This is a genomic window from Moraxella sp. HMSC061H09 (genome assembly GCF_001809255.1).
Taxonomy (GTDB): Bacteria; Pseudomonadota; Gammaproteobacteria; order Pseudomonadales; family Moraxellaceae; genus Moraxella; species Moraxella catarrhalis.
This window is the reverse complement of sequence record NZ_KV796834.1, coordinates 115509-229647: the sequence shown is the minus strand read 5'-3', so window position 1 is coordinate 229647 and position 114139 is coordinate 115509. Positions and strand designations below refer to the sequence as shown.

Sequence of the window (114139 nt, the reverse complement as noted above, 5' to 3'; positions counted from 1 at the left end):
TTCGTTGGTTCGAGTCCAGCTACCTCTGCCATATCCAAATTGGGTCAGTCATTCGTGATTGACCCAATTTTTTTTATTCAGTTTAACCAAGATTTTTCTATTTAACCAAGATGTTTTTTATCAAAAAAACCGATAAAGTCTTATAAAAACTTTTCAAAAATCCCCATATCCCCTGCAAATTATGGTTCAAAAATGCTAAAATATAATCTCAATTGGTTATGTTAGCTTTCGATTCGCTTTTATAGGATTTTTACCATGTCATATATGGCTGTCTTTTCAGGTAGTGCCAACCCTAAACTTGCCCAAACCGTTGCCGATAATCTGCACATTCCTTTGGGTAAGGCAGACATCAATCGTTTTTCTGATGGCGAAATCGCTGTTGAAATCAAAGAAAATGTTCGAGGTAAAGATGTATTCATTCTGCAGCCAACCTGTGCACCCACCAACGATCATTTGATGGAAGTTATTTTATTGGCAGATGCACTGCGTCGCTCAAGTGCTGGTCGTATCACAGCCGTGATTCCTTATTTTGGCTATGCTCGCCAAGATCGTCGCCCTCGTTCAGCTCGTGTGCCCATCTCTGCCAAGGTGGTCGCTGATATGTTGTCGATTGCTGGTATTGACCGTATTATGATGGTTGATTTGCACGCCGATCAAATTCAAGGCTTTTTTGATGTGCCTGTTGATAACTTATACGGCACGCCTGTGCTATTGCGTGATCTTAAGCAACAAAACTATGAAAACTTAATGGTTGTTTCACCAGATGTTGGTGGTGTGGTGCGTGCGCGTGCCATGGCAAAATTACTTGGTGATGCTGATCTTGCCATTATTGACAAGCGTCGTGCTCGTGCCAATGAATCTCAAGTGATGCATATTATTGGTGATGTATCTGGTCGTGACTGTGTCATTGTTGATGATATCGTTGATACCGCAGGCACACTGTGTAAAGCCGCTCAAGCACTCAAAGACCATGGTGCACGCCGTGTGGTTGGTTATATTACCCATCCTGTTTTATCGGGTAAAGCCATCGAAACCATTCAAAAATCTGCCCTAGATGAGCTGGTTGTTACCGATACCATTCCACTTTCTGAAGCTGCCTCTGCTTGTGCGAATATTCGCCAAATCAGTATTGCCTCGATGATTGCAGAATCATTACGCCGAATCAATAATGAAGAGTCAATCAGCGCCATGTTTGAGTATGATATTTAACCCATTTGCCAATCATAAAAATTCCGCCAAACAGTGGCGGAATTTTTTAACGCATGCGTGATAAAATATGATCTTTTAGGATAAATTGGTGATATAACGCCCCAATGATATGTGCCGCCACAAAGATTAATAGCATTGGCCACACAATATCGGTATGCCAATCTATCAACCTATCTGCCAGCTCGGTATTGGGTATCTTAAAACCAGAAATACTGATGATACCAAATACATTCACCCCATAGCCGCCATACATGGATGCCAAAAACGCCGTCAAAGGCATCACAATCATCGCCACATATAAAGCAAGGTGAACCACATTTGCTATCACGGTATAGATTTTTGAAACTGGCAGTGGTGTAGGGTCTTTGGTAAATACTCGATTGGCAATACGAAGCATTGTCCAAATCAAAAAGCTCACCCCAATTGACTTATGCAGGCTAAGATAATCCTCGCCTTGCTGAGCCAAAAACCAAGCCAGCACAATCAATAATGCACCGATCCAATGAAAAATACGCGCTGCCAAATTATATTTTATCACACAAGCAGAGGTTATCTGAGTCATGACTGGCATACCTCAATTAAATAAAACTTAAAAACAAATCTATTTTATCAAAATATCTTCAAGCTAATATTCTGTAACTGTTGATATTTTGTATCCATACCTACTGACAGTTTTGGTTGGTTAAGTTTTGGTTGATTAAAAGCGATACTATCACTTTCATCAAAAATCATGCTAAGATGAGTTTATACAATACTCAATCGGATAAGGATAGGCATGACGGCCCATAAAGATCGGTCAACCAACCTCTCAAAAATATGCTTAAAACATTGTTTGTTCACATCAAGTCTCATCACCACATTGGCAATGGGGTTGGCGATGAGTGCTTGTAGTGATGACCGCCCAAAATCCCCTATAATCAAACCTGCTGATGATGGCATCATACTTAATAAAGACAGCATCATGACCGTCAAGATGTCCAAATATCAGCCAAGTTTTGCCTTTGATGGTAAAATTATCCCAGCCAATCAGACCCTATTAAATCTTGATACTGCTGTGATCGTTGAGCATATTTTTGTTGATGCAGGTGATGAGGTTTCCAAAGGCGATGCACTACTTGGTTATTTCACCCATTTAGAATCTTTGCCCAGCGAAGTTACTACCCTGCCTGCGCCATTTGATGGGGTGGTTCATCGTGTCTTTGCCCACACAGATCAGCACTATGATGCCAATACGCCATTAATTGAGATTCATGATATTTCTCAATTAAAATTCATCAGCTATTTGTCTTCTGCACTGATGAATGATACCAAATTGGGCGATGCGGTAACTTTTGGGGTTGATGGTATTGCTCATGTTGGACAGATTAGCCAAGTGAATGTCAGTGAACAAAACCCCAAACTCATTGAAGTACATGTCATCATCGAACCCAATCCTGATGAAAAGCCCAAAGATCTGCTTGGGCGGCGTGTGGTTGGGCATATTGATTATGGACAAATCCAAGTTGGGGTCATGATGCCCAGCAGCGCTGTTTATGACAGCGATTTGAATATCTTAGCGTTAGATGGATTTGATAAGCCACCACATAAGCCAGATGCTCCGATTGATGGCTATGTTTGGGTCGTAAAACAAGACCACCGACTGTCCCTGTCCCCTGTAAAAGTTTTGGAATACCGTCCCAAAACTCAGCAATTTTTAGTGCAAGGTATCACCGAAGACAGTCTTGTTGCCACAGTGCCCTTACCAAAAGACGCACATGATAAGCCAGTCAAAGTATACTAAGACCACAAATACAAAATATTGACCGTAATATCACCAAATACGGGAAGATAAATGTTACACATTCTTGAAATTGTTTGCTAAACTTCAGAGAATTGACCAATTTTTATGCAATTTAACTACAAATATACACTTGCGAACACAGACAAAACTTGGCAAGATAGCTCTATGAGTCACTATCATTTAAAGGTACTAAAATGAATAAACAAATCCTACTGATTGAAGATGATCCAGATTTGGCGGAGCTGATCAGTGATTATCTATCCATGAATTATTATGAAGTTCATCACGCTGCAACTGGTCAAGGTGGCTTGGATATTTTGGATACCAAAGAGCGTGACATCAGTTTAATTGTTCTAGATTTGATGTTGCCAGATATGGATGGCATGGAAGTGTGCCAAAAAGTACGCGGTTCAAAAAATACCATGATTAACAAAGTACCGATTGTTATGCTCACCGCTAAGGGGGACACTACCGATCGTGTCTTAGGGCTTGAGATGGGTGCTGATGATTATATTGCCAAGCCATTTGAGCCACGAGAGCTATTGGCGCGTATCCGTGCTGTCTTGCGTCGTCACGAAACGCCAAATCAAGCAGATACCAACTCAGGCAGCCTAACTTTTGGTCGTTTGACGGTTTATCCAGACAGCCATGAGGTCACGATTGATGAAAAGACCGTTCGTCTGACCACACACCAGTTTCAGCTTTTACATTATTTTGCTACGCATGCTGGCAAAGTACTCAATCGTGAGCAGCTTTGGCAAGCCATGCCAAACGATGACAGCTCAGAAAATATTGATCGTGCCATCGATGTTCATATCTCAAGATTACGCGCTTTGATTGAAGATAATCCACGCCAGCCCAAGCGTATCATCACAGTGCGAGGCGTTGGCTATCAGTTTGCCACCGATCAAGTTTAAATCTATTGTTATCCAAAACCATCAGGCGATAGGCTTGATGGTTTTTCTGCATTTTTTGGGATAATCAGCTTAGCCACCCAGTGACTTGGTGTGATGTTGTCATGATTCACCATTTAATCAACAGTTGGTCGTCTTATGAACTTGGTACATTATGGAAAATTTGGTTTTCGCTCCATTTCAGCACGATTATTTATCAGCGTTTTTTTGGCACTTTTGACCTTTACCATTGCTTTTGTGCTATTGTCACAATTTGCACATAATAATTCTGATTATACCAGAAATCGAGCTATTGCCAGTCAAATTATGAATCAAATTGAGCCATTTTTGGCAGAGGCACACACTTTATCAGCTAAAAATAATTTGCTTCAGGCGAGATTTTCTTTGGTTGTTATCAAAAAAAGTTTTGATATTTTTGATGAAAGCTTGAATGCCAAAATTGGGCTGTATGATTCTCAAGGGCGGCTGATGCTACAAACCGAAAATACCGACTTGCCTGAAACGCTTGTGCCTAATCCACCATGGATTAGCCAAATCTTTGCACCATCACCCACCCACATTGTGGTCAATAGCACACTTGGCTATTCTTTATGGTACGAAAATCGCATTCTTAGCCCTGAACGCCCTTTGATGGCATGGTTTAATCTATTTTCAGGCACAGTCTTATTATTTACCATCATGTCGGCAGTACTTTGGTGGATTTCGCACAGTATTACTTGGCGAATCAATCAACTAAGCCGACAGATGAGCCGCTTGGGTGAAGGTGATTTTAGTGTGCGAGTCAGCGAAGAGGGTAATGATGAGATTGCGGTGCTTGCACATGGATTTAACCAATCCGCCCAAAAAATCGAACAGCTGATTGATGCACACAGCCTACTACTTGCGCACGCTTCACACGAATTTCGTACGCCCATTACTCGGATTCGCTTACAAATTGAGATGATGGATATGCTAACAAGCCAGCTTGATGAAACTACAAAAGCCAAATTTGATAAACGAGCTGCTGCGGTGAATCGTGATTTAACAGGGCTAAATGACTTGGTTGAAAGCATTTTGTTGGTGTCTCGGCTGGATGCAGGACACGCTCTGCAAGCCACCGAGCAAGTCGATTTGTATGAGCTGATTCGCTCAGAAGTGCAGCACTATCCTGAGGCGACACTTATCGGTGAGTCAGTGAGTATGATGGCTCAGCCAAAATTGCTTACGCATTTGGTGCGTAACCTACTCAATAATGCCATGATTCATGGCATACCGCCTGTTCAAGTTTATCTGTATCACGCCACCAATATTCAAGAAGCCACCTCAATCCCTCAGTACCTGCTAGACAGTTTTTGTAACATTGGTGATGGCGATATTTTACACTCAAAATCAGATGAAGCAAACGCTTTAGACAACAAAACCCCGACTGATTTTTTAAAGCGTCTAACTCGTCCCAAAGATAAAGAGCAAAAGGCAGATCAGCCAAATTTTGCAGTGCTTGCTTTTATCGATCAAGGCTTAGGCATTCCCAAGGATAAGCGTAAGGACATTTTTAGCCCTTTTGTACGCCTAAAACAAGAAAAAAAGGGGTCAGGGCTTGGGCTATCATTGGTATCACAGATTGTTGAAGCTCATCACGGGACAATCATCACAGATACTTGGCTTGGGCATACACGCTTTTTGGTGATTTTACCACTGACTGCCAAATCAAAACCACTGTCTTAGACATTAAGAATAAACCCACCAATCATTAATTAAATATTGATAAGCATTATTGTCACCATTTTAATGTTTGGTTCGTGTATGATATAATATAGGGTTTACTTCATTGATCAAGGCAATTTAACGATGTCCACACACTCCCTCTCGCCCATGATCACCCTCTTAGGCGTTAGCAAACATTTTGTTATTGAAAAAGAGGGTAAAACGACGAGTTTTACTGCGGTACAGCCAACCGATTTGACCATCCAAAGTGGTGAAATCTATGGCATCATTGGTGCTTCAGGTGCTGGTAAATCCACCTTAATCCGCTGCATCAATCTGCTTGAGCGACCAAGTGAAGGCTCTGTTGTGATCGATGATGTGGATTTGACAGCCTTATCCGAGCATGAACTCATCACGCAACGCCGAAAAATTGGCATGATTTTTCAGCACTTTAATCTTTTGCACTCTCGTACGACTTTTGAAAACATTGCCCTACCGCTTGAATTATCAGGCACCCCCAAAGCAGTGATTGCCAGTAAAGTGGGCGATCTGCTTGAGCTGGTTGGCTTAAGCGATAAAAAAGATGTTTACCCTGCCAATCTGTCAGGCGGACAAAAACAGCGTGTTGCCATTGCACGAGCTTTGGCATCTGATCCAAAGGTTCTTTTGTGCGATGAAGCGACTTCTGCACTTGATCCTGCAACCACCCAATCTATCTTAACTTTGCTTAAGAAGATTAATGAAGAGCTTGGCATTACCATGTTATTAATCACACATGAGATGGATGTGGTGAAGCGTATTTGCGATAAGGTGGCAGTGATGGATAAAGGCGTGCTGATCGAACAAGGCACAGTCGGTGAAATTTTTGCCAATCCTCAAACCCCACTTGCCAAATCCTTCATTCATTCAACATTTCATATCGGTCTGCCAAACAGCTATCTTAGCCAACTCAAATCCGAACCTGCCTTGGGATTGTCGCCTGTGATTTGTTTTGAATTTACGGGCAATTCAGTGGATATGCCATTATTTTCGCTTGCTTCAAAACAATTTGATGTAGATTTTAATATTTTAACCTCACAGATGGACTATGCAGGCGACATAAAATTTGGCTTTACCATTGCCGAGCTGATCGGTGAAGGCACTTCGGTCATGCAAGCAATAGAATTTTTAACCACCCATCGGGTCAATATTGAGATTATCGGCTATGTGGAATGAGATTGTCACAAAATTTGTCAGTGAAATGCACCCAAGAATGTGGGAAATGGTTGCCCAATCTACTTGGGAAACCATCTATATGGGGCTTGCTGCCACTGCCATCGCTGTTTTAGTTGGGCTACCGATGGGATTTTTGGCATTTTTAACCGATAAAGGGCGTATCCTTGAAAATCGCAGTGCATTTGTAATTTTGGATGTTATTATTAATATTGGTCGCTCCGTTCCTTTTATTATTTTGCTCATTATTCTCATGCCAGTCACACGATTTTTGGTGGGAACAACCCTTGGCACAACAGCCGCCATCGTCCCTTTGAGTGTGGCAGCAATTCCATTTTTTGCACGCTTGAGTGCCAATGCCTTATTAGAAGTACCCACAGGACTGACCGAAGCTGCTAAATCTATGGGTGCAACGCATTGGCAGGTTGTCAGCAAATACTATTTTGCCGAAAGCCTGCCCATTTTGATTAATGCGGTCACATTGACCTTGGTGTCTTTGATTGGTTATTCTGCAATGGCAGGCGTGGTTGGCGGTGGTGGCTTGGGAAGCCTTGCGATTAACTATGGTGAGCATCGCAATATGGTATATGTCAAGTGGATTTCAACCATCATCATTGTTGCCATTGTGATGATTTTTCAAAAAGCTGGCGATGTCTTGGCAGCCAAAGTTGATCACCGATAGCCATGCTGAATCAGTCTATAAAAAATTGAAAAAATTTCATAAATTTTTATATGAAATATCATCATTGACGCTTGCTCTTTTCTCATCTTTTATGCTTTAATAGATAAGTTTTTATAGCTTTTTTCAATACTTAAGCGATTTTTGAACATATAATTTTATTTTGTAAGGTCATTTTATGAATTTTGGTAAAATTTTTGGTATTTGTGCGTTGGCATCTGGCATCGCATTGGCAGGCTGCAGCAATCAATCAAACGAACCAGCTGCCATATCTGATACAGCTGCACAGACTATCAAGGTTGGCGTCATGGCAGGTCCTGAGCAAGCTGTGGCAGAGGTAGCAGGTCAAGTCGCCAAAGAAAAATACAACCTGACCGTTGAATTGGTTGAGTTTAATGACTATGCCATGCCAAACTCAGCCGTCTCAAAAGGTGAACTTGACGCCAATGCCATGCAGCACAAACCCTATCTTGAAAAAGACAGCCAAGAAAAAGGCCTAAATAACTTGGTCATCGTCGGCAACACCTTTGTATACCCATTGGCAGGTTATTCAACCAAAATCAAGACATTAAATGAGCTAAAAGATGGTGCAACCATCGCCGTTCCAAATGATCCCTCAAACTTAGCTCGTGCATTAATTTTACTTGAAAAACAAGGCTTAATTAAATTAAAAGACAATACCAACTTATTCTCAACCACGCTTGATATCGTAGAAAATCCAAAAAAATTGGTCATCAAAGAAGTGGATACCTCAGTTGCTGCTCGTGCAATTGACGATGTGGACTTGGCAGTGGTAAATAACAACTATGCAGGTCAAGTAGGTTTAACAGCCAGTGAAAATGGCGTTTTTGTTGAAGATAAAGACTCGCCTTATGTCAATATCATCGTCGCTCGTGCTGACAATAAAGACTCTAAGGCCATCCAAGACTTTGTGAAAGCCTATCAAACCGATGAAGTGGAAGCTGAAGCCAAAAAGCAATTTAAAGATGGTGTTATCAAAGGCTGGTAATCTGACCGATCTGACCATAAAAACCCTCCAACCGTTGGAGGATTTTTATTGAACCATCAAAGCCATACTTTAACGCTTAGTATCTTGAACTGCATTACGCTCATCAATTTCGCTCATTGGTGTTGCAGGTACAAACTGCCCATTATTAACATCGGTACCACGAGTGGCGTGCTGCGTTTTAAGCGACTTGGCAACTTCAGGTGGCATATAATTTTCGTCATGCTTTGCAAGCACTTCACCAGCAACAAACATGCCATCTTGTAGCTCACCTGTCGCTACGATGCCCGAATTTTCGGCAAACAAGTCTGGCAAAACGCCTCGATAACTGACCGGTACAACAGATTTATAGTCGGTGATTTTAAATTGTATATTCAGCTGATCGCTGGGGTCTCGCTGAACACTGCCTGCAACCACCATGCCCCCTACTCGGATACGCTTGGCTTCAGGAGCTTGACCTGCAGCGACCGCAGTTGGATCAAAATAATAATCTGTCTGATTGCGAATGGCATATAAAATTAAACTGACCGCCACGACAGCACCCAGCAGCACTGCCAGCACCCACATCAGTTTTTTTTGTCGTACAGAGTTCATTATTCCCCCACATCGTTTAAGTCGCCATATGCTCAAATGCTCATTACAGCGATAAATTCAGCCAAGCACCTACTGACGGCGCTGTTTGTTGGTTAATCGTCCGCGTGCATGCTGGCGACTGAGTTTTTGGATGGTAACTTTACGCTCATTTTTGGTATAAATAATTAATCCCAAAATAGCAATCACAGTCAATGCATAACATAGCCACACATAATAACCATGATCACCCATCGCAATAAATTCGCTCATTGACTTAAAATATGGTGTCATCACACACCTTCCTGACTTTGATTAATCAATCGCATCACCCAAGCCTTATTGGCTTCACGAGCCAAAATCAATGAATTGGTACGATAAATAGCAATTGCCGCCACCATAAAGTACATGCCCAAAATCATAATTAAAAGTGGTACCCACATGGATGCACTCATTTTTGGTGCATTGGTAACGGTAAATGTTGCACCTTGATGTAGCGTATTCCACCATTCAACAGAGTACTTGATGATGGGCAAATTCACCGCACCCACGATAGATAAAATGGCAGCTGCTTTTCCACGGTTGCTACTGCTTTCAAAAGCAGAAAACAACGCAATCACACCAGCATACAAAAACGCCAAAATCAGCATGGAGGTTAGGCGTGCATCCCAAACCCAATAAGTACCCCAAGTAGGTTTTGCCCAAATTGAACCCGTCAATAAACTGATCACACAAAAGATGAATCCAATGGGTGCAATTGCTTGGGCGACGATGTTAGCGGTCTTAATTTTCCACACCAAAAAAATCACACCAAGCACACTTAAAGCAAAATAGATGCTCATCGCAAGGCTTGCTGTGGGTACATGAATAAAGATAATGCGATAGCTGTTGCCCTGTAGATAATCAGGTGGCGCAAAACCAAGCGCCCAAACCAAACCTGTGCCAAGCAACAAGGCGGCGACTGTAGCCAAATACTTCACCCAAGGTGAAAAAATATAGAAAAATCGCTCAGTACCAACGGTTGTTAAAAACCCTTGCCACAGGCGGTCAACAAATCCGCCATTTTTGGGAACTGTATTTGGGGCCGGGTTGTTTTTTGGCATAAATCACCTAGCTATTGAATACTTATTAATCATTAAAGAGAATATAAACACATCTTATTATATCACATCACCCCCCATCGCTCATATACAATTTGCTGATAAACCAGATATTTACAGGGCTGTTTTACCGACACCGACTTGTAAAATCAAGCATTTGTCGGCATAATGAAAGAAAGCATCTTTATTTTAGGCATAGTTATGACAAATTCTGTAAAAACTCGCAAATCTTCTCGTCACATCTCTTTGGTTTTGCTTGGTGGTGCTGGGCTTGGCATTGCTGCTTGTTCACCCCAATCTCCAACAGTCGCAGAACATCAGCCGCAACAACAAGAACCTCTACAATACACCAACGCTGAAGCACAAGCACTTCAAGAGCAAGCCGCCGCCTTACAAGCCCAAGCTGCCGAGCTTGAAATGCAAGCTCAAGAAGCACAAGCAGATGCCAGCCATGAAACCAAGGCAACTTCTGCCGATGGTAGCGGTGTCGGTAGCCTACTGGCAGGTGCTGCAGCAGGCGCTGCGGCAGGTTATGTTGCAAGCAAAGTTGCTGGTAATCGTGCTGCTACCGCTCAAGCTTCACAAACCGCCCAAACACCAACAACCACACAGCAACCAGCACAAAATAACCAACAAGCCACCAACAGCAATCGCCAAAGCCTCGCTCAAGCCACCCAAGACAACCGAGCTGGCACCACTCGCCAAGGTTTTGGTGCGACAGGCGGTGCGACAGGTTCGGCCTCATGAAGCGTATCACTGTTGCACCACGACCAGATTGGCAAAGCGAAATGGCACGCATTGGCTTTAATTATCACAGCATTGATGGTAATTATTGGCAAGAAGATGCCTGCTATGTATTTACCGAATCCCAAATTGATTTGCTAGAAGATGCCACCAACACATTGCATCATATGTATGTACAAGCAGTTGCCCATGTGGTAAAAACTGGCGATTATGCAAGACTTGGCATTGATGATATCGCCGCTAAGCAGATTGAGGACAGTTTTGGCAGACAAGCACCCAGTTTATACGGGCGTTTTGATTTATGCTTTGATGGTATCAACCCGCCCAAACTTTATGAATATAACGCCGATACGCCCACCGCTTTATTTGAAGCAAGCGTTGCCCAGTGGTATTGGCTTCAGGCTCAAGGTGGTATATTAAGAGGAGCTGACCAGTTTAATAGCATTCATGAACGACTGCTTGTAGAGTTTGAATCATTAAAGCCGATGCTTGGTCATGACACGCTGTATTTAACCGCTGTTTCAGACAGTATTGAGGATTTAACCACAACACAATACCTACAAGATGTCGCCATTCAAGCTGGGCTACAGACTGATTATATTGATATCGGCAATATTGGTTATCGCATGAGTGATGGTCAATTTACTGATTTAAATAACAATATCATTCACCATCTGTTTAAACTGTATCCTTGGGAGTGGTTACTTGCTGAAGAATTTGGACAGCATATTGCCAGTAGCAATATTCATCTGATTGAGCCTGCTTATAAACTCTTGATGAGCAATAAAGCATTATTGACTGTCTTATGGGAGATGTTTCCAAATCATCCCAATCTGCTTGCAGCAAGCCTAAATCCAAACGATATTTCAACAAATGTGGTTAAAAAGCCGTTTTTTTCTCGTGAAGGTGCAAATATCAGCTTAACTCATGCCAATCAAACACTCTCAACGCATGGACAATATGGTCAAGAAGGGTATGTCTACCAAGAGTCCAAACCCTTACCCAAATTTAGCAACAATCAAGGTCAAGATGTGTTTGCAGTCATTGGTAGTTGGATTATCGGTCACAGTGCTGCAGGTATTGGCATTCGTGAGGACAGCACGCTCATCACCAAAGATACCAGCTTATTTGTCCCACACGCCTTTATCTGATTAACTTAATATCAATCAAAAAATCAATAAAAAAAATCTCAAGCAAATTATGGCTTGAGATTTTTTTATTGAACAATCATGACTTTGACGATTAAAACGGCATATCATCATCCGATAAGCCCTGTGATGGCGTGATGACAGGCTGATTTGTCGATGGCGTATTTGGCTTTTGGATAGGCGACATACCTGTATTTTGCTCAATGTGTGTTGGTTGCCCAAAAGCATGGTTTTGTGCCATCGAGCTACTCTGAGGCTGAGATGCTCGCTCTTGGGGATAGCCTGAATTTGGGTAGGCTTGGTTTGGCTGAGGCTGCGTATAGCCTGATGAATTTTGACCACCAAATTGATTGGCTTGTTGATAGGCAGTATTTGGATACTGTCCGCCTTGATTGCCCTGATTTTGATATTGCTGATTTGGATTGGCATTTGAATTGGCGTAACCACCTTGAGGATTGGCATAACCGCCATTATCACCACTTGCACGACTGCCAAGCATCTGCATATTATCCGCACGAATCTCTGTGGTATAACGCTCTTGACCCGTCTGAGTATCCTGCCACTTGCGTGTGCGTAAACTGCCCTCAACATAAATCTGTGAACCTTTACGCAGATACTGTGAGGCAATCTCTGCCAATCGGTTATTAAATACCACACGATGCCATTCGGTATGCTCTTTACGCTCGCCTGTGTTTCTGTCCGTCCAGCGTTCAGAGGTAGCGATTGATACCGTTGCAATCATGCCACCATTATCAAAATTACGAACTTCTGGGTCGTTACCTAAATTACCTACAAGAATGACTTTATTAACACTCATAAAATTTCCTTTGCTGGTTTTTTAATAAATTGTAATCATTAAATGGTTAAAATTAAGTATACTTTACGAAATTTTTGGATAAATTGCCATCAATTTTTGGTAAATTTATCCAATTTTGGTAAATTTATACAATGACTGAACAATTGATTTGCCAGTAAGCTTCACTTAAGCATGGGCTTTAAAAATCTGCCTGTATGTGAACGGCTATTTTTGGCAACTGTCTCAGGCGTACCTGTGGCGACAATCTCACCACCACCGCTACCACCTTCAGGGCCCAAATCCACAATCCAATCCGCCGTTTTAATCACATCCAAATTATGCTCAATCACCACAACAGTATTACCACGGTCACGCAATGTGTGTAAAATATGCAAAAGCTTAGCGATATCATGAAAATGCAGCCCTGTTGTCGGCTCATCTAAGATATACAAAGTCTTGCCCGTATCACGCTTGGCAAGCTCTTTGGCAAGTTTAACACGCTGTGCCTCACCACCTGATAAAGTCGTTGCCGACTGGCCCAAACGGATATAGTCAAGACCTACCTCATGCAGTGCTTCTAGGCGGCGATGAATAGCAGGAATGGGTTCAAAAAATCCCATCGCCTCCTCAACAGTCATATCAAGCACATCGCTGATGGATTTACCTTTATATTTAACCTCCAAAGTTTCACGATTATATCGCTTACCATGACACACATCACACGGCACATACATATCTGGCAAAAAATGCATCTCAACTTTAATCAATCCATCGCCCTGACATACCTCACAACGACCGCCTTTCACATTAAAACTAAACCGCCCTGCTTTGTAGCCACGCGCTCTGGCTTCTGGCGTTTGGGTAAATAAATCTCGTATCAGTGTAAACACGCCTGTATAAGTGGCAGGATTTGAACGCGGTGTACGACCAATCGGACTTTGATCGATATCCACCATTTTATCCAAATGCTCAAGTCCTGAAATTTTTTCATATTTTTCAGGAGCAAGTGTGGTGGCGTTATTTAAGGTAGTCGCAGCCAATGGCATAAGTGTACGGTTAATCAAGGTGGATTTACCTGAACCTGACACACCCGTAATGCAGGTCATGACACCAATCGGAATACTAAGATGAACATTTTTTAGATTATTACCAGTTGCACCCTCCAAATGAATCCATAATGGCTCTTGGATGGTTTTTTTACCTTTGATTATCTCGATGGTCTTAGGCAATTGGCGAGTAGTCGGCACCTCAATGCGTCGCTTGCCAGATAGGTACTCGCCCGTTAGCGACCCTGTGGTGTTGGCAACCTGTTCTGCACTACCTGATGCCACAACACGGCCGCCATGCACGCCTGCTCCAACGCCAATATCAATAATATAATCCGCCTGCCGAATGGCATCTTCATCATGCTCGACCACCACCACCGTATTGCCCAAATCACGCAACTGTATTAAAGTGGACAAAAGTCGATCATTATCCCTTTGATGCAGTCCAATAGACGGCTCATCAAGTACATACATCACGCCCATTAAGCCTGCACCAATCTGACTTGCCAAGCGGATACGCTGTGCCTCACCACCTGACAGCGTTTCAGCGGAGCGTGCCAAGGTCAAATACTCCAAGCCGACCTTGGTCAAAAAACCCAATCGCTCTTTGATTTCTTTGAAAATCTTATCAGCCACCTCGCCTTTAGCACCAGTAATTTTTAAGTTTTGATAATATTGCCACGCCTCCCCAATCGGCAGATGGATGATATCACCGATGGCTTTATCCTCCACACGCACATGGCGGGCAATATCATTTAGGCGTACACCATGGCACACATTGCACTGGGTATCTGATAGATACTGTGCCAACTCATCTCGCACCAAATTACTGGTTGTGGTTGTATAACGGCGTTCTAGATAAGGCAAAATCCCCTCAAAGGGCGTGTTTTTGGTCGTTTTACGCCCTCGTTCATCGGTAAAATTAAATTCAATTTTTTGTCTACCCGAACCATTTAAAATAATCGCTTGGTGTTTATTTGATAAGTCTTGCCACGGCATATCCATATCAATGCCAAAATGACGGCAAACCGTTGATAATAAGCCAAAATAATACGCATGACGTTTATCCCAACCATGAATAGCACCTTGATTCAGTGATTTTTCAGGATGGGTAACGATACGCTCGGCCGCAAAATACTGACGCTTACCCAAGCCATCACATGCAGGGCAAGCACCTGCAGGATTATTAAAGCTAAACAGCCTTGGCTCAAGCTCACTCACCGCACGGTCACACACAGGGCAAGAATGCTTAGCAGATAATATCTGCTCATCATCACCAACAGGATTACCATCCATGTGATACAAAATGGCGATATCATTACCAAGTTTTAATGCAACCTCCAAACTTTCGGCAACACGATTTCCCAAATCATCACGCACTTTAAATCGGTCAACCACCACCTCGATGCTGTGTTTTTTATTTTTTTCAAGGCTAGGTAACTCATCGGTCTCATAAATCACCCCATCAATACGCACGCGTGTAAACCCTTGAGATGGCAACTGCTCAAGCAAAGCAATATGCTCACCTTTACGCTCACGCACGACAGGTGCTAAAATCATCAATTTGGTCTCAGTCGGCAAACTCATAATCCCATCTACCATCTCACTGACTGTTTGTGCGACCATCGGCTCATCATGTTCAGGGCAATAAGGCACACCCACCCGTGCAAACAAAAGACGCAAGTAATCATATACCTCGGTAATTGTACCTACTGTTGAGCGAGGATTGTGGTTGGTGGACTTTTGTTCAATGGCGATTGCAGGTGATAAACCATCAATACTATCTACTTCTGGCTTTTGCATTTGGCTTAAAAATTGTCGAGCATATGCTGATAAACTTTCAACATAACGGCGTTGACCTTCGGCATACAAAGTATCAAACGCAAGTGATGACTTGCCTGAGCCTGACAAGCCAGTAATCACCACAAATTTATCTCGTGGAATATCTACATCAATATTTTTTAGATTGTGCGTGCGTGCACCACGGATGGCAATTTTATCTTGAGCCATGAAAACGCCTTTTTTATAGAAGAATTTAATAAGAAAATGGGGATTTTCTAGATATTTTAAAGCATTTGGCAGATGGGTTTTGTAATAAATACATGGATTTCATGTACGGTTTTATTGTTTAAATTGGCTTTTTTGTCTCATAATGATTACAATATTAAAAACCTAAAAAATTCGATTATGATACGACTTTATCTTGGCGGCTCGTTTGACCCCATTCATCGGGCACATCTGCAGATGGTGCTAAGTGCATATGACACCATACACCAAAAAACCACTGACACTGTAACCGTTCACCTATTGCCAACGGCTGGCAATCCCTTTAAAAACGCACCGACATCGCATGCACACCGCATCGTCATGCTCAAGCTTGCCATTACACCCTTGATAAAAAAAGGCATGAATATATCAATTGATGAGCGTGAGCTGTCTTTGATACCTCCGATATACACCATCGACACCATACGACAGCTTAAGTCCACTTATCCTGATGACCGATTAATTTTTATTATTGGGGGCGATAGTTTGGCAAATCTACATCAATGGAAGGCGTATGATGAGCTGATTTACCAAGTCAAATTGTGGGCATTTGACCGTGTCGATACCACGCCAGCTGATGAGACAGTAGCAACAAAGTGCACTACTAATTTGGATGAATTTTTGGCAAATGACCATACGATTTATTTAGATCACACACCCATCATGAACATCTCGTCCAGTCAAATCCGCACCCTAATCGCTGATGGTCGCACTAAGCTTGCTGCACCGCTGATGGATGAGTGCGTCTTGGCATATATCTGCACAGAAGGCTTATACCAAAACCTCAAAAATATGCTATAATTAAAAGTTATCCATCCAATTATCAATCAATTATGACGACTTTGAATTTAGACCAAACACTTGCACTTGTTACCACAACGCTTGATGACTTAAAAGCAAAAAACATAACGACCCTTGAAATCGAACATTTAACCGAAATTGCTGAACGCATCGTTATTTGTGAGGCCACCAGTAAACGCCATGTCAAAGCTTTGGCGGATAAATTGGGTGCTGCAACCAAAGAAGCTGGGCTAATGCCGCTTGGCCGTGAAGGTGATAAAGACAGCGATTGGACACTGGTGGACTTGGGTGCGGTGGTGGTACATATCATGACGCCACAAGCACGGGCATTTTATGACCTAGAAGGCTTATGGTCATCTCCAGATGCACTCAAAGCCTTAGTGGCTCAAAGAGACTAAACCTTTGAGACATTAGTCCTTTGAGACATGAATTAGTGGTGTGCCTGAAGGTGATAGTACCACTGATAGCACACCCCATAGCCGATGTGTAGAAAATTGGCGATGATACGCCCTGTCAATCCCCACACCACTTCAGGCTCACCAATTTGCCGATCATCAATCAGCCATGCTGGTGTGTGCAAATATGCTCGCCCAAAATTAGGACGCTCAAAATAATAATCTATGGGTGGCGTTGTTTTTAGATATGTCAGATCAGCCCAAAATAACCGCTGAATTTCATCTTCACTGGCGATTAAACTGTCTGCTATCGCAGGTGTCATACTGACAACCACAGGGCGTACCAAAAGACCTTTTTTGGAGATTTGCATCGGTAAAAATCCAATTAAAGTGCTGTCTTGTCTTAATAGACCCACCTCCTCAAATGCCTCTCGTGTCGCCACCTCATAAGAAGACCGATCCGTCTTATCACGCTTACCGCCCACCAGCGACACCTCACCTGCATGGCTTGATAAATTACTTGCTCGGCAAGTCAATAATAGCCTTGGGCTAATCTCATCAGTAATGGCAACAAGCACGCAAGCATGGGGCTGTGGCTTGTTAATGAGCAACTGTTCATAGGCTTGATTCAGTTGTTGCCTATCAACCCCTGCAATCAGATCATTATTTTGTGTCAAAGACAAAATATCTACACCGTGATACTCAGATAAGGCATGGCTAAGCGTAGAGAATCGATGCTCTGGTGGCAAATAAACCGCCGTTTTATCGACGAAATTTGGATCAGCATGCGTCTTAATTTGGCTAAAAAAATCGTTCATAACATTTGTATTTTTGGTGAAATTGACTTAAACTAAATCAGTCATGACAATCAAAGCTATCCTTACCATTTACCATATAATTTTGGGTAGTGTTCATTAATCAGCCAGTTTATTATAGACCGATGCCCTACTGTATGCAATGCGGACATGCCGCCACCTACACCATTCCTAAAGGCGATAGTCGTCAGCGTCTCGTCTGCTCAGCGTGCGGATTTATTCATTATGACAATCCAAAGATGATTTGCGGGGCTTTGGTACGCCATGAGAACAAAATTCTGCTTTGTCGCCGTGCCATTGAGCCAAGATACGGCTATTGGACTTTACCAGCAGGATTTATGGAAATTGGTGAGACCATGATGGAGGGTGCATTGCGTGAGACCATCGAAGAAGCTGCCGCTATTGCCACCGATGCTAAGCTGTACTGCTTATTTGATATGCCTTATTTGGGGCAAATCCATGCCATGTATTTGACCAACTTATCTTGTGATGGGCGATTTGGGGTTGGTGTTGAAAGCTTAGAATGTGCCTTGATTGATGAGCAGGATATCCCTTGGCAAGATTTGGCGTTTCGCACGATTCACTTGACACTTGAACAGTATTTGGCGGATAAAGCTGCGATTATCGCCCAAGGCAAGAACATTGATGATTTTACCAATTATCCCATTCATCAAATCACTTTAGACGAAATTGTCGTGGACGAATTACAATAAAAGATGATGTTATTTTGTCCCAAAAAACGCTGATGATACTTCTAAGATACTATACTTCTAAGATAAAGTTAATCGGACCGTCATTATGGGCAATCACTTGCATATGAGCACCAAATTGACCCGTCGCCACTGGCGTATGATACTGTTTGGCATAACAAACCAACTCATCAAACAGTTGTGCTGCCTGATTGGGTGGCATCGCTGGCCCAAAGTCAGGACGGCGACCTTTATCGGTCAGTGCCATCAGTGTAAACTGCGACACCAACAGCAAACCACCGCCCACATCAGCCACACTTTTATCCATCTTGCCAAGCTTGTCTGCGTCAGTGGTATTTTCAAAAATACGATAACTTAATATCTTATCCACCAAACGCTTTGCTTGCTTAACATCATCTGACTTGCCAATACCGATATAAGCCAGTATCCCACCATCAATCTCACCAACCACCTCACCGCAAACCTCAACGCGTGCTTGGTGTACCCGCTGTATCAATGCTTTCATTATTTGCCTTTTTTAAAATGAATTTAGGCCAAAGTCGGCTGAATTTAACTTAGGAATCTCCCACCAAAGGGCATCACTGTGATGGGCTTTGAGATACTCTTGCAAATACTGTTTGGTATCGGTTGCAATCATCTCATCATCGCCATCATCGGCTTGATTGTACGCCAGTGCGTACAAATATATGCCATAAGTTTTTAGGGCGTTTAAGCTTAGCAGAGTATGGTTAATGCTGCCAAGCCTGCCAGAGCTTACCAAAATCACAGGATAATTTTGACTGGCGATATAATCAATCATCAGCCCACCTTTGACATCATCCATCATCGGCACCATCAAACCGCCCGCTCCTTCAATCAGCACTATCTCATAAGCCTCTGCCAGCTGTTTGGTGCATGCCAAAAGATGGCTAACATCTACCGATACGCCATCCATCTTGCTTGCCAAATGTGGCGATGCAGGGTAGCTTAGTATCAAAGGCATTGTTAGGTGCGTCTCATCATCAGGCAACATACCCACGCCCATCATCTGTCGGTGCTGGGCAATGTCTTCGCTTAGCTTGATATTGCCAGTTTGGATAAGTTTTTGGGTGATAACCGTTCGCCCATTCTTTAAAAGCTGGCAGGCGATATGGCCTGTTGCGATGGTTTTACCAATGTTAGTATCAATACCGCTAATGAAATAGCTGCCTTGCATTTGGTGAAGATTGGGTAATGTGGTCATAAAGGCGAACTCATTGGTTTCATTGGTTTATGAGCAACAAAAAGCAGCGGCCGATAAGTTAAGGTATAACCTGCATCGGTATGAAATTGTTGATAGTTTTGACAAAACTTTGCCAAACTTTGCTTGCTCCAACATGCCTGCTCTGTGCCAACTGCTGTCACGCCTGTTGCTTTTAGGTGTCTTAGCACCGCCATCGGAGAGTCAAAATAAAGCACTTGCTCATCTGCCTTAAACTCATCAATCATAAAACCTGCTTGATTTAAACGCACCATCAGCTGTTTTGGCGTATCATAGCGTAGCCCTCGCCCTGTCAATGCTTGTATTTCAGATAAATTACCCTCAACAAAAGTACTGGCAGCAAAAAATCCGCCAGCTGTTAAAGTCTGAAAAACTCTTTTAAATAGCACATCTGGCGGATAAATCCATTGCAGTGCAGAAGATGAAATCACACCATCTAAGGTTTTTGGCAAATCAATCATCCCAATATCCCCGATCAGATAATTGGCATCAATATCCTTTGGCAGTGCGTTGGTTTGGATATTATCATACAAATCATTTAAATACAGTGTATCAACGCTAAAATTCTCAAATAAAGCATCGGTTAAAAGACCACTGCCAACGCCAATTTCAAGCAATCTTGATATGTGTTCATCTTGTATGACCCGATAAGGTTGCATGCCAGTATTTTTAGTATTACAAGCTTTAACCATCTTTGCTTTAACCATCTTTAAAGAGATGATAAGCCGTCTTGCCATCTTCGCCTGAACGGTTGCATGAGCGCGATAGCTTTGATGGGCCCTACAAAATCTTTGGGCGATTTTATTGGGATTTGATGATAAAGCGGATTTTGTCATTTACTCTCACCTCTGACGATTTGAGTAAGCACTTGGGTAAACTTTGTCATTGTATCATCATTAATGGCACTATTTAAACAAATTCGCAACCGTGATTGTCCTTTTGGTACGGTTGGTGGGCGTACAGCCAGCACATGATAACCTTGTCTGCCCAAATCAGCGGCGGCATTTAGTGTACGAGTATTGTCACCCAATATGATGGGAATGATTTGACTGGCAGAGGGGCATGGCAGCTTTGCCAAGTGAACCACTTTTGATAAATCATCACTAAGTTTCATCAGATGCTTACGCCTTTGGTTCATCAAAGGTATTTGCTCTAAAATAAAACAGCTCCAAGCAATGTTAATGGGTGGTAAGGCGGTACTAAAAATCAAAGGACGCATTTTATTAATCAGATAATCACGCAAAATGGGATGGCAAATACAGTATCCGCCAACTGATGCCAATGCTTTTCCAAATGCACCGACAATAAAATCAACTTGATTGATGACGCCATATTCTTCCACACAGCCCAAACCACGCCCACCTCGAACACCGATGGCGTGGGCTTCATCAACATAAAGCATCACCTTTGGGTATTGTGCCTTTAAATGGCTAAGATGGGATAAATTTGTGATATCGCCATCCATGCTAAAAATACTTTCGGTAACGACAATGATACGACAAATGCCATTATCTGATTGATATTTTTGGATTAATCCTTCAAGCTGGGGGAGATTTTGATGTTGATAGCGGATGGTTTTGGTGCCATGTTTGGCAGCCAATTGCATTCCATCAATGATACTGGCATGAACCAATTTATCCGCCAAAATCACCGTTTTATCATCACAAATGGCAGGTAAGATACCGATATTGGCATGATAACCACTATTAAATAATAAGCAAGGGCGACCAAATAATGATGCCATTTTGGTCTCTAATCGCTCAAAATTTTCAAAATTCCCTGTCAATAATCTAGAAGAAGACGCACTAAACGGCCAACGCTGTTCATGCAGCAGCTCTAAGAATTCTTCATAAAGTGATGTTTGACTGGCAATGCCCAAATAATCATTGCTGGCTAAATTGAGCAAAGGCTTGCTGTCATTGACACCAATGCGTTGCCCTTGATGTTTTAAGCGTTGTAATTGGCGGTGATTGTGCGATGCTTTTAAAGCAGACAGCTGTTCGGCATAAAAATTTAATAACTGGTCATTCATCATTCATCTTCATTGATTATTGGGTTCATTGACTGTTTTTTAAAATTGGGTGATAAGGTTGTGCAGATTAAATCGGTAAACTCATGCAATAAAGTTGCCAGCTCATCATCGCTGATGATAAATGGTGGCATCAGATAAACCAGCCGTCCAAAGGGGCGAATCCATATCCCTCGTGCGACGCATTCTTGTTGAATGATTGCCATATCTACCGGGTCTGTCATCTCAACCACTGCAATCGCCCCCAAAATACGCACATCAGCGACATGTGGCAACTGTTTAAGATGGGTTAATGTCATGCGACATGTCCGAGCAATACGCCGAACATGATATTGCCAAGGGCTTTGTAATAAAAGCTGAACACTTGCCAGTGCCACAGCACATGCCAATGGATTTGCCATAAATGTTGGCCCGTGCATGAACGCACCCACCTTACCATGGCTGATGGTGTGTGCCACTTTGGTTGTGGTGAGTACAGCTGACAATGTCATATAACCGCCCGTTAATGCCTTGCCCAAACACATGATGTCAGGCACTACCTTGGCATGTTCGCAAGCAAACAGACGACCTGTCCGCCCAAAGCCTGTGGCAATTTCATCAAAAATCAATAACACCCCATATTCATCACATAATTTACGCAGCTGCCTTAGATAATTTGTGTGATAAAACCGCATGCCACCTGCCCCCTGAACAATAGGCTCAATGATAAAAGCCGCTAAGTTTTTATGGTGTCTCTTAAATGCCAAGCGAATATCGTCCATGGCCGCATCATCCCAAGGGTCATCAATCTTAATCGTTGGTGCATCCACAAAAATGCGACTGGGCAGAGCATCCCCAAAAATTTGGTGCATGCCTGTGATGGGGTCGCAAACACTCATGGCATTCCAAGTATCGCCATGATAGCCTGAGCGGGTTGTCATGATGTTGTTTTTGGTGGTCTTGCCCAAAGCATGCTGATATTGAACCGCCATTTTCAAAGCCACCTCAACGGCAACCGACCCTGAATCGGCATAAAAAATGTGTTGAAGCGGTTTTGGGACAATGCTAAGCAATAATTGCCCAAGTTTGATGGCAGGTTCGTGTGTCAGCCCACCAAACATGATATGAGACATTTTGGTGAGCTGTTCGGTGATGGCGGCATTTAAAACAGGATGGTTGTATCCATGAATGGCACACCACCATGATGACATGCCATCGATGAGTACCGTGCCATCTTGTAGATGAATTTGACAACCTTTGGCACAAGCAACAGGCAAGGCTGGCAAAGGGCTCGTCATAGAAGTGTAAGGGTGCCACAAATGGGCGGTATCAAATTCGTTAATCATCGCCTAAATCTTAGTCAAATTGGCTTATCATAGCGAATTTAGATAAAAAATGATAGCTTTAATGGTTTGAATATTTTTGTATTATCCTAATCAAATAAACACACTTTATCATCAAACCAGCGAATGAAGAAAATCTATCTTAAAAACCAAACAAGCTGTTAAGCGTTGGGCAGTCTTGCCATCCATATGCCTACCCCAAGGCTAATCGCTGCCAAAAGCCAAGCCACCCACTGCCACGAGCTTGGTAATTTAAAAAATAATATGATTGTTGACAGACTCATCATCGACCAAGCCAAATATTTGGCAAATCTTGGAATAGCACGATGCGTTTGCCAATTGATAATCATCTGCCCAAATAGTCGATGTGCCAGTAGCCACGCATAAAATCGCCGTGAGCTTCTTGCCCAAAAATAGCCCGCCAATAAAATAAAAACCGTCGTCGGCATGCCTGGCACAACGATACCAATTAGCCCCAAAATCAAACACACCAAGCCCAAAACAAAATACACCGCTCGCATCAAAGCACTTTGGTGAATGAGATTTTTGGGTGTCGGTTGTGTCGGTTTGAGCGGTGTTATCATGGCTTGGGCAGGTGTCATCGGTTATGTATCATCTTATAGAGCTATTTTGATACATCATACTGCATTGTCAGTGGCTTTTCTATTTGAAAATATAAATCATTCTCATTATATCAATCAATGGTCAGCTTAGCCATAAAAAGATAATCTTAAGATGGTATTTTCTTAAGAGAGCATTTTGGGTAAATTTTCATCAAACCCTATCATAAAATTTATGATAAAATAAAAAATATCTTAAAAAATATCTGAATAGGTCAACCATGAATCCTTTCACACTTATCCAAAATCTCATCCCACAGCAGGCGCTCAGCGAATTTGCAGGCAACCTAGCCGCCAGCCAAAATCCGTATGTTAAAAAATCCTTGATTCACAGCTTTGCTAAGGCGTATCACATAAATTTGGATGAATATGCACGCAGTCAATTTTCTGATTATAGTAGTTTTAATGACTTTTTTACACGCGAACTAAAATCAGATGCACGCCCAATTGATGAGACGCCCAATCAGCTGATTTGCCCTGCTGATGGTACGATTTCACAAATTGGAGACATCAAACAAGGTATGATTCTGCAAGCGAAAGGTCGCACCTATGAGATTGGGCAACTGCTTGCTGATTATGACGATGGTCAGTATTTTATGAATGGCAGTTTTGCAACAATTTATTTGGCACCCAGCAATTATCATCGTGTGCATATGCCCTTTGATGGTCAATTGACTGCCACACGCTATGTACCAGGTACGCTGTTTTCGGTTAATCACACAACCGCCAAGCATGTGCCTGATTTGTTTGCACGAAATGAGCGGCTAATTTGTTTATTTGATACCAGTTTTGGGCGAGCTGCTGTGGTGATGGTTGGGGCGATGATTGTTGCAGGCATTGAATCGGTCGCAACTGGTAAGATTAATCGCACGCCCCACATTCAATATCGTACCCATGAGTTAACTTTATCAAAAGGCGATGAGCTTGGGCGTTTTTATTTAGGCTCAACTGCCATCATCATATTACCAAAATCCGCCCACAATGACTGGCTTGCACACATCACTCACGGTAAAAAAGTCATGATGGGTCAGGCAATTGGCAATATACCTGTCTGATAACACAGGTTATCGTGTAAAATTTATCAAACCAAAACAATGATTTTTGCATGAAAATAGCTAAATTTGGTGACTTAAGAGAAAATTTTCTTATTTTTTAAACACAAAATAGCCATTTTTATGACGAATATAAAAGGCAATGATACCCTAAAAACTTGCTTGTTATTTTGATATTTTTGGCGTAGAATTTGAAGAAATTCAATAAAACACCATTTGATTATTTTTCAAATCACCTTAACTATCACAGCCTATTTGAGGTGTTTTTTAAACTTTTTTACTGTAAATGATTATCAATCAACTAACCTAGGGGTATCGTAATGCAAGCAAATTTACATCAAGTCGATCGTATCATTCGTATTGTTATTGGTATCGCTTTAATTGTATTACCTTTGTTTGCGGTCATCGGCTGATGGGGCTATGTTGTTGGGGCGATACTACCGGCAACAGGCCTGATTAATTTTTGCCCAATATACCGCTTGCTTGGTATCAATACCTGTAAATACAAAAGATAATCAGACACAATAAATCACATGACCATATTAAGATAGCCTATTAATATGGTCATCCTAGCTGGTATTTAGTTAATCTTAACGCCTAATCTGCCAAATCTGCATCCATCGCCACTTTATCTAGCTCCACTGCTTGCAATGTATCGAGCGCATCAATCAAAGCCCGATATGCTGGACGCAAGGCAATAAAATGGCTTGGAGTGACTGCCGTGATATCATTTCGGCATGCCGACTCAAAAATCTCTGAAACCGCACGCAGCCTTGGCACGCCTGCGTACCGTGCTGCCCCAACCATCCGATGGCTGATATCAGCCAAACTGACACGGTCACGGTCTGCCCATGCACGCTCAAGTGACTGACGCTCAGAGTCAGCACCATCAATGAGCATCTCAAGCAGTCTATAGGCAAGCTTAGGTTTATTTGCTGAACGCTCAAGCGCATCGCCCCAATCTACAACGGGTAATTTTTCAGGGGCATCGACGGCATTTTTTGGTACATCAAGTATGGGCAAACTTTCAACCATATCCAATACATTGAGTTTATCAGCTGCCACATCATGACCAAGCCATTTTTGTAGCGTTTGTACCAGCTGTACCTCACCGATTGGCTTACTAACATAATCATTAAGCCCCGATGAGACCAACTGATCTTTTTCATCTGACAGACCATGGGCAGTCAATGCAATAATAGGTACAGGCTTGCTCAAATGTGCTTGCTCAATTTTTCGAATTTCGATAGAGGTCTCAAGTCCTGACATTCTTGGCATCTGGACATCCATAAATATCATGTCAATGGGTGGCGTTGACCCTGTGATGCTCTGCGTCATCCTTTCGATGGCCTCAAAGCCGCTATTTGCCGTAACAACCTCAACACCAAGCTCAGCAAGTAATGCATCTAGCACCAAAAGATTTGGTAAATGGTCATCTACAGCCAAAATCCTACGCCCCACAAATTTGGCCTGACGAGGTGATTGTATCGCCGACAGGTTTTGCTGATTTAAAAGCATGGCATATAGCTGCCTTTTATCCATCGGCTCATATAATGCTTGGGTCTGATAACGCAATAACAACTGTTCGTTGATACCCACTTGATAACCAAAACTGGCAAGCTTACCATCATATCGTAAGCGAATTTGTCGTAACACGGCACCCACATCATCTTTGGCAGCGTCTTGGCCAAAATTATCCACAATCACCCAATCATAATCCATCTCATTTTTATCAAGCTTTTCTAATAAATCTGCAAGACCAATGGCTATCGTTAATTGAACTTTTGTGCCAACCAAACTGCTCTTTAGTACCCGCAATGCTGGTGCATGGTTAATCCAAACCAAAAGTTGCATGGGTGTGTGCAACAACTCTGCAAGCTTAGGTAAGGCATCATCAATCGAACCTTCATCCACACCCATGGGCATCTCAAACCAAAAAGTTGCACCTGCATTAGCAATATTTTCACTGCGATTGTCAATAAAACCAATCGAGCCACCCATCAATTGTGTCAACTGCTTTGAGATAACTAAACCCAAACCCGTTCCACCATAGCGGCGAGTGACGCTCAAATCACCTTGACCAAAACTTTGAAACAGCTGTTCTTTATCACTTTCACTAATGCCTTTGCCTGTATCTTCCACCTCAATGCATAAATATCCTGTTTTTTCAGCCAAACTCACTCGAACCACGACACTGCCCATATCAGTAAATTTGATGGCATTACCCACAAGATTGGTTAAGATTTGCTTTACTCTTAAACTATCGCCAATAATGCGAGTTGGTACATCATCATAAAATAAGACTGCCAGACGCAGCCGCTTTTCAAGTGCTGCTGGTGACAGCATATCAACCACATCATACACTGCATCATATAAATCAAAATCATGGCTATCTAAAATCAGCTTACCTGCCTCAATCTTAGAAAAATCAAGCACATCATTAACCAGTGCCAGCAAATGTGCTGATGATTTTTTGATGGTTTGTACATATAAATTTTGCTCACCAGTCAACTCACCTTTACGGGCTAACAAATTAATAAAACCATCAATGCTATTTAATGGTGTACGCAGCTCATGACTGATATTTGCTAAAAATGCTGACTTGGCTTGGCTGGTTGAGATTGCTGCATCACGAGCATTTCGAATAGAGATATTTTGCATTTCCATTTCATCAAATGCTTGCTGTAAATCATGTTCTGTTTCATCGGCATGGTTTTTTAGTTCTGTAAAGCTGGCATGCAGGCGGCGAACCGCTCGTGTAAAATCATCTCGCAATAAGGCAAATTCACCACTGGTTTTTAGTTGTGGTACACGGGATAAATTATCGGTATTTAGTCGCTGTAAGTACAGCCGCATCTCATAAAGTGGCGTAATCCAGCGTTTAGAATAAATATTTAAAATCAGCAAAAGCAGTAAAATGGTCGTCAATCCAATGGCAGTCAACGCCAATGCTACCCGATATGAGGTAATCGTCAATGGTGTATTATCCATATCCACCAAAAGCCAATAACGCTCATTATCAAAAATGAATGATTTGCCATAGGCGGTGCCTACAGCGGTTGGTATGCGATAGATTTCTTTGGCTTGTAAATCAACATCTCCCCAAGATAAATCTGTCTGCATTCCCGTACTAAAAAGCACCTGACCGATGCCATCCATAATTGCCACTCGAAGTACATGCTGATTACGAGACTGTTGAAGTTGTACGAACCAATTGGTATTAAAAAATGGTATATCTTGAGCATGGCGAGCCATCGCACGATTTGGTAAATTGGTATCATGTGGCGTAATGGCAATTAATATCTCATCTTCATTCATCTGAGCGACACGCTCATCCAAACGATTTTGGCGATGTTGAAGGTCTGTTAATAAAGGACGCACGATGGCATCATAACGTACCAATGCTGCATTTGCCATGGTGTCTTGTTCTGAGAGTATGGCACGGCGTACCTCACTCATGACCAAGTACGAACCTAAAAATGCCAATACCACAATCGGTAAGAATACCAACAAAATCAGCTGCCCATAAGCGCTTTTTATGCCAAATGCTTTATTGATTTGCATGGATAATCACCCCAAGATTTTGTAGCACTATACCAAAAACAGTATCATAAGTACACCAAACCCAGTTGAACAAAGCTGATGGCTTGGTTTTAATTATGCTATAATTTGGCATAATCTATGATTTATGAGACAACCACAATGACCAAAGATTTTATCCATCAAACCACCACGCTGTCTGACTGTGTAGGCAATACGCCACTTGTCAAGCTCAATACACTTGCCAAAGATAGCCAAGCTACTTTACTTGCCAAACTTGAGGGTAATAACCCTGCAGGTTCTGTCAAAGACCGTCCAGCGTTTAATATGATTTATCAAGCCGAACAGCGTGGGCAAATCAAACCAGGTGATACACTCATTGAGGCAACCAGTGGCAATACAGGTATTGCACTGGCGATGGTTGCGGCAATGCGTGGTTATCAGATGACCTTATTAATGCCCGCCAATTCCACCCAAGAGCGTAAAGATGCGATGACTGCCTATGGTGCAACACTCATCGAGGTAGCAGATGGCATGGAGGCAGCACGAGATATGGCATTACAGATGCAAGCTGATGGACAAGGCATTGTACTTGACCAATTTAATAATACCGATAATAAACACGCACACTATCTGACCACAGGCCCTGAGCTTTGGCAACAAACTGAGGGCAAAATTACCCATTTTGTCAGCAGTATGGGTACAACAGGCACCATCATGGGTGTCAGTCAATATCTTAAAGAACAAAATCCAGCCATTCAAATCATTGGGCTTCAGCCAGATGAACAGTCATCCATCGCAGGCATTCGCCGCTGGCCTGCTGAATATTTACCAGGAATTTTTGATGCATCATTGGTTGATACGATCATGGATGTCAATCAAACTAATGCCGAACGCTATATGCGAAAACTGGCACGAGAAGAAGGCATCTTTTGTGGTGTATCCTCTGGTGGTGCAGCGTGGGCAGCTCATCAAATTGCCAAAAATACCCCTAATGCGGTCATTGTATTTATTGCGTGTGACCGTGGCGACCGTTATTTATCCACAGGATTATTTGGTGTGACTGACTGAGGCCTGGCATGATTTCCACCCCAATTTTAGTATTTGACATTGAAACCATACCTGACATACAAACAGGCAAGCGACTTTATCCAGAGCTGGCCGATTTGGGTGATGATGATGCTTTAACTGCACTCATTGCCCTGCGTCATGCTGAATCAGGCACAGAATTCATGCGTCTACCACTTCATAAAATCGCTTGCTTGTCATTTTTATGGTTTGATGGCACGACCTTTCATCTTAAATCTCTCACACTACAAACCATGAGCGAAAAAGAGATTTTGGTCAATTTTTTAAGAGCCTTTGATAAAAAACCTGTGCTTGTCAGCTGGAATGGATTGGCTTTTGACTTACCTGTCTTGATGCATCGGTCTATGCACCACCAATTATCTGCACCAGCACTATTTGGCAGCGCCCAAAAATTTGGCTATTCATATCGCTATGGTGAGATGCATATTGATTTGATGGACAAAACTGCACTGCATAATAACAAACTACACCAAAAACTTGATACGGTTGCCAGTTTGTGTGGATTTGCTGGTAAAGGCAATCTTGATGGCTCGCAGGTTTTGCCGATGGTACAAAACTCTCAATGGGACGCCCTTAGTTGTTATTGCGAGTCCGATGTCCTAAATACTTGGCTGATTTATTTAAGGTGGCTGACTTTAACGGGCAAATCTTCTACCGATGAATGCCAAGCACTCATTGACAAAACCAACCAATTTGTACAAAGCTTGACCAATTCAGCTGGCAAGCTACGCCATCAAAGCTTTTTAGATGCTTGGGTACGGTAGGATTTGACGCTTTATTTGATTGTAAGATAAGAGTTATTAAATACTTCGCCCATATCCATCAAAAATCGAATGATGATTTGTACAGCAATCAATATCAAAATCCAAGAAATGGCTGTTTTTAGCCACAGCATGGGTGGGCGTTTTGAATTTGACGCCCAGCCAACACCTGCTGTCGCCGATACCATCCAAACAGCCTCATCTGCCAGTATTTCATAAACACAAAACCAAGCTTGCATAGGCAATGATTTTTAACGCATAAAAATCAGCCAAAAACTCATCAGTGGATTCATGTCATGACAACCAAGCAGACTCAATCAAACCCACAGCTGATTGACTTATGTTATAATGTGCAGTTTAACATGACCGCACCCATTTTTAGTGATGAAATGATTAGGGTGCACCTAACATTGATAATCTATTGATTATATATTGATAAAATACAATAAAACCTTGATCAGTTCATTCATTGTTTCAAAATCCATAATGCTTAAAAACCCATCTAACGACAGGCAAGCTTTTCACATGACCCAAACGCATTCACTTATTCAAAACCCCAGTAAAAAAGGCAAACCAACTGCTCGAGCACGCAAGCGTTTGGCAGATACACCACCCCTTGAATTTCATATCACAAACTTAGCACACGATGGGCGTGGCGTGGCAGTTTATGAGACCGATAACACCACCCACAATCCTGATAAAGCAGGCAAAAAAGTCTTTATCAGCTTTGCATTACCGGGCGAGGCTGTCTTGGTTAAGATGACCAATTCTAAGAAAAATTTTGAAGAAGGTGATGCCTTACAAGTCGTCAATCATCCCCATCCCCAGCGTCAAACGCCACCCTGCCCACATTTTGGGGTGTGTGGCGGATGTAGTCTACAGCACTGGCAGGCAGATGCTCAAATTGATTTCAAACAGTCCGTACTAAAAGAGCTGCTCATACATCAAGCAGGCATCGAGCCTGATATTTGGCTTAAGCCTTTGGTTGGCGATCGTCTTGGCTATCGCACCAAAGCACGCATGGGTGTACGCTATGTTGCCAAAAAAGACTCGGCACTGGTCGGTTTTCGTGAACGCGCCAGCAACTTTTTGGCAGAACTCAATGAATGCCATATCTTAGATAAACGCATCGGCTTTGAGCTTGAAAATTTAAAAGCACTCATCACCGACCTAAATGCACGAGATAGCATTCCACAGCTTGAGATTGCCATGGGGCAGACACTGCCACATGTGCCTGACAGCATCAAATCGGTTGCGGTTATTGTGCGTCATATGCAGGAGCTTGATGATGAAGACTTGGCGAAATTGCGTCAATTTTTTGCAGCTCGCAACTGGCAACTGTTCTTACAACCAAAAGGAGTAGACAGCGTACATCGCATCGATACCGAAGATGCTCGCCCAACTTCGCTGACTGTACCACCCACAGGTGGTCTGTTTTATCATCTACCAAATTTTGATTTGACTTATGAATTTTCGCCATTGGATTTTACGCAAGTTAATTTATCCGTCAATCAAAAAATGATGGATTTGGCAAGCAGTCTGTTAAACCTACAAAAAGGTGAGCGTGTACTGGATTTATTTTGCGGATTGGGTAATTTTAGCTTAGTATTGGCAAGACAAGTTGGCGAAAGTGGCTTTGTGGTCGGTGTTGAAGGCAGTGAGCAGATGACCGAACGCGCCAAAATGAATGCTTGTGCCAACGGCATTGCCCATACTGAATTTTATGCCAAAGACTTGACCCAAGATTTAAGCGATCAGCCATGGGCAACGGGCAATAATCGCTTTGATGCACTCTTGATTGACCCACCCCGCTCAGGTGCTTGGGAGGTGATGGCATACTTGCCCAAATTTAATGCCAAACGCATCGTTTATGTCTCATGCAACCCTGTCACACTGGCTAGAGACACCAAAGCACTCATAGAAGCTGGCTATCGGCTGACACATGCTGGTGTGATGGATATGTTTAGCCATACAGGTCATGTTGAGAGCATTGCACGATTTGAGCGTATTGATGCTTAAATCACAAAAAACACCCTCAAAAAATGTCTTTGAGGGTGTTTTGGGTTAAAAAGACTTAAAATTCACCAAATCTACGCTTGGCTTTTTTATCTTGTCGCTTGGCAAAAAAGATCTCTTCAACTGCCTTTGGACGAGACTTACCACCAAATTTATCAAAACCTGTATTTGGCTTGACCTTATCACCAAATGCTTTGTTGCGTCTTGGACGATCAAAGTCAGTTTGTGTGCCAAATTTTTTGGTAGGCTTATCAAATCGAGTATCGTTACGATCGTTGTCACGGCGATCAAAATTGCGTGTATACGCTTTTTTATCTTGGCGAGCTGTGCCATCAGCTTGATAATAACCTTGTCTATTTTTATCAAAACGGCGATCAGAGCGAGCCTCAAAGCGACTATTGCGACGCTCATGATTTTCATCATTTTCACGACGATTGACGCTGCGTTCACGATCCTCAAATCGTTCACGCTTACCCTCAAATGAACGCTCATGACGATGTTCATGGCGATTACGGCTACCAAATTTATGATCAGTACGCTCAAAATTTTGTCGACCATCTTGGCGAGTACGGTTTTGAGACTTGCTGCGACCACGGCGACGCTCTTGTGATTGGATACCAAAATTACGGCGTGGCTCTAATCCTTCGATGGTTGAGACGCTCATTTGTCGCTTCAGATAACGATTAATATGCTCAAGCTGACGATTGTCATCGATACTGCATAAATTCACCGCCACGCCAGTACGACCTGCCCGACCACAGCGACCAATACGATGCACATAATCCTCAACTTGGCGAGGTAAATCATAATTTATCACATGGCTAATGGCTGAAATATCAATGCCCCGTGCAGCAACATCAGTAGCGACCAACACATCACATTTGCCCGATTTCATGTCGCTAACGATACGATTTCGCTTGCCTTGAGGCAAATCACCGTGCAAATAGCGTGCCTTAAAACCCGCTTCGACAAGCTGCGCTGCCAATTTTTCTGTGGACATTTTTGTGGCTGCAAAAATCACTGCTTGCTTAATTTTAGGGTTATTTAATACTTGAAGCAAGATATTATTTTTGTGGTTAAAATCATCACAATAATACACACTTTCATCGATATGTGCTGACTCAACTTTAATAGAAACTTTTTCAGGATTAACCGTAAAGCTTTCAGCAATTTTACCAACTGCACCATCCCAAGTCGCCGAGGACATCACGGTTTGGCGTGTCTGGGGCGTATTTTGTAGAATTTCTTTGATATCATCTGCAAATCCCATATCAAGCATACGATCTGCTTCATCTAAAATCAGCATATCTAGTTTTGATAAGTCAACACGGCCTTCACGCATATGGTCAATCAAGCGGCCTGGCGTTGCGATGATGACTTGTACGCCTTTTTTTAAGGCACGCAACTGACCGCCATAAGGTGCACCGCCCACCAAAGGCACGCTAAACATATTACGCATGCCATCGCCATAGCGTCGTACACTGTCTTGAACTTGTAGTGCAAGCTCACGCGTTGGTGTTAGGATAAGTGCTTGTACATGCTTTTCAATGGTCGGCTTACGGCTCATTTTATCCAAGACAGGTAAAACAAATGCTGCCGTCTTGCCAGAGCCAGTTTGGGCTGACAAAAGCAAATCACGACCATTTAGAGCGTGCGGAATGGCTTTTGCTTGGATTGGCGTGGGTGTGGTATAACCACTTTTTGTCAGTGCTTTTAAGATGGGCTTATTAAGTCCCAAGTCACTAAACTGTGGTACAAAATTTTCGGTGGTGCTGTCAGTGGTTTGGGTGGTTGATTCGGTCATAATTATCTCAACTGATATGCCCCACTGATGAGCCAATGCAAATGTATTTATTTAATAAAAAAACACAGACCACCAAAGTCGCCAAGCCGATGGGCTTAAGCCTTGGGATCTTATCAATGGCATTTTGAATGTGGTGGCAGGTTTGTCGCTGTTGCTTGACTAATACTTATCAAAAAGGGATTATCCCTCAAGTCTTACAAGCCAAAATCATCGCGACAGTAAATTAAGATAATCAATCAAAAGCTGATTGTATTGAACTGATAAAAATCTAGAACGCTCGGAAAATTCCGTATCAATATCGGTGCGATGTCATCAAATAGCGAGTGTGAACAATTCACAAAGAATAATTATAGCATACCTTTTGGGCAAATGCTTGTTTTATTTCATCAAAATTCAACAGATTTGGTTTATGATATACAGCCGTATAGACACGCCAAGATGGGTACGGTCAGCTGAGTTGATACTGTGTCGCTGGGATTTTGTATGATATTAAGTGTCTTTAGATGATGATTGTCTTTTTTGGCATAACGATTTGTTTGAAAATTATGCTTTTGTCCTTTAAAATTTGATGGCAAGGTGCGATAATAGCCCAAATGCATTAACTTAACGAGTTATAATAATACAACCTAGAAATCATTGAAACTATTTGTTTTTTAGATTACAAGGATTTACCGTGGTTCAGATACGAGATAGCCTGCCCTTATTGGGCGGTAATAGTAGCAGCATGGATAGTGCAACTTTGGCAGCCAGTTTGGTTGCCAAGCAACTGCATCCAGATTTTAAGGCACAGCTTGCCAATCACAAACTCATCAGTGCAGTTGATCACAGTAGTAGCACGACCAACCCTTGCGATATCAATGTATCGGATATCGATATTGAGACTTGGATTTGTCATGTTGCCGCTCGTATTGGTAAAGAAGATTTACCCATCTTACGCCAAGCCTGCCAATTTGTACAAATCCATGCCAATAAGCCCCATGTCACCCGCTCAGGTGCTTATATCACAGGCATTGGCATGGCGGATATTTTGGCGTATCTTTTTCAAAATGAAAATGCCTTAGCTGCCGCCATGCTTTATCGTACAGCACGCCGTGAACTGGTCAGCATTCAGACGATTCGGGTAAATTTTGGGGAGGATATTGCCCATTTGGTGATGGATGCTTTAGCGATGGGCAGATTATCTGAAAGCATTGAGAGCAATCAACGACTTGAAGATTATTTTGAGTCCAATCAAAGAGAGCAGCTTTCTAATATTTATAGCATGCTCATCAGCACAACCAATGATGTGCGTGCTGTGCTAATCAAATTGGCTGAACGCACCTTTGCAATGCGTGAACTGTCCTTTGCACCTCCTGACCGCCAAAAAAGAGTCGCAAGAGAGGTGATGACCATTTATGCACCGCTTGCACATCGACTCTCCATCGCTCAGCTTAAATGGGAACTTGAGGACTTGGCATTTCGCTATCTTGCACCTGATGAATATAAAAAAATCGCAAGTCTGCTTGCCGAAAAACGCAGCGAACGAGAAGCTTATATTCAGCTGGTTAAATCCAAGCTTAGCGAAGAGCTTGAGCGTGCAGGTATCCAAGGCGAAGTGTCAGGGCGTGTCAAGCATATTTATTCAATTTGGCGTAAGATGAAGTCAAAGAATCTTTCTTTTGATCAGCTTTATGACATTCGTGCTTTGCGTGTGATGGTCAATACCAATGCCGAATGCTACTATACACTGGGCATTGTGCATGGTTTATGGCGGCATATTCCTGAGCAATTTGATGACTACATCACCAATCCTAAGCCCAATGGGTATAAATCACTACATACCGCAGTCATCGCTGAGCAGCGTACACTTGAGGTTCAGATTCGTACCTTTGATATGCATTTTGAAGCAGAGCTTGGCAAGGCATCGCATGTCAATTACAAAGAAGGACTCAAGGCCAAAAAGGACGACTATCTTACCCAAAAAATCAGCTCACTGCGTCAGCTTTTAGGCAATGAAAAAGCAGATGGCGAAGAAGATATCGAGCTTGATATTGATAATGCTGAGCGGATTTATGTATTTAGCCGTGATGGCGATATCACTGAACTGCCAAAAGGTGCAACAGTACTTGACTTTGCGTATTATGTGCATACTGAAGTGGGTAACCGTGCTCAAGGTGCACGGGTAAATGGTCGCTATGTACCGCTGACTCATCAGCCAAAAACGGGTGACCAAATTGAAATTATCACCAGATCCAATCGTGAACCAAATCGTGATTGGTTGATGGCGTCACTTGGCTATATCCATACCGCACGGGCAAAATCCAAACTGCGTCAATGGTTCAATAAACAAGATCGGGACAAAAATATTGAAACAGGTAAGGCGTTATTACTTAAAGAGTTTGATCGTCTGTCAATTTCACCCAATCAAATCAGCCTATCAGAATACTTTACCGATCTGAATGTCAAACATGAAGACGATCTGTATGTGGCGTTGGTCATTGGCGATATTACCGTCACACAGATCAGTAATTTGGTCGCCCAAAAGCTTAATTTAACCACCCAAGTGCCTGATAAAGCCAAAATTGAAATCAAACAGCCAATTCGCCCCAATAAATACAAAATTGAGCTTGAAGACCTTGATAATGTTGAGATACATTTGGCAAGATGTTGCAACCCCGTGCATGGCGAACCGATTGCTGGATTTATCACCTTATCAAGCGGGGTCAGCATCCACAATGATGGTTGCCCTGAGTATTTACGCTTAATTGAGCGTGAACCAGATCGCTCTGTGATCGCACACTGGCAAGAAAGCTTTGGACGCTATCAGCCTGTGGTCATCCATGTTGAAGCCAAAAATACCAACGGACTGCTGCGTGATTTGGTGCATGTGATTGATCGAGAAAAAGTCAATATTCACCGCGCTGAAACTGTCTTTAATGATGGTGCAATCAGTCATATGAAGTTTTATGTTGAGGTGGCAGGCATTGCACATTTATCACGCCTACTCAATAAAATTGAACAGCAGCCTAGTGTGCTACATGCTCGCCGTGCAACCGCTTAGAATCAGCCGACTAAAGTTAGCCAATTATCATGCCAGAATTACCCGAAGTTGAGACAACAAAATTAAGCCTAGAGCCATTGATTGGTCAAACTGTCACATGCGTTCAAGTCAGGCATCCACGCTTACGCTATGATATTGCCAAAGATTTGGATAGTTTGGTTGGCTTTGTCCTAACCAAACTACAGCGGCGTGCTAAATATTTACTACTGGATTTTTATCACGCACATGACAGTCGCCAAAAAACTTTACTGATTCATTTAGGCATGTCGGGCAGCTTACAACAGCATATCAATGAACCACCCCGCAAGCACGATCATGTCTTGATTGACTTTGCCGATTCTCATGGTAAAATCATTACTCTACATTATCATGATCCTAGACGCTTTGGCATGATTCTTTGGGTCGTCAATGATGATTATATCGACCAGCCAAACACCTACGCACGATTTTTGGCACACTTAGGGCCCGAGCCTTTGAGCGAAGATTTTGATGCTAACTATCTCATCAGATACATCATGCGTCCCAAATCTCATCAAAAACCTTTAAATAAACCCATCAAATCACTGATTATGGATCAGTCCGTCGTGGTTGGTGTAGGCAATATTTATGCAGCTGAAAGTTTGTTTTTGTCAGGCATTCATCCGCTCACGCCTGCCTATTTGGTTCATGAAGATAAGCTGGTACGATTAACTCATCACATCAAACAAATATTAGCTCGTGCCATTACCCAAGGTGGTTCAACCCTTCGGGATTTTACAGTTGGCAGTGGTAAGACGGGTTATTTTCAGCAAACCTTGCTCGTCTATGGCAGGCAAGGGGAATCGTGTGCCACTTGCGGTAGTTTACTTGAAAATATCAAAATCAGTGGTCGGGCAAGCGTCTATTGTCCAAACTGCCAACCTTATCATGATCACAATGACCCAAGCAGCAACAATTAATTTGCCAAAAAATAGCCCACGATTGGGCTGTTTTTTGGAGAAGTCATCAATTGGCGTTATGCTCAGCAACGACCGAACGAAGCTTAGCAAAATAAGTATCATCAAACAAATTGCCTTGCTCATCAAGCATATCTGCCGACAAGTCCTGAGCAATCATATGTGCCACCGAGACCATGCTGTCAAATCCTCTTAACGCATGTGGATGCGGTAATGCCAAAAATAAAGTCAGCCCCATAAAATGAGATTCAGGCAAACTGTTTAAGTCAAATGCACACACTCCCTCATACCCAACGCCCATCATACTAAACCACAAATCACCCGTACCATCTTCATTTTCATAGCGATGAAACAGATTCATAACGCCATATTTCATACCATATGTACGCACAATTTCAAGTACGGTGCAACCTGGCAACCCAGCAAACGAGTTGCGTGGCATAATGGCAATGCTCACCGTTTCTGTTGCATTAAGCAAAGGGTCGTTATTTTGGTCAAAAATTCGGCGTTCATCCAAATGCTCATCGAGTACAGCCGAGCGTTTGTCAAAGGTCATATCTACCACATAATCAGCGTCCTGATTTTCATCATCATGTGCTTGCCAATCTTGAGCGTGCGACAGACCGCCACTTGGATTATTGACGCGAACACTGTCTTGATTTTGTGAATTCTCATCAATTTTTGCCTGCGTATCTGCCTGATTTTCTTTATTATTCTCTGTTAAAGGCTCATAAACCATTTGTGCTTGCGAGGTTTGTGACATCACAGGTGCAGCCACCACAGCAGCAGCCATACTGGATAATGCATCTTCAGGCTCTACTTTTTTATTTGAACTCTCAATTCTAGACGGCAATTCCCTTTCATCTCTTGGAATAATTGGTAATCCATATTTGGTTTTTACGCCCAAGGCTTCCGATTCTAGTACCAAATTATTACGACGCAAACTACGTATCACAAAAAATACGCCCAAAATCACAACCATCAACGCTAAAATTAACCAAAGACCACTCCACTGCATAGCTACCCCAAATTATTTCCCAGCCATCTCATTCCAATTGATGGGCAAAATTATCTAAAAATCGTAAAATTATTCAAACATGACAAAAATATCCCTAAATTGCCATAAAATAGGCACAATTTAGGTATTTTATATTAGTTTATCAGACTAAGACGATTTTGTCATCTTTTACATGAATAAGCTAGAAATTTGTTACAATTTAATGTGTGCGTACCTGAGTATGCGTTCATTAAATCACATATCAGCCCAATCGACAGCACCATCTTAGTTTGGAACTAAAAAAATCGCTCAATAAGAGCGATTTTAAAAATAGCTGATAAAGGCTTATTTTTTGCTACGGCTTGCAAATGCACCAAAGCGCTTGTTAAAGCTTGCCACACGACCTTCGTTGGCTGTTTTACGCTGCTCGCCTGTATAAAATGGGTGAGAAGCACTAGAAATATCCAATGGGAAATATGGGTATTCTTGACCTTCGTATTCACGAGTTGTTTTGGTTGAAACCGTTGAACGAGTCAAAAAGTACACATCAGCATTAGTATCGTGGAACAATACTTCACGGTATTCTGGGTGAATGTCTTTACGCATGATAACTCTCTATCCAATAAACCTAAGCACCAATAAGCATCGCTGATGATACTCATACGATGGAGCATAGCCACGTCATCACCAACCAACTTTGGCATTACGCACCATGCTTTTCTATGTTATTAGCCAACTTAAGTGGGAAAATAAAGCAGATATTCTAACAAAAAGCCATTAGGCTTGCAAGTTGGATTGATGAAAAATATCCAAGCCGCTCAGCCTTCATTTTGGCTATCTATCCAGCCTCGTAACTTCTGACCTGCCTTAAATGTGACAACACGGCGCGCCTGAATGGGAACGCTTTCGCCTGTTTTTGGATTACGCCCTGGGCGGGGTTTTTTATCTTTTAATTCAAAATTGCCAAAACCTGACAATTTAACCTCATGACCTTGGGCAAGACTCTGACTGATTTCTTCAAAAAATCCATCGACCAATTTTCTTGCCTGTTGGCGTGTCAATCGCAGTCGAATGGTCAATTCATCAACCATATCCGCCTTTGTCAGTGCACCCATGATTTATCCTTGTTTATCAATCAGCTACCAAAAATAATACAGCATTTTATAGCAGATTGATTATTTTACACTTTATAATATACTTAATGCAAATTAATTTGTATTAAAATTCAAAACCGCCATAAGTCGGCATTATGGCGGTTTTAGGTCAGTCTCGCAGATGGGCAGCGTGTTTATCTGCCAAATTTTGAATGACTTTATCAACCGCTGCTTTGATTTGCTCGTCCTCAAGTGTGGCATTTTGATCCTGAAAAACCATCGCAAAAGCAAGCGATTTTTTGCCTTTGGGCAATGTTTCACCCACATAGATATCAAACAACCAAACATCTTGCAAATATTTGCCCGCTGCCTTGCGAATGTCTTTTTCAAGCGCTTGCCAAGCGACATCTTGATCCACCAACACTGCCAAATCTCGACGAACTGATGGGAATTTACTTGGTGCTATGATGGGGCTTGATTTTCGGTTAAGTGTAATCAGCTTATCCAAATCCATTTGAGCCACCCAAACCGTTGGTAAGTCCAAAGCTTTGCAAATGCTTGGATGTAGCTGACCAAAGAAGCCCAAATCTTCGCCATCAATCATCAGATGAGCACTTTGGCCTGGATGCAAGAAAGTCAAAGTCGTGCGTTCATAAGTCACTTTGGATTTATCCAAAGTATTTGGCAGCAGGCTTTCAATATCACGCTTGAGATCATAAAAATCCATCTTGCGTGTCCCATGACTTTGCTCAGTGGTCAGCTCGCCTGTTGCAATCATAGCCAAGCTTGGTGTCTGAACCACATGCTCAACATCACCGCCAACGAAGCTTAATCCAGTTTCAAACAAGCGGACACGCGGCTGCTGACGATTAAGATTATAACTAACAATCGGTAACAGACTCGACATTAAGGTACGACGCATCACCGCAAGATCACTGGAGATGGGATTGGCAAGTGGCAATACCGCACCTAGGCTTTTATCATCAAACAGTGCTTCAATTTTAGCATCGCTAAAGCTGAAGCTCACTGCTTCGTAATAACCTGAGCTTGCCAAAGATCGCTTAACCAATTGAACCAAATCTGCCGTATCATCATATCGCATATCCACAGAAAGCTCTGGCAAGGTCGCACAAATATTGGCATAGCCATACATGCGAGCAATCTCTTCAACGATATCTTGATAAATTGTTAAATCAAATCGGTGGCTGGGCACTTGGCATACCAAACTGTCTTGCTGCATAGTGGTTACAATCTCAAGACGATTAAGCATATCCACCATCTGATCAGATGGTATATCTACACCCAAAAGCTGTGATACCTTACCCACAGGTACAATAATCTTATGTCTGACAGGCAATGCATCTAAATTCTCGGCAGTCGTCATTTGACTAACCTTACCACCTGCAACCGAAACAATCAAACCAACAGCACGATCAATGGCAAGCTTTGGCAACGCAAAATCCACACCACGCTCAAATCTCTGAGAAGCATCCGTATGCAGTCCAAAACGGCGTGCACGCCCTGAGATGGTCAACCGATCAAAATGTGCACTTTCTAGTATGATGCTGGTTGTCTCATCACTGACCGCTGAGCGTGCACCGCCCATAATGCCTGCCAATGCCAAGACGCCAGCATCATCAGCAATCACCAGCTCATCTCCGCTGAGTGTAATGATTTGTTCGTTTAATAATTCAAGCGTCTCGCCAGAGTGTGCCATACGCACGATGATATCGCCTTGAATTTTATCAGCATCAAACGCATGTAGTGGCTGACCTAATTCAAGTAATACAAAATTGGTCACATCCACCAAAAAATTATGGCTTCGAACGCCAGAAGCAATCAAAGCGTCGGTCATCCATTGGGGAGTTGGCCAAGTGCGATCAATATCATCAATACGCTGTGCTAAATATCTGGGACAAGCTTTGGCATCCAAAACTTGCACACTCGGAGCGGTATCAGTGACCACCTTAGTAGGTTGGATTACAGGACGATTGAGCGGCATCTGATTAATGGCAGCAATCTCACGTGCCAAGCCCAATACACTTAAGCAATCCCCACGGTTGGGCGTAATAGCAATTTCAAAAATCTTCGCATCTAAGTTTAAATAATCACGCACATCCATGCCAATTGGGGCATCCTTTGGAAGCTCCATCAAACCATCAATCTCATCTTCAAGGCCCAGCTCTGAAGCACCACAAAGCATTCCTTGTGATTCAACACCTCTAAGCTTACCTTTTTTGATTTTAAAACCCTTATTATCATCACTGGGCAGCACCGCACCAATGGTTGCCACAGCAACTTTTAGCCCAACACATACATTGGGTGCACCGCAGACGATTTGTAAATGCTCACCACTGCCAATATCAACCTTAGTAACACGCAAGCGATCAGCATCTGGGTGCTGCTGACATTCAGTGACCACACCGATGACCACACCATTAAATGGTGGTGCAACAGTCTCAACACCGTCCAGCTCAAGCCCCGCCATGGTCAACTGCTCGCCAAGTAGCTCACTATTAATGCTTGGATTTGCCCACTGTCTTAGCCAATTTTCACTGATTTTCATTTGCTATCTCTGTATTAAATTCATCAAAATTAAATAAATAAGTTAATTGATATTAACTAAACTGCTTTAAAAAACGCAAATCATTTTGGAAAAATAGGCGTAAATCATCAATACCATAATACAGCATCGCAAAGCGTTCAATGCCCATGCCAAAAGCAAAACCAGTATACTCATCAGGATTGATACCGCAGTTTTTGAGCACTTGTGGATGTACCATACCACAGCCCAAAACCTCTAACCATTTCCCATTGTCGGACAAAATATCCACCTCAGCGGATGGTTCGGTGAATGGGAAAAATGATGGACGAAAACGAGCCGTCATTTTTTTGCCAAAAAATGCATCCAAAAACTCATGAATCAACCCCTTAAGCTCTGCAAAATTGCTTGATTTTGAGATCATCAAACCTTCCATTTGATGAAACATCGGTGAATGCGTTTGGTCTGAGTCGCAGCGATACACACGGCCTGGGCAGATAATGCGAATCGGCGGCTCACTGTTTTCCATCGTGCGAATCTGTACACTTGAAGTGTGTGTACGCAGCAAATAATGTGCATCAAAATAAAATGTATCATGCATCGCACGCGCAGGATGATGGCTTGAGATATTGAGCGCTTCAAAATTATAATAATCGCTCTCAATCTCAGGGCCTGTCGCCACGCTAAAACCAGCTTGAACAAAAAACTGCTTCATGCGTTCGGTTGTTTGGGTAATCGGATGCAATCCACCTGATAAAATACCACGCGCAGGTAGACCAATATCAATTTGCTCACTGGCAAGCTTGGCATTCATCGCAGCGGTAGCAAGCTGTTTTGCCTTAGTTTCTAAGGCTTGGTTGATATGCGTGCGTAACTCATGCAAATACACGCCATATTGTTTTTTGGTGTCAGCATCAAGTGCACCCATTTGCTTGGACAATGCTGTCAAGGCTGATTTTTTGCCGCTCAAGCTGACACGCAATTCTTGAAGTGTGCGTTCATCGGTTGCAGTCTCAATCACTGCAATTGCATTGTCTGCAAATGCCAAAAAATCTTGTTCATTAAGCGTGATCAAAGGCTGATCTAAAGTAGGTATCGTGGTGGTCATAAGAAGCACAACTTTCTTTAATTTGCTAAGATGATAAGGGACTCATTGTAAATAATTCACCCAAAAATGTAAACAAGCAATTTGGATTATTCATATCATGATCTTAACCATTTCATGACCTTGTTTTTTATCAGTATCAAAAATGGCTGATTTATTAAGATAAAACCATCATACCAAGTTGTCATTTTGTGGCAAATGATTAAAAACATGTCTCAATCATTTATCAAAAAAATAACCAGCGGTGACACTGGTTATTGTATTCATTGGGTTTATCGTTTGATATTGCCTACGCTTATTGTTTTAATGCAGCCACAACAGCATCTTCACCTGCGGTGCTTGTGCCATTGGCTTGCTCAATCATTTTGCCATGCTCATCTAATACCATGATGGCGTTAGAATGATTAATCATACCACCTTCAGCGTGTTGATAGCGGATATTCATGGTGTTGGCAAGCGTACGCACATCATCATCACTGCCATTTAAGAAAGTCCAATGTTCATCAGCCTTGTAATGCTCACCAAAGTTCTTCAAAACGGCTGGGGGGTCTCGCTCAGGGTCAAAGCTCACCACCAAAAATCCTGTGTTGGCACGCACCTCTTCAGGCAGTTTGTCTTGAATGTTTTTCATGCTACGCATCATAAATGGGCAGACTTCTTTACAATTGGTAAAGATAAAGGCAACCACTTGTTTTTGCCCTGCCAAACTGTTTAAGTCAAAGGCGTTGCCATCTTGGTCTTTCCAATCGCCTTCCACCAGATATACTGACTCTTCTAAGGCAGGTGCTGGCGTGTCCGCCACAGGCAACTCAACATGCTCATGATGACCATGCCCATCATGTCCGTGTGCGTCGCCATGGGCAGCGTGTTCATGGGCGTGTTCTGTGGAGACCACCTCGCCATCATGGGTGGTTTGGTCGGCTTTTTGTTCGGTTTGTTGGCAGGCACTCAAAAGTAGGGCAATGCTGCTGGCTAAGATGAGTTTTTTCATAATTTGCTCCTGATTGATGTGGCGTTTTTTGCCACAGATGCTAAGTGGTTATTGTTAACTCACTGGTTAATTGATTGTAACCAATTGGTTCATTTTGTGCAATTTTGCTGGTCGTTTGTCTAAGCGTGGCTGATTTTTAATCTTTTGCACAGCGAAATCCCAAGCTTTTTAGGGCAAATTGAGATTGTAAGCTTGATCGAAAGCCGTAACGCATAAAAGCGGCATAATCTGATGGGTCGGGTGCACCTGCTGCACCAGAACCACAAAACATGGTTTGGTTTAATGTGCTGTCTGCTCGTGATTCACCTGACACCAGATTGCTGTTAAAGTCTTGTGTCCATTCCCAAATCAAGCCGTGCATGTCATACACACCCCAGTAGTTGGCTGGGCTTTGGGCCACACGCTTTAATGGCATGGTGGCAGATTTGGTATACCAGTCTAAAATGGTTTGGTTATACCCTTTTTCTTGGCTGCCATTGATGCGAGTGGTTGACGCTTGTGCGACATATTCCCATTCTGCAATCTTAGGTAAGCGTTTGCCTTGCGCTTTACAATAAGCGTTGGCGGCATACCATGAGACATTCACCACAGGTTTATCAATGTCGGCTGAGTTTGGATAATAGCCTTTGCTTGTTTTTTGCCAGTGAGCCAAATAGTCAGGTTCAGCAAAAAGCTTGGCGATGTTTTGTTTTTGCCATTTGGGATTATTTGCGACAAATTTGGCAAATTGTTGGTTGGTTACGGGTGTTTTATCAATGTGAAAATTACCCACGGTAACCATGGGGCTGTCTTCACTTAAGTATAAAGGGCGATATGTGCCACCTTTGATGCTTGCCATGGCATTGGTGTCAGTTTTGGCGTGGGCAATGGGCTGGGGTGATAAGACAAACGCTGCCAAAGCCACAACCAAAGAGCTGATGACATTATCCCACGCAGTTAAGTGAGCCAATGTGTTGGTGTGAGTTAATCTCATCAGACTTTCTCCTTATTCAAAATTTTTTAACGACCTTTTAACATTACTTTAACAATTTCGCTTTAATAATCTTTTCACTTTATTAAGCTTTCACTTTATTAAGCTTTCACTTTATTAAGCTTTCACTTAATTTGGCGTCAAGCTTTTGTGCTTTCAAGTTTTTGTGCTTTTTAGCATACACCTTTTGGCATGGCTTTTAAACACACACTTTGGGCATCATTGGGCAAAACGCATGAAAGCCATTAAGCACATCATGGCTTGCCACATAAGACAGCCATGATGCTCAATGAAAACCAGCGGATATCTTAATTAAACTTTAAGATCAGTTTGGCTTGGTTTTTTTGGCTTTTGCCACATCGTCTGCACTGAGTTGACCGCCTTTGTTACCAAAGCTGTTAAGCGTGTAGGTGATGACATTGGCAATCTGTTGGTCGCTCAGAGCAATCGCAGGCATGACGCTTTCATATTGGTTGCCATTGACGGTAATCTTACCAGACAATCCATTTGCCACGATGCTGGCGGCACGAGCGTGGTCGGCGTTTAGATAGTCAGAGTTGGCAAGCGGTGGGAAAGCGTTTGGCACGCCTTTACCATCAGGTTGGTGACAAGCAGCACAGTTAGAGTCATAGGTTGCCTTACCTGCTTTAATCTGCTCTTGTAAGTTGGCAGGTGCAGGTGTTTTGGGTGCTTCTTGGGTATCAATTGCTTGTGGGGCACCCTCTGGCAGATAGACAGCGTCTGTTTGTTTGTGTGAATAAATCTCATGATTTTCTTCACCTTCCACCTTAAGTATGCCCAATGCCCCTTTGTTAAAGGCACGGAAGATGGCATGGTCAACCAAGACATAATCACCCGGCACATCCACCTTAAATTCAGTGATGGCAGCGCCACCTGCTGGGATTAGCGTGGTTTGGATATTGTGGTTTTCACCCTTACCACCCTCAAAGTGAACCTTATCAAAAATCTCACCAATGACATGGAATGATGATGTCAAATTCGGGCCGCCGTTACCCACAAATAAGCGAACAGTTTCGCCAACCTTGGCTTTTAGAGCATTTTCACCAGTCAACGCCCCCACCGAACCATTAAAGACAACATATTCAGCATCTTCTCGAATGGCTTTTTCCATATCAAAGGGCTGTAGACCTTGTTCGCCATATTTGCCTTTGGTATAAAAGTCGCCTTGCATGACATAGTATTCTTTATCTACTTTTGGCAAGCCCTCTTTTGGTTCAACCAAAATCAAGCCATACATGCCATTAGCAATGTGCATGCCAACAGGGGCAACCGCACAGTGATAGACATACAAACCAGGCTGTAAGGCTTTAAAACTAAAGGTTGATGTATGACCCGGTGCGGTAAATGACGCTTCTGCCCCGCCGCCAGGCCCTGTGGCAGCGTGAAAGTCAACATTATGGGGCATTTTTGAATCTGGGTGGTTTGAGAACTGCACTTCGATGGTGTCGCCTTCACGCACACGAATCATCTGCCCTGGAACTTGACCGCCAAATGTCCAAAACTGATATTCCACGCCATCTGCCAGACGCATGACTTTTTCAACGGTTTCCATTTTTACCACCACTTTGGCGGGGTGGTCACGGTCAACAGGTGGTGGAACTTCTGGTGCATGCGTAACAATGGCATCAATGACAGGCAGCTCGCCTTGATGTTCTTGTGAGGCAGCATTATCTGCATTTGCTGTCTTGGCGGCAGCGTCTACCGTGCTGCTTTTTGGCTGGGCGGCTTTGTCCGCTTGATTGCTACAACCACTGAGCATCAATGCACTTAAGGCACAAATTAAGGTTGTTTTTATCAAAGTAGGCTTAGACATATGGGTTCTCCTTATAGAAAGGTTGCCTGTAATTTTCTTCAATGCCATCAATAAAAATAAAAAGCACAAAAAAGTTAAAATACCTAGAAAAGGCACTTAAAATACATGTCAAACACATGTATAATGCCATATCCTTAACATGTATTTTAAATACATTTTTCTTAAAAGTAAACCAATTTTTCAATCTTTTTACATCAATGTTTTATCATGTAAATTAAACATGATTAAAGATAATAATGATTGTCATTTTTAATTTAAAATTGCTAAAATTTCTAGCTTTTTTGCTTGAATTTGTATGGATTTCGTTTGAATGGATTGAGATTGAGTGTTTTAGATTGACCGATGGCGTGTCAAGATGAACATGGTTGCAGAGTGTGATTATGAGATTAACTCAATACAGTGATTTTGCGTTGCGTGTGCTGATTTATTTGGCGACCATACCCAATAATGATGAATTGGTACGCATTGATGACATTGCCAAAAGCTATGGGATTTCTAAAAATCATTTGACCAAGGTTATTCATCAGTTGAGCAAGCTTAAAGTCGTTGACAGTGCGCGGGGTAAAAACGGTGGCATTCGCTTAGCAATGCACCCCAAAAACATCAATGTTGGCAACATCGTTCGCCAAACAGAGCCAGATTTTTTTGTGGTGGCGTGTTTTGCTGATGAGCCAGCACAAGATGATTTAATGACAGATAATTTGATGACAAATGATTTGAGGAAAATCAAAACTTTGGATTTGTCTGTGGGGCAACCCGCCATGTCTTGTGTCATCTCACCTGCTTGTCATTTAAAGCAAGTTTTTGCCGAAGCCACCAAGGCATTTTTGCAGGTTTTGGACAGCTATACGCTGGCGGACATCATCAGCAACGCCGATGAGCTAAGGCACTGTTTGTCTTTATATGATGGGTAGCTTAACATTTGTGATTTGGTCATTTGTGATTGACTCATTTGCGGTCAATGATGGCTGGATTTATTCAAACCATCATTAACTAACCGCTATTAACCATAAAAAAACCATAAAAAACCCCCAATGATTTGAGGGATTTTTGTTGATAAGAACGAATACTTTGGACATCACACGAGGGTTAGTCTGTGATGGGCGTGTCATGTTTTGGGTGTTTTGGCGATTGACCAAATACCAGTTTGACCACCTGTAAAGCGATGCTCACGCCACCGATGATAAAGACCACATCACCAAAGGTACGCACCCAACGCAATGTTTCTAAAAAGTCTTGTTGTAAGAAGCCTTCACTTCTAGCATACCACAAGCCTTCGGTGATAGACGCATAGGCTTGATAGATACCAATTGGCAACAAGCTGGTAAAAATCATCAGTAACAGACCAAGGTTTAATCCCCAAAAGCCAGTTTTCATCAATTTATCACTGAAGCGATATTCAGGACGCAAATAACGCACAATCAACAGCACAAAGCCCAATGCCAAGAAGCCATACACGCCAAATAAAGCTGCGTGAGCGTGGACAGGCGTGGTGTTCAGACCTTGCAGATAAAACAGTGAGATGGGTGGGTTAATCATAAAGCCAAACACACCTGCACCTAACATGTTCCAAAATGCCACGGCAACAAAGCACAGCACGGGCCATTTTAAACGCTCCATCCATTTGGCATGGCGTTGCATTGACCAGTGTTCATAACCTTCATAACCCAAGACAATCAAAGGCACCACTTCCAAAGCACTAAATGACGCACCGATTGCCATGATTGGCGTGGTTGTGCCTGTGAAATATAAGTGGTGGAATGTCCCCGGCACACCGCCCAATAAAAACAAGGCAGCTGACGCAATTGAAGAGCCTGTGGCGATTTTTTTGCTCACCAAACCTAAGTTATAAAAAATAAAGGCAATGGACACGGTGGCAAAGACTTCAAAGAACCCTTCTACCCATAAATGCACCACCCACCAACGCCAGTATTCCATGATGGCAATCGGGGTATGTTCGCCGTAGAATAAGCCTGAGCCATAAAATAAGCCCACACAAACCACAGAAGCAACAAAGATGAACAACAGGTTCTTATCGCCTTCACCTTTAAAGCCAGCCAGTACACCACGCAACATCAAGACCAGCCAGAACAACACCCCAACCCATTTTAGGATTTGCCAAAAACGCCCTAAATCAATAAATTCATAGCCTTGATGACCAAACCAAAAGTTAAGATGAGCAGGCATGATGTGAGCGATGGCAAGGTATTGACCAATGTATGAGCCAACCACCACAATGATTAATGCCACCCATAACAAATCCACCCCAAGCTTTTGATATTTGGGGTCTTTACCGCCATGAATGATGGGCGTAACAAACAAACCGATTGCCAAAAAGGCGGTGGCAATCCAGAACAAGGCAGATTGAATGTGCCAAGTACGAGCCAAAGAATAAGGGATAAAATCAGACACAGGAATACCATAAAAGTCTTGACCTTCAATGGTATAGTGAGCCACAAAGCCCCCTAAGAATATCTGCACCACAAACAACGCCACCACCAAAAAGGCGTATTTGGCTAAGGCTTTTTGTGAGGGTGTCAGCTCAATTAAGCTTAATGGGTCTTGTTTTGGTACGGTTACTTTAATGTCATCTTCTTCTTGTTTGTGCAAGAATGCCCAACCCCAAATCAAAAGACCAATGCCTGCCAATAAGAACACCACACTGGCAATGGACCACATCACATTTTCAGCGGTAGGCACATTATCAATTAAAGGTTCATGCGGCCAGTTGTTGGTATAAGTGGCAACCGTTCCTGGGCGGTTGGCGGACGATGTCCACGCTGTCCAAAAATAAAAATGAGCCAGATTTTGACGAGCCGTCAAATCAGGCAATGTGTTATTTTTCATGGCAAAACTTTCACGAGAGCTGGCAAGCTCTGGAGTATCGCCATATAAATCAATGTAATAAGGTGCAACTTGGTTAATCGCTGCTATGCGAGTGTCGGATAACATCACTGTGTTGTCCGACCCCATGCTACTGCCACGGTACTCTTCTTTGAGCTGTTGTTGTAAGCCCATTTTTTCAATGCTGGTCAGCTCATCAAACGCCTTGCCATGATCGGCTTGGGCTTTGATGTTAAGCCATGCGACCAGCTCACGATGCAACCAATCGGCTGTCCAGTCAGGGGCTTGATACGCACCGTGGCCATAGACTGAACCCAACTGCATACCACCTGTTGATTGCCAAGCAGATTGACCGTCTAAAATGTCTTGTTTTGTGATTAAAGTTTGACCTGATGAGTCAACGAACTTATCAGGAATGGGCGGGGTGGTACGGTAAATCTCAAAACCGCCCCAACCTAATAAGATGAAGGCGATAATCAGTGTAATGACAAGCCCCCACCAATGTTTTTTATATTCACCCATTGCCATACTCCTCATAGTGTCATTAGGTGGATGAAACATATATCATTCGCTTGAATAATGGCTGGTTTATACTTGCTGTTATCCATTGACTGGCTCAACAGTTATCATCAAAATGATAAAAAGGCACAATTAAAGTCAGCGATGATTGATTAACAGGCAAAGTATAACATATATTTTAAATACATGTTAATACTTTCCATCAATATTGTGAGCTAATGTAAATAAATAAATCAATACCAACCAGTTAGGCTCATGTCTTAAGTTCATATCCATAAATCAAGCAATAAAAAAACCATAATACAATGATGTATTATGGTTTTTGGGTGATAATCCTAAGTGTGATGGTTGACCAACCATCACACGCTATGATTATGCCAAAGCAGCTTTTGCTTTTTCGGTAATGGCAGTAAAGGCAGCCGCATCATGCATGGCGATATCGGCCAAAATGCGACGGTCAATTTCAACATTTGCCTTTTTAAGACCATTAATCAAGCGGCTGTAGCTTAGACCATTTAGACGAGCACCAGCGTTGATACGAGCAATCCACAAACGGCGGAAAGAACGCTTCTTATTACGGCGGTCACGGTATGCGTATTGACCAGCTTTCATGACAGCCTGTACAGCGACACGATACACACGAGAGCGTGCACCATAGTAACCCTTTGCACGGGCTAGAACTTTTTTATGACGGCGGTTTGCTTGTACCCCACGTTTTACACGAGCCATGTTATTCTCCTAAAATATCCAAAAATTGTTAGATGTATGGGCACATACGACGGATTGAAGCTACATCTGATGCATGAACCATGACGCAACCACGCAATTGACGGATACGCTTTGGAGATTTTTTGGTCAAAATGTGACGCTTGAATGCTTGCTTACGCTTGAAGCCGTTGGCGGTTTTTTTGAAACGCTTGGCGGCACCGCGTTTGGTTTTAAGTTTCATAATAACCTCTTAAATTAAAGTTGGTATCCCAACAATGAACCTTTTTGCCTATGTCACCTATGTCAAAAGCAACACAAGCGGAAGGTGGGATAAAAAATTATAGCAAATTATGATGCATAAAACAAGCAGTATCTGTCTTTACTTGCCTTGTTGCAAGCGTTATAATAGCACTTAAAACAAACACCCTAAGACAGCAAATTTTCGTGCAGCGACTTGCATTAATGTTACAAAACATGGCAACACTATTCCAATAAATACCCATGACTATCAATACACACTGGCTTGATACACTCAAGTTTAATGAGCAAGGACTCATTCCCGCCATCGCACAAGACCGCCAAACAGGTCAGGTCATGATGGTCGCTTGGCAAAATAAAATGGCGTTAGAACAAACCTTAAAAACCAAAGAAGCCGTTTATTTTTCACGCTCTCGTGGTGAGCTTTGGCATAAAGGCGAAACCTCAGGGCATACGCAAATTGTTCATGATATTTATACCGATTGTGATCATGATGTCATCATCTTATCTATCACGCAAATTGGTGGGATTGCCTGTCACACAGGGCGTCGTTCCTGCTTTTTTAAAAAACTCGATGATCAGGGCAACTGGCAAATTACCAACCATGTCATCAAAGACCCTGATCAAATTTATGGTAACAACCAACAAACAGCCACCAAAAATAATGCTAGCAATATCACAGCGACCATAACCCAATCTTCATCTGATGTGCTTAGCCGTCTTGATGCAACCTTAAATGAGCGTAAAAATGCCAATAAAGACAACTCTTATGTGGCAAGTTTATACCATAAAGGGCTCAATAAAATCTTAGAAAAAGTGGGTGAAGAAGCGGTTGAAAGCATCATTGCGGCCAAAGAGCTTGAGCGTGCCAAAAATACCAACGAAAACTGTGATAAGCTGGCACATGATTTGGTTTATGAAGTGGCAGATACTTGGTTTCATCAAATGGTTGCCTTATCCAAATTGGGCTTATCTGCTCAAGATGTCATTGATGAGCTGGCTCGCCGTTTTGGTATCTCAGGCATCGAAGAAAAAAACAGTCGTACAAAATAGCACGATCATCACGCTTGGCTTACTAATTTTTAATGACAATTAAGACAATTAAGACAATTAAGGGGTAGTTTATGGGTTCACTTTCTATTACGCACTGGTTAATTTTACTTGTGGTTGTGGTTATCATATTTGGCACCAGCAAATTAAAAAATGCTGGCAAAGACTTGGGCAGTGCGGTAAAAGGATTTAAAGAAGCTGTCAAAGAAGAAGAAAAGCCAAAGATTACCAATAATGATGGCAAAGTTATCATTGCCGAAGAAGTTAAAGTCGAAAAACCCAAAGATAATCGCTCAGCTGACTTATGATTGGTAATCTTGGTTTTTTTGAATTAACCTTATTTGGTATCATTGCTTTGATTGTTCTAGGTCCTGATAAGCTGCCTGTCGCTGCACGCACACTTGGGCGATGGTATGGCATGTTTCACCGTGCCAGCCAAAAGCTTCAAACTGAAATTACTAATGAACTACAATTACTTGAAACCCAGCAAATGCTCAAAAAAGAGCTTGATGAGATTCGCCAGTCTGAAGCACGCATAAAAGCCCAAATGAATGCACTAGAGCGGTCACTTGATCGCACCAAGACCCAACAACAAAATACCCAAAAAAATCAGCCAGCCAAAGAGCTGCCCAATCATGATGATTTTGGTATTCAGGTAGAATGTGATGATGATAAAAACCTCCAAGAAACCCACGCTATCAGAGCAGCACTCACACTGCCGATGATAAACCATTGGTTTTTGATGAGTAGCTATGATCGCCGTCGCCGTCTACCGCCTGCACCCTACTTGCCAAATCATATTGCCGACCCCTTATTAAATCAACCCAACCGCCGCCCATGAAGTCACCCAATCCACCCACAGACGATGTCTCATTGATGTCACATTTTATCGAACTTCGTGGACGATTTATCCGCATCTTTTTGGCAGTTTTGGTTGTATTTTTGGCGTTGGTTGGCTTTAGCCGTGAACTGTATGACTTAATCTCAAATCCTTTGGTCGCTCTACTGCCCAATGAATCAAGCTTAATTGCCACCGATGTCGCCTCTGGTTTTTTGGCACCCATTCGTTTGACATTTTTTACCGCACTATTTATCACAGTACCTTTTATTTTAATGCAGATTTGGGGTTTTATCTCACCTGGTCTTTATCATCACGAAAAGCGTACCGCCTTGCCCTTATTATTTTCATCCATTGCTTTATTTTATCTTGGTGTGACATTTGCTTATTTTATCGTATTAGTGCCTGCACTGAAATTTTTTGTTGTATTTGCTCCCGACAATGTGCTACCAATGACCGATATCGACAGTTACCTAAACTTTGTGATAAAACTCCTTTTGGTATTTGGCGTGATGTTTGAAATTCCTGTGGTAACGCTGATTTTGGTTTTGATGCGTCTTGTCAGCATTGCAAGTTTGACAAATAAACGCCGCTACATTATCGTGGGCTGTTTTGCTGTCGCCGCCGTGATTACACCGCCTGATGGTGCCAGTATGCTCATGCTTGCCATTCCGATGTGTTTACTGTTTGAACTTGGGCTTATCATGGCAAAATTGTTAGTCAAAACACCCAAAGCACCATAGGATAAACACCACCCAAAACCAACCATTTTGCCTAAAAAATCAAATAAGTAGCGATCAAATTAACACTAAGAACACGCCTTAAAAATAAAAAGCCAAGTCCGTTGGCTTGGCTTTTTTGATGGTTTCACATGAAACCTCTGATTGCTTGACACTCATTTACTGGATATCTATCTTGGTCAATTGATTTGCCATCAGTTTTTATTAATACAGACTTTCTATCGTGCGGTTGCGTTTATTTTCAGCACCAACAATCTTATCTGCAATCGTCATCGCCTGAAAGCTGTTTGGATCGGCAAGCTTCCACATATCATCTAACACACGGCGACCACAATCACCCGTTAACAACGAACCTGTTTCGATGAATTGATAATGCTCAGATAATAGCTTAATCCAGCCATCTGGTTGTCGGCGTACAATGTGATGTGGTTTTAGTTCGGTTGGGTGAGATAGACCTGCACAACCAACAATCTCAGCCAATGCCTTTAGGGTATTTTTATGAAAATTAGATACACGGCGAGATTTATCAGGAATATCAATGGCTTTTTGGCGTGCAGGGTCTTGGGTGGCAACCCCTGTTGGGCATTTATTTGTATGGCATGAACGAGATTGAATACAGCCTACAGCAAACATAAACCCACGCGCTGAATTGCACCAATCAGCACCCAAACTCATCAATCTTGCAATATCAAATCCTGAAATCACCTTACCACTCACGCCTACCTTGATTTTGTCACGGATACCTGCACCAACCAGCGTATTTTGGACAAAAATCAGTGCGTCCACCAAAGGCATCCCAACCGAATCCATAAACTCAATGGGTGCAGCACCTGTTCCGCCTTCAGCTCCATCAATGACAATAAAATCAGGGTAATTATCTTCTTTAATCATGGCTTTAACAATTGCCATAAACTCCCACGGCATACCGATACAAAGCTTAAAGCCGATAGGTTTTCCACCAGATAGCTCACGCAGGCGTTGCCAAAAATGCACAAGCTCAGTGGGTGTACTAAACTCTGGGTGAGTAGGCGGTGAAATACAATCGATACCCATCGGAATATCACGAGTCAATGCAATTTCAGTGGTAATTTTTGAGGCAGGCAAGACGCCACCTTTACCAGGCTTGGCACCTTGTGATAATTTAATCTCAATCATCTTAACTTGCGACAAGGCCGCCCTTTGACGAAATGTCTCGGGGTTAAATCGCCCCTTGTCATCACGACAACCAAAATAGGCCGTCCCTAATTGCCAAATCAAATCACCGCCGTATTTTTGATGATAAGGACTAATACTCCCCTCACCTGTGTCATGTGCAAACCCACCTTCTTTGGCACCTTTATTTAATGATTCAATCGCTGCTGCGGACAATGCCCCAAAGCTCATTGCTGAGATGTTAAAGACCGATAAATCATATGGTTGTCGACAGCGTTCATTACCAACACGCACCCGAAAATCATGATTTTTAATTGTATGGCTACGACCAGAATGTAAAAACCAATCTGTGCCAGGTTTGGTCAAGTCATTTAGACTACCAAAAGCGGTAGTACTATCAACATCCTTAGCACGCTGATATACGATTGAACGCTGCATGCGTGAAAATGGTACTTCTTCTCGGTCACCCTCGATAAAATACTGGCGTACCTCTGGGCGAAAATTTTCAAACAAAAAGCGAATATGCCCACTGATGGGATAGTTACGCAAAATTGCATGACGCTTTTGGCTGATATTATACACGCCAAGACAAGTCAAACAGGTAGCAATAAACAAAAGCCACCAAATGTGAAATAAAATTGAAACGGGAATCAGTGCCACACAGACCCAAAGTAGTGCAAAGCGTGGCAGAACCAAAAATAAATAATTGGCAGAATCTTGAGAAGGTTTTGATGGAGTCATGGGTGATTTAGTCAGGTTATATGTCATATAAAAACCAAAGCAAAGCCGATGCTTGACTGACATAAAAAATGGGTTAAACGGTCGCTGGTGATTAATTTTTTGGTTAGTCAAAATTTAGCAACAAATCAATACTAGCTAGAGCATACTTACCATTGGTGATATTTGATCGAAATTGATGACAACTTAATAACACCGATTACATTCATAAGCATGATGAACATTTTGATAAAAAATTGCCAACACAGCTTATTATATCATAGCTGATTTATCATAATCATTTAACAATAATAATAAAGCCATTGAAAAATTTAATAAATTGGCATTGATATGATGTGTTAATCACAAGCTGCATCACTCATGTTGCGGTAACCTTAAAAATCTGTCATAAAATCAGCCAAAACTACCTTTATTTTTAATCAAATATTGACTACAATGGCACGCACGCCAAGCCCTGATATTTTGATGTAGCGTTTGATTTTAATAACCAATTTTTAGTTACCGATTATGCCAAACAAATCCCCCAATAAAGCCCCAGCCTATCTACGCATCAAAACTGCCATTTTGGATAATATCCATGCAGGTATTTGGGCTTCTGGCGTTGCGATTCCTGCTGAAATTACGCTTGCTGAAGATTTTGGTGTATCACGCATGACAGTCAATCGAGCCATCAAAGAGCTTGAAGCTGAGCGTGTTTTAGAGCGTCGTCAAGGCTCAGGTACTTATGTAGCTCAGCAAAAGTATAATAATGCCCATATTGAGGTTCGTAATATCGCCAAAGATATCCGTGAGCGATTTCATCGCTATCACGCTCAAGTCATCACACAAAAGACGCTTGATTTTATGGCATTAAATCAGCCTGACAACCATTGGTTAAATACGCTGTTTTTTCACAATCAGCCTGCTTACACTGATAAACTATACCAAGTTTGCATCGCACACTATGGCGATGACCTGCCCATTCAATATGAAGAACGCTGGGTTAATGCCTCTGTCATTGCTGATTTTATCAATCAAGATTTTAACATCGTTAATACCAGCGATTATTTGATTGACCATGTGCCTCTTGAATATGGTGATTATCAAATCCATGCCAAACTTGCATCCGACACCATTTGTCAGATACTACAAATACCCATCAATGAGCCCACATTGTTACACACTCGACAAACCAAATCACAAGGCAAGCTTGTCACTTTTGTGAATATGTGGCACCCTGCCAGTCGGTTTTCTTTTAGTGGGACGCTATAGGCTGTCTAATCTGTCTAACCATTTATAAATTGCCTTTAATCATCATACACTAACCAATCAAACAATGGATCAATCGATACGGCGTGATTGGTTGTCATGAAATCTACCAAAGCTTTAGCTAAGCTGTGGTATAATAAGCACTTTTACCCATCCATTCATCCACGCCATGATGTATAACGACCACCAAAAACCAACCCCCACCAAAGAGCAGTTGGCAGCACTTGATATGGCAAAAACTGGGCAATCCTTTAAAATTGTCGCCTATGCTGGTGCAGGTAAAACCACGACACTTAAGCTCATCAGCGAAAATTTGCGTGGTCGTGGGCTGTATTTGGCATTTAATAAAGCCATTGCTCATGATGCACAAAATAAATTCCCGCCCAACATTCGTTGCCAAACTTTTCATTCGCTGGCTTTTCGCCATGTCAATCGTGATGTGACTGCCAAAATTAGCCTGCCTAGGCTTACGCCATCTCGCTTAGCCAATGAACTTGGACTGCGTGCCATCAGCACCGAACGGGTCATTGATGGCATTAAAAAGCCAGTGACGCTCACGCCTGCCAAGCTTGCTAATATCGTCAGTGAAGCCATCACGACCTTTTGTAAGACCTCTTCTGCGTATCCTGCACCACGACATATCACCGCACCAAATTGGATGAGCGATGCTGATGCTAAGATGTTGCAACAAACCTTATATCCTGCTTTTGAACAGCGTTGGCTGCAATCCATTGACCCACGCCATCAAGCAGGCATCAGTCATGATATTTATCTAAAATTGTGGACGCTGTCTAATCCCATCATTCCTGCTGATTTCATTTTATTTGACGAAGCTCAAGATGCCGACCCTTTAATGATGGGTGCTTTGATTCGCCAAGATAAACAAACCATCTATGTTGGCGATGCTCATCAACAAATCTATGAATGGCGTGGTGCTCTAAACGCCATGAAACGCCTGCCCTATCCACAGACACTATTGACGCAGTCGTTTCGTTTTGGTGAACCGATTGCCAGAATTGCCAATGTGTTTTTAAAAGCACTCAATGAAAACATTCCCTTAAAGGGCAATCCCAATCAATCTTCAATCTTAGCTAAAAGTTTGGTTCATGGTGCAAAAGATGCCATCTTATGCCGCACAAATGCCACTGCCATGAGCCATTTGCTTGATGGTCTAAAGCTTGGGCATAAGGTTGCTCTGCAGGCTGATAGTCATCGAATTTTAAGATTTTGTCAAGGTGCTGACAGCCTTAGAAATGGCAAATCTGCCTCTGGCATCCCTGAACTTGCCTACTTTAATCACTGGCAGGAAGTTCAAGAATTTAGTGAAACTGGTGAGGGTGGGGATTTAAAAACTTGGGTGAAGCTCATCGAAGAACATGGCACGACCACCATCACCAAGGCGATTAATAGCCTGACCATGCCAAGTCATGCCGACTATGTCGTCTCAACTGCCCACAAATCTAAAGGCCTTGAATGGAATCGTGTACAAATCAGCGATGATTTTTTATATGACATCAACTCATTGGCTGTTAAAATTACGCCTGAAGAGTTACGCCTATTGTATGTGGCTTGTACACGAGGCAAAAACCTGTTAGACATTCATCACATCAGCGATCTGTTGCATGCTCTACAACACAAAAAGTTGATTCTGGGATAATCACATGCAAAAGACACACTTATTTAATAATCCTGTTCGCCTACTTGCACCGATGGAAGGGCTGACCGATCCGTTAATGCGTCGTGTCCTAACCCAAATTGCGTATGATTTGGGTTCACCTTATGATTGGGCTGTCAGTGAATTTATTCGAGTTACGCACTACCCGCTGCCTGCTCATGTTTTTTATAAATATGTCCCAGAGCTACACACCAAAGGCTGCACTGCCAGCGGCACGCCTGTACATGTACAGCTTTTGGGCAACAACCCTGAAACCATGGCAGCCAGTGCTTTGGTGGCGGTTAGTTTGGGGGCTAAAGCCATTGACCTTAACTTTGGTTGTCCTGCCAAAACCGTGAACAATCATAAAGGCGGCTCGGTTTTACTTGAAGAACCCAAAACACTATATACCATCATTCGTACGGTGCGTGACGCAATACCAACTCAAATTCCAGTTTCTGCTAAAATTCGCCTTGGTTATACTGATACCAGTCAATCAGCTGAGATTGGCCATGCGGTGGCGGATGCTCGTGCAGATTGGCTAACGGTTCATGCACGCACCAAAGTCGATGGCTATAAGCCACCTGCTTACTGGGAAAAAATTGCACCTTTTAATGACTTAGGATTACCCATCATTGCTAATGGTGAGATTTGGAATGCTGGGCATGCCAGACGCTGCATCGCTCAATCACAAACCCATCATCTCATGCTCGGGCGTGGAGCGGTCACTCGCCCTGACTTAACAGCCATCATCGCAGGTAAGTCTGATTTGGGTTGGGCAGACCTATGTCAGCATCAACTAAGCTTTATTAATGATATCACTGATAACCAAAACGGTCTTATTGGACGCTATAAACAGTGGCTTGCGATGCTCACCAAAGGCTACACTCAAGCACATCAGCTATGGCAAGCGGTCAAAAAACTCAAAAATAAAAGTGATATTGAGCAATTAATTATCCAAAGTACTCATCACCATTGAGCATATTTTTTAAAACACTAAAAGATATGAAAGACATGATCACATTGAGTATCATCCGTGTTATCGGTCATTTTTTACAATACAATCCACAGCCCCAAGGTATACCAAAACTAAGATATACCAAAACCAAGCGATTTATCTAAATAGATTTATAAAACTGTGTGATGGGTTTTATTCAAACAATTTTTGTCCCAAATACTCGCCTTGTTTTACCCCACCAAAACAGGCAAATAGCCCACTACCAATGTGAGTGATGTACTCATTCATTTTATCTACCCGTCCAAGTGAACTTTGAATGGCGGTGAATTGCATGGGCGATTTTTGAAATGAAATAAACAACAGTCCTGCATCAAATTGACCTGTTTTTGGATCAATGCCACTGGCATAAGAATAAGAACGGCGAAGCAACTGCAATCCGCTGCGTTTAGCAAGTCCTGCATGTGAAATCTCAGGAATGATAAAATTACCTTCATCATCTTTGGCGGTGATATCCAGATGGGCAAATTCATCACTTTGACCAATCGGCGCACCACTATCTCGATGACGGCCAAAGGTTTCATCTTGTCCGTTTAAACTGGTTCTATCCCATGTTTCTAGGTGCATTTGGATACGCCGAACGACCAAATAAGTACCATCTTTTAACCAGTCTGGCTGTTGAATCCAAACATGTTTATCGGCATGATCAAGCGTGTTGCTATTGGCTGTGCCATCTTTAAAGGCGAATAAGTTGCGAGCGGTTTGGTTACCTGAATCAAAACCTAAAAATCCCGACTGACTCCATCGCATACTAACGCTTGAGCGGGCTTGGCGTACCAATTGGCGAACGGCGTGAAAGCTGACTTGTGGATCATCACTGCAGGCTTGGATACAAATATCGCCCCCTGAATATTCTGGGCGGATTTGGTCTCTGGGGAATTTGGGCAAATCGCTAAATTCAGGCGGTTTTTTATCAGTTAAGTTTAATTTTTGTAAAAACGATGGGCTGATACCAAAAGTTAAAGTCAAGCCATACGCTCCAAGGCTATCAGCCTCACCTGTGTCAACTGGTGGCACATGCGGATTTGAGCCATAAGGAGCGATATTATCGCCCTTGGTTAATCTGGCGGCATACTGTGTCCATTGTTTAAAAACCTCCTTAATATCATCTAACTTATCTGTATACAAATCCAAGACCAAAAAATAGATGCTACGCTGTGCTGGCGTGATGATACCCGCTTGATGTTTACCATAAAAATCATACTGATTATCTGCCAAGCAGTGCTTGACATTGGTATTTTGTTCACCTGCCTGCTTGGGATTAGGCGGGCTGTTGGGTTTGAGTGTATGCTCGGTTTGCCTGTCAGATTTACTTTCATGACCTTGTTGGCATCCTGCCAATCCAATTGTACCAATACCAACAGCGACAGAACCAACACCCACTTTTGTTAAAAATTGTCGGCGATTGGTTGGTTATTTTATCGTCATTTGCCATACCCCCAACTAACCATACCAATGGCAAATAAAGTTTAGCCTGTATCTTTATTTGCCTAGATTGATATACAGCAGCGTCATTGTCTGATATAAGCGGTTACTGTAGTACCACGCCCATTTGTGCCAATGGCTCACCCAATTTATTGACCGCTTCGGCTAAAGCTTTGGTTTCATCGGCACTTAGCTCATTATAAGGTTTGTAATCATGTTGACCAACTTGGTGAGTGACAAGTAAATCATTGACAACTTGGAATTTTTCTGTTAATTCGGTAACCAAATCAGGATTTTTAGCTTGTAGTTTTGGGGTTAAAATTTCAAAGATTTTTTGCGCCCCTTCAATATTAGCCTTAAAGTCATATAGGTCAGTTTTTGAGAAAATCTCTTCTTCGCCTGTGATTTTCGTGGTTGAAATCTCGTTGAGTAAATCCACTGCACCCTCTACCATCAAATTACTCGTTACCTCAGCAGTTGGGATTTTATCTTTTAATTCTTTAATATCAGCAATCAGCTGCTGGCCAAGTTCTTTGGTGCCTTCGGTAGTATTTTTTGTCCATAAGATTTTTTCAATGGCATGAAAGCCTGACCAAACCTCACCTGCTTCTAAGTCAGCTTCATGGTTATCAATGCGTGGACAAGGTCGCCAAAAATTTCAGCAATCGGCTCTGACCGTTCAAATGGCATACGAGCATGCGGATATAAGGCTTTGGCTTCCTCAAGCTGACCTGCATCAAGCAGAGCAACAAATTTTTGTGTCTGCTCCAATAAAATCTCCATCTGACCTTCTACCCAATGCTTATATTCAGCCGTTTCGGCACTCAAATCCACCATGGTATCATCATCTGTTTTGTAATGCTCATGACCATCCTGCGTTTGGGCAGGCTGCACAGGTTCGGTGGGTTTATCTGCTGGTTTTTGGCAAGCGACTAAAGTCAATGTCAAAATACTGGCAGAAAGTAAGGCGTATTTAGAAAAAGTTTGTATGACAAGTTGCCCAATGAGTCCCAAATAATTTATCTTAACATGATTAAGATAATCAATGACAGATAAACGATAGATAATCATTATAATATGAATAATAATGATTATCAATACACTATAAAGTATATTCTTATAAAACGATTAACCAAAAATACGACCATACTGGCAAGCTGTATCTACTCTGATTGTATCGTTTTATCGATAAAATAGATATCAACTAACAAAGAACACCAAGACCCAACCTTATCCCGACAAATCCATCCATTTGATTAGACGAAAAGCCAGCCAAGGCAGTGACTTGGTGTTTTTAGATTGATGAGATAGCCAAACATCAGATTGGCTATCAGTTTTGTTTATTTTGGTGCTAAATGATGGTATCAATCCATTATTTATTCATCTGATTATTTGATAACCGCACGATATTTAACAACCGCTGTTGCACCGATACCAAGGTCTTGGATATTCCAGCGTAATACTTGATATTGACTAAACGGCAAATTTTGAACAGAGCCGTCAGCTGCTGTGGTGCGAATTGGCATAAAGACAAAGCGTGAACCATCTGCACTTGCTTGCGTGCCAACACTTGGTGATACCACGCCCGTGAACTCTGCTCCTTGCGGCAAGCTTAAAGCCACACGCATATCACGCACACGATTGTTACCATCATTGGTAAGTAGCACCTGATATTCAATAAGATCGCCTGCCTTAATACTACTTTGAGCAGTTACAGGCTCAAGTGTTTCTTGGGCATTATCCCTGCGTACAATAAAGGCATTCATGATGGCATTGACATCTTCACTGGTTACCACGGTTGGTGTCGTTCTGGGTGATGAGGGTGAAACTGATGGCGTCTCGTCAGAAACGCTAGGCACAACAGCAGTCGTTTCGGTCACCACTGGCGGGGTTTGTGTTGGTGCTGTTGCACATGCAGACAACGCCAAAGCCATTACACTCAAAGAAAAAGTAGCAGAAATTTTCATAAATTTATCCTGTGTTGGTCAAGTTTTATGTGCCCATAAGCATAGCACAGCTGATTGACGGTGTGAATTTCTTGACTGTTTAATTATGGTAACTACTTACACATGCTCAAAACTGGCGACGATGATGGTGGATTTTATCATATGCCAACCTTATCAAGCAGATAAATCGCTTGGCATCTGCCCAAAACTTTGCTATGGTATGATGGTATCTTGATAGTTATTAATGGGACATTTGACCAACATCAGACGCTCTAGCCATATATTGTTCGCCATTCTTATTTTACCAGCCATTGACTCTTTGGAGCATTCATGAATTCTGTCAGCACCTATCAGAACACTCCTGCACTCACACCTGTGCATTGGTTTCGTAATTCTGCCCCGTACATTAACACCCATCGTGGCAAAACCTTTGTGGTTATGTTTGGTGATGAGGCGGTCGCTCGTGACAATTTTAGTACGCTGATTCATGATTTTGCACTGCTACACAGCTTGGGCATCAAATTGGTGCTTGTGCATGGTGTACGCCCACAAGTGGAAAAAAATTTACAAAATCGCAAGCTGATATCAAACCTACATGAGAATGTGCGTGTAACACCGTATGAATCTATGCCTGCCATCTTGGAGGCAGTCGGCTCAATTCGTCTACAAATCGAAGCTCGGCTGTCGATGGGGCTTGCTAACTCCCCAATGTACGGATCTCGTATTGATGCCATTTCGGGTAATTTTGTCACCGCTCGCCCTTACGGCATCAGAGATGGTATGGATTATCAGATGACAGGTGAGGTACGCTCAATTGATGTCGATGCCATTCGCCATAATTTGGATAATGACCATATTGTCCTACTAGGACCGACAGGTTTTTCGGTTACGGGCGAAATTTTTAATCTATTGGCAGAAGATGTAGCACTGACCACAGCCATTGCCCTGCAAGCTGATAAACTGATTTTCTTAGGTGAGCAGGATGGTATCATCGGCCAAGATGGTCGCTTGTTGCATGAACTTATCCCCAATGAAGTCGATCGCTTACTGCGAGATTGTGATGATCATGAAGAGATTTCGCACTTTTTACGCTGTGCTGCCAGTGCGTGCCGCCAAGGCGTACACCGCACTCATATCATCTCTTATGCCAAAGACGGTGCATTGATTGAAGAGCTGTTCACGCGTGATGGGTCAGGCACCTTGATTAGCCATGACCCTTATGAAGAGATCCGCCATGCAACGGTAAACGATGTCATCGGTCTGCTTGAGCTACTTAAACCTCTCGAAGAACAAGGCGTCTTGGTACGCTGTAGCCAAGAGCGTCTAGAGCAGGAGATTGAGTTTTATAATGTGATTGAGCGTGATGGCACCATTTTGGGCTGTGCCGCACTTTATCCACTAGATGCCCAATCAGCAGAAGTGGCAAGTCTTGCCATTCATCCTGATTATCGCAAAAGCAGCCGTGGTGCTGATTTATTGGCTTTTTTAGAGCAGCAAGCACGAAGCCATGGACGCCATCAGTTATACGCTTTGACAACTCATACCGCCCATTGGTTTATTGAGCAAGGGTTTAGCGAGGTATCGGTAGATGAGCTGCCAAAAGACCGTCAACGCAAGTATGATCATAGTCGTAATTCAAAAGTGCTTAAAAAATTATTATAATTGATGTATCAATAAAAATCCCAAGCGATGTGCTTGGGATTTTTATAGGCAGATGTTTTGTGATTCAATCAACCAAACACACGAAGAAAAGCTTGTAAAATGGTTGCATTCACAAGATCCACAAAAAAAGCACCCACCATCGGCACAATCAAAAATGCCTTATGTGATGGGATATAGCGATCGGTGATGGCTTGCATATTGGCAATGGCGGTCGGTGTTGCACCAAGACCAAATCCACAATGACCCGCCGCCAAAACAGCAGCATCATAATCTTTGCCCATCGTACGAAAAGTAATAAAATACGCATAGCCAATCATCGCCAAAGTTTGTGCTGCCAAGATAATCAAGACAGGGCCTGCCAAACCAGTCAACTCCCACAGTTTGAGTGATAATAAAGCCATCGCCAAAAACAGTGATAACGCTGCATTACCAAATACATCGATGGCACGATCAAACATATCAAAATTAAAGAAAGTGGTTAAAATATTACGAATGACGACACCGCCAAATAACGCCCAAACAAAGGTCGGTAGCTCAAACCAAGTATCTTTTGCAACACCTGTCATAATGTCTGCAAATGCCAAACACGCAGCAAATAATGCCAAAGTTTCGATGGCTGAGCTTGCTGTAATCAAGCGAATATTATCAGGTCGCTCAAACATTTGTTTGTGTGCAGTATCATCATCAAGGTTGTGCGTGGTGTTGTATAATGACTGGTCATTTGCCAATTGCTCCATCTTAGATGGGCTGACTGCATGGGCTGTTGGTTTGATGCCAAGCTTGTTGGTTAAACGCTTAGCCACAGGCCCACCGATAACACCCCCTGCCACCAAGCCATAGGTTGCACACGCAATGCCTAAGGTGGTTGCACCAACAACACCATATTTATCCTCAAAAGTATAACCCCAAGCACCTGCTGTACCGTGACCCCCTGTCAAAGATACTGAACCTGCAACCAAGCCCAGCAAAGGATCTAGGCCCAAGGCACTGGCTAAGCCGACGCCAACTGCGTCTTGAAGTAAAATAAATCCTGATACCACAAATAAAAAGATAATTAATGGTTTACCGCCTGCTTTTAAGCGTCCAAAATCTGCCGATAAACCGATGGATGCAAAAAACATCAACATACATGCTGTTTGTAACTCTTTTTGAAAAATAAAGCTATACCCAAAAAACCAATTTAGGCAATAGACAATCACCGCTGCAATTAAACCGCCTGCAACCGGCTCAGGAATATTAAAATCCCCCAAAAACTTAATTTTCTTGACCAAAAGACGCCCCAGTAATAATACCAGCGTCGCTAAAATCAGCGTATAATAGCCATTTAAAGTAATTTCCATAAGTATTCCTATCAGGGCAAATTTCACACTTTATCATGCACAGTTATACTGCTGCACCAGCCAGTCATGATAATCCCAAGTTGTTTAGTCAATTTAAGACGCAGCAATAATTATAAAGCATATTATTTATAGCCATCAGCGTATTTAAACAATTACAGCATTCATTTGTTACAATTTGTTTCAAAAATGGCAATCTATCCGTGTTTAGATGCTTGGCAAATCTATCTAAAAACCCCAAATCATATCGATTTGGGGTTGAAGTCATGTCGACATAAGCCAAATTAACGCAAAAATGCGCGTGCATTACGGAATAATCGCATCCATGCACCATCATTGGTCCATTCGTGGGGTTTCCAAGAATGATTTACGGCGCGTAGAGTACGCTCAGGATGTGGCATCATTAAAGTAACACGGCCATCATTACTACAAATGCCCGTGATGCCCTGCGGTGAGCCATTGGGGTTTAGTGGATAATGCTCAGTTGGATTGCCTTGGCTATCAACATAGCGAAGTGCGATTTGACCATGATAAGTTAGATCTGCCATCGATTTATCATCTAAATTAGCATAGCCCTCACCGTGGGCAATAGCGACAGGCAGGATGCTGTCTTGCATCCCTTTGAGTAATACAGATTTGGTACGCTCAATCCGTACATTCACTGTGCGCGCCTCAAAACGAGCAGATTTATTGGCAATAAAACGAGGGAAACTCTCAGCACCAACCATCAAGTCTTTTAGCTGGCTCATCATCTGGCAGCCATTACAGACGCCTAGGGCAAAAGTTTCGGGGCGATGGAAGAATCTGGCAAACTGCATCCGCAGTTCATCATGAAATAATATTGAGTTTGCCCAGCCAGAACCTGCACCCAGCACATCACCATAACTAAAACCGCCACATGCCACCAAACCCTCAAAATCACGCAGGTTAATTCGCCCACTCATCAGATCGCTCATATGCACATCGATGGCATCAAAACCTGCACGCACAAAACCTGCACCCATCTCTAGATGTCCATTAACGCCCTGCTCACGCAAGATGGCAACTTTTGGTTGGGTAGTACGGCTATTGACATAGGGAGCTTCTACCGCCAAATCCAAATCATAATTAGCATCGGCAATCAAGCCATGATGATTCATATCATCAATTAAAGCAAACTCTTGATCGGCACAGATTGGATTATCACGCAAACTTTGGATGGCATGGCTAACTTTTGTCCACTGTTTTTGAAGCTCGCTACGAGTAAAAGACAATGTCTGACTTGGTGTGGTAATGCTTAACACATCAAGACCAGCACCGCCTGCTGGGGTTGTTTTGGCTTGACCAATTAAGCTGACAAACTCACTAACGCCATGCGTTTTGGCCAAATCAACAAATGCTGGCACATCATCAGGCAATACTTGAACCACAGCACCCAGCTCCTCAGCAAATAACTGACCGAGCAAATTTTCATCACTAAGTGCAAGGGTAATCGCCATACGACTGGCAAACTGCATCTCTGCCACCGAAGCAATTAAACCACCATCACCAATGTCATGATAAGCTTGAATGACGCCTGCTTTTGCTGCCGCCTGAATAAAAGCAAAGAAATTGGCCAAATCCTCTGGTCGCTCCAAATCTGGACAATCACAGCCCAGCTGATTTAATGTTTGCGCCAAAATTGAGCCACCCAAACGCAATTTACCTGATGACAAGTCAATGCGATACAATGCCGAATCGGTATTATTTAAGGCGGCGGTGAGTGTACCTGACACATCTTGAACAGGGGCAAAGGCTGTAATAATCAGACTCATCGGTGAGGTAACCGATTTTTCAATACCATCTTCGCCCCAAACCGCTTTCATCGATAAGCTGTCTTTGCCCACTGGAATGGCAATACCAAGTGCTGGGCATAGCTCTTCGCCCACCGCATGAACCGCATCAAATAATGCCGCATCTTCTTTTTCATCGCCACAAGCGGCCATCCAGTTAGCAGACAAAGTAATGTCGCTGATTTTATCAATGCGGGCTGAGGCAATATTCGTCACCGCTTCAGCGACTGCTAAGCGTGCAGAAGCTGCTGGGTTGATAAGTGCAACAGGTGCACGCTCACCCATTGCCATGGCCTCACCTGTGATAGCATTTAAGGCGGTACTAGTAACCGCACAATCTGCGACAGGCACCTGATAACGACCAACATATTGATCTTGGGTAACCATACCTGTAATCGAGCGGTCGCCGATAGAGATTAAAAAAGACTTGCTGGCAACTGTGGGATGACGCAACACATCTTTAATGCTGTCTTTGATATTCACCGAAGCTGTATCCAAGGGCTTAAGGGCGAATTCGGTACGATTAAAGCTTCGCTTCATTTTGGGGGTGCCGCCCAATAAAACCTGCATCGGCATATCCACAGGACGCTCTGGAAGCAAGCTATCATCAACGATCAGTTGACGCACTGTGGTTGCTGTGCCTAAAATGGCATAAGGGCAACGCTCACGGCTACAAATGCTGTCAAACAGTGCCTCACTTTCAGGGCGAATGGCAAGCACATAACGCTCTTGTGCTTCATTTGACCAAATTGCCATGGGTGACATACCTGCCTCAAGCGAAGGGACTTTGCGTAAATTCAGATGTGCCCCAAGTTCATGATCATCGACCAGCTCTGGCATGGCGTTGGACAATCCGCCAGCACCGACATCATGGATTGAGATGATTGGGTTGGCATCCATACCATCTTTGGTCATCGCCCAGCAGGTATCAATCACCTCTTGACAACGGCGTTCCATCTCAGCATTATCACGCTGTACAGAAGCAAAATCTAAGCCCTCATCAAGTTTACCACTATCAACCGAACTGGCAGCACCGCCACCCAAACCAATCTGCATGGCAGGTCCACCCAATACAATCAACAAATCCCCCTCTTGGATGGCATTTTTTTGAACCAAGTCACGCTTGATGTTACCATAGCCACCTGCAATCATAATAGGCTTGTGATAACCACGCATTTGGCTACCATCTTGATGATCAGAGATATCTAGCTGAAAGGTACGAAAATAACCATTTAAATTAGGGCGACCGAACTCATTGGCAAATGCTGCACCACCCAACGGCCCTTCAATCATAATATCCAGTGCCGATACCATACGAGAAGGCTTGCCATAACTGACGGCCGATACCTGCCCTGTTGTTTCCCATTTTTCAGGCATCGTCGGTAGATGTAAATGCGAAACACTAAATCCTGTCAAACCTGCTTTAGGCTTACCGCCACGACCTGTTGCACCCTCATCACGAATCTCACCACCTGCACCCGTTGCTGCACCTGCAAATGGGGCAATGGCGGTTGGGTGATTATGGGTTTCAACCTTCATCAAGATGTCAATTTGCTCTTGATGAAACCCATATTGGGCATTGCCTTCGGTCGTTTTGGTGGGATAAAAACGCTCTGCCACAAAACCCTCCATGACAGCGGCATTATCTTTATAAGCCGATAAGATACCCTCTGGATTTTGTTCATGCGTGTTACGAATCATCTTAAATAAAGACTTAGGCTGCACCTCGCCATCTACCGTCCATTCAGCATTAAAGATTTTATGACGGCAATGTTCTGAATTGGCTTGAGCAAACATCATCAACTCAACATCTGTTGGGTTACGACCCAACTTGGTGAAATTTTCCACCAAATATGTCATATCTTGGTCGGATAATGCAAAACCATATTCAGCATTTGCTTGTACTAAAGCATCTTTACCCATGCCCAAAATATCAACCACGCTCAAGTGGGCAGGTTCGCCATCAACAAACAAAACCGACACATCCGATAGCTCATAGACAAGGCTTTGGGTCATACGGTCATGTAAAATTGATTCAGCGATGGCAGGCAAACGCTTGGGCAAATTCTCGCCTGTAAGTGTGTACACAATGACACGCTCAACTCGCCCAATAGTGACACCACAGTTATTAAAAATATCTGTTGCTTTAGATGCCCAAGGGCTGATTGTCCCAAAACGAGGTGCAACCACCACTTGAATCTGTGCATCATCAGCTGTGTTTAGGCTAGGCGCTTGACCTTGGTTTAATAAATCAATCGCCTTTTGATGGTCAGATTCTGACAGCGGTGTATCAAACACATAAACTTGCTGACTGCTCAAGGTATAAATATTTAGCCCAGCTTTTTGTTTGAGTTGGTCGGCTAATTTTTGTGCTTGAAAATCTGTCAAAAACTCCAAGCCTGCGATGGTGCTCATCATGGTGGTTACCCTTTGCTAAAGACGCCAAAAAGGTGGCAATGGTATCAAAAATAAATGTCTTTTATTATAACAGATTTTAAGGCAATATTTTAGGTAAATCAAACAAGGAACGAAAATTTCATCCCCAATATCAAGATTATTTTGGGCTTAATCGCACCTTAAAAAGCACTCAGTCTAGGCGAGATAAATCAAGCTTTGGATTGATATAAAATACCAAAAAAGTACCCACCACTACCAAAATGCTGGTCGTGATACCAAGGCGGGTAACAGGATCTAACTCAAATAAACCAATCAGCAGACCGCCAAAAATACCTACCGAAAACTGCAATGCGCCTTGTAATGCACTTGCCAAGCCTGCACGCTTTTTTTGAAACGCCAAAGCAATGGCAGTTGCATTTGGCTGTGTCAAACCAAGTCCTGCAATACAAATAAACAGACTGGCAAATACCCAATAAAAACTTGCTTTACCGCCAAAAATAAGCCCCAATATCAATAAGACACCAGCTGCCGCCAACTGAATGACTGCCCCTGTGCGTAGTAGATTTACCAAATGAAAACGCTTGGTTAAAAATTGGTTCACCTGCGTCAATGCAATAAACCCAAACGCATTCACCCCAAAAGCGATGGCAAATTGATGCTCTGTCAGCTGATAATTCACCATAAACAGCTCACTTGAAATTGACAAATAAATAAAAAACGCACCTTGAAGCAACCCTGATGCAACTGCAGGCAACATAAAAGTACGGTCTTTTATCAAACCAAAATATTGCCCAAAGCTTTCAGACATCGGGCGAGTATTGCGGTTTTCAGGCTTTAGGGTTTCTTTTAAGAAGCATTTGGTTAATAATAAATTTAGCACCCCAAAACTTGCCAAAAACCAAAATATGCCATGCCAATCTGCTACTTTTAAGATTAATGCACCCAAACTTGGTGCCAAAATCGGTGCAACACCCATCACAAGCACCATCAAACTAAAAGCACGGGCTGACTGCACTGGATTGAGCGTATCACGAATGGCGGCTCGTGTGACGACTGTCGTCACACAGGCACCAAGTGCTTGTAAGGTTCTTGCAATAAATAGCGCATATTCGTTATTGGTTGTTGCACAGATGATTGATGCGATGATAAAAATGCTCATGCCCAAGTATAATGGGCGTACTCGCCCAATACGGTCGCTAAATGGTCCATAAAACAGCTGCCCAAACACCAATCCCAAAAAATACGCTGGCACAGATTTGGCAATCGTACCGACATTGACGCCAAAATCTTCTGCCATACTCGGAAAAGCTGGCAAATACATATCAATCGATAAAGGTCCGATGGCAATCATCACGCCCAGCATCATCACCCAAAGCACGGGAAATTTTGTCTCTTGGTTGTTTGTTATGGTCATTTTAAACTATCATTATGTATGGGTTTGTTATAAAACTGATTATTGTATCATAGGTATGTTTATTTTAATTTTTATTCATTTGCAAAATATCTTGCAAGCCCTGCTTATTTTTGATAAAAATAACCTTCGTTCTTTTCTTTAATTGATGCCACCCATGACCGCCGTCCTGCCATCACTTGCCCCCCTAATCTTACAACATCAGCTGATGACAGAAGATGCCTTATCAAAAGCTGCCACTGATGCCAAAAATTTGCAACGCTCATTTGTTCAGCATTTGGTCGCAAGCGGACTCATTGATGCCGCCAAGCTTTTGCACATCCAAAGTTTAAGCTACAACTTACCCATTTATGAGCCGCCCAGTCAGCTTAGCCAAGTCGTTGAAACAGGCCTAGACCCTGCATTATTTATTAAATATCGAATGCTACCTTTAAGCTGTGATAAGCACATGCTGACCTTAGCTATGAGCGATGCCACCGATAAAGATGCCATTGGGGCCATGCGTTTTCATGCACGCCGTCAGATCCGACCTATGCTGGTTGAAGAAGATAAGCTATCTGCCTTATTAGATAGACTATATTTAGATACAGATACTTTTGAGGATACCCAAAAAATAGGGCCAAACTCCCAAGCTACAACAGATGACGCCCCCACTGTAGGCTTTGTCAATAAGTTATTCACCGATGCCATCCGCCTAAAAGCATCCGATATTCATTTTGAGCCTTATGATGCCAGTTATCGCATTCGCTTTCGTATTGATGGGGTAATGCAAGTGATACACAATCCACCCAAATCAATGGCCGCTCAGATTGCCTCTTATATCAAAGTCATGGCAAATTTGGATATCGCTGAGCGTCGCCGTGCTCAAGATGGACGCTTAAAATTTGATGCTCAAGATGGGCAATCGGTGGACTTTCGTGTCAGCACACTGCCTACTTTACATGGTGAAAAGGTCGTACTTAGGCTACTGGACTCTGCTCAGGCACTCATTGGGCTAGATGCACTTGGCATGGACGATGCTCAAAAACAGTTATTTATTCATGCACTATCACGCCCTCAAGGCATGATTTTGGTCACAGGTCCTACAGGATCAGGTAAGACAGTTTCGCTGTACACAGCTTTGATGCGTCTTAATCAGCCTGAAATTAATATTTTAAGCTGTGAAGATCCTGTTGAGATTAACTTAGCTGGTATTAATCAAGTCAATATTAATCCTAAAGTACAGCTGGATTTTGCCGATGCACTCAGAGCATTTTTACGCCAAGACCCTGATGTCATTATGGTTGGGGAAATTCGTGATACTGACACCGCCCAAATCGCCACAACCGCCGCTCAAACGGGGCATTTGGTCTTATCAACGCTGCACACCAATTCAGCCAGTGATACCATCACGCGTATGCACAGTATGGGCGTGCCATCTTTTCATTTGGCAAGCAGCTTAAGCCTAATCATCGCCCAAAGATTAGCTCGCCGACTGTGCGATGAATGCAAAAAACCCATCACCATTCCCGATGAGGCATTACGCTTGGCAGGGTTTAGCGATCAAGATATCGCCAAACAACCAACACTGTACGCACCTGTCGGATGCCATAAATGTAAAAATGGCCACAAAGGACGCATTGGTATCTTTGAGGTATTACCCATCACGCCGCCCATGGCCGAATTGATTTTAACGCAGGCATCTGCCGCCAAAATTGATGCTTTGGCACGCACCCAAGGCCATGACAATCTTAGACAAGCAGGCATCAAAAAAGTACTCGCCGGCCAAATCAGCCTCACTGAGATGCACCGTGTCACCTCTGAATCATGGCTAAATCACTAAAGCACTGTGCATCATACTGTGGATAAATCGCATTTTTAATGAAAAAATTAAATAAACCTTTGGCTAATCAAGGCATGACAAATAAGACCTTGTCTAAATCGCCCAAAATGCTCATGTTTGATTATCATGCCAAATCTTATGATGGTAAAACGGTCAGCGGTCAAATCAGTGCCAATAACATGAGCTTGGCAAAGGCACGGCTACGCAAACAAGGCTTTTATCATATCCATCTGACTGCCAAGCAAGCGCGGTGGCACTTTGAGCGTCCCATTGCTAATAAGCAGATTTTGCTTAGTCTTCGTACCTTGGCAACACTCTTAACATCAGGTGTCGTTTTGACCGACGCACTAGATATCGCTGCTAAGACCACAACGAACGGCCGCTTATCAAACAAGCTCATCCAAATCAAGCAGTGCATCGAGCAAGGAGAGAATTTCACCCAAGCCATTGCCAGTCATCCAGAGTTTGGCAGTTTAGCACTGGCGCTCATTGATGCTGGCGAAAAATCTGGTACGCTTGATATTATGCTTGAGCGAGCCGCTGAGCATGCTGAACAACAAGCACTTCGCCAATCTCAGCTTAATCAAGCGTTGCGTTATCCTGCCGCCATCGCACTGACTTCACTTATCGTCAGCACCGTGATGCTTTTAAAAGTCGTGCCAAGCTTTGCAGCAAGCTTTGGCAATATGGGCAATGAGCTACCAACCATCACGCTGTGGGTGCTGTCACTGTCACAATGGTTGTCGGCAAATTTTTGGCAGCTACTATTGGTGGCGATAACGAGCATTGGACTGTTTATTTATTTTTATAAAACCAATACACGCCTAAGGCTTTGGTGTGCCAACACTGCTTTTGGTTTGCCCATTTTTGGCAAACTCATCCAAGCGGTTGGTAGCGCGCGTTTTGCTCAGACATTATCCACCACATTTAGCTCAGGCGTGCCTTTGGCACAGAGTATTGTTTTGGCGGGGCGAGCCTGTCATCATGTGCTATTTTTTGATGCCAGTGAACAGATTGCAAAAGCTGTCAAAACTGGCACGCCGTTGGGTCAAGCCATGGCAGACACCAAGCTGTTTTCGCCCATGAGTGTGCAGATGGTAACGGTGGGCGAAGCCTCAGGCAGGCTGTCTGAGATGCTTGATCAAATTGCCAAACACCATGATAAAGAGGTCAAAGATAAAATTGATGCTTTGATTGGCATGATTGAGCCTGCCATCATCATTGTTATGGGTGTGCTCATCGGTGGGCTTGTACTGGCGATGTACTTACCAATATTTAATATGAGCATGGGGGCATAATGGCCTTAATATCATTGGCGTCTATGCCCAACTGGATATGGTACACCCTAATTGCTCTACTGGGTGCAGGGGTGGGCGGCTATCTTATCCATCTGATATATACCCTACCTTATCGAATGATGCTTGAATGGCAGGCAGAAATGATACAGGTGATTAATCCCATCATCCTAGACGATGCCCAAGATAAGCTTTTGACAGGCTTTGGGTCATCTTATCATCAAAAAGTTGCACCTGCCTATTTATACGCCATTATGATGCCACTTAGTGCCTTGCTTAGCATCAGTACACTGGCTATCCAAGGCATATCAATCATTGGTGCTTTGTCGGTGATCTTTGTGTGGTTTGGTCTTGGGCTGGCAGGCATCGACTATCGAGTGCAACTACTGCCCGATCGTCTTGTGCTGCCACTTGGCATGATTGGCTTGATGGCAAATGGCTTTGGGGTTTTGACCACGCCTGTAGATGCCATCTTTGGAGCGGTCGTTGGTTTTTTGGTACTTTGGCTAATCAATGCCTTGTATCGTTTGGCACGCCGACAAGATGGCATGGGGCTTGGGGATGCCAAACTTTTGTCCGCTTGCGGGGCATGGCTTGGTATATGGCAGCTGCCTATAATTGTGTTTATCGCTGCGGCGTTGGGTGTGGTGGCAGGCATCATCATCCAAAGACACCAAGGTAAGGCATCTGCGTTTGCTTTTGGACCATATCTTATTATGGCAGCTTGGGTGGTGTTGCTCTTTGGCGAGTACATACAGGCGTATATTGGCATCAGATAAGGATATTTGATCAAACTTTTATCATTGATTTAAGGTAGACATACAGAACTTGGCTACTTGACTGCTGTTAGTTTATTTAAAATGAGTTCATTTAACATGGTCAACAATGATTGAAACTCACATGAATTAAAACATACCATAAGGAGAGATGATGTTCATATTGGGTTTGACGGGTGGCATTGGTAGTGGAAAAAGTGCTGTCAGCGACTATCTTGGTAAGCAAGGCATCACAGTGGTCGATGCTGACATCATCGCTCATCGCCTAACATCGGATGGTAGCCCACTTTTGATTACCTTAAAAAAAGCACTGGGAGATTGGGTGCTTGATCATCACGGGAGATATGATCGTGCAGCGGTACGGGCGCGGGTATTTAGTGATGCACAGACTTTAGATCAGCTCAATGCCATCATACACCCTGCCATTCATCAAGCCATCTTAGATGAACTTGGCTGTTCACAGTCTGCTTATACGATACTTTCGGTGCCACTTTTATTTGAGGGGCGACACAAATCCCCCAATCTGCTGGCACTTTGTGATCATTTGCTTGTCGTAGATGCCAGTAGTAAGATTCAAAGACAGCGTGTTGCCAAGCGTGATGGTCATAATCCCACTCAAATCCAAGCCATCATCGATCAACAAATCAGCCGAGAACAGCGACTGGACTTGGCTCAAAAAATCGGTGCAGATATCTTAGTCAATGATAAAACGCTTGATGAACTCCACCAAACCCTTGATATACTTCATCAAAAATATCTGGCAATGGCAGCACAACATGGCTTAAAATGAGCTGTTCGGCTTGTTTAAGAATGCTTGCTCTTGTGTGGTGGATACTCGCCCAAGTATCGCATTGCGATGCGGATAGCGTCCAAATTCATCAATAATTTCTTTATGCCGACGCTCATACGCCACGGTTGTTGCATCGGTGAATTGCTCAAACAGCGTCATGGCTTTTTTATGAATCAGCTTAGATTCTGAATGCATATACGGCATGAGCATAAACTTACGCTCATCTAAGGCTAAAGACTCAAACTCTGGTAATACGATCGCTTCTTGGGATAATACCAACGCCATACCATCATTCTCAAAAGCTTTTGGTGTATCTCGATGAATATTGCGTGAAAACTGATCAAGCACAATAATCTCAGCCAACCGACCCAAAATATCACAACGCCAATCTGCACATTCGCCAGCTGTCGCCGACTCTAGCACCTTGCCAAACTGCTGACTAATCTTTTGATCAAACTCAAAAGATTTAGCAAACCACACTGGCTGAGCGTCTTTTGAAAACCAAAATTCTAATACCGATTGTGCCAAAGGATGCATGATAATCTCTCCAAACATATCATCATATCGTTCATATTAATAATACTGATAAAATAAAAATCGTCTTTATTAGCTGCCGCTTAAATATTAGTCACCGCCCAAACTTATCATTTTAAAGACAAGATTAAGACAGATTAATCAATCATCCTATAGCTAACCATACTAACACCCAGATGTGGATTTTGTTTGATTAGCTTTGGTCTTGGTGTGATGTTGTTCACCCACTGATTTAGCCCATTTATAAGCAGTTTGATGAGGCATGTTAAGTTATCTGCCGATGGCGTTTGTTAAATGGCTTTTTTAACCAGTTTCCCAAATCGTCCATCAACGCATAAAACACAGGAATCACCACCAAACTTAATAATGTTGAGGTGACTAAGCCACCAATCACCGCTGATGCCATTGGGCGGCTAAATGTCGAGTCAACCCCGCCTAATCCGATCACCAAAGGCAACATCCCTGCACCCATGGCGATGGTCGTCATGATGATGGGCTGAGCACGCTTGCGACACGCATCAATGAGCACATCAAAGCGGCTTAAGCCTTGTTCATCTTGAGCAATGATGGCATAATCCACCAATAAAATGGAGTTTTTGGTGGCAATACCCATGAGTAAAATCAGCCCAATCATGGCAGGCATCGACATACTACTACCTGTAACAATCAGTCCAATAAATGCACCGCCAACAGATAACGGTAAAGCCATCAAAATCGTTAAAGGCTGTAAAAAACGATGAAACAACAGCATCAGCACCGCAAAAATACAAAAAATCCCAACCGCCATCGCAAGTATCAAGCCAGTAAATAGCTCAGCCATATCCTCAGCTTGTCCCTCATCAATCAGATGGATGCCATCAGGGAGAGTTTGTATAATTTGGGTGGATTTGACACGATCAATCAGATCGCCCAAAGAGGCACCTTGGATAGGCAATACCGTGATTTTTATGGCACGCTCACGGTCTAGACGGCTAATACTTGCCTCACCTGTGGTGAATTTTCAAGATACGACATCTTTTATCTGAACAGGCATCGCCTTTGAACTTGGTACATAAAGATTGGATAAAGTGGTTAAACTTTGCTTATCTTCATGGCTTAAGCGAGTTACAATAGGCACTTGGCGAGTATCTAGGCTAAGCTTTGGTAAGGCATTATCATAATCACCTTGGGTAGCAACACGCAATGTATTTACCAAGTCTGCCGTTGTGACACCTTTATCCGCCATGCTCAGCTCATTAGGAATAACTGACAGCTCAGGTCTGGGAAAGGCATTGTTATTAATCACACTTGCCACCATCGGTAAGACACGGATTTGTCTGATGATCTCATGAGCGGTGGCATCAAGTTTTTTTGCATCAGCACCTGTGATCGAAAAAACATAGCCCGCCTCACCGCCACCTGCTGACATGCCAACATTAAAGCGTGCCGCTGGTACGGTCAAAAGTGCTTGATTGATTTGGGATTCGATGTCCACTTTGCTTGCGCGTAAAGTGCGGTCAGAAAGCTTAACATCAAGCTTTGCGGTATTGACCGATCCACTACGCATACTACTTGGGTCGCCTGAGCTGTGTGATGAACCCACTGTTAATAAGACGCTTTCAACCCCCTTGACTGCTTTGACTTTATTGACCGCCATTTGGGCGATACGCAGCGTATCATCAAAGGTTGCATCAGGTGTCAGCTCAATGCTAACTTGGGTTTGGTTCATCTCATCAGGTGGAATAAATGCCGATGGTAAAAACGATGCCAACATCAGCGAGGTAATAAAAAATCCCGATACAAAGGCGACTGTCATGGTGCGATGCTTTAGCGTCCAAGCGACCATCTGAAGATAAGCTGTCATCAATTTACCAGCAGGTTTTTGGGTATGAATGGATGGGCGTAAAATATACGCTGCCATCATCGGTGTCAGCAGGCGAGCAACCAACAGTGAAATAAAAATTGCAATAACCGCCGTCCAACCAAATTGGCTAAAAAAACTGCCCCACAATACCGCTCATAAATGCCGTTGGCAAAAATACCGCAATCAGCGTAAAAGTTGTTGCAACAACCGCAAGCCCAATCTCATCAGCTGCCTCAATGGCAGCTTGCATGGGGGATTTGCCCATATTAAGATGGCGAACAATATTTTCAATCTCCACAATCGCATCATCCACCAAAACACCGATCACCAAAGTCAATGCCAATAGCGAAATCATGTTTAAGCTAAAACCAAACAAATACATGATAAAAAAAGTTGGAATAATAGACAATAGCAATGCCGTGGCTGCCACAAAAGTGGCTCGCCAATCTCTTAAAAAGATAAATACCACAATCACCACCAAAATACAGCCTTCAATCAACATACGCATCGTTGCTTGATAGCTTTCTTCAATGGGTGCAGCGTAATCAACGATTTTTTCGATTTTCAGGTCAGTCATTTGAGCCTGTAAGTCAGCCAAGGCATCATCAACTGCGGCCACCACGGAGGTCTCGCTTGCACCTTTTGAGCGTATGATACTAAATGCCACCACCTCTTCACCGTCAAGCTTTGCTAATGATGTCACATCAGCATGGGTATCTTCAATAACCGCCAAACTACCCAATCGTACCGCTGTTCCTGTTGGTGTGGTGATTTGTAGGTCATTTAATTCCTAAACCCGTTGACCTAAACCTAGTATGCGTATTGTCTGAATCTGATTGCCAATCTTTGCTTCACCACCTGAAGCATCTTGCCATTTGGCATAAATCTGCCGAGCCAGCTGGTTGATGGGCATGGATAAGCTTGTCATCATATCCATCTTAGGCTGTATCAAAATCTGCCACTCAACGCCACCAATACGGCTGACACTTCCCACCCCAGCGATATTTGATAATTGCTTGGTAATCGTATCATCGACAAACCATGATAATTTGTATCGCTCATGCCCTGCACAGCAACCGAATATGTCGCCACAGGAAACCCTGCTGTAGAGACTTTTGAGATGATGGGCGGATTGGCAGCAGCAGGTAATTGCCCTTGAACTTCGCTGACAGCTGAACGCACATCGTCAAGTGCTCATCATTCGGTTTTTCAAGCTCAAAGACCGTAAAAATGGTTACCGCACCTGTTTGTAGTGTGGTGCGAATGCTTTTAACGCCCTCAATATTGGCAAGTTTATTTTCAACTTTTTTAGCAACATCATTTTCAAGCTGGTCAGGCGATGCCCCCGCCAAAGTAATGGTTGTTACCACCCCCGGTAGGTCAATATCAGGAAATTGCTGAATTTTCATTTGTAAAAATCCATAAATTCCCAAAATCATCATCAAGGTAAAAAATGGCAACCAAAGGATTTTTGATAGAATAAGCCGAAATATTCATGATATCACCTTAGCGTGTGTTACCATGACTGGGGTTTAAAGCAGGTTTTGGTGCTTTACTGGTTTGATTATGATCCACATCTTGCCCGTTGATGGTTACGACAATAACCAAATCATCATCTAAAAAGCTGGCACTGGTTGCAACAATCAAGTCACTTTGCGGTAAATCATCTATTGCAACTTGATTGTCTTGTTGGGTGATGATGGTAATCTGCCGACGCTTAACTTGGTGATATGTCCGACCATCGTCACCGATGTTTGGTATTAATTGCCAAACATAATCATAGCCATCTAAACCCATCAACGCACTAAGCGGAATGGCATTGTATCTTTGGGCATCAAATAAAAACTCGCCAGATTGATACATGCCAGCACTGGCACCACTGTCTCTTAGCAGACGCACATGGACGGTGATATCTCGGCTATCATTGGTAACAGGACTTAGGCGAGCAACCCCTCCTATCACCTGCCGACCTGCGATCTCAACAGACGCCGTTTGGCCCACATGGATATTGGCGGCATCAGCAGGTGGCACGGCGGCTTGCCACTCAAGCATGCCATCTATGATGATGCTAAATAGCGGGGTGCCTGATACCACTGCACCAACTTGCGCATTTTTGGCACTGATTATGCCACTGACAGGGGCAGTAATCAGACCTCACTACTGATTAGTACGAGCACTTTCGACATGGGCTTGGGCAGCGGTAACATTCGCCAAAGCTTGCCGAAGTGCAGTGCGATAAGCATCAACTTCTTGGCGGCTCACCGCATCAATGGCTAACAATGGCTCGGTGCGTGCCAAATCGGCAGCCGCTTTTTCTTGTGCAGCAACCGCTGTGGCAAGCTCAGCTTCAGCAGAAGACAACTGTTGCTCAAAGGTTCGTGTATCAAGTGTTGCAAGCACTTGCCCTGCTTTGACAAATTCACCAACTTCAACAAGCACCCGCTCAATGGCGACACCGCTGATCTGACTACTAACCTCCGCCGTTTCAACTGCAGCCACGATGCCATTAGCTGACAGGCGATTTTTGATTGTTATCGATGTGGGATGTACCGCTTCCACCGCCATCACTGTTGCGTTTTGGTTTTGGGCAGCTTGCTTGGACGGTGTCTCTTGATTTGGTGATAACATAAATCGCCCAATGAGTACACCAACGATAATACCCACCCCAAAAAAATATAATCCATTGCCAAAGGGGTCGAGCAGGTGATGACTTGTAATTTTGATGAACAGTCATAAAAATACCATTTTAATCCATTTAGTTAATACGCATTTGCTCAACATCAAGCCAACCAAGCTTGGGTTATGCACGGCGATGGCCCAGTTTTTTGCGGATGCGTGTAAGCATTTGGCGTGACATACCCAAATAAGAACTCAAATCAGACACCGAAATTCTGGCCGCCAATTTGGGATTTGTTTCAATAAATCTAACATAACGAGTCTGCCCATCGGTGATAAGCAGGCTGTCGATACGAGCGATGTTTTGTGCCAAGACTTGGGTCAGATTTTGGCCAATATAACGATAAAAAATCGGATAACGCTGACAGCAGTATTCATAATGTGCCAAGCTTATGGCGATGATGATGCTAGGTTCAATGGTCTGTAGGCTATATCGGCAAACCTCATCGCCAAGAAACGCTTGATATTCACCAATACCATCACCTTCTTGCATAAAATGCACATTGACCACACTGCCTTGATCGGACTGATATTCAAGCTTACACAGTCCTGCCAAGATGACGCCAATGTGATCTTGTACCTGCCCTGCCACTTGCCAATAGCTTCTTGCAGGTAGTCTTTGTATCTGAAATCCTCTCACCACATCTTTGACTTGCTCTTCGCTTAGCTCAGGCATGGTATATGCCCAATGCTGTATCCATTTATGGATGATTTGGCTGTCAGTCAAGCGTGTACAATCGGCAAATAATGCCAAGCTATAGTCATCAAACATTGACATAATCTTTAGATTCCGGTAGCCAAGTATTCATGATTGCCAATGCTGTTGGCAGTTTATCAGAAGTTTTGATTAATTGGCGTGCAATGTCACCTGCTGCCTCAAGCAGCGCCTCATCACGCACAATATCCGCCAAATAATAGCCCATGTCTCCAGTTTGGCGTTTACCCAAAAGCTCACCTGCACCTCTTAGCTCCAAATCCTTTTGGGCAATGACAAAGCCATCGGTGCTGTCTTTGAGCACATTAAGTCGCTCAATGCCTGTTGGTGATAATGGCAGCTGATACAGTAACACACAAAAGCTTTTGGCAGATCCACGCCCAACACGCCCTCTTAGCTGATGCAACTGGGACAATCCTAAGCGTTCGGCATTTTCGATCACCATCAATGACGCATTGGGCACATCCACACCCACCTCGATCACGGTTGTGGCGATGAGTAAATCTATATCGCCTGCCTTAAAAGCTTGCATCACCGCCTGTTTGTCGGCAGCTTTCATCTTGCCATGTATAAGCCCTGTACGAATATCAAGCCGATCGCTTAAATCCTCATAAGTCAGCTGGGCTGACTGCACATCCAAAGCCGACGACTCCTCAACCAGTGGACACACCCAATACGCTTGCTTGCCAGCTTGGCAGTTATTTTGTATACGCTCAATCACCTCGTCTCGTCGATCTCGGTTAATCGTCACTGTGGTGATTGGCGTACGCTTGGGCGGTAATTCATCAATGATACTAACATCCATATCACCGTACATACTCATAGCAAGTGTCCTTGGAATGGGCGTGGCGGTCATCGCCAGCTGATGCGGTGCTCCACCTGACACGCCTTTATTGGTTAAACGCAGACGCTGCTCTACCCCAAATCGGTGCTGCTCATCGATGATGACAAGCCCCAATTTGGCAAAAACAACCGTATCTGAAAACAGTGCATGGGTACCAACCACAATTTGCACCTGATTTTTTCTGATGGCATCTAGTGCTGCTGTACGCTCTTTGGCGGTTTGTTTGCCCGCAAGCCACCCGACCCCAATCCCCAAAGGCTCAAACCACTTTTGAAAATTTATTAAATGTTGCTCTGCTAAGATTTCTGTTGGTGCCATAACTGCCACCTGCCAACCACTATCTAAGGCATAGCATGCTGTCATCGCAGCCACCAGTGTCTTACCAGCACCGACATCGCCTTGGATAAGTCTGAGCATGGGGCGTGATGTCGCCATATCAGACACCGCCTCATCAATGACTCGCTTTTGGGCGGCGGTCAGCTCAAAGGGTAGACCTGCCACCAGTTGCTTGGCAAGCGGGCTAATTGGGTCGCATTTGGGTGCTTTATACTGATAAATATGATTACGCCGAAACAAAAAACTGACCTGATGTGCCACCAGCTCTTCGATGATAATACGGCGACAGGCAGGGTGAGTACGATCTTTAAGTCCTGCCAGTAAAGCAGTTTGGCTAAAAATATCAGCATGTATCTCTGGCAGGTGAACCGCTTTTAATGCTGGCAATAGATCGCCCGTCAACTCAACGCCTGCTGCTTTTAGCTGTGTTTCTGATAAGCCATGAATGCCATCTTGCTGAACAGCTGTCAGTGCCAGACGCACCAGCTGCCTAAGTTTATTTTGATTGATGCCTTTGATGGTGGGATAAATGGGCAAAAGCCCAGATTCAAACTTTTTTGTGCCTGTCAGATGATAGTCAGGATGAGACATCTGTGTGCCGTAGCGACTAACCTTTATCTCACCAAATACGGTGATTTTTGCCCCCACCATCATTGTGGTTAATAAACTTGGATAAGTATGAAAAAACCGAAGCGTAATCTCCCCTGTGGCATCCTCTAAGGTCACCGATAATCCTGTGCGATTCTTTTCAACCCAAGTCACAACACCCGCCACCAACACACTCATACCATGACTGACATCCTTGATAGCAATGACACGGCTACGATCTTCATAATCTCGTGGCAGGTGCAAAAGCATATCAAAAATACGATGAATGCCAAGCTCGGCCAATCGCCCAGCCAGTGCCTGACCCACACCAGACAGTGCAGTCACAGGCAAATGAATGGTCATGACGGGCTTGGTCATAAATTTATCCATGAATAATGAAACGCAATCATGATTGTAAAATAATTCTGTTAAAAAAGCAAAAATCCGACCATTTTGGTCAGATTTTTACAGATTTGTCCCAAATCCACTTAAAAATCTTGGGTCTCTTTTGCCAAAATCATTCCGCCTGCCACGGTATGATAAGTTGCCTCATCAATCAAAATAAATGAGCCTGTGGCGGTGTTTTGGGCGTAAGAGGTTGCCAAAATTGGCTTTTGTAAACTCATACTCACCTCACCAATATCATTCATATTCAGGGTTGATTGATCAGCAAAATTTGACAAAGTATGCACATCCCATATATGATGAATCTCATCAACCTTGGCAAAAACGGTTTGGGTGGTGTGTTTTAATAAATATTTACGAGCAGGATTTAAGGCACGCTCATCAAACCAACATAATGTGGCACGCAGACGCTTGGTCGGCAGGGTCTGAGATACTGCCGAGACGATGCTGTCACCACGAGAGATATCGATGTCATCGGTGAGCGTGATGGTGATTTGTTCGCCCACAGATGCTCGGCTGACGACACCATTGGGGCTGATAATCTCTTGGATATGACTGATACGACCTGATGGCTCAACACGCACTTTATCACCAATCGAAATGCTGCCTGATTCGATACGACCTTGATAGCCACGAAAATCATCTTTTTTGTCGCCATCAGCACGCAACACATACTGCACTGGCAAATGAAACGCTGCCGTATCCGTCAAAACCGCTTCCCCCACAGGCAAACTCTCCAATATCTCAAGTAATGTACCACCTTGATACCATGGTGTATTTTGGCTCTTATGGACGATATTATCACCATTTAGGGCAGAAACAGGCACAAATTTGACATCTTGTAAATCCAGCTGTGCCGCCAATTTTTTATAAGCACGCACGACGGTGTTAAATTTATTTTCATCAAAATTCAATAAATCCATCTTATTAATCGCCACGATAATATGAGAGCAGCGTAAATGCTTTAAGATGGCTGAATGCCGCTTAGTTTGTGGTAAAAGCCAAACTTCAGCTTGTCCAAAATCAATCTGTGATGCATCAATGAGTACCACCGCTGCATGAGCGGTTGAGGCACCAGTAACCATATTGCGTGTATACTGCTCATGCCCTGGCGTGTCGGCAATGATGAATTTACGCTTGGCTGTCGAAAAGTAGCGATACGCCACATCGATGGTGATGCCTTGCTCACGCTCCGCCAAAAGCCCATCGGTCAGTACCGAAAAATCAATGGCATCGCCTGCGGTTTTGGTATTATTTAGATTGTAAAGTTGATCGGTCAGTAGTGCCTTACTGTCATAAAGTAGGCGACCGATCAGGGTGCTTTTGCCGTCATCAACGCTACCTGCGGTGATAAATCTTAGCGGTGCATGGGTATTTAGATGGCTCATCTGATTGTCCTTTTACCTGATAATCTGTTTGTGAATTTGCTTGTTTTGATACATTGATTGGCGATCAGCTTGTGGGGACGCTGACCCAATCAAGATTATTCAATATTATTTAATTAAGATGATAAATTGTCTTAATAGTTATTTGGTGTATTAAAAATAACCTTGTTTTTTGCGTACTTCCATCGCCGCTTCACTGACTTGATCATCAAGGCGAGTGGCACTGCGTTCTGAAATCTCAACCACAGCAGTCTCTTGGATAATCTCTTTGGGCGTGGCGGCAAGACTTGCCACAGGGCAGGTGCATGAGATATCACCCACAGTACGAAAACGCACCGAACGAATTTCACTGACATCGCCATCAGCTTTTGGGGTCAATGGCGTAACAGGCACCAAAAGTCCACCTTTTTCGACCACTTCTCGCTCATGAGCATAATAAATCGAAGGCAACTCAAGATTTTCTCGTGCGATATATTGCCAAATGTCAAGTTCCGTCCAGTTTGAAATCGGAAATACACGCATATTCTCTCCTTGATGGTGCTTGGCATTATACAAAGACCACAGCTCAGGACGCTGAGCTTTGGGATCCCATTGACCAAACTCATCACGAAATGAAAAAATCCGCTCTTTGGCGCGTGCCTTTTCTTCATCTCGACGAGCACCACCCATCAAGGCATCAAACTGATACGCCTCGATGGTTTCAAGCAAGGTGACCGCTTGAGCACCGTTTCTTGAGTCAGTTTCTTTACGCAGCACGACCGTGCCTTTGGCGATAGAGTCTTCGACATGACCGACAACCAAACGCAGATTAAGCGTTTTGACCTGTGCATCACGAAACTCAATCACCTCAGGATAATTATGCCCTGTATCAATATGCACCAAAGGAAATGGCAGTGCCACATCACGACCTTTGATGGCGAATGCCTTGCGTGCCAGTGCAAGTAGCACAACTGAATCTTTACCTCCTGAAAATAGCAGAGCAGGATTACGGCACTCAGCGATCACTTCTCGGATAATATAAATAGATTCTGCTTCAAGCCAATCTAAATGCTCGTTTTGTAGAATAGTTGCTGTCATGATAATTACCTATCAGTCTAAATAAAATTGTCTAAATCTGGGCTTGTCTGTTAAGGTGCTTAATTTAAATACACGCCCCCAAGTCATTTGTGTAAACCGCACTCTTTATTATCTTTATGCTCCCACCACCAGCGTCCTGCACGAATGTCCTCGCCGTGTTTGACGGGCATGGTGCAAGGCTCACAGCCAATGGAAGGATAGCCTTGGTGATACAGCTCATTAAACGGTATATTTTTGGTCAAAATATATGCCCATACATCCGTCTCTTGCCAATCAAAAATTGGATTGTATTTGGCAATACCACGCGCCAAATCTGTTTCTGCCAAATTCAGCTCGGTGCGAGTGACTGACTGCTCACGGCGTTGCCCTGTCAGCCAAGCATCAGCATCGACCAAAGCACGATTTAAAGGCTCAACTTTACGAATAAAGCAGCACAATTTGCGCAGATCACCACTTTCGTAAAAAGCGTTTAAGCCATGATTTGCCACATAGTCTGCCACAGCGTGCGGGTGCGGCTCATAAGTTTTAAAATTTATTGTAAGATAGCATGCCTTGACGATGTCGATGAGCTTAAGTGTTTCGGCGTTTAGCCTACCTGTCTGTAAAATAAATATTTCAGTACTTAAATGGCTGTTCGCCAGTGCATCGGTGATGACCATATCCTCGGCCTGCAAACTACTGGCAAACTTGACAGTATGGTGCTTGGCATGGATATCTGATAAGCGAGCATGTAAGGTTTTGATTTTGGCATCAAGACCTTGTATCGTCTCATCACTTGGCACTGGAATCCGCCACAGTATGGGTTTTATCATCATGATTTTGGCTCTCAAATTGGCTACATATGGGGCGAGATGATTTTATGAATTCGTTCACTTGGATACAACACAAGGTATCACCACCGCCAAAAAATCAAAAATAACTTTTTGTACAAAGTAAATCACTTTTTGGCATTAGCCATCATAGTTAAGCTAATCTCAACCAATTCACATCCAAATTTATACCCAAAATAAGTCATACCAATGCCTTTAAATTGAAGAATGTTTGTGAATATTTGTAAAATCTCTACACAATCATGACATAAAATCGCATTTGTCAACCATCTACGCACCAAAGATATGATATAGTTCATAGTTATTTTTGATTATTTTTAGGGGTTGTCATGAGATTGGTTGCCGTAGCCTTACCCATCTTTGTGCCGATACTGACGGCTTATGCCAGTACGACGCCACCATCTACCGCTCCAAGTTTGGTTACGCCAAACGCTAATAAAACTCGTCCTGTCGTGGCTTTGGTGCTTAGTGGGGGTGGCATGCGTGGGTTTGCCCATATCGGTGCGATCAAGTCCCTTGAGGCACATGGTATCCGTCCTGATATGGTAGTCGGTACCAGTTGGGGCGCTGGTGGGTGCAGTTTATACCAGTGGTAAGACACCATCTGAGATGATCGCTCTTGCCGATACTGTCAAAGAAACGGATTTGATTGAAATTACGCCCTCACAGCAGGGCTTGATTGACGGAACACGCCTGCGTCGCTATGTCAATGAGCAAGTCAACCATCGCCCCATCGAAGCTTTTCCCATACGCTATGCGGCGGTAGCAACACAGATGCACACCAATACGGCAGTAACTTTTAGAACTGGGGAGGCGGGGTTGGCCGTTCAAGCCTCATCTAGTACCCCAAAATTATTCATTCCACCACGCATTCCCAAAGTAGGCGGCAAAAAATTGTAGATGGCTCACAAGTGGCGTTATTACCGACACGCATCGCCAAAAGTCTGGGTGCTGATATTATCATCGCTGTCGATGTCATGGGTGAAAACAAGCATCACCCAATTCAAACGCTCTGCCTAATCAAGGCAGTAGTATCAACATCCAACGCAATCATGCAGGTATCAGTGCCACATGGGGCGATAGAACCATGACTGTGCCAGTCAATCTTGATAAGCTCAATCAAACTGCCAGAGGCTTGCCTATTGACATACCATTGGGTGATTTGCTTGGTGTTGTCATGCAGTCTATTCCTACTAACACCAATATTTCTCTACCAAAACAGCTACCTACCAAGACCTCTGAGTTTGCTCAGTGGTTTGGTAATTTGGGTGCCAATTTGACCGCCGAACCTGAAGATATCCGTGCCGCCGATGTGCTAATCCGTCCCAAGATGACAGGTGCTGCTGTCTTTGATAGCACTGACCGCACACGACTGATCAATGAAGGCAGATTGGCAACAGATGCCCAAATCCCTGCCATCAAAAAAGCCATCCAAGACGCTCACACACGAAAACGCACCCAAATTCAAACAGCCCAATCATAAAAATACCGTCAAAATGCGCATCTTGACGGTATTTTTATGATATTGTCTTAATGTATGTTAAAAACCCCAAGCATAAGATTACGCTTGGGGTTTTGGTGTGCTGGCTGTATATCTTAACTAACACACATCGTGATCTTAGATACGCTCAATGATGGTTGAGATACCCTGACCTAAGCCAATACACATGGTCGCAAGCCCCAGCTGAGTATCTTGTTGCTCCATGACATTTAACAGCGTGGTTGTGATACGAGCGCCAGAGCAGCCAAGCGGATGACCCAACGCAATTGCACCACCATTATGATTGACGATATCTTGCTTGTCAAGTAAATCCAAGCCTTTGAGTACCGATAGACCTTGAGCAGCAAACGCTTCATTTAGCTCAATGGTTTGGATATCAGACAGATTAAGACCAGCACGCTTTAAGGATTTTTGGGTAGCAGGCACAGGACCGTAACCCATGATTGCAGCATCACATCCTGCCACCGCCATGCCACGGATGCGTGCACGAGGTTTTAACCCCAAATCTTTGGCTTTTTGGGCTGACATGATAAGCATTGCTGAAGCACCATCTGACAGTGCCGAGGCTGTGCCTGCAGTAACTGTACCATTTTTGGGGTCAAATACAGGTCTAAGTGCTTGGAATGCCTCTAAATTAGCATCAGGACGAATCACCTCATCGACAGTGCATAACTGCAGATTACCTTCAGAATCATGTCCTTCTACGCCAACAATTTCATTATCAAAACGGCCTGCTTGGGTGGCTGCCCATGCTTTTTTATGCGAATGCACCCCAAAGGTATCTTGCTCTTCACGGGTAATACCGTTTAACCGACCTAGCATCTCGGCGGTCAGACCCATCATATTTGATGCTTTGGCATAGTGTTTAGACGCCTTTGGGTTTGGGTCAACGCCATGCATCATTGACACATGCCCCATATGCTCCACACCACCGATGATAAACATATCGCCTTGATTGGTCATAATCTGAGCGGCAGCGGTATGTAACGCCTGCATGGATGAACCACACAAACGGTTCACAGTCTGAGCTGCCACAGTTTTTGGTACGCCTGCCAATAAGGCTGCATAACGAGCAATATTCCAGCCTTGTTCAAGTGTTTGGTTCACGCATCCCCAAATCACATCTTCAAGCTCGCTTGGATCAATATCATTGCGTACAATCAGTGCCTGAATCAGCTTGGCTGACAAATCATCGGCACGCACATGGCGAAACATACCATTTTTGGTTTTACCCATTGCCGTACGCACACCATCAACGATTACTACATCTTTTGGACTTAGAGTTGTCATTGTTTTTCCTTGGATAATTGGAGCAATAATTAGTAAAAAGTCTCGCCATTTTGAGCCATATCACGCAATTTGGCAGGTGCTTCATATGCCTTACCTAAATATGCGTACTTATCGCACAATGCAACATAGTTTGCGACACCGATTTGGTCGATATATCGGCAAGGGCCGCCACGAAATGGTGGGAAACCTACGCCCATAATCATCGCCATATCAGCTTCAGCAGGGCTTGCAACGATATTATCTTCCAAGCAGCGTACGGTTTCATTGCAAAATGCAATCATCATGCGGTCGATGATTTCTTGCTCATCAAAAGTCTGATCGCCAGTTTGAACCAAGTTTAACAGCTCATAAGTGGTACTATCGGCAATTTTTTTAGGTTTGCCACGCTTATCAGTTTCATATTGATAAAAACCAACACCATTTTTTTGACCCAAACGCTCATGCTCAAACATCAGCTGCGTTGCACCTTTATAATCTGGCTTCATACGATCAGGGAAACCCTCTGCCATCACCTTGGCAGCATGCACGCCTGTATCCATACCCACAACATCCAAAAGATACGCAGGACCCATCGGCCAGCCAAATTTTTCCATGGTCTTATCAATACTAACAAAATCGGCACCTTCTTTGACCAGCAAATCGAACGCACCAAAATAAGGAAATAACACACGATTCACCAAAAATCCTGGGCAGTCATTGACGACAATTGGAGTTTTGCCCATTTTTTGTGCCAATGCAACCGTTGTTGCAATGGCGATATCGCTGGTCTTCTCGCCACGAATCACCTCAACTAACGGCATGCGATGTACTGGGTTAAAAAAGTGCATACCCACAAAGTTTTCGGGGCGTTTTAGGGCATTCGCCAAGCGAGTGATAGAAATCGTTGAGGTATTTGAGGCCAAAATGGCATCTTGTTTTACCAAGCCCTCCACCTCAGACAATACCGCTTCTTTGATTGTAGGATTTTCAACGACCGCCTCAATCACAATATCAACTTCACCAAAATCGCCATAGTTTAAGGTTGGGCGAATGTGGCGTAAGGTTTGAGCCATCTTAGCTGGCGTTGATTTACCACGCAAAACCTCTTTTGATAACAGTTTACCAGCTTCATTCATGCCAAGGTCTAACTGCTTGGCTTGAATGTCTTTCATAATAATTGGCAAGCCCTTGACCGCTGCCTGATAAGCGATACCGCCACCCATGATACCTGCACCAAGTACAGCTGCTTGCTTGATGGTTTGTGCATTTTGACTGTGCTTTTTGGCAAGTTTTTTAACTGTTTGGTCATTTAAAAATAAGCCGACCAAGGCGGCCGCTTGTGGGGTTGTTGCAGCTTTTGTAAAACCTTTGGCTTCAAGGGCAATCGCATCATCACGGTTTAAATTGGCGTGTTTTTCGATGGTCTCAAGGGCAATCGCCACCGCAGGATAATGTTTTGGATTGGCTTTGGCAAAAATGACCCCCTTAGCCGAATTAAATGCCATTGCCTGCTCCAGCTGATTGAGCTTAACTGGTACTTGTTTTTCTTGACGCTTCGCCTGCCAATCAAACTTGCCTAATAAGCATTTTTTGACCAAATCAGCCGCTGCCTGCTCAAGCAGCTCATCAGCCACCACCGCATCAACCAATCCCAATTTAAGTGCTTCATCAGGTCGATAAGCCTTACCTGTCGCAATGGCCTCAAGGGCGTTATCAATGCCAATCAGGCGTGGTAGACGCACTGAACCGCCAAAACCTGGAAAAATACCAAGCTTAGTTTCAGGCAAACCAATTTGGGCAGAAATACCCGCCACACGGTAATCGCATACCAAAGCCATCTCACAGCCACCGCCTAACGCTGCACCATTAATCGCCGCCACTTTTGGGAAGGGCAAATCCTCAAAGCGATTAAAAATATGATTGATATCCAAAAGCCATGCCTCAATTTCATCTTTAGAGCGACTAAAATATTCGGTAAACTCAGTAATGTCCGCACCAGCAATAAACACCGATTTACCTGAAGTGACAATTAAGCCTTGAATATCATCACGGTTTTCAAGTACTGTTACCGCTTCTTGATATTCTTGGGTGGTTTTGCGATCAAATTTATTAACGCTTTCATCAGTGGCATTAAAATGAAACTGCACGATACCTTGTGTTTGGTCAAAAAAATCGACCTGAATATTTTTTCCTTGATAAATCATAAATACCCCTTGTGATGTTAGTCAATCATGTTGCCATGCTTGGCAAACGCACCTTTAATATAACACACCCATCACGCCATTTCACCTGCCATATTCCTGCTTAATGATGACCCATGGGTCACGCATATCTTAATCACACCAATACTTTTTTATTCCAAATCATATGATCAATAAAATCATATAATAAATATCGGTCAGTATGGTTCATCATGATTTTATCAAAGCATTGACTAAATAATTATTTACAAAAACTCGCTATTTTTATAAGATATACATCATAATCAATCCATACCAAGCTGATTTATCCAATTTTGACCCAAATCTTTCATGAGGTTTTATTGTATTTGTTATGACACAGCCACCCTATTACGACATTTTGGGCATATCTTTATCCGCCGATACCGAAATCATTGATGCCGCTTATCACGCTTTAACCAAAAAATATAAACACAATCCCAATGCCGCTCATCGTCTTGTGCAAATTCGCCAAGCCTATGAAACCTTATCAGATCCCATCAAGCGAGCAGACTATGACTCATGGCTACAAATGAATGCAAGGTTTAGCCGCACGACGCCACCCAACTTTGGCACACAAACTACCCATTCGCCCATACAGACAACCGATGATTATCGCCCACATGAGCCGCCCAAACCCAAAAAATCATCACTGACAAGCTGGCTAGTTGGGCTATTGATAGCGATGATTGCTGTGGTGATTTTGGCATATTTTTTGGTATCATCAGCAGGGTTTTTTGGGCATCGTGACGAGCCTGTCACTCCCTTAAATCATGACACGCCTAACAGCAGTATTCCCAAATTGGTTGCCATTGAGCCGATGATACCATTCACACCTGATGAAATCACGCCAGAACAACGAGCCTCATACGAACACGCACATGCTGCTTATTTGGCGGCGGTAAATCGCATTAATGCCGTTTGGAATAATCTGCCCAAAACCATTCAAGATGAACTGCGTGATGAACAACGCTCCATCAATAGCACACGAGAAGAGGTTTGTAAGGCACAAGCTGCCAGCCAATACAGCCACCCAATGGACATAGACACGGCACGCTATCAGTGCGAAGTACCCAGACTTGATGAGCGTACCGAAACTTTGCGTATTTATGCAGCCAATGTTGCCGATCAGCCAACGCTATTTTATGACCCCAGCTATCCCAATCAGCCGACCTATAGTGATCACAGCAATCATTTAGAGGGCTATACGCCCAGTGAAGCACATGCCTTATACGATGATGCTGTTGCCCATATTAACGCCGTTTGGGATGAGTTATCTGACGAGACGCAATCACTGCTGCGTGATGAACAGCGAGCCATCAATGCCGACCGTGAACGACACTGCCAAGTCAATGCCCAAAATACCTATAACAACCGTCATGATCAAACGGTCGCACGCTATTTATGCGAGGTGGCACTGCTGTATGAGCGTGCCGAAGAGCTGGCGTTGTATGATTGATATCATCAACTGATTTCACCAACCCAAAGAAGAATCATGACACGAATTTACCCGTTACTCAGGAGTACTATTTAAGATAGGGTACTGCTTAAAGAGCAATCCACCGAATGATATCGGCGGATTTTTGGTCAATACCCAAACTGTATCTTGATGATAGCTCCCATCACGATTTAGGCTTAGTCACTGGCGACTTGCCAGACTCAATGACGCCTTTGGTGACAATCACTTCTGCGATATCGGTCATGCTAGGTAGCTCATACATCGTATCCATCAGTGCATTTTCAATGATAGAACGCAAGCCACGAGCACCCGTTTTTCGCTCTTGGGCACGCTTGGCGATGGCGGTCAGTGCTTCAGGCTCAAAGGTTAATTGAACACCTTCCATATCAAAAAGATACTGATATTGCTTGACCAGTGCATTTTTGGGCTCGGTGAGAATTTGTACCAAGGCAGCTTCATCAAGCTCTTCTAAGCTTGCAAGCACTGGCAGGCGGCCGATCAATTCTGGAATCAGACCAAATTTAATCAAATCTTCAGCTTCTACTTCACGAAATAGTTCGGTGATGCTTGATTCATCTTGAGCTTTAACATCAGCATGAAAACCGATACCTGTTTTTTCGGTACGCTGGCGAATCACTTTATCCAGTCCAGCAAATGCCCCGCCCACAATCATCAAAATATTGCTGGTATCTACCTGAATCATCTCTTGGCGTGGGTGCTTGCGACCGCCTTGGGGTGGAATATTTGCCACCGTCCCCTCAATGAGCTTAAGCAGTGCTTGCTGCACGCCCTCACCTGAAACATCACGCGTGATTGATGGATTTTCGCTTTTGCGAGAAATTTTATCAATCTCATCAATATAAATGATGCCTTTTTCGGCTTTTTGGACATCATAGTCTGACGCTTGCAGCAGTTTTTGAACAATATTTTCAACATCTTCGCCCACATAACCTGCCTCGGTCAGCGTCGTTGCATCTGCCATGGCAAATGGGACATCCAACATCTTGGCAAGTGTCTGTGCCAGTAGCGTCTTACCCGAACCTGTCGGTCCGATAAGCAAGATATTTGATTTGGATAACTCAACGCCATCCGTATCTTTTTTATCATTAGCAACCTTCAGGCGTTTGTAGTGATTATAAACCGCCACAGCCAGTGCCTTTTTAGCAACATCTTGACCAATAACATAATCATCTAAGTGTGCTCGCAGCTCTTTTGGTTTTGGCAGAACTTTATTAAGCCATTCATCTTTATCGCTATCTGTTTCAATGCTCAGCTGGACATCTGATTGGTGGCTGGTATCAGCTGATCGATCAGACGACTTACCAGAAGATTTGGTTGGTTTTGACCAATCTCCCAATAAATCCCCACAAACAGCGATGCATTCATTACAAATATTAGCGTCATTGCCTGCGATGAGCTTTTGAACTTCGGTTTTTTTCTTGCCACAAAATGAGCAACTTGGTATCTCTTTGGTTGTCATAACAGCCCCTTATAGATTTTTTGGTCGCTTATCAAGTACGACATCCACCAAACCATAATCACGCGCCTGCTCAGCACTCATAAAATGGTCACGGTCGGTATCACGCTCAAGCTTTTCAATCGGTTGGCCTGTATGTTCTGCCAATAAACGGTTTAATTTGGCTTTTAGCTCAATGATTTCTCGAGCATGAATCTCAATATCAGAGGCCTGACCACGAAATCCCCCCAATGGCTGATGAATCATCACACGGGAGTTTGCCAATGCGTAACGCTTACCTTTTTCTCCTGCCGACAATAAAAATGAACCCATTGAAGCGGCTTGACCCATGCAAATCGTTGAAACATGGGGTTTGATAAAGTTCATTGTATCATAAATTGCCATGCCTGCCGTGACAACACCGCCAGGTGAATTGATATATAAATGAATGTCTTTTTCTGGATTATCCGCCTCCAAAAACAGCAGCTGGGCGACAATTAGGTTTGCCATATTGTCTTCAACTTGACCTGTCAAGAAAATGACTCGCTCACGCAATAGGCGTGAAAAAATATCAAACGATCGTTCGCCACGACCTGACTGTTCGATGACCATAGGTACCAGTGCATTGTTAGGGGCATATAAAGCATCGGTCAGCTGGTCATAATAAGGATTGTGTTTTATGCTCATGGTATTCTCAGTTTGTATCGTTAATGCCTGTTTTTAAACTTAGTATTTTTAAAAACAAAGTTTTCATGGATATTAAGTCAGCTATTATTTATCTTTAGAACAAAAACCCCACGCATCAGCTTGGGGTATTTGTCAAATCAGCAATCAGCCTAGCTCAACATAAGATTAGATGGCTTGTTGCTGGGCTGCGGCCAACAACTCTTGGTAATTGACTGCTTTATCGCTCACCTTGGCATGACCAAGCAGATAGTCCACCACTTGATCTTCTAGCACAACAGACTCAACTTGGGCACGCTGTGCTTTATCATTGGTATAATATTCAATCACTTCTGCTGGATCTTCATAGTTTTCAGCAGCTTCTGCGATAAAGGCAGTCACACGGTCTTGATCAACAGTGAGTTTTTGCGATTCGATGATTTGGCTGACCAAAACGCCCAAACGCACGGCACGCAATGCTTGATCTTCAAATAATTCATTTGGCAACATATTTGAATCAAAAGTCTTAGGATCTGCACCAAACTGCTGAGAAAAGCGATTTAGCATCAGTTGGCGTTGACGGTCAATTTCTTGATCCAACATGGCTTTTGGCACATCAAATTCATTTTTTTCAAGCAAAGCATCAAACGCAGCTTGTTTGACTTGATTGCGAGCGGCATGTTTTACCTCACGCTCCATATTTTTGCGAACATCGGCTTTTAACTGATCTAAACCACCTTCGGTCACACCAAACAGCTCAAAGAATTCATCATTGAGTTCAGGCAAAGCTGACGCCTTGACTTCTTTTAGCGTGATGATAAATTGCGCTTCTTTACCTGCCAAATGCTCTGCTTGATAGTCTTCAGGGAAAGTAACCGTGATGGTTTTTTCTTCGCCAGCTTTCATGCCTTTCATGCCATCTTCAAAGCCTGGAATCATGCGACCTGAACCGATGACCAAGGTGTGATTTTCGGCACTGCCACCTTCAAATTTCTCGCCATCAATCAAGCCTTCAAAATCAAAAGTTGCTTGATCGCCTTCTTCTAGCTCACCTTCTTTGGTTTCAAAAGTTTGGCGTTGCTTTTGTAGATTTTCAACCATGGTATCCACATCTTCATCAGAGATGGTTGCGGTGTGACGCTCAACTTCAATTTCGCCCAAGCCTTGAACTTCTACTTCTGGGAAAGTCTCAACCGTGGCTTGATACACCAAAAAATCATCTTCAAGCTTCACATCATCAATGTTTGGCACGCCAACAACACGGATTTTTTCGTTGCCAATGGCTTCAAAGACAGTATCACGAATGACATCGTTAATCACTTCTTGCTGAATGCCAGCACCATACTGTGAGCGAATGTGTGACACTGGCACTTTGCCCTTACGAAAACCATCAATTTTGGCAGTTTTTGCAACACTACGGATACGACTTTCAACCTTACTTTGGATATTACCTACAGGCACTTTGACCGTTAGCTGCGTTTCTTTATCAGAAACCACATTCACAGATATTTGTAAATCGCTCATAACTCACCTTAAATCATTTAAAAATAAAAAACAGTCGGTCAAAAGACCAAAATCTAGTTGTGAAAATATACTAATATCCCAATTAAAGAATATTTAACTATAACCACATAAATATATTAAAAGCAATACAGTATAGCTAATCATTGTGAAAAATACAACTCTTAGCCCATGCGAAAACTAAAAATCACACCAGCCAAGTTTCTTTTAATTGGCGAAGCAAATCTTGCAGTGCAGACGCTCGGTGGCTGATGGCATTTTTGGCGGCACGATCCAGCTGGGCGGATGATTTTTTAAGCTTGGGGATATAAAACAGCGGATCGTAGCCAAATCCATGCTCGCCCACAGGTTCATTAAGTATCTCGCCATGCCATTTGCCAATTGCGATAAGTGGCATCGGATCGTCGCCATGACGCACATACGCCAGTACACAGACAAAAAAGGCATCAATGGGGGCACGGCTGCGATAGGGTTTTAATTGCTCAAGCAGTTTGGCATTATTGGCAGCATCATCGCCATGTCGTCCAGCATAGCGTGCCGAAAAAATCCCAGGGGCGTTGCCAAGAATGGGGACACATAGCCCTGAATCATCTGCCACCGCAGGCAGCCCACTGACTTTGGCGGCATGGCGTGCTTTGATGATGGCATTTTCAATAAAACTCTTCCCATCTTCGCTGACATCGCCAATCCCCAAGCTGCCTTGAGTGATGATATGAACGCCCAAATCAGCGTCATCAAATAACGCCTGAAATTCTGCCAACTTACCTTGATTGTTGCTGGCTAATACCCACTTTTGCATCATTACTCCCTTTGTGATTGATTGGTTTTAGCTGGTTGGATTGGTTAATTTTATCAAATACCATGACAAAATGGCGTTATTTTTTATATCGCTATTTTTGCTGATACAGCCACATTATTTGACGATATTATCATCACTCATCCATCTCAGAAACACACGCACTGATGGGCAGATGGTCAGATAAATTTGACCACGGCACACCGCCATGCACCATCGCATTATGCACCTTAAGCCTACGCACATAAATGCGATCCAAACTTAATACAGGCATTTTGGCAGGAAAAGTGGCAGGATATTCACCATGCACTTGCAAAAACACTTCACTAAGCCCTAGTGATGACAAGGCTTGACAAGATTTTTTTGACCAATCATTAAAATCGCCTGCCAAAATCAGCGATGCATCTGCTGGCAATGTGACAATATAATCACGAATTGCTTGATATTGCTTAATGCGGTCTCGATGCAACAAATTTAAATGGCAACACAACACAACCACAGGACGCCTCCAGCCATCTGGATGCACCTCACAATGAAGCACACCTCTTTTTTCAAGGCGATTGACGGTAATATTTAGGTTGTGTTTTGGGTCAAGTGGGTGGCGAGAAAGCACTGCGTTGCCATGATGACCGTGTTCGTATTCAGCATTTTTGCCATAGCTTGATGCAATGCCCAAAAACTCGCCAAACCATTCATGTTGCCCACCGTCAGGAAATTCAGCAAAATCAATCGTGCGTTTGAGATTTTGCCCTTGCACCTCCTGCAGACATAAAATATCAGGATTGGTTTTTAATAAGGCATCCTTCATGCCCATCAATCGTACCAAGCGATTGGTCGGCGACATACCTTTATGAATATTATAACTGGTGATTGTAATGGATTTCATGGCGTGGTATTTTATGGATATGTTGGTAGAATTGATTTTAATGATGGCTATTGTAGCACGATGATGATAAATTGATGATTATTTGTTTTAATACCCTTGTAAAACTCAAAACTGTACGCATTTAAATTTGGGTTAAAATTTTAAGCACCCCATACAGTTTGGCTTTTAGACCGCCCAAACTGTTTTTGATATACTCTAACAAAAGGAAAATCCCCCATGGATACCGATATCATCCTAAAAAATACCCCCCTTGACGCCCGCTTACAGTTGATTGACTTTAATAAAGCCACACCTCAAACACTTAAAAATTTAATTCAAACCGTCTTAGATGATGCCAACGAAACTCTGACCGACATTGAATCGGCAAGCCTGCCAACCAACGCAAAAGAAGCATTTGAAAAAATCCAAAAATTTAATGCAATCAGCGAAAAGCTCGACCGTTATTTTAGCGTACTATCACACCTAAATAGCGTTGCCAGCAATGATGCCGTCCGCCAGACCCACCATGAGGTACTACCCAAAATTTCTGAACTTGGCACACGCATTGGACAATCTGTCGCTTTATTTTCTTTGTATCAGCTGGTTGATACACAATTTGACCAACTACCAAGCCAATACCAAAATACCGCTCAAAAACGCGCCATTGAAAAATCTTTACAAAGCTTTCGCTTATCTGGTGTGGCATTGGATGCAGATAAAAAAGCACAATTTGCCGACATTCAAAGTAAACTGTCTTTGGCTTCTGCTAAGTTTGCAGATAATGTCATGGATGCGACGCGTCATTTTGTTCGACCACTACGCCCAGATGAATTATCAGGCATCAGCGAAAACGGCTTAGCACTGCTTAAATCAGCAGCCGAAACTTATCGTGCCAAGCACCCAAAGGCAACACTTGAAACAGAATATGTTGCCACCCTTGATATGCCGATGTATTTGGCGGTCATGCAGTTTGCTGACAATCGCACGCTGCGTGAAGAGCTTTATCATGCTTATAATACACGCGCCTCTGACCAAAGCCCAGATACAACCGAGTTTGACAATGCCCAAATTATGGTGGATATCATCAATTTACGCACTCAAAAAGCCAAACTTTTGGATATGCAAGACTACAGCGAACTGTCGCTTGCCACCAAAATGGCAAACACCAGTGATGAGATTGAGAAATTTTTACTGTCATTAAGCCATGCCGCCAAGCCACAAGCTTATGCAGAATATCAAGAACTTAAAGACTACGCCCAAAGCTTAGGTCTCGATGAACTTAAACCTTGGGATGTGGCTTATGTCAGTGAAAAAATCCGCCAAACCAAATTCAGCTTAACCAGCGATGAGCTTCGTCCATATTTTCCGCTACCTGTGGTATTAGATGGTTTATTTGAAATCTGTCAAAGACTGTTTGGGGTTAAAATTTCTGTTACCCAAAAACAAAACTATGTTGCATGGCATGAGGATGTGCTGTTTTGTGTGATTCATGATTCAGACAGTCATGAACTGTTGGGCGGCTTATATCTTGATTTGTTTGCCAGAGCAGGTAAACAAGGCGGTGCTTGGCTAGATGGCTTCCAAAGCCGACAAGTTTACGGTGATGAGTTACGCTTGCCAGTTGGCTTTGTGATTGGTAACTTTGCACCACCCATTGGTGATAAACCCAGTTTATTATCCTTTGACGAGGCCAATACGCTGTTCCATGAGTTTGGTCATGCACTGCACCATGTATTAACAACGGTCGATGTAGCTGATGTCTCAGGCATCAGTGGCGTTGAATGGGATGCTGTAGAGTTACCAAGCCAATTTATGGAAAACTTTGCCATCACCGATGAAGGTCTACGCCTAATTAGCCGCCATGTAGAAACAGGTGACGCCCTGCCAAATGATAAAAAAGATGCACTTATCGCCACCAAAAATTTCCAAACTGGTTTACAGACGCTACGCCAAATGGAGCTTGGTTTGTTTGATTTGCGGTTGCACACCGCTAAAATGGTTAACTTCGGTCAAATCACTTATGCAGACATCTTATCGGTAGCCGATGCTGTGCGTGATGAGGTTGCCGTCATCTTGCCAGCTTCATATCAGCGTTTTGGTAACGGCTTTAGTCATATTTTTGCTGGAGGCTATGCTTCAGGATATTATTCTTATATTTGGGCAGAGGTGCTATCAGCAGATGCGTTTGGTAAATTTGAAGAAGATGGTATCTTTAATCCAGCCACAGGCCGTGCGTTTCGTGATGAAATTTTAGCCCGTGGTAGCTCTCGTGATGCCCAAGATAACTATGTGGCATTTCGTGGACGCAAAGCCACCCAAGAAGCGTTGTTACGCCATCGTGGCTTGATTAATCAAGCATAATCACATGCGTTACCAATCTAATCGCCCAAAGCGGCAGTTTTTGGCTGGTGTGGTTTGCCCCACTTGCAAGAAAATAGATACCATCGTCCAAGTTCAAGTCTTTGAGCCTGACTATGATGAATATATTGAATGCATTGAGTGCGGGCATCATGAGCATCGTCCCACACCTGATGAGCTTACCACCATCCAAGAACACGCCGCCCAAGCAGATGGCGTTGGCATTGTGAAGTTTAGATAAATTTCACAATACCAAGCGTGGCTATGATCATTTAAGATCAAACTTGCCTTTCTGAGCGTTATTATCATGGCAGGTAATTTTTATGCCCACTGCACGCATCTGTTTAATACCCAACAAAAAAGATGCCCAATGATTGAGCATCTTTTTTTGATATAAGAATTTATGCATATTTAACACTTAATACGCCATTATTTATCCTTAGTTTCATTGAGCTTATCAATCCGCTGTTGCAGTTTTTTAATCTGTTTAGCATGCTCTTTGGCCTCTTCTTCACGCCATTTATCAGTTTTATAAAAATCAGCATCATGGCGATGAGTTAGGTCTGGTACATGTTTGATATTCATTTCATTGAGTGCAAAACTTGTAAACAGACTGTAGTCATTTTTTTGCTCTTGATAAGTATTTGCCCAGTGACCAAACTGCTCAGCTGCATATAAGAAAGTTGGGTTAGCACACACCTGCTTATCTTGCAAAGCTGCAACAAACTTATAAGAATGCGAAGGCGTCACCCTATCATCACGCTTGGAGGTCATCACCAATGTTGATGGATAACAGACACCTGCCTTGACATTATGATAAGGCGAATAGCTTTTTAAAAGCTTGTATTGTGCAACACTGTCATAGGGCAAACCATACTCACCTGCCCAATATTGGGTATGGAAATTATCGTTATAACGCAACATATCAAGCACGCCTGCCGCTGGTATGGCGACACGGAATTTTTCAGGATGCAAGACCATAGAAGCACCCACCAACAGCCCACCATTTGACGCGCCAGAGATTGCCAAATGATTGCTATCAGCATAGCCTGATTGTGCCAAATAATCAGCCGCAGCTGCAAAATCATCAAAGACATTCATTTTATTGAGCAGGCGGCCATCCTTATGCCATGTATGGCCATATTCACTGCCACCACGGATAAAGGCAGTTGCCCACACACCACCATGCTCAAGCCAAGCGGCTTTGCTTTTATGAAAGGCAAGATTTTCAGTAGCCCCAAACCCACCATAACCATACAATACGGTTGGGTTTTTACCATCAAGTTTAATCCCTTTTTTATAATTGATATTCATCGGTACTTTGGTACCATCTTTTGAGGTGTAAAGTATTTGTTTACTTTCATAAAGATTTTCATCAAAAGGAATCAAATCTCGACGACGCACATCAATAAACTCGCCCTTTGATGGGCTGTATTTATAAACCGTACGAGGCTTAATGATGGCATTAAAGCGAAAAGACACATAGCTTTCATCAGGGGTTTGATCATCCTCATCGGCTACCTCTTTATCTTTTGCTTTTTTATCCCCATCCTTGTTGTCATCTTCTGCAACATAGCTGGTTAAATCGTCCGCATTACCTGGTATGTCAGGTGTCAAATCTTTAACAATCTTGCCCGTTGTATCGGTTAATATCAGCTTGTGTGCGCCATCTTTTAGATATTTAATCAAAAAATGACCGCCTGCTTCAGGGTGATAAATCGCCTCTAAGGTTTCATCATACTCATCAGGGATAGCAACCACAATCTCACGCTTTTTAGGATTGTTTAGGTTCATTTTGAAAATATCACCCTTGATATTTTTTTCACCTGAGATGAAGTAAACATCCAGCGTTTTATCATCAAAATGTACCAAAGAGGCTAACGGTGCGTGAGTATAATCAGGTGCGTGATAGAAAAAGTCATTAAAGAATTTTTCGCTGTGAATACGATATACCTTATTGGTTTTGGTGTCTTTGATGAAGCTGGTCGGTGCTTTTTTATATGCTTCAATGACTAAATACCGTCTGGTTTCATCATCGCTGTACCACATATCCGTTGGACCTGCACCATCGATCTCACCCCAAGTCACCTCAATGGGATCAACCCATTTTTTGCTACCAACTTCATGGCGTTTGATTTGTGAGCCTTGAATGTACAAAAAGCTCTTATCATCTAGCCAAATAATGCTGTTATTGTCAGCATTTTGAATCGGCTCAATGGCAGCTTTACCTGTTTTGATATCGATGACATGTAAATCTGTGCGTCCTCGGGTGTCTGTATCATTATTACCAGGGGCGGTGACATAGGCAACATAAGAGCCTTTATCGCTGACATAAATATCTGGCCACGGCAAAACGGTATTACCATCTTCTGAAAGCTCTCTTTCATTGAATAAGGTGCGCTTATTGCCATCAGTGTCTGTCAACTCAAGGCGGATATAGCCGTCTTCATGACGGTATAATTCAAGACTGCCTACGCCATCTTTATTTTCTTTACGGTAGCTATAGCGGTAGCTCATCAAAGCGTTAATATTGTTTTTGACTTGCTCATAGATTGGGTTGGCATCAAAATACTGATTGGTTACCTCATTTTGAGCATTTACCCAATCATTAACCTCGCTTGATTGTTTTGGCTTAACCGTCTGTAAATCTTTGCGTGTGCGGTTATCAAACAACCCATCTTTCACATCATCTTCAAGCAACGAACCAATCAGATTGCGATCACGATCTTCATCAGTTTCTTGGGTGTAGTCTTTATTCATATCATCGACATTTTCAAGCCAACGAAACTTATCAACAATTTTTTCACCAAAGTAGCGACTGACGCCATCATCGGGACGAGGGTATGCTGAAGAGTCGCCAAACTCACCTTCAGATCGCACATGGTCAGCTGATCTGCCATATTCGCCACTTAAAAAATAATCCGTACTGTCTTGATGAATGCGTGTTATAGGATAAGTATAAACACCGTTAGTGGGCGGCTTAGTATCTTGTAAAGCTGCTTCATTATCGATGGTTTTGGTGCCAAATGTTGCCATTTGATGAACAGAAGTGCATTGGGTCAGGTACGCACACGATATGCCAGTACTGATAATAGCGGCTAGTTTATTGAGTTTCATTATTGTCTCCGTACTCCATAACAGAGCAAAGTTAGCATGCTTGGTCAAAAAAGTAATCAGCCAAGCCATGCTATTAAATTTTAATTAGCTGATGCTTGAGTTTAACCGTCAATGAATTTAACTAAGTCGAAAACAAACTTATCTCATCTCAAATGGATTGTAACTAAATTTATAAAATCATACGGTTTAAGATAAATTTGTTTGACAACTTATGATATTTTCAGCCAAGAAGCTGCTTAGAAAATGAATGACACGCCAGCACGATAGCCTGTATTGTGAAGCTTGCTAAAGTCTTTACTACCCAACTGATTGGTAATTTTTTCGTCATCAATACGGCCGTATAGGCGTACATTTTCTCTTAGATAATAATCGGCACGCACATAAGAGCGTTTTGAATCAATCTTATCAAATAACGCTGTTTCATAAGCCTGAACAAAATTATGGCATGAATCATTGGCATCAGCAACACACAAGTCTTTTTGGTAGGCATGTATCAGTGCTGCACCGCTTTTTTGAGTGCGTTCAGCAACTTTTTTACCAAAGCCTGCCGTCATGGTTAGGCGAGGCGTGATTTCATAACCTACCTTAACGCCCATGTAGTTGCCCTTGGATTTATCGGTAACAGTACCATTGATTTGTTCATTTTTTTGCCCAATATCTGCCGCCAATAGCAGTTTATTGTTGCGATATTCAACCGAAGCTGCTGCACCTTGGCTCTTGGTAGCATAAAAATTACTGTCTCTACCTGTGGTTTTTGCGTTTTGACGGCTATCACTATAGCCCAATGCAACACGCACCGTTTGATGATCATCAAGTGGATGAAGGTAGCTAACAGACGCACCAAAACCCTCTACCTCTTGCCCATTCTTCTTTTTACGAACATCGCTTGAAGCTGGCAGGCTATAATAGCCACTGGCATGCAATCCTTTAATGGCAGTATAATCCAAGCGGATGCTATTTTCCCCAAAAGTTTCAAGTGGTGTATAGGTATTGGTGCGTGTGACATAGCCCGTGTGCAGATATTGACGACCCAATGATAAAGAACCTAAATCTTTTTTATCAAATGCCATATTAGCACTATTTAGGTACATACCTGTACCGCTATCATAATAACCAAAACCAATTGCCCCACTGACACGCCAGCCATCTCTTAGTTTTCTAGATGCACGAAACTCCGTCCAAGAAGCACCTGTATCTTGCCCCAAGCGTACACGGCGATCACTTCTTTGCTCATAAGCACCTTTGGTGATGGCTTCGTAGTCATTGTTAACACTTGCCCAGCCTGTTTCTGGATAAAGGTAGGTATATTTTTGGCTATTTTTTTGCCCATAAGTGTTAATCTCACCATGCACATCGAAGCTAAAATCACCGCTTTTGTATAAATTATAAATCGCATGGCTAGGCATTGCGTTTAACAAAATCATGGCGGTCAAAAGCTTTAATGGGTTTTTGATGATTGATGGTTTCATAAAATATCCTTATGTCCCTGAATGTTTATTGATCAATGATGAATGGCTAGCAGCTGTTTATCATCATTGATATGGTTGATAGAGTATGCTTAAATTCATTAAAATGAAAAGCCAGTTGAAATGCGATAGCTATTATTCTTACGCTCACTATACGCACCTTCTTCGGTAAAGTTGGTGGTGCGTGTTTGGTTCATCGAAGCAGAAATCGATATGCCGCCATAGATATAATAACTTGCACTCAGACCATAGGTTTTTTGTTTGGTTTTATCAAAAAACCAACTTTCATGCACACGGCTTGAAATATTACCTCCTCGTTGTGCGATGATATTTGGTATATCCAAGCGTTTGTTGGGCTTGGTATTTTTATCGGTGGTTTTTTGTCCATAAGTCCCAGAAACAGAAATTCTTGGGGTTACTTTGTAGCTAATTTTTGTCCCAAAAGCTTTTGTGGTAATATCATCAATGATCGCACCGTGTAAATTTTCTTTGGCTTGACCAACATTACCGCTAATACTCCAATCTCCTTGGCGGTAACTTAGCCCCACAGTGGACGCTGTTTTGTTATTATAGGCGGTATCGCTAAAAAAATCTTTGTGCCTTTGGCTTTTGCTATAAGCCGTGCCAACAGACAGGGTTTGATTTGGGCTAATAGGATGGCTATAAGATGCAGAAAGACCTTGTGCTTTTTGGATATAGTAGTTTTCGTGGCTACTTACCGACCGTGTATCAGGTGAGCCAGGCAATGCATGGTATGCACTAAACTTAAACTTAGGGATATAGCTGGTACTAACCGATATGGCAGTGCTGTACTCGTTTGAGCCATCAACCAAATTATAAATTCCGCTGGGCGTACCAGCACCAGCACTAAATTCATTATCAGTATTAATACCGATACTGCCATATTTGGTGGCAAGATTCACGCCATAGCCATATGCAGCTCTTTGACCTTTGCTTGCTGGTGCATACAAACCAACATTACCAAATAAAGTAATATCCCGAGTTAGGTATTTTTGGGCACCCAGATAAACAGAAGCACCACCAAATCCATTGAGTCTTGCTCGCTCATCACTGTCTTGTCTGTCTTGGTCTTGTAGCATACGCTCTAAAGTGGCATTATTGCCATATACTGATGAGTCACCCAAATAAGTAAAAGTGCTTGAATTGACGCTAAGGCTGGGATTGACAGAACCACTGATACCAAATTTCAGACCATCTCTTAAGTTACGGTCAAGATAAACAGCATGTGCAGGTAAACTTGCCATAATCAACGAAACGCTGACGGCAAGTAGCCCAAGCTGTGTGGAAGTTTTTTTCATAAGTAATTGCTCCTTTTACTTACTTTTTGTTGGCTGTGATAGCTGGCGTAGTAGGATAAAGACAGACAAGAGATACAAAACCAGTCAAATTGTAAGGTAATATTACCTTATATAAACTTATGTTTCATATTTTATCTTTTTTATATCTTGTCGTTATTATAATGAAAAAAAATCCAAAAGCAATAGACTAAAGTTATAAAGTTATCATGGCGTGATTATTTCAATGATTATTTAAGGTTTCATTCAGACGCCTAAGATGTCAGCCATTTTATGATGACACGCATTCACCAACTGCCAAATCTGATGACCAATCACCATTCGCCCAACTTTTATCAAGATAACGCCCTTCTTTGGTCAAATACATTTGATATCGTCCTTGATATCAAATGTATTTGAAGCTATGGTCGATGTACTATCAAAATTTAGCCGTCAAACCTAAAGTCAGATTACGCCCCATCTGCGGTACAAACGGCAAAAATGAGTTGTGAATGTAGATTTGTTCATTAAGTAAATTATTCGCACGAATTGACAGCGTATAATCAATATTACAATATGCATTGTTATAATCTAAGCCAACATTGAGCAAATTATATCCTGCCGTTTTGTTTTCTGTGATATATCTTGGCTGCATCATCAAAGGGTTGTTATCACTGCCATAGTCGCTGATTCGGCAATGACTCTCATGGCGTTGGCAACCTTCTGGCTGCTTGAATTGAGGTTTAATGGCAACCGTTGAGGTGGCAACTTTATTTTGTGCAAACACATGGTTAAATTCTGCATTGGCAGACCAATGATCACCAAAATACCCTTGCCAACGAATGCCCAAGCGGCTGGGCGGTACTCTGGGTGCGTAAGTTGGATTTCGTGCCAAACGGTCATAATCCTCCTCGCCTGAGGTTGTTGTACCGTTTTTATAGACATTAATGGTTGTACTACAATCATTATTATCGTTAATTTGCCCCCACTGTTCAGGCGTTTTTAAGGCACAAGTCAATCCACTATCAGCATCATAATCACCATTATCATCAACGGTCATATCCTTGATATCATCATCAAAATAAACCCACTTTCTGCCAGCATACACAAGCTTACCTTTAATATCAGATAATGCACCAATTTTACCTTGCACCATATCACCAAAAAACATCACACTGTGATTGGCATTTGGCTGGTAAGTTAATGAACCCTCCACACCATAAAACTTAGCTGTCGTCTGATTATAGCGTCTTATGTATAAATTTCCTTCTTTGGCAATGGTCTCATTAAAGATATAGTTATCAAAATTGCTATAGTAAGTGCTTGCTTTATAGCTGACTTTATCTGCTGTATGCATAAAACCCAGCTCATAATTATCCGATTTTTCTTTGACCAAGTTTTTATTACCATGCTCAAAAGAGCTGGTCGCTAAATGTCCTCCTTGATAATAAAGCTCCATCGGTGATGGAATGCGTTCGTTATGTGAGTAAGTCAATGACAATCGATGATTTGGCGTAATATCCCATAAGGCACTGCCAGCGTAAGAGGTGGCATGTTGTTTATATGTCGTCAAATCAGGATGATCAGGTGCTTTTAGCTGTGCTTTACTTAAAAAATACTGCAAAGCATGGTCAAGTAAATGCTGGTCATATTCAATTGGTGTTTTTTGTCTTTCATGACGCATTGCCACCTTAAAAGTCATTTGATTTAGCTTTAGTTGCTCAAGTCCAAAAATACCAAGGCTTTTATTGGTATTTGGAACTAATAAGTAAGGACGGTATTGGTTAATGTTTTGACTTTGGGCTTTTTGCCATTCTGCCTCTGATTGAAAATAGCTTGGTAAATACGCCTCCCCTGCAGCAGATTTTTGGGTTTGATACCCAATACCCCAGATAAGCGTTTGGTCGGTGTATGATATAACTCCAAGCGACCATTAACGCCTTTTTTTGTAAAAATAGAGCTGGCATGACCCTTATCCACCGTTGTATCACGCTCAGAAGGTTTGTGATTGTTTGGGTCTTGCTCATTGCCAGCATCTTTTTCATCATGATAATAATCTGCATAAGTTAAGCTTAGCTTAATTTTATCCAAACCTTGAATAGGCCGATATACCTCGCCACGAATGTCGTAGCGATTGGTTTTCATATCAATCCAAGGCGAATGATGTTCATGATTGATGGGCACGCCCGTGGGATTATGCTCACCGATATGGTCTTCGTGGTTGTGGCGGCAATGCGTATGAGGATTGTCATCAATATCTGAATCTTCCATCAAATGAGGATAAATGGGTAAATAATAATTGGATTTTGTGATATTATGCCATTTGATAAAATGCTCTCGTTGGCTGTCGCAGTGGATATGCCCTGGGATACCATAACGATCTTTACGGTGGCTATAAGAAGCACCGATATGCCCATTATCATGAATATAAGACACGCCAATCATGCCAACGGTAGAGTTATTTGCACTACCTGGCACATAATCTAACATGCGATCTGCCTGAAAATGGGGAACTTGATAGTCATCAGCCTCTCGCTTTAAGCCCTCCACCCGAACCGCAATGCGATCTCCTACCCCAAAGCTCACCCCTGCAGTTGCAAGCTTTTCATGGTTGTTTGTGTTATATCGAAGCATCGTCTCGCCTTCGATTTTATCATGGATAGCACCACTAGGCATACGATTCGGGATACGGTCATCAACAACATTAATCACACCAGCTGGCGATGCCAAGCCATATAACAGCGTATCAGCACCACGAACAAGCTCAACTTTAGACGCTAAAAGTGTATCGGTCGCCACAACATGATCAGGCGATATTGATGACACATCAATCACATCAGTTCCATTTTGTAAAATCTTAAGACGCACACCCTCTTGCCCTCGCACAACAGGTGCAGATGAACCGCCACCAAAAGGGTTACTATGAATACCAAGCTCACCACTTAACGCATTGCCCAATGTTGCCGAACGATATTTTAATTTATCTTTTGAAAGCGTAAGATCACTGGATTGTTTTGAATCACTAAATACAAAACCTGTATTTTGGTTCGTTTGTGAGCTTACCAATACACCCTGTAAGGTGGTGGTTGGCTCTTCACCTAACTTAGTATTACCTGCTACCGCTGGCATCACAAAGGTGGCCAATATCGCACAAACAAGTGGTTTTTTTATCATGATACCCTCGGTTATGATATAACATAATTAAATAAAGCACATTATTATATAGCATATTTAAAAAATAACAATGATTTAATAAGAAAAGATACTTGAGCATCTGATTAGAACACTTTAATATTAATCCTACCATCTACCAATGCAAATGAGATCATATTTACCTTTATTGACTATTTGCCATAAAGATGAGAAGCATTGACCATTGTTCACAAACTCACAAACATTTGACCAAATAAGTTTTGGGCAACAAAAAAACAAGATTTGGTTATACGTATGTAAAAATAGCGTTAAGCTATAAATTTTTTTAATAATATATTATCAATGGTGATATTTGTAATAATTATTGCCTAATTCTTACAAACTTGTTTATAATAAGTAGAAATTAACCAAAAAGAGAATTATTATGATCAAGTTTATTGCTATTTTAAGCGTCGTAGCAATTGCATTAGCCCTATCGTCCACGCCTGTGATGGCAAAATACTACTTGTAGCGGCAAAAAGGGCGGAATTAGCCACTGCAGCGGTGGAAAATTCGTCTGTAAAGATGGCTCAATCAGTGCATCCAAAAAAGCATGTCAGTAAGGTGTGTTATGAAAAAGTTCTTAAAACGCCTTGGTATTATATTTGCTGTATTTTTTGGTATTATGGTGGTACTTGCCACCATCATTGAAACGCCTGAACAAGAAACCAAGAAAGAAGTTGAGCAAACAGACGAGCAGAAAACCGAGCAAGCCCCTCAGCAAGCAACCAATCAAAAGACTAAGCAAGAGACTGGGCCAAAAGCTGAAGCAAAGGCTAACAACGGGCCTAAAGCAAAGCCTGTCGTTAGTAAGCCCATATCTGAACACGCTTTTACAGAATACGACAAAGAAAACTACCCCAAAGTATACCAAAAATGGGGCAGTGATTGGATTGAAAGACTAGAAGCACACGAAAGGGCAGCGGCTGATAAAATTGCCAATTCTGATAATGCGTGTGATAGCATTAGTTTTATAGCTCTATCAGACGCAAAAAGTATTCCAAAACAAGAAATTGTTGTTTTTGTGGATTGTGCTAATGGTGAAAGATTTTTTGTATCAGATAAAGATTTAAATAAAGAGCTTAAATCTCAGTCCGAGCAGGCAATATCTGATAAAGTTGCATTATCAGAATGCCGAGAAATGGTAAAACGAGATGCTAAATATCCAGATAGCGTTGATTTTAAACTATTAGACACAAGTGTTCAAAAATCAAAAACCCATGGTAATGTCATTGTTACGACTAAATTTACCGCTAAGAATGATTTTGGGGCTGAGCTACCTTATACCGCCAAGTGCTTATTTACGCCTGATGGTAAAGTAGAGTTTGAATATATCAAGTAAACTATAATTAAAACCTTATCTAGACAGATTGAGTTTCAGCCTTTGTAAATACAGAAGCGGTGATTTTAGCAAATCATCGCCAAAGTTAATCAAACGAGCTATCATCAATCATTTTTTATCCAAGTGATTATTTACCCCAAATAAAAACACCCCAAAATATTTTGGGGTGTTTGTCCAATCAAAGCTAAGCTATCTTAAGATTACTTACGCTTTTTGCGTTGAATGGCATGAATGGCTCTGCCATCTGCCGATAAAGCAGCTTCATGTACCGCCTCAGAAACCGTCGGATGAGCAAAAGTCATCAGCTGCAGATCTTCGATACTAGAAACAAATTCCATGGCAATCATGCCTTGGTGGACAATATCACCTGCACCAACTGATACAGCATGCATACCCAATAAACGGTCAGTTTTGGCATCAGCCACCACTTTAATCAAGCCAACGCCCTCACCTTGTGCTAATGCACGACCATTGGCAGATAAGCTAAATGAGCCTGTTTTCACTTCATAACCTTGTTCGGTGGCAGCTTGCTCAGACAGACCTACCCACGCAATCTCAGGATGGGTATAAATCACACTGATGATGGTGTCATAGTTGACTTGGGCTTTTTCGCCATGAATGCGTTCAACAGCCATCATGCCCTCTTCCATCGCTTTGTGGGCAAGCATCGGACCACGAACCAAATCACCGATAGCATAAACGCCGTCTAGGTTGGTTTTACATTGGTCATCAACCGCTACCAAACCACGCTCGGTAAGCTCAATGCCACAATTTTCTGCCAACAGCTTTTCACTATAAGCACGACGACCTACGCACACAATGAGCTTATCAAAGGTATCTGTTTGAGTTTCACCTTTAACATCAGTGGTTACGATCACTTGACCATCTTTTACCTCAGCACCTGTCACTTTGGTATCAACACGGATATCAAGGCCTTGTTTTTTAAGTAGCTTCGCTGCTTCTTTTGAGATGTCTTTGTCAGCGACTGCCAAAAATTCTGGCATGGCTTCATAAACCACAACCTCTGCACCCAAACGACGCCAAACCGAGCCAAGCTCAAGCCCAATCACACCAGCACCAATCACACCCAAACGCTTCGGAACCTCAGCAAATTCCAACGCACCTGTTGAGTCAACGATATACTCGCCATCAGTTTTGGCAACAGGAATCTCAATTGGGACAGAGCCTGCCGCTAGAATCACATATTTGGCAGTAATGGTACTTTCATCGCCCTCAAGTGGTGTAAATTTTACTTGTTTTTCAGCACCTTTACCATCAACCAATGTACCCCAGCCTTGTAACCAGTCAACGCCATT

The 114139-nt window shown here is 42.9% G+C and carries 92 protein-coding genes and 5 pseudogenes; 39 read left to right on the top strand and 58 right to left on the bottom strand.

The window, feature by feature from the left end; all coding sequences use genetic code 11:
• Positions 1 to 255: 255 nt before the first annotated feature.
• The gene (locus HMPREF2573_RS01515) at positions 256 to 1209 is read left to right on the top strand and encodes a ribose-phosphate pyrophosphokinase (protein WP_003656314.1); all 954 of its coding nucleotides are present in this window, start codon (positions 256 to 258) and stop codon (positions 1207 to 1209) included.
• 46 nt (positions 1210 to 1255) lie between these two features.
• Here HMPREF2573_RS01515 and HMPREF2573_RS01510 read toward each other — a convergent pair whose 3' ends face one another.
• Positions 1256 to 1771: a cytochrome b gene (locus HMPREF2573_RS01510; RefSeq protein WP_070472311.1), complete on the bottom strand. Its 516-nt coding sequence runs from the start codon at positions 1769 to 1771 to the stop codon at positions 1256 to 1258.
• Positions 1772 to 1984: 213 nt separating this feature from the next.
• On the opposite strand from HMPREF2573_RS01510, the gene HMPREF2573_RS01505 reads away from it, so the two are divergent.
• The 6 genes from HMPREF2573_RS01505 to HMPREF2573_RS01480 all read left to right on the top strand — a co-directional run bounded on the left by HMPREF2573_RS01505 (position 1985) and on the right by HMPREF2573_RS01480 (position 8486).
• A complete protein-coding gene (locus HMPREF2573_RS01505; protein WP_070472307.1) occupies positions 1985 to 2989 on the top strand; it encodes an efflux RND transporter periplasmic adaptor subunit in 1005 nt (334 codons plus the stop codon).
• Between the two features lie 194 nt (positions 2990 to 3183).
• Entirely contained in the window at positions 3184 to 3906 is a 723-nt protein-coding gene (locus HMPREF2573_RS01500; RefSeq protein ID WP_003656306.1) for a response regulator transcription factor, read from the top strand.
• Positions 3907 to 4041: 135 nt separating this feature from the next.
• The gene (locus tag HMPREF2573_RS01495; protein ID WP_003656304.1) at positions 4042 to 5607 is read left to right on the top strand and encodes a sensor histidine kinase; all 1566 of its coding nucleotides are present in this window, start codon (positions 4042 to 4044) and stop codon (positions 5605 to 5607) included.
• 147 nt (positions 5608 to 5754) lie between these two features.
• Positions 5755 to 6801 carry a methionine ABC transporter ATP-binding protein MetN gene (metN, locus tag HMPREF2573_RS01490; RefSeq protein WP_042510180.1) on the top strand — a complete coding sequence of 349 codons (1047 nt, stop codon included), beginning with the start codon at positions 5755 to 5757 and terminating at the stop codon, positions 6799 to 6801.
• Entirely contained in the window at positions 6791 to 7480 is a 690-nt protein-coding gene (locus HMPREF2573_RS01485; RefSeq protein WP_003665055.1) for a methionine ABC transporter permease, read from the top strand. The genes metN and HMPREF2573_RS01485 overlap by 11 nt, the downstream gene beginning before the upstream one ends.
• Positions 7481 to 7655: 175 nt before the next feature.
• Entirely contained in the window at positions 7656 to 8486 is an 831-nt protein-coding gene (locus tag HMPREF2573_RS01480; RefSeq protein WP_003656298.1) for a MetQ/NlpA family lipoprotein, read from the top strand.
• Positions 8487 to 8555: 69 nt separating this feature from the next.
• Here the strand turns inward: HMPREF2573_RS01480 and ccmE are convergent, their stop codons facing one another.
• The 3 genes from ccmE to HMPREF2573_RS01465 all read right to left on the bottom strand — a co-directional run bounded on the left by ccmE (position 8556) and on the right by HMPREF2573_RS01465 (position 10156).
• On the bottom strand, positions 8556 to 9077 hold the full coding sequence (gene ccmE / locus HMPREF2573_RS01475; RefSeq protein WP_003672821.1) for a cytochrome c maturation protein CcmE: 522 nt from the start codon (positions 9075 to 9077) through the stop codon (positions 8556 to 8558).
• Between the two features lie 69 nt (positions 9078 to 9146).
• Positions 9147 to 9347 (bottom strand): heme exporter protein CcmD, encoded by a 201-nt coding sequence (gene ccmD / locus HMPREF2573_RS01470; RefSeq protein ID WP_003656294.1) that lies wholly within the window; start codon positions 9345 to 9347, stop codon positions 9147 to 9149.
• A complete protein-coding gene (locus tag HMPREF2573_RS01465) occupies positions 9347 to 10156 on the bottom strand; it encodes a heme ABC transporter permease (protein WP_003656293.1) in 810 nt (269 codons plus the stop codon). Before HMPREF2573_RS01465 ends, ccmD begins: the two co-directional genes overlap by 1 nt.
• 198 nt (positions 10157 to 10354) lie before the next feature.
• Between HMPREF2573_RS01465 and HMPREF2573_RS01460 the strand changes: the two genes are divergently transcribed.
• Both HMPREF2573_RS01460 and HMPREF2573_RS01455 read left to right on the top strand, forming a co-directional pair.
• Entirely contained in the window at positions 10355 to 10900 is a 546-nt protein-coding gene (locus tag HMPREF2573_RS01460) for a hypothetical protein (protein ID WP_003656286.1), read from the top strand.
• Entirely contained in the window at positions 10897 to 12048 is a 1152-nt protein-coding gene (locus HMPREF2573_RS01455) for a glutathionylspermidine synthase family protein (protein ID WP_013107674.1), read from the top strand. Before HMPREF2573_RS01460 ends, HMPREF2573_RS01455 begins: the two co-directional genes overlap by 4 nt.
• Positions 12049 to 12139: 91 nt before the next feature.
• Here the strand turns inward: HMPREF2573_RS01455 and ssb are convergent, their stop codons facing one another.
• Entirely contained in the window at positions 12140 to 12862 is a 723-nt protein-coding gene (gene ssb, locus HMPREF2573_RS01450; protein WP_042510179.1) for a single-stranded DNA-binding protein, read from the bottom strand.
• A 161-nt stretch (positions 12863 to 13023) separates the two neighbouring features.
• On the bottom strand, positions 13024 to 15897 hold the full coding sequence (gene uvrA / locus HMPREF2573_RS01445; protein WP_003672820.1) for an excinuclease ABC subunit UvrA: 2874 nt from the start codon (positions 15895 to 15897) through the stop codon (positions 13024 to 13026).
• A gap of 72 nt (positions 15898 to 15969) precedes the next feature.
• On the opposite strand from uvrA, the gene nadD reads away from it, so the two are divergent.
• The gene (gene nadD, locus HMPREF2573_RS01440; protein ID WP_003656827.1) at positions 15970 to 16734 is read left to right on the top strand and encodes a nicotinate (nicotinamide) nucleotide adenylyltransferase; all 765 of its coding nucleotides are present in this window, start codon (positions 15970 to 15972) and stop codon (positions 16732 to 16734) included.
• Positions 16735 to 16766: 32 nt separating this feature from the next.
• Positions 16767 to 17132: a ribosome silencing factor gene (rsfS, locus tag HMPREF2573_RS01435; RefSeq protein WP_003656829.1), complete on the top strand. Its 366-nt coding sequence runs from the start codon at positions 16767 to 16769 to the stop codon at positions 17130 to 17132.
• Positions 17133 to 17164: 32 nt separating this feature from the next.
• On the opposite strand, the gene HMPREF2573_RS01430 is transcribed toward rsfS, so the two are convergent.
• Positions 17165 to 17947, bottom strand: coding sequence for an NUDIX hydrolase (locus tag HMPREF2573_RS01430; protein ID WP_070472305.1), 783 nt, complete (start codon positions 17945 to 17947; stop codon positions 17165 to 17167).
• Between the two features lie 134 nt (positions 17948 to 18081).
• Here HMPREF2573_RS01430 and HMPREF2573_RS01425 point away from each other — a divergent pair, with 134 nt between their 5' ends.
• Positions 18082 to 18657, top strand: a complete 576-nt coding sequence (locus tag HMPREF2573_RS01425) for an NUDIX hydrolase (protein ID WP_083297492.1) — start codon at positions 18082 to 18084, stop codon at positions 18655 to 18657.
• Between the two features lie 49 nt (positions 18658 to 18706).
• Here the strand turns inward: HMPREF2573_RS01425 and dtd are convergent, their stop codons facing one another.
• The 6 genes from dtd to HMPREF2573_RS01395 all read right to left on the bottom strand — a co-directional run bounded on the left by dtd (position 18707) and on the right by HMPREF2573_RS01395 (position 23847).
• A complete protein-coding gene (gene dtd, locus HMPREF2573_RS01420) occupies positions 18707 to 19159 on the bottom strand; it encodes a D-aminoacyl-tRNA deacylase (RefSeq protein ID WP_003663421.1) in 453 nt (150 codons plus the stop codon).
• A 12-nt stretch (positions 19160 to 19171) separates the two neighbouring features.
• The gene (gene bioD / locus HMPREF2573_RS01415) at positions 19172 to 19876 is read right to left on the bottom strand and encodes a dethiobiotin synthase (RefSeq protein ID WP_003667256.1); all 705 of its coding nucleotides are present in this window, start codon (positions 19874 to 19876) and stop codon (positions 19172 to 19174) included.
• Positions 19873 to 20730 (bottom strand): methyltransferase domain-containing protein, encoded by an 858-nt coding sequence (locus HMPREF2573_RS01410; RefSeq protein ID WP_042510176.1) that lies wholly within the window; start codon positions 20728 to 20730, stop codon positions 19873 to 19875. The genes bioD and HMPREF2573_RS01410 overlap by 4 nt, the downstream gene beginning before the upstream one ends.
• Positions 20727 to 21926, bottom strand: a complete 1200-nt coding sequence (locus HMPREF2573_RS01405; RefSeq protein WP_042510519.1) for an 8-amino-7-oxononanoate synthase — start codon at positions 21924 to 21926, stop codon at positions 20727 to 20729. The genes HMPREF2573_RS01410 and HMPREF2573_RS01405 overlap by 4 nt, the downstream gene beginning before the upstream one ends.
• Positions 21926 to 23248 (bottom strand): adenosylmethionine--8-amino-7-oxononanoate transaminase, encoded by a 1323-nt coding sequence (bioA, locus tag HMPREF2573_RS01400; RefSeq protein ID WP_003666631.1) that lies wholly within the window; start codon positions 23246 to 23248, stop codon positions 21926 to 21928. The genes HMPREF2573_RS01405 and bioA overlap by 1 nt, the downstream gene beginning before the upstream one ends.
• Before the next feature lie 158 nt (positions 23249 to 23406).
• Positions 23407 to 23847 carry a YbaN family protein gene (locus tag HMPREF2573_RS01395; RefSeq protein WP_003656837.1) on the bottom strand — a complete coding sequence of 147 codons (441 nt, stop codon included), beginning with the start codon at positions 23845 to 23847 and terminating at the stop codon, positions 23407 to 23409.
• Between the two features lie 239 nt (positions 23848 to 24086).
• Between HMPREF2573_RS01395 and asd the strand changes: the two genes are divergently transcribed.
• Together asd and HMPREF2573_RS01385 are read left to right on the top strand one after the other, a co-directional pair.
• The gene (asd, locus tag HMPREF2573_RS01390) at positions 24087 to 24920 is read left to right on the top strand and encodes an archaetidylserine decarboxylase (protein ID WP_003663416.1); all 834 of its coding nucleotides are present in this window, start codon (positions 24087 to 24089) and stop codon (positions 24918 to 24920) included.
• A 317-nt stretch (positions 24921 to 25237) separates the two neighbouring features.
• Positions 25238 to 25432: pseudogene (locus tag HMPREF2573_RS01385) on the top strand (DUF2892 domain-containing protein).
• Positions 25433 to 25514: 82 nt separating this feature from the next.
• Here HMPREF2573_RS01385 and HMPREF2573_RS01380 read toward each other — a convergent pair.
• A complete protein-coding gene (locus HMPREF2573_RS01380; RefSeq protein WP_003666624.1) occupies positions 25515 to 28481 on the bottom strand; it encodes an ATP-binding protein in 2967 nt (988 codons plus the stop codon).
• A 117-nt stretch (positions 28482 to 28598) separates the two neighbouring features.
• Here HMPREF2573_RS01380 and cysM point away from each other — a divergent pair, with 117 nt between their 5' ends.
• Both cysM and HMPREF2573_RS01370 read left to right on the top strand, forming a co-directional pair.
• Positions 28599 to 29528 carry a cysteine synthase CysM gene (gene cysM, locus HMPREF2573_RS01375; protein ID WP_003656842.1) on the top strand — a complete coding sequence of 310 codons (930 nt, stop codon included), beginning with the start codon at positions 28599 to 28601 and terminating at the stop codon, positions 29526 to 29528.
• A gap of 8 nt (positions 29529 to 29536) precedes the next feature.
• Positions 29537 to 30310, top strand: a complete 774-nt coding sequence (locus tag HMPREF2573_RS01370) for a 3'-5' exonuclease (protein ID WP_003667264.1) — start codon at positions 29537 to 29539, stop codon at positions 30308 to 30310.
• Between the two features lie 11 nt (positions 30311 to 30321).
• Here the strand turns inward: HMPREF2573_RS01370 and HMPREF2573_RS01365 are convergent, their stop codons facing one another.
• Positions 30322 to 30546 (bottom strand): hypothetical protein, encoded by a 225-nt coding sequence (locus HMPREF2573_RS01365; protein ID WP_003667266.1) that lies wholly within the window; start codon positions 30544 to 30546, stop codon positions 30322 to 30324.
• A 286-nt stretch (positions 30547 to 30832) separates the two neighbouring features.
• On the opposite strand from HMPREF2573_RS01365, the gene rlmD reads away from it, so the two are divergent.
• The gene (gene rlmD, locus HMPREF2573_RS01360) at positions 30833 to 32326 is read left to right on the top strand and encodes a 23S rRNA (uracil(1939)-C(5))-methyltransferase RlmD (protein ID WP_003656851.1); all 1494 of its coding nucleotides are present in this window, start codon (positions 30833 to 30835) and stop codon (positions 32324 to 32326) included.
• Positions 32327 to 32381: 55 nt separating this feature from the next.
• On the opposite strand, the gene HMPREF2573_RS01355 is transcribed toward rlmD, so the two are convergent.
• A complete protein-coding gene (locus HMPREF2573_RS01355) occupies positions 32382 to 34127 on the bottom strand; it encodes a DEAD/DEAH box helicase (protein WP_003656854.1) in 1746 nt (581 codons plus the stop codon).
• A 673-nt stretch (positions 34128 to 34800) separates the two neighbouring features.
• Here HMPREF2573_RS01355 and HMPREF2573_RS01345 point away from each other — a divergent pair.
• Positions 34801 to 37167 (top strand): RelA/SpoT family protein, encoded by a 2367-nt coding sequence (locus tag HMPREF2573_RS01345; RefSeq protein ID WP_003656858.1) that lies wholly within the window; start codon positions 34801 to 34803, stop codon positions 37165 to 37167.
• A 29-nt stretch (positions 37168 to 37196) separates the two neighbouring features.
• Positions 37197 to 38105, top strand: coding sequence for a bifunctional DNA-formamidopyrimidine glycosylase/DNA-(apurinic or apyrimidinic site) lyase (gene mutM / locus HMPREF2573_RS01340; RefSeq protein WP_070472300.1), 909 nt, complete (start codon positions 37197 to 37199; stop codon positions 38103 to 38105).
• A gap of 46 nt (positions 38106 to 38151) precedes the next feature.
• Here the strand turns inward: mutM and HMPREF2573_RS01335 are convergent, their stop codons facing one another.
• The 8 genes from HMPREF2573_RS01335 to nirK form a co-directional block, all read right to left on the bottom strand.
• The gene (locus HMPREF2573_RS01335; protein ID WP_003656862.1) at positions 38152 to 39120 is read right to left on the bottom strand and encodes a cell division protein ZipA C-terminal FtsZ-binding domain-containing protein; all 969 of its coding nucleotides are present in this window, start codon (positions 39118 to 39120) and stop codon (positions 38152 to 38154) included.
• A gap of 324 nt (positions 39121 to 39444) precedes the next feature.
• Entirely contained in the window at positions 39445 to 39705 is a 261-nt protein-coding gene (locus HMPREF2573_RS01330; protein WP_003656864.1) for a type B 50S ribosomal protein L31, read from the bottom strand.
• Between the two features lie 212 nt (positions 39706 to 39917).
• The gene (locus HMPREF2573_RS01325) at positions 39918 to 40214 is read right to left on the bottom strand and encodes an integration host factor subunit alpha (RefSeq protein ID WP_003656865.1); all 297 of its coding nucleotides are present in this window, start codon (positions 40212 to 40214) and stop codon (positions 39918 to 39920) included.
• Positions 40215 to 40362: 148 nt separating this feature from the next.
• Entirely contained in the window at positions 40363 to 42759 is a 2397-nt protein-coding gene (gene pheT / locus HMPREF2573_RS01320) for a phenylalanine--tRNA ligase subunit beta (RefSeq protein ID WP_070472297.1), read from the bottom strand.
• A 52-nt stretch (positions 42760 to 42811) separates the two neighbouring features.
• Entirely contained in the window at positions 42812 to 43843 is a 1032-nt protein-coding gene (pheS, locus tag HMPREF2573_RS01315) for a phenylalanine--tRNA ligase subunit alpha (RefSeq protein ID WP_003656869.1), read from the bottom strand.
• Positions 43844 to 44135: 292 nt separating this feature from the next.
• A complete protein-coding gene (locus HMPREF2573_RS01310) occupies positions 44136 to 44831 on the bottom strand; it encodes an SCO family protein (RefSeq protein WP_070472294.1) in 696 nt (231 codons plus the stop codon).
• Between the two features lie 136 nt (positions 44832 to 44967).
• Entirely contained in the window at positions 44968 to 45804 is an 837-nt protein-coding gene (locus HMPREF2573_RS01305; protein WP_003663412.1) for a formylglycine-generating enzyme family protein, read from the bottom strand.
• A gap of 322 nt (positions 45805 to 46126) precedes the next feature.
• Positions 46127 to 47635 (bottom strand): copper-containing nitrite reductase, encoded by a 1509-nt coding sequence (gene nirK, locus HMPREF2573_RS01300; RefSeq protein ID WP_003656881.1) that lies wholly within the window; start codon positions 47633 to 47635, stop codon positions 46127 to 46129.
• Positions 47636 to 48015: 380 nt separating this feature from the next.
• Between nirK and HMPREF2573_RS01295 the strand changes: the two genes are divergently transcribed.
• Entirely contained in the window at positions 48016 to 48549 is a 534-nt protein-coding gene (locus HMPREF2573_RS01295) for an Rrf2 family transcriptional regulator (RefSeq protein ID WP_003656885.1), read from the top strand.
• A 175-nt stretch (positions 48550 to 48724) separates the two neighbouring features.
• Here HMPREF2573_RS01295 and HMPREF2573_RS01290 read toward each other — a convergent pair whose 3' ends face one another.
• The 3 genes from HMPREF2573_RS01290 to rpmI form a co-directional block, all read right to left on the bottom strand.
• The gene (locus HMPREF2573_RS01290; RefSeq protein WP_003663410.1) at positions 48725 to 51001 is read right to left on the bottom strand and encodes a nitric-oxide reductase large subunit; all 2277 of its coding nucleotides are present in this window, start codon (positions 50999 to 51001) and stop codon (positions 48725 to 48727) included.
• A gap of 369 nt (positions 51002 to 51370) precedes the next feature.
• Positions 51371 to 51727 (bottom strand): 50S ribosomal protein L20, encoded by a 357-nt coding sequence (gene rplT, locus HMPREF2573_RS01285; protein ID WP_003661132.1) that lies wholly within the window; start codon positions 51725 to 51727, stop codon positions 51371 to 51373.
• A gap of 28 nt (positions 51728 to 51755) precedes the next feature.
• Entirely contained in the window at positions 51756 to 51950 is a 195-nt protein-coding gene (gene rpmI / locus HMPREF2573_RS01280) for a 50S ribosomal protein L35 (protein ID WP_036331620.1), read from the bottom strand.
• 257 nt (positions 51951 to 52207) lie between these two features.
• Here rpmI and hisIE point away from each other — a divergent pair, with 257 nt between their 5' ends.
• The 4 genes from hisIE (at position 52208) to tatC (ending at position 54595) form a co-directional block, all read left to right on the top strand.
• Complete coding sequence (gene hisIE / locus HMPREF2573_RS01275) at positions 52208 to 53017, top strand: bifunctional phosphoribosyl-AMP cyclohydrolase/phosphoribosyl-ATP diphosphatase HisIE (RefSeq protein WP_070472291.1); 810 nt, start codon at positions 52208 to 52210, stop codon at positions 53015 to 53017.
• Positions 53018 to 53088: 71 nt separating this feature from the next.
• Entirely contained in the window at positions 53089 to 53322 is a 234-nt protein-coding gene (gene tatA, locus HMPREF2573_RS01270; RefSeq protein ID WP_003661127.1) for a Sec-independent protein translocase subunit TatA, read from the top strand.
• Complete coding sequence (locus HMPREF2573_RS01265) at positions 53319 to 53855, top strand: Sec-independent protein translocase subunit TatA/TatB (protein WP_003661125.1); 537 nt, start codon at positions 53319 to 53321, stop codon at positions 53853 to 53855. Before tatA ends, HMPREF2573_RS01265 begins: the two co-directional genes overlap by 4 nt.
• On the top strand, positions 53852 to 54595 hold the full coding sequence (gene tatC / locus HMPREF2573_RS01260; protein WP_003661123.1) for a twin-arginine translocase subunit TatC: 744 nt from the start codon (positions 53852 to 53854) through the stop codon (positions 54593 to 54595). The genes HMPREF2573_RS01265 and tatC overlap by 4 nt, the downstream gene beginning before the upstream one ends.
• Before the next feature lie 201 nt (positions 54596 to 54796).
• On the opposite strand, the gene HMPREF2573_RS01255 is transcribed toward tatC, so the two are convergent.
• The gene (locus HMPREF2573_RS01255) at positions 54797 to 56512 is read right to left on the bottom strand and encodes an FMN-binding glutamate synthase family protein (RefSeq protein WP_003670007.1); all 1716 of its coding nucleotides are present in this window, start codon (positions 56510 to 56512) and stop codon (positions 54797 to 54799) included.
• Between the two features lie 477 nt (positions 56513 to 56989).
• Between HMPREF2573_RS01255 and HMPREF2573_RS01250 the strand changes: the two genes are divergently transcribed.
• The 3 genes from HMPREF2573_RS01250 (at position 56990) to HMPREF2573_RS01240 (ending at position 60363) form a co-directional block, all read left to right on the top strand.
• Entirely contained in the window at positions 56990 to 57733 is a 744-nt protein-coding gene (locus tag HMPREF2573_RS01250) for a UTRA domain-containing protein (protein WP_003663407.1), read from the top strand.
• Positions 57734 to 57899: 166 nt separating this feature from the next.
• Positions 57900 to 59387, top strand: coding sequence for a UvrD-helicase domain-containing protein (locus HMPREF2573_RS01245; RefSeq protein WP_038520138.1), 1488 nt, complete (start codon positions 57900 to 57902; stop codon positions 59385 to 59387).
• A 4-nt stretch (positions 59388 to 59391) separates the two neighbouring features.
• Positions 59392 to 60363, top strand: a complete 972-nt coding sequence (locus tag HMPREF2573_RS01240; protein WP_070472288.1) for a tRNA dihydrouridine synthase — start codon at positions 59392 to 59394, stop codon at positions 60361 to 60363.
• 171 nt (positions 60364 to 60534) lie between these two features.
• Here HMPREF2573_RS01240 and efeB read toward each other — a convergent pair whose 3' ends face one another.
• The 4 genes from efeB to HMPREF2573_RS01225 form a co-directional block, all read right to left on the bottom strand.
• Entirely contained in the window at positions 60535 to 61782 is a 1248-nt protein-coding gene (gene efeB / locus HMPREF2573_RS01235) for an iron uptake transporter deferrochelatase/peroxidase subunit (RefSeq protein WP_070472285.1), read from the bottom strand.
• A gap of 148 nt (positions 61783 to 61930) precedes the next feature.
• Positions 61931 to 62392, bottom strand: a complete 462-nt coding sequence (locus HMPREF2573_RS09710) for an EfeM/EfeO family lipoprotein (RefSeq protein WP_250638057.1) — start codon at positions 62390 to 62392, stop codon at positions 61931 to 61933.
• A gap of 41 nt (positions 62393 to 62433) precedes the next feature.
• A complete protein-coding gene (locus tag HMPREF2573_RS09705; protein WP_250638054.1) occupies positions 62434 to 62895 on the bottom strand; it encodes an imelysin family protein in 462 nt (153 codons plus the stop codon).
• A gap of 317 nt (positions 62896 to 63212) precedes the next feature.
• Positions 63213 to 63791 (bottom strand): DUF11 domain-containing protein, encoded by a 579-nt coding sequence (locus HMPREF2573_RS01225; RefSeq protein ID WP_003673499.1) that lies wholly within the window; start codon positions 63789 to 63791, stop codon positions 63213 to 63215.
• A 309-nt stretch (positions 63792 to 64100) separates the two neighbouring features.
• Between HMPREF2573_RS01225 and argA the strand changes: the two genes are divergently transcribed.
• The gene (argA, locus tag HMPREF2573_RS01215) at positions 64101 to 65432 is read left to right on the top strand and encodes an amino-acid N-acetyltransferase (protein WP_070472283.1); all 1332 of its coding nucleotides are present in this window, start codon (positions 64101 to 64103) and stop codon (positions 65430 to 65432) included.
• A 68-nt stretch (positions 65433 to 65500) separates the two neighbouring features.
• On the opposite strand, the gene gltS is transcribed toward argA, so the two are convergent.
• The 3 genes from gltS to HMPREF2573_RS01200 form a co-directional block, all read right to left on the bottom strand.
• Entirely contained in the window at positions 65501 to 66772 is a 1272-nt protein-coding gene (gene gltS, locus HMPREF2573_RS01210) for a sodium/glutamate symporter (RefSeq protein ID WP_003666588.1), read from the bottom strand.
• A gap of 281 nt (positions 66773 to 67053) precedes the next feature.
• Positions 67054 to 70998: a phosphoribosylformylglycinamidine synthase gene (gene purL / locus HMPREF2573_RS01205; protein ID WP_070472281.1), complete on the bottom strand. Its 3945-nt coding sequence runs from the start codon at positions 70996 to 70998 to the stop codon at positions 67054 to 67056.
• Between the two features lie 169 nt (positions 70999 to 71167).
• Positions 71168 to 72391 (bottom strand): multidrug effflux MFS transporter, encoded by a 1224-nt coding sequence (locus HMPREF2573_RS01200; RefSeq protein ID WP_003663398.1) that lies wholly within the window; start codon positions 72389 to 72391, stop codon positions 71168 to 71170.
• A gap of 154 nt (positions 72392 to 72545) precedes the next feature.
• Here HMPREF2573_RS01200 and pilB point away from each other — a divergent pair, with 154 nt between their 5' ends.
• The 4 genes from pilB (at position 72546) to coaE (ending at position 77071) form a co-directional block, all read left to right on the top strand.
• Positions 72546 to 74210, top strand: a complete 1665-nt coding sequence (pilB, locus tag HMPREF2573_RS01195; RefSeq protein ID WP_003672798.1) for a type IV-A pilus assembly ATPase PilB — start codon at positions 72546 to 72548, stop codon at positions 74208 to 74210.
• Between the two features lie 38 nt (positions 74211 to 74248).
• Positions 74249 to 75508, top strand: a complete 1260-nt coding sequence (locus tag HMPREF2573_RS01190; RefSeq protein WP_003663396.1) for a type II secretion system F family protein — start codon at positions 74249 to 74251, stop codon at positions 75506 to 75508.
• Complete coding sequence (locus tag HMPREF2573_RS01185; protein ID WP_003663394.1) at positions 75508 to 76284, top strand: prepilin peptidase; 777 nt, start codon at positions 75508 to 75510, stop codon at positions 76282 to 76284. Before HMPREF2573_RS01190 ends, HMPREF2573_RS01185 begins: the two co-directional genes overlap by 1 nt.
• Positions 76285 to 76435: 151 nt before the next feature.
• Entirely contained in the window at positions 76436 to 77071 is a 636-nt protein-coding gene (gene coaE, locus HMPREF2573_RS01180; protein WP_083297491.1) for a dephospho-CoA kinase, read from the top strand.
• Here the strand turns inward: coaE and HMPREF2573_RS01175 are convergent.
• From HMPREF2573_RS01175 to HMPREF2573_RS01115, 11 genes and pseudogenes are all read right to left on the bottom strand, one after another.
• Complete coding sequence (locus HMPREF2573_RS01175) at positions 77063 to 77608, bottom strand: DUF924 family protein (protein ID WP_003663392.1); 546 nt, start codon at positions 77606 to 77608, stop codon at positions 77063 to 77065. The genes coaE and HMPREF2573_RS01175 overlap by 9 nt on opposite strands.
• 262 nt (positions 77609 to 77870) lie before the next feature.
• Positions 77871 to 79532: pseudogene (locus HMPREF2573_RS09700) on the bottom strand (efflux RND transporter permease subunit).
• Between the two features lie 43 nt (positions 79533 to 79575).
• Positions 79576 to 80451, bottom strand: a pseudogene (locus HMPREF2573_RS09695) (efflux RND transporter permease subunit).
• Positions 80452 to 80506: 55 nt separating this feature from the next.
• Entirely contained in the window at positions 80507 to 80857 is a 351-nt protein-coding gene (locus HMPREF2573_RS09515; RefSeq protein ID WP_036334919.1) for an efflux RND transporter permease subunit, read from the bottom strand.
• Between the two features lie 97 nt (positions 80858 to 80954).
• A complete protein-coding gene (locus HMPREF2573_RS01145) occupies positions 80955 to 81596 on the bottom strand; it encodes an efflux RND transporter periplasmic adaptor subunit (protein ID WP_080534119.1) in 642 nt (213 codons plus the stop codon).
• A 9-nt stretch (positions 81597 to 81605) separates the two neighbouring features.
• Positions 81606 to 82112 (bottom strand): efflux RND transporter periplasmic adaptor subunit, encoded by a 507-nt coding sequence (locus HMPREF2573_RS01140; protein WP_070472266.1) that lies wholly within the window; start codon positions 82110 to 82112, stop codon positions 81606 to 81608.
• A 136-nt stretch (positions 82113 to 82248) separates the two neighbouring features.
• Complete coding sequence (locus HMPREF2573_RS01135) at positions 82249 to 82896, bottom strand: Crp/Fnr family transcriptional regulator (protein WP_003670038.1); 648 nt, start codon at positions 82894 to 82896, stop codon at positions 82249 to 82251.
• A complete protein-coding gene (gene recG, locus HMPREF2573_RS01130; protein ID WP_070472262.1) occupies positions 82889 to 84985 on the bottom strand; it encodes an ATP-dependent DNA helicase RecG in 2097 nt (698 codons plus the stop codon). Before recG ends, HMPREF2573_RS01135 begins: the two co-directional genes overlap by 8 nt.
• Positions 84986 to 85095: 110 nt before the next feature.
• Entirely contained in the window at positions 85096 to 86400 is a 1305-nt protein-coding gene (locus HMPREF2573_RS01125; RefSeq protein ID WP_070472259.1) for a sulfate adenylyltransferase subunit 1, read from the bottom strand.
• Between the two features lie 150 nt (positions 86401 to 86550).
• Entirely contained in the window at positions 86551 to 87474 is a 924-nt protein-coding gene (cysD, locus tag HMPREF2573_RS01120; protein WP_003661064.1) for a sulfate adenylyltransferase subunit CysD, read from the bottom strand.
• 83 nt (positions 87475 to 87557) lie between these two features.
• The gene (locus HMPREF2573_RS01115; protein WP_070472256.1) at positions 87558 to 88289 is read right to left on the bottom strand and encodes a phosphoadenylyl-sulfate reductase; all 732 of its coding nucleotides are present in this window, start codon (positions 88287 to 88289) and stop codon (positions 87558 to 87560) included.
• 344 nt (positions 88290 to 88633) lie between these two features.
• Here HMPREF2573_RS01115 and HMPREF2573_RS09805 point away from each other — a divergent pair.
• The 3 genes and pseudogenes from HMPREF2573_RS09805 (at position 88634) to HMPREF2573_RS09495 (ending at position 89787) form a co-directional block, all read left to right on the top strand.
• Positions 88634 to 89204, top strand: a pseudogene (locus tag HMPREF2573_RS09805) (patatin-like phospholipase family protein).
• An 11-nt stretch (positions 89205 to 89215) separates the two neighbouring features.
• Complete coding sequence (locus HMPREF2573_RS09500) at positions 89216 to 89395, top strand: hypothetical protein (RefSeq protein WP_070472250.1); 180 nt, start codon at positions 89216 to 89218, stop codon at positions 89393 to 89395.
• Complete coding sequence (locus HMPREF2573_RS09495; RefSeq protein ID WP_070472247.1) at positions 89392 to 89787, top strand: hypothetical protein; 396 nt, start codon at positions 89392 to 89394, stop codon at positions 89785 to 89787. Before HMPREF2573_RS09500 ends, HMPREF2573_RS09495 begins: the two co-directional genes overlap by 4 nt.
• A 135-nt stretch (positions 89788 to 89922) precedes the next feature.
• On the opposite strand, the gene fadA is transcribed toward HMPREF2573_RS09495, so the two are convergent.
• Positions 89923 to 91095, bottom strand: a complete 1173-nt coding sequence (gene fadA, locus HMPREF2573_RS01085; RefSeq protein WP_003666560.1) for an acetyl-CoA C-acyltransferase FadA — start codon at positions 91093 to 91095, stop codon at positions 89923 to 89925.
• A 29-nt stretch (positions 91096 to 91124) separates the two neighbouring features.
• Positions 91125 to 93278: a fatty acid oxidation complex subunit alpha FadB gene (fadB, locus tag HMPREF2573_RS01080; protein ID WP_070472244.1), complete on the bottom strand. Its 2154-nt coding sequence runs from the start codon at positions 93276 to 93278 to the stop codon at positions 91125 to 91127.
• A gap of 349 nt (positions 93279 to 93627) precedes the next feature.
• On the opposite strand from fadB, the gene HMPREF2573_RS01075 reads away from it, so the two are divergent.
• Positions 93628 to 94752, top strand: coding sequence for a DnaJ domain-containing protein (locus tag HMPREF2573_RS01075; RefSeq protein ID WP_070472241.1), 1125 nt, complete (start codon positions 93628 to 93630; stop codon positions 94750 to 94752).
• A gap of 163 nt (positions 94753 to 94915) precedes the next feature.
• Here the strand turns inward: HMPREF2573_RS01075 and clpX are convergent, their stop codons facing one another.
• From clpX to HMPREF2573_RS01050, 5 genes are all read right to left on the bottom strand, one after another.
• Positions 94916 to 96232: an ATP-dependent protease ATP-binding subunit ClpX gene (clpX, locus tag HMPREF2573_RS01070; protein WP_070472238.1), complete on the bottom strand. Its 1317-nt coding sequence runs from the start codon at positions 96230 to 96232 to the stop codon at positions 94916 to 94918.
• 9 nt (positions 96233 to 96241) lie between these two features.
• The gene (gene clpP / locus HMPREF2573_RS01065) at positions 96242 to 96895 is read right to left on the bottom strand and encodes an ATP-dependent Clp endopeptidase proteolytic subunit ClpP (RefSeq protein WP_003661044.1); all 654 of its coding nucleotides are present in this window, start codon (positions 96893 to 96895) and stop codon (positions 96242 to 96244) included.
• A 165-nt stretch (positions 96896 to 97060) separates the two neighbouring features.
• The gene (gene tig / locus HMPREF2573_RS01060; protein ID WP_070472236.1) at positions 97061 to 98395 is read right to left on the bottom strand and encodes a trigger factor; all 1335 of its coding nucleotides are present in this window, start codon (positions 98393 to 98395) and stop codon (positions 97061 to 97063) included.
• A 184-nt stretch (positions 98396 to 98579) separates the two neighbouring features.
• Positions 98580 to 99191 carry an RdgB/HAM1 family non-canonical purine NTP pyrophosphatase gene (gene rdgB / locus HMPREF2573_RS01055; protein WP_003661040.1) on the bottom strand — a complete coding sequence of 204 codons (612 nt, stop codon included), beginning with the start codon at positions 99189 to 99191 and terminating at the stop codon, positions 98580 to 98582.
• Between the two features lie 133 nt (positions 99192 to 99324).
• The gene (locus tag HMPREF2573_RS01050; RefSeq protein WP_003663377.1) at positions 99325 to 100074 is read right to left on the bottom strand and encodes an endonuclease/exonuclease/phosphatase family protein; all 750 of its coding nucleotides are present in this window, start codon (positions 100072 to 100074) and stop codon (positions 99325 to 99327) included.
• A gap of 216 nt (positions 100075 to 100290) precedes the next feature.
• On the opposite strand from HMPREF2573_RS01050, the gene HMPREF2573_RS01045 reads away from it, so the two are divergent.
• The gene (locus HMPREF2573_RS01045) at positions 100291 to 102414 is read left to right on the top strand and encodes a M3 family metallopeptidase (protein WP_003667294.1); all 2124 of its coding nucleotides are present in this window, start codon (positions 100291 to 100293) and stop codon (positions 102412 to 102414) included.
• Between the two features lie 4 nt (positions 102415 to 102418).
• Positions 102419 to 102652 (top strand): YheV family putative zinc ribbon protein, encoded by a 234-nt coding sequence (locus HMPREF2573_RS01040; RefSeq protein WP_003661034.1) that lies wholly within the window; start codon positions 102419 to 102421, stop codon positions 102650 to 102652.
• A 188-nt stretch (positions 102653 to 102840) separates the two neighbouring features.
• On the opposite strand, the gene HMPREF2573_RS01035 is transcribed toward HMPREF2573_RS01040, so the two are convergent.
• From HMPREF2573_RS01035 to HMPREF2573_RS09800, 4 genes and pseudogenes are all read right to left on the bottom strand, one after another.
• Positions 102841 to 105528 carry a prolyl oligopeptidase family serine peptidase gene (locus tag HMPREF2573_RS01035; protein ID WP_070472233.1) on the bottom strand — a complete coding sequence of 896 codons (2688 nt, stop codon included), beginning with the start codon at positions 105526 to 105528 and terminating at the stop codon, positions 102841 to 102843.
• A gap of 236 nt (positions 105529 to 105764) precedes the next feature.
• Positions 105765 to 106997: a porin family protein gene (locus tag HMPREF2573_RS01030; protein ID WP_070472230.1), complete on the bottom strand. Its 1233-nt coding sequence runs from the start codon at positions 106995 to 106997 to the stop codon at positions 105765 to 105767.
• Positions 106998 to 107095: 98 nt separating this feature from the next.
• The gene (locus HMPREF2573_RS01025) at positions 107096 to 108313 is read right to left on the bottom strand and encodes a hypothetical protein (protein ID WP_003666550.1); all 1218 of its coding nucleotides are present in this window, start codon (positions 108311 to 108313) and stop codon (positions 107096 to 107098) included.
• Positions 108314 to 108728: 415 nt separating this feature from the next.
• Positions 108729 to 111463, bottom strand: a pseudogene (locus HMPREF2573_RS09800) (TonB-dependent receptor).
• A 589-nt stretch (positions 111464 to 112052) separates the two neighbouring features.
• Here HMPREF2573_RS09800 and HMPREF2573_RS01015 point away from each other — a divergent pair.
• Positions 112053 to 112823 (top strand): hypothetical protein, encoded by a 771-nt coding sequence (locus HMPREF2573_RS01015; RefSeq protein ID WP_003661021.1) that lies wholly within the window; start codon positions 112053 to 112055, stop codon positions 112821 to 112823.
• Positions 112824 to 113023: 200 nt separating this feature from the next.
• On the opposite strand, the gene HMPREF2573_RS01010 is transcribed toward HMPREF2573_RS01015, so the two are convergent.
• Positions 113024 to 114139, bottom strand: a 1116-nt coding sequence (locus tag HMPREF2573_RS01010; protein WP_228141142.1) for an FAD-dependent oxidoreductase, incomplete at its 5' end; no start/stop codon positions are given.

Excerpts from the sequence above, each read along its gene's own strand:
- HMPREF2573_RS01310 (WP_070472294.1), bottom strand. The coding sequence starts at position 44,831 with ATGAAAAAACTCATCTTAGCCAGCAGCATTGCCCTACTTTTGAGTGCC.
- tatC (WP_003661123.1), top strand. The coding sequence starts at position 53,852 with ATGAAGTCACCCAATCCACCCACAGACGATGTCTCATTGATGTCACAT.
- HMPREF2573_RS01410 (WP_042510176.1), bottom strand. The coding sequence starts at position 20,730 with ATGACAAAATCCGCTTTATCATCAAATCCCAATAAAATCGCCCAAAGA.
- nirK (WP_003656881.1), bottom strand. The coding sequence starts at position 47,635 with ATGTCTAAGCCTACTTTGATAAAAACAACCTTAATTTGTGCCTTAAGT.
- gltS (WP_003666588.1), bottom strand. The coding sequence starts at position 66,772 with ATGGAAATTACTTTAAATGGCTATTATACGCTGATTTTAGCGACGCTG.
- pheS (WP_003656869.1), bottom strand. The coding sequence starts at position 43,843 with ATGACCACCACGATACCTACTTTAGATCAGCCTTTGATCACGCTTAAT.
- rlmD (WP_003656851.1), top strand. The coding sequence starts at position 30,833 with ATGACCCAAACGCATTCACTTATTCAAAACCCCAGTAAAAAAGGCAAA.
- fadB (WP_070472244.1), bottom strand. The coding sequence starts at position 93,278 with ATGATTTATCAAGGAAAAAATATTCAGGTCGATTTTTTTGACCAAACA.
- HMPREF2573_RS01250 (WP_003663407.1), top strand. The coding sequence starts at position 56,990 with ATGCCAAACAAATCCCCCAATAAAGCCCCAGCCTATCTACGCATCAAA.
- HMPREF2573_RS01455 (WP_013107674.1), top strand. The coding sequence starts at position 10,897 with ATGAAGCGTATCACTGTTGCACCACGACCAGATTGGCAAAGCGAAATG.
- asd (WP_003663416.1), top strand. The coding sequence starts at position 24,087 with ATGAATCCTTTCACACTTATCCAAAATCTCATCCCACAGCAGGCGCTC.
- mutM (WP_070472300.1), top strand. The coding sequence starts at position 37,197 with ATGCCAGAATTACCCGAAGTTGAGACAACAAAATTAAGCCTAGAGCCA.
- bioD (WP_003667256.1), bottom strand. The coding sequence starts at position 19,876 with ATGACCACATTACCCAATCTTCACCAAATGCAAGGCAGCTATTTCATT.
- HMPREF2573_RS01040 (WP_003661034.1), top strand. The coding sequence starts at position 102,419 with ATGCGTTACCAATCTAATCGCCCAAAGCGGCAGTTTTTGGCTGGTGTG.
- argA (WP_070472283.1), top strand. The coding sequence starts at position 64,101 with ATGAATTCTGTCAGCACCTATCAGAACACTCCTGCACTCACACCTGTG.
- HMPREF2573_RS01405 (WP_042510519.1), bottom strand. The coding sequence starts at position 21,926 with ATGAATGACCAGTTATTAAATTTTTATGCCGAACAGCTGTCTGCTTTA.
- HMPREF2573_RS01045 (WP_003667294.1), top strand. The coding sequence starts at position 100,291 with ATGGATACCGATATCATCCTAAAAAATACCCCCCTTGACGCCCGCTTA.
- clpX (WP_070472238.1), bottom strand. The coding sequence starts at position 96,232 with ATGACAACCAAAGAGATACCAAGTTGCTCATTTTGTGGCAAGAAAAAA.
- HMPREF2573_RS01465 (WP_003656293.1), bottom strand. The coding sequence starts at position 10,156 with ATGCCAAAAAACAACCCGGCCCCAAATACAGTTCCCAAAAATGGCGGA.
- clpP (WP_003661044.1), bottom strand. The coding sequence starts at position 96,895 with ATGAGCATAAAACACAATCCTTATTATGACCAGCTGACCGATGCTTTA.
- HMPREF2573_RS01265 (WP_003661125.1), top strand. The coding sequence starts at position 53,319 with ATGATTGGTAATCTTGGTTTTTTTGAATTAACCTTATTTGGTATCATT.
- cysD (WP_003661064.1), bottom strand. The coding sequence starts at position 87,474 with ATGACAGCAACTATTCTACAAAACGAGCATTTAGATTGGCTTGAAGCA.
- HMPREF2573_RS01015 (WP_003661021.1), top strand. The coding sequence starts at position 112,053 with ATGAAAAAGTTCTTAAAACGCCTTGGTATTATATTTGCTGTATTTTTT.
- HMPREF2573_RS01245 (WP_038520138.1), top strand. The coding sequence starts at position 57,900 with ATGATGTATAACGACCACCAAAAACCAACCCCCACCAAAGAGCAGTTG.
- HMPREF2573_RS09515 (WP_036334919.1), bottom strand. The coding sequence starts at position 80,857 with ATGAAAATTCAGCAATTTCCTGATATTGACCTACCGGGGGTGGTAACA.
- HMPREF2573_RS01425 (WP_083297492.1), top strand. The coding sequence starts at position 18,082 with ATGCAATGCGGACATGCCGCCACCTACACCATTCCTAAAGGCGATAGT.
- HMPREF2573_RS01480 (WP_003656298.1), top strand. The coding sequence starts at position 7,656 with ATGAATTTTGGTAAAATTTTTGGTATTTGTGCGTTGGCATCTGGCATC.
- recG (WP_070472262.1), bottom strand. The coding sequence starts at position 84,985 with ATGACCAAGCCCGTCATGACCATTCATTTGCCTGTGACTGCACTGTCT.
- HMPREF2573_RS01075 (WP_070472241.1), top strand. The coding sequence starts at position 93,628 with ATGACACAGCCACCCTATTACGACATTTTGGGCATATCTTTATCCGCC.
- HMPREF2573_RS01225 (WP_003673499.1), bottom strand. The coding sequence starts at position 63,791 with ATGAAAATTTCTGCTACTTTTTCTTTGAGTGTAATGGCTTTGGCGTTG.
- HMPREF2573_RS01305 (WP_003663412.1), bottom strand. The coding sequence starts at position 45,804 with ATGAGATTAACTCACACCAACACATTGGCTCACTTAACTGCGTGGGAT.
- metN (WP_042510180.1), top strand. The coding sequence starts at position 5,755 with ATGATCACCCTCTTAGGCGTTAGCAAACATTTTGTTATTGAAAAAGAG.
- HMPREF2573_RS01485 (WP_003665055.1), top strand. The coding sequence starts at position 6,791 with ATGTGGAATGAGATTGTCACAAAATTTGTCAGTGAAATGCACCCAAGA.
- purL (WP_070472281.1), bottom strand. The coding sequence starts at position 70,998 with ATGATGAGCACCATCGCAGGCTTGGAGTTTTTGACAGATTTTCAAGCA.
- ccmE (WP_003672821.1), bottom strand. The coding sequence starts at position 9,077 with ATGAACTCTGTACGACAAAAAAAACTGATGTGGGTGCTGGCAGTGCTG.
- HMPREF2573_RS09705 (WP_250638054.1), bottom strand. The coding sequence starts at position 62,895 with ATGATTATCTATCGTTTATCTGTCATTGATTATCTTAATCATGTTAAG.
- hisIE (WP_070472291.1), top strand. The coding sequence starts at position 52,208 with ATGACTATCAATACACACTGGCTTGATACACTCAAGTTTAATGAGCAA.
- HMPREF2573_RS01295 (WP_003656885.1), top strand. The coding sequence starts at position 48,016 with ATGAGATTAACTCAATACAGTGATTTTGCGTTGCGTGTGCTGATTTAT.
- HMPREF2573_RS01050 (WP_003663377.1), bottom strand. The coding sequence starts at position 100,074 with ATGAAATCCATTACAATCACCAGTTATAATATTCATAAAGGTATGTCG.
- HMPREF2573_RS01500 (WP_003656306.1), top strand. The coding sequence starts at position 3,184 with ATGAATAAACAAATCCTACTGATTGAAGATGATCCAGATTTGGCGGAG.
- HMPREF2573_RS01030 (WP_070472230.1), bottom strand. The coding sequence starts at position 106,997 with ATGAAACCATCAATCATCAAAAACCCATTAAAGCTTTTGACCGCCATG.
- ssb (WP_042510179.1), bottom strand. The coding sequence starts at position 12,862 with ATGAGTGTTAATAAAGTCATTCTTGTAGGTAATTTAGGTAACGACCCA.
- fadA (WP_003666560.1), bottom strand. The coding sequence starts at position 91,095 with ATGACAACTCTAAGTCCAAAAGATGTAGTAATCGTTGATGGTGTGCGT.
- HMPREF2573_RS01370 (WP_003667264.1), top strand. The coding sequence starts at position 29,537 with ATGATTTCCACCCCAATTTTAGTATTTGACATTGAAACCATACCTGAC.
- coaE (WP_083297491.1), top strand. The coding sequence starts at position 76,436 with ATGTTCATATTGGGTTTGACGGGTGGCATTGGTAGTGGAAAAAGTGCT.
- HMPREF2573_RS01185 (WP_003663394.1), top strand. The coding sequence starts at position 75,508 with ATGGCCTTAATATCATTGGCGTCTATGCCCAACTGGATATGGTACACC.
- HMPREF2573_RS09495 (WP_070472247.1), top strand. The coding sequence starts at position 89,392 with ATGACTGTGCCAGTCAATCTTGATAAGCTCAATCAAACTGCCAGAGGC.
- HMPREF2573_RS01325 (WP_003656865.1), bottom strand. The coding sequence starts at position 40,214 with ATGGGTGCACTGACAAAGGCGGATATGGTTGATGAATTGACCATTCGA.
- HMPREF2573_RS01255 (WP_003670007.1), bottom strand. The coding sequence starts at position 56,512 with ATGACATATAACCTGACTAAATCACCCATGACTCCATCAAAACCTTCT.
- HMPREF2573_RS01505 (WP_070472307.1), top strand. The coding sequence starts at position 1,985 with ATGACGGCCCATAAAGATCGGTCAACCAACCTCTCAAAAATATGCTTA.
- nadD (WP_003656827.1), top strand. The coding sequence starts at position 15,970 with ATGGGTTTTGTAATAAATACATGGATTTCATGTACGGTTTTATTGTTT.
- HMPREF2573_RS01365 (WP_003667266.1), bottom strand. The coding sequence starts at position 30,546 with ATGCAAGCTTGGTTTTGTGTTTATGAAATACTGGCAGATGAGGCTGTT.
- HMPREF2573_RS01115 (WP_070472256.1), bottom strand. The coding sequence starts at position 88,289 with ATGATGATAAAACCCATACTGTGGCGGATTCCAGTGCCAAGTGATGAG.
- HMPREF2573_RS01510 (WP_070472311.1), bottom strand. The coding sequence starts at position 1,771 with ATGACTCAGATAACCTCTGCTTGTGTGATAAAATATAATTTGGCAGCG.
- HMPREF2573_RS01190 (WP_003663396.1), top strand. The coding sequence starts at position 74,249 with ATGAAAAAATTAAATAAACCTTTGGCTAATCAAGGCATGACAAATAAG.
- rplT (WP_003661132.1), bottom strand. The coding sequence starts at position 51,727 with ATGGCTCGTGTAAAACGTGGGGTACAAGCAAACCGCCGTCATAAAAAA.
- HMPREF2573_RS01355 (WP_003656854.1), bottom strand. The coding sequence starts at position 34,127 with ATGACCGAATCAACCACCCAAACCACTGACAGCACCACCGAAAATTTT.
- HMPREF2573_RS01125 (WP_070472259.1), bottom strand. The coding sequence starts at position 86,400 with ATGAGCCATCTAAATACCCATGCACCGCTAAGATTTATCACCGCAGGT.
- HMPREF2573_RS01330 (WP_003656864.1), bottom strand. The coding sequence starts at position 39,705 with ATGCGTAAAGACATTCACCCAGAATACCGTGAAGTATTGTTCCACGAT.
- uvrA (WP_003672820.1), bottom strand. The coding sequence starts at position 15,897 with ATGGCTCAAGATAAAATTGCCATCCGTGGTGCACGCACGCACAATCTA.
- HMPREF2573_RS01200 (WP_003663398.1), bottom strand. The coding sequence starts at position 72,391 with ATGACCATAACAAACAACCAAGAGACAAAATTTCCCGTGCTTTGGGTG.
- rsfS (WP_003656829.1), top strand. The coding sequence starts at position 16,767 with ATGACGACTTTGAATTTAGACCAAACACTTGCACTTGTTACCACAACG.
- bioA (WP_003666631.1), bottom strand. The coding sequence starts at position 23,248 with ATGATTAACGAATTTGATACCGCCCATTTGTGGCACCCTTACACTTCT.
- pheT (WP_070472297.1), bottom strand. The coding sequence starts at position 42,759 with ATGAAAATCAGTGAAAATTGGCTAAGACAGTGGGCAAATCCAAGCATT.
- tig (WP_070472236.1), bottom strand. The coding sequence starts at position 98,395 with ATGAGCGATTTACAAATATCTGTGAATGTGGTTTCTGATAAAGAAACG.
- HMPREF2573_RS01135 (WP_003670038.1), bottom strand. The coding sequence starts at position 82,896 with ATGTTTGATGACTATAGCTTGGCATTATTTGCCGATTGTACACGCTTG.
- HMPREF2573_RS01240 (WP_070472288.1), top strand. The coding sequence starts at position 59,392 with ATGCAAAAGACACACTTATTTAATAATCCTGTTCGCCTACTTGCACCG.
- HMPREF2573_RS01290 (WP_003663410.1), bottom strand. The coding sequence starts at position 51,001 with ATGGGTGAATATAAAAAACATTGGTGGGGGCTTGTCATTACACTGATT.
- cysM (WP_003656842.1), top strand. The coding sequence starts at position 28,599 with ATGATTTATGAGACAACCACAATGACCAAAGATTTTATCCATCAAACC.
- HMPREF2573_RS01380 (WP_003666624.1), bottom strand. The coding sequence starts at position 28,481 with ATGCAAATCAATAAAGCATTTGGCATAAAAAGCGCTTATGGGCAGCTG.
- HMPREF2573_RS01460 (WP_003656286.1), top strand. The coding sequence starts at position 10,355 with ATGACAAATTCTGTAAAAACTCGCAAATCTTCTCGTCACATCTCTTTG.
- HMPREF2573_RS01035 (WP_070472233.1), bottom strand. The coding sequence starts at position 105,528 with ATGAAACTCAATAAACTAGCCGCTATTATCAGTACTGGCATATCGTGT.
- HMPREF2573_RS01515 (WP_003656314.1), top strand. The coding sequence starts at position 256 with ATGTCATATATGGCTGTCTTTTCAGGTAGTGCCAACCCTAAACTTGCC.
- HMPREF2573_RS01430 (WP_070472305.1), bottom strand. The coding sequence starts at position 17,947 with ATGAACGATTTTTTTAGCCAAATTAAGACGCATGCTGATCCAAATTTC.
- HMPREF2573_RS01175 (WP_003663392.1), bottom strand. The coding sequence starts at position 77,608 with ATGCATCCTTTGGCACAATCGGTATTAGAATTTTGGTTTTCAAAAGAC.
- HMPREF2573_RS01395 (WP_003656837.1), bottom strand. The coding sequence starts at position 23,847 with ATGACACCTGCCCAAGCCATGATAACACCGCTCAAACCGACACAACCG.
- tatA (WP_003661127.1), top strand. The coding sequence starts at position 53,089 with ATGGGTTCACTTTCTATTACGCACTGGTTAATTTTACTTGTGGTTGTG.
- HMPREF2573_RS01495 (WP_003656304.1), top strand. The coding sequence starts at position 4,042 with ATGAACTTGGTACATTATGGAAAATTTGGTTTTCGCTCCATTTCAGCA.
- HMPREF2573_RS01025 (WP_003666550.1), bottom strand. The coding sequence starts at position 108,313 with ATGAAAAAAACTTCCACACAGCTTGGGCTACTTGCCGTCAGCGTTTCG.
- pilB (WP_003672798.1), top strand. The coding sequence starts at position 72,546 with ATGACCGCCGTCCTGCCATCACTTGCCCCCCTAATCTTACAACATCAG.
- rdgB (WP_003661040.1), bottom strand. The coding sequence starts at position 99,191 with ATGCAAAAGTGGGTATTAGCCAGCAACAATCAAGGTAAGTTGGCAGAA.
- dtd (WP_003663421.1), bottom strand. The coding sequence starts at position 19,159 with ATGAAAGCATTGATACAGCGGGTACACCAAGCACGCGTTGAGGTTTGC.
- HMPREF2573_RS01335 (WP_003656862.1), bottom strand. The coding sequence starts at position 39,120 with ATGCAGTGGAGTGGTCTTTGGTTAATTTTAGCGTTGATGGTTGTGATT.
- ccmD (WP_003656294.1), bottom strand. The coding sequence starts at position 9,347 with ATGACACCATATTTTAAGTCAATGAGCGAATTTATTGCGATGGGTGAT.